This is a genomic window from Streptomyces anulatus (genome assembly GCF_000721175.1).
In the GTDB taxonomy this organism is placed as follows: domain Bacteria; phylum Actinomycetota; class Actinomycetes; order Streptomycetales; family Streptomycetaceae; genus Streptomyces; species Streptomyces anulatus_C.
The window spans coordinates 56,977-170,578 of sequence record NZ_JOEZ01000012.1 but is presented as its reverse complement, the minus strand read 5'-3'; the positions used below and the strand labels follow the sequence as shown (position 1 = coordinate 170,578).

Below are 113,602 nucleotides of genomic sequence, written 5' to 3'. Positions count from 1 at the left end.
TGGACGTCCAGATAACTGTTGCCCAGCCGCAGCAGCTCCGCGCCCAGCTGGTAGCGCCCCGACGTCGCGTCCTGCTCGACGAAGCCCTCCAGCTGGAGGGTGCGCAGAATGCCGTGCGCGGTGCCCTTGGCCAGGCCCAGCGAGGAGGCGATGTCGGAGAGCCCGAGCCGGCGCTCGCCGCCCGCCAGCAGACGCAGCATCGCGGCCGCCCGCTCCAGCGACTGGATGTTCTTGGCCATCGCGCCGTACTCCTCCACCTCGGTTCGACAATGCTGAACACTATCGGTCGATGCCGACCTTCGCCGGACTCCTGGGAAAGTGTCCGCCACCGGGCCGCACGTGCCGCGCCCCGCACAGCATGCAGTCCGTCCCATGGACGCACCTACGGCCCCGGGCGCTGTCCGGCTACGCTGGCGTGGTGCGCCTTCCCCAAGAAGGACGCAAAGCCGACAGCCGTCGCATCCCTGGGAGATCATCCATGGCCTCGTTGCCGACATCCGCCGCCGACAGCCGGACCCGCGCAGACGCGCTCCGAGAGGCACTCGCCACCCGTGTGGTGGTGGCCGACGGGGCGATGGGCACCATGCTCCAGGCGCAGGACCCCACTCTGGAGGACTTCGAGAACCTCGAAGGCTGCAACGAGATCCTGAACATCACCCGGCCCGACATCGTGCGCTCCGTCCACGAGGAGTACTTCGCGGTCGGCGTCGACTGCGTCGAGACCAACACCTTCGGCGCGAACCACTCCGCCGCCAACGAGTACGAGATCGCCGACCGGATCTTCGAGCTCTCCGAGTCCGGCGCCCGGATCGCCCGCGAGGTCGCGGACGAGTTCACCGGAAAGGACGGCCGCCAGCGCTGGGTCCTCGGCTCGATCGGCCCCGGCACCAAGCTGCCCTCGCTCGGCCACACCACGTACGACGTCCTGCGCGACGGCTATCAGAAGAACGCCGAGGGCCTCCTCGCGGGCGGCTCGGACGCCCTGATCGTCGAGACCACCCAGGACCTGCTGCAGACCAAGTCCAGCGTCATCGGCGCGCGCCGGGCGATGGACGCCCTCGGCATCGACGTGCCCCTGATCTGCTCCCTCGCCTTCGAGACGACCGGCGTCATGCTGCTGGGCTCCGAGATCGGCGCCGCCCTGACCGCCCTGGAGCCGCTGGGCATCGACCTGATCGGTCTGAACTGCTCGACCGGCCCGGACGAGATGAGCGAGCACCTGCGCTATCTCGCCCGCCACTCCCGTACGCCCCTGATGTGCATGCCCAACGCCGGCCTGCCCGTCCTCACCAAGGACGGCGCGCACTTCCCGCTCGGCCCCGAAGGCCTCGCCGACTCCCAGGAGAACTTCGTCCGGGACTACGGCCTGTCCCTCATCGGCGGCTGCTGCGGTACGACCCCCGAGCACCTGCGGGCCGTCGTCGAGCGGGCCCGCGGGCTCACGCCGGCCGAGCGGAACCCGCGCCCCGAGCCCGGCGCGGCCTCGCTCTACCAGACGGTCCCCTTCCGCCAGGACACCGCCTACCTGGCGATCGGGGAGCGCACCAACGCCAACGGCTCCAAGAAGTTCCGCGAGGCCATGCTGGAGGCCCGCTGGGACGACTGCGTGGAGATGGCCCGCGACCAGATCCGCGAGGGCGCGCACATGCTCGACCTCTGCGTCGACTACGTGGGCCGCGACGGCGTCGCCGACATGGCGGAGCTGGCCGGCCGGTTCGCGACCGCCTCCACCCTCCCGATCGTGCTGGACTCCACCGAGCTGCCCGTCCTGCGCGCCGGCCTGGAGAAGCTCGGCGGCCGCGCGGTGCTGAACTCGGTGAACTACGAGGACGGGGACGGCCCCGAGTCCCGCTTCGCTCAGGTCAGCGCGCTGGCCTCCGAGCACGGCGCCGCCCTGATCGCGCTCACGATCGACGAGGAGGGCCAGGCCCGCACGATCGAGCACAAGGTCGCCATCGCCGAGCGGCTGATCGAGGACCTCACCACCAACTGGGGCATCCACGAGTCCGACATCCTCATCGACACCCTGACCTTCACCATCTGCACCGGTCAGGAGGAGTCCCGCGGCGACGGCATCGCCACCATCGGGGCGATCCGCGAGCTGAAGAAGCGCCACCCCGACGTCCAGACCACGCTGGGCCTCTCCAACATCTCCTTCGGCCTGAACCCGGCCGCCCGGGTCGTGCTGAACTCCGTCTTCCTCGACGAGTGCGTCAAGGCGGGCCTGGACTCCGCGATCGTGCACGCCTCGAAGATCCTGCCGATCGCCCGGCTGGAGGAGGAGCAGGTCAAGGTCGCCCTCGACCTGATCTACGACCGCCGCAGCGAGGGCTACGACCCCCTCCAGAAGCTCATGGAGCTCTTCGAGGGCGTCAACATGAAGTCGATGAAGGCGGGCAAGGCCGAGGAGCTGATGGCCCTTCCGCTGGACGAGCGGCTCCAGCGCCGCATCATCGACGGCGAGAAGAACGGCCTGGAGGCCGACCTCGACGAGGCCCTCCAGGACACCCCGGCCCTGGACATCGTCAACAACACGCTGCTGGAAGGCATGAAGGTGGTCGGCGAGCTGTTCGGCTCCGGCCAGATGCAACTGCCGTTCGTCCTCCAGTCCGCCGAGGTCATGAAGAGCGCGGTGGCCCATCTGGAGCCGCACATGGAGAAAGTCACTGACGGCGAGGGCGCGGTCGGCAAGGGCACGATCGTGCTCGCCACCGTCCGCGGCGACGTCCACGACATCGGCAAGAACCTCGTCGACATCATCCTCTCCAACAACGGCTACAACGTCGTCAACCTCGGCATCAAGCAGCCCGTCTCGGCGATCCTGGAAGCCGCCGAGGAGCACCGCGCCGACGTCATCGGCATGTCCGGTCTCCTGGTGAAGTCGACCGTGATCATGAAGGAGAACCTCCAGGAGCTCAACCAGCGCAAGATGGCCGCCGACTTCCCGGTGATCCTCGGTGGCGCCGCGCTGACCAGGGCCTACGTCGAGCAGGACCTGCACGAGATCTACGAGGGCGAGGTCCGCTACGCCCGGGACGCCTTCGAGGGCCTGCGCCTCATGGACGCGCTCATCGGCGTCAAGCGCGGCGTGCCGGGTGCGGTCCTGCCCGAGCTCAAGCAGCGCAGGGTCCCCAAGCGGGACGTCCCCGTGCTGGAGGTCGAGGAGCCCGAGGGCTCGGCGCGCTCGGACGTCTCCACCACCAACCCGGTCCCCGAGCCGCCCTTCTGGGGCACCCGCGTCATCAAGGGCATCCCGCTCAAGGACTACGCCTCCTGGCTCGACGAGGGCGCCCTGTTCAAGGGCCAGTGGGGCCTCAAGCAGAACCGGACCGGCGACGGACCGACGTACGAGGAGCTGGTGGAGACCGAGGGCCGCCCGCACCTGCGCGGCTGGCTCGACCACCTCCAGTCCAACAACCTCCTGGAAGCCGCCGTCGTCTACGGCTACTTCCCCTGCGTCGCCAAGGGCGACGACCTGGTCCTCCTGCACGACGACGGCTCCGAGCGCACCCGCTTCACCTTCCCGCGTCAGCGCCGCGGCCGCCGCCTCTGCCTCGCCGACTTCTTCCGCCCCGAGGAATCCGGCGAGACGGACGTCATCGGCCTCCAGATCGTCACCGTCGGCTCCCGGATCGGCGAAGCCACCGCCGAGCTGTTCGCCGCGAACTCCTACCGCGACTACCTGGAGCTGCACGGCCTGTCCGTCCAGCTCGCCGAGGCGCTCGCCGAGTACTGGCACGCCCGGGTCCGCAGCGAGCTCGGCTTCGCCGGGGAGGACCCGGCGGACGTCGAGGACATGTTCGCGCTGAAGTACCGCGGCGCGCGGTTCTCGCTCGGTTACGGGGCGTGCCCGGACCTCGAGGACCGGGCGAAGATCGCCGGCCTCCTGCAGCCGGAGCGGATCGGTGTGCACCTCTCCGAGGAGTTCCAGCTCCACCCGGAGCAGTCCACCGACGCCATCGTCATCCACCACCCCGAGGCGAAGTACTTCAACGCCCGGTAGGACGGACTTCGCCCCGCGGTCACGCGCCCTTCGCGCGCCGTGGCCGGAGACGTCGTACACTGGTCGGTCCAGTGCAGGCCGGTCGCCCTTCCCTTTTCGGGAATGGCGGCCGGCCTTCTCGTCCCTTACGGAAGGTGTGCCGGATGACCAGTACGGTCCCCGCGTCCTTGACCCGCACGGCCGAAGGCGCCGCCCTGCAGGCGGTCCTTCTCGACATGGACGGAACCCTGGTCGATACCGAGGGCTACTGGTGGGACGTCGAGAAGCAGGTCTTCGCCGACCTCGGGCACCGGCTGGACGAGTCCTGGCGGGACGTGGTCGTCGGCGGTCCGATGACCCGCAGCGCCGGCTACCTGCTCGACGTCACCGGCGCGGACATCCGGCTGGACGAACTGACCGTGCTGCTCAACGACGGATTCGAGAAGCACCTCGTGCGCGGCGTGGAGCTGATGCCGGGGGCCGAGCGGCTGCTCGCCGAACTGGCCGCCTACGAGGTGCCCACCGCCCTCGTCTCGGCCTCCCACCGCCGGATCATCGACCGGGTGCTTGAGTCGGTGGGCCGCCACCACTTCGCGCTCACGGTCGCCGGGGACGAGGTCGCCCGCACCAAGCCCCACCCCGAGCCCTACCTGACCGCCGCCGCGGGCTTCGGCGCCGACCCCTGGCGCTGCGCCGTCATCGAGGACACCGGGACGGGCGTGGCCGCCGCCGAGGCCGCCGGATGCCGGGTCGTCGCCGTACCGTCCGTCGCCCCCATCGCGCCCGCGGCCGGACGCGTCGTCGTCGGCTCCCTCGAAGAGGTCGACCTCGCCTTCCTGCGCACGCTCGTCACCGGAGCGGGCGGGACGGGCTGACCCCCGTCGGAGGGCATCCGCACCGAGGGCGCGTTTGTGAACGAACAGCGGATTTTCTGCTCCCCCGCGTGTGCGTTCCGGCAACGTTCCGTGGACGTGGATCAGCTACGGGGTGCGTCTGTGAAGAGGGCGGACGGGTGACCTTCCTCACCTGAATGTCCCCGGCAGCCCGCCGGGATCGGGTGAGCTGTCCGTAATGGTGGCCGTATGTCGCCCCCTCCGGGCGCCGGGGGACCATGAGCCGCCCTCCGGACGGTCGGAGGGGTCACCCACGGCTACTAACTTTGATTCCTCACCTGCCGGGATGAGGGAGAACGTCCAGATGAAGCGCAAGACCCTGGTGCTGCCGGCCGTCGTCGGCCTGCTCGCCCCCGTGCTCGCCGCCTGCGGCAGCACGGACAGCGGCGCCGGTGGCAGGGGAGCCATCGTCGTCGGCACCACGGATCAGCTGGTGGCCTCCGAGGAGAACCCCGCGCCGCTCGACCCGGCCATCGGCTACGAAGCGGGCGTCTGGAACGTCCTGCGGCAGACCGTGCAGACCCTGACCACGGTGCCCAACGGCGGCGGCGAGCCGGTGCCCGAGGCCGCCCGCAGCTGCACCTTCACCGACACCGCGAACGAGAGCTACCGCTGCACCCTGCGCGCGGGCCTCACGTTCGCCGACGGGACGCCCGTGACCGCCGAGGACGTGAAGCACTCCATCCAGCGCGTCATCGACATCGACTCGGACAGCGGACCGGTCGGCCTGCTCGCCAACATCGACATGATCGAGACCAAGGGCGACGACCAGGTGATCTTCCACCTGAACACGCCCGACGCGACCTTCCCGTACAAGCTCGCCACCCCCGCCGCCGGCATCGTCCCGAAGGCGCAGTACCCGGCGAAGCAGGCGCGCACCGGCTTCCAGGTGAACGGCTCCGGCCCGTACACCATGAAGCCGCAGGTCGAGGACGGCCGGGTCGTCAAGATCTCCTTCACCAGGAACTCCTCGTACAAGGGCGAGCTGAAGGTGCTCAACGACGAGGTCGAGATGGACCTCTTCCCGGACGCCGAGGCCATGGGCAAGGCGCTCGAGGAGAAGGAGATCCACATGATGACCCGGGCCATGTCGCCCGAGCAGGCTCACGACATGCTCGTGGAACCGAAGGAAGGCATCGAGCTCACCGAGATGCCCGGCCTGGCCATCAGCTACCTCGGGTTCAACACCAAGGACCCCGTGGTCAACAAGTCCGTCCGGCAGGCCATGGCGCAGATCATCGACCGGGGCGAGATCGCGGGCAAGGTGTACGGCACCACCGCCGAACCGCTCTACTCACTGATCCCCTCCAGCATTGCCGGGCACACCAACGCCTTCTTCAACAAGTACGGCGAGCCCAGCACCGCCAAGGCCCGGGCGATCCTCCGCGACGCCGGGATCAAGACGCCGGTGAAGTTCACCCTGCACTACACCGACGACCACTACGGCTCGGCCACCGCCGAGGAGTTCAAGGCGATCCGGCAGCAGCTGAACAGCTCCGGTCTCTTCGAGGTCTCCGTCCAGGGCACGGAGTGGTCGAAGTACCGCGCCGAGCAGAAGCGTGGCGACTACGCCGCGTACGGCATGGGCTGGTTCCCCGACTTCCCGGACCCGGACAACTACACCGCACCCTTCCTGGACGAGAACAACTTCCTCAACTCGCCCTACCGGTCGCGCGAGGCGCAGAAGGTCCTCATCCCGCAGTCCCGCCGCGAGGCCGACCGCACCGCCACCGCCACCACCTACGAGAAGCTCCAGGACATCGTCGCCGACGACGTGCCGGTGCTCCCGATCTGGCAGGGCAAGCAGTACGTCGCCTCCCGCGACGGGATCGCCGGGGTGGAGCGCTCCGTCAGCGCCACTTCCGAGCTCCAGCTCTGGGAGCTCAACCGCCCCAGCGTCTGAGACCTGACCGGAAAGCCGTCCGGCCCGTCCCCTCTCCTGCGACAGGACGGGGGCGGGCCGGACGGCTTCTGCGCGGGGCGTGGACCGCTACTGCGCGCCCGGGCGCACCAGCCCGCTCTCGTACGCGTACACCGCGGCCTGCACCCGGTCGCGCAGGCCCAACTTCGTGAGCACATGGCCCACATGCGTCTTGACCGTCGTCTCGCTGACGAACAGATCCGCCGCGATCTCCGCGTTGGACAGCCCCCGCGCCACCAGCTTCAACACCTCGACCTCACGGTCCGTCAGCGTGTGCAGCGCGTCCGGCACCGGATCCTCACCGGACGGCAGGTGGTCCGCGTACTTGTCCAGCAGCCGGCGCGTGATGCTCGGCGCGAGCATCGCCTCGCCCGCAGCCACCACCCGGATCGCCTGCACCAGCTCGGCGGCCGGAGCGTCCTTCAGCAGGAAGCCGCTCGCCCCCGCACGCAGCGCCTCCACCACGTACTCGTCGAGATCGAAGGTGGTCAGCACCAGCACCTTCGCCGGGCCGTCCTTCCCGGGGCCGGTGATCTGACGGGTCGCCTCCACCCCGTCCATCCGCGGCATCCGGATGTCCATCAGCACCACATCGGGCTGCAGCGCCCGCACCTGATCGATGGCCTGCAGACCGTCACCGGCCTCACCGACCACCGCCAGATCGCCTTCGGCCTCCAGGATCATCCGGAAACCGGTGCGCAGCAGAGGCTGGTCATCGACCAGAAGGACGCGGATCGCCACAGGAACTCCTTAAGGGCCCTCAAGGGCCACGGCTCGGCCGGCCTCGGCCTGGACCGGTCCCATTCTGCCCTGGCCGTCCTCGCCCGAATCCGCCGGGCGGACCGACAGCGGATAGACCGGGGGAGTCCCGCCGAATTCCGGACACACCGCCTGGTGGTCGCACCAGCCGCACAGCTTCGTCGGCCGGGGCCGCCAGTCACCGGTCCTCGTCGCCAGCGCGATCGCGTCCCACAGCGCCAGCAGCTTGCGCTCCACCCGCTCCAGGTCCGCCACCACCGGGTCGTACGTCAGCACGTCCCCACTGCCCAGGTAGACCAGCTGGAGGCGGCGCGGCACGACGCCCTTCAGCCGCCAGATCACCAGCGCGTAGAACGTCATCTGGAACAGCGGCCCCTCGGAATACTCCGGCCGCGGCGCCTTCCCCGTCTTGTAGTCGACGATCCGGACCTCGCCGCTCGGCGCGACGTCCACCCGGTCGATCACCCCGCGCAGCCGCAGCCCCGACTCCAGCTCCGTCTCGACGAACAGCTCGCGCTCCGCCGGCTCGAGACGCGTCGGGTCCTCCAGCGAGAACCACCGCTCCACCAGCCGCTCCGCCTCACCCAGCCAGCGCGACAGGCGCTCGCCCCCGGTGTCCCCGGCGAACAGCTCGGTCAGCTCCGGCTTCGACTCCAGCAGCCGGTCCCACTGGCCGGGAATCAGCGCCCGCGCCCGCGGCGCCGTACGGTCGGCCGCCGGGGCGTCGAAGAGCCGCTCCAGCACCGCATGGACCAGCGTGCCGCGGGTAGCCGCTTCGCTGGGCTTCTCCGGCAGCTTGTCGATGACCCGGAAGCGGTAGAGCAAGGGACACTGCATGAAATCGCTCGCCCGCGACGGCGACAGGGACGAAGGCGGCTGAGGCGGCCGCGGCACGGAAGTCATGTCTCCAGACCCTACGGCCCGCCACTGACACCCAGCGGCATACCATCGACGGCAGACCCTCGCACACTGCATGATCGTGGCAAAGGCCACTCACCGAACCGAAGGGACCCCGTGGACGAGAGCGGCGACAGCGGGCGGCCGCAGCCCGGCGCAGGGGGAACGGCCCCCGGCACCGACCCCGAGAACGGCCGGCCGAAACGCCCCGCGGAACCGGGCGGCGGGCTGCTCATGGGCCGCCCCTTCGGCGTGCCCGTCTACGTCGCCCCCAGCTGGTTCGTCGTCGCCGCGCTGATCACCTGGGTGTTCGGCGGCCAGCTCGACCGCGTGCTGCCCGAGCTGGGCGGCGCCCGTTACCTCGTCGCCCTGTTCTTCGCCATCGCCTTCTACGCCTCCGTGCTCGTCCACGAACTGGCCCACACGGTCGCCGCCCTGCGCTACAAGCTGCCGGTCCGCCGCATCCAGCTCCAGTTCTTCGGCGGCGTCTCGGAGATCGAGAAGGAGAGCGAGACACCCGGCCGCGAGTTCGTCCTCGCCTTCGTCGGACCGCTCCTGTCCCTGGTCCTCGGCGGCGTCTTCTACGGCGCGATGCAGTTCGTCGAGCCCGGCACGGTCCCCGGCGTCCTGCTCGCGGGCCTGATGATCTCCAACCTCATCGTGGCCGCCTTCAACCTGCTGCCCGGCCTGCCCCTCGACGGCGGCCGGATGCTCCGCGCCGTCGTCTGGAAGATCACCGGCAAGCCCATGAGCGGCACCATCGCCGCCGCCTGGGTCGGCCGCGGCCTCGCCGTCGTCGTCCTCGTCGGACTGCCGCTGCTCACCCACACCGGAACGCTCGGCGGATCCGCCCAGGACATCGGCGGCGTCGAGACCGTCATGGACGCGCTGCTCGCCGCGATCCTCGCCGGCATCATCTGGACGGGCGCCGGGAACAGTCTGCGCATGGCCCGCCTCCGCGAGCACCTTCCCGACCTCCGGGCCCGCACCCTGACCCGCCGCGCGGTCCCCGTCGAGTCCGCCACCCCGCTCTCCGAAGCGCTGCGCCGGGCCAACGAGGCCGGCGCCCGCGCCCTGGTCGTCGTCGACGGACAGGGCAACCCCAAGGGCGTCGTCCGCGAGGCCGCCATCGCAGGCGTCCCCGAACACCGCCGCCCCTGGGTCGCCGTCAGCGGCCTCGCCCAGGACCTCACCGACGGCATGAAGGTCCCCGCGGAACTGGCCGGCGAAGCCCTCCTGGACCGGCTCAAGGCCACCCCCGCCACCGAGTACCTGGTCGTCGAGGAGACCGGCCAGATCTACGGGGTCCTGTCCACCGCCGACGTGGAGCGCGCCTTCGTCAAGGCCATGGCCCGCCCCGGAGCCTGAGGGCCCGTTCCACCCCGAGGGCCGGGCGGTCGGCGGCCCGGGAATCACCGGTAGGCTGGTCACATGTCTGAACCGACCGGTGCCGCCCGCCGACGCGGGCCCTTCAAGGTCGGGGACCAGGTACAGCTCACCGACCCCAAGGGCCGCCACTACACCTTCACGCTCGAGGCCGGAAAGAACTTCCACACCCACAAGGGTTCTTTCCCGCACGACGAGCTGATCGGTGCTCCCGAGGGCAGTGTTGTCCGAACCACGGGAAACGTCGCCTATCTCGCGCTGCGCCCCCTGCTCCCCGACTACGTCCTGTCCATGCCCCGCGGCGCCGCCGTGGTCTACCCCAAGGACGCGGGGCAGATCCTGGCCTTCGCCGACATCTTCCCCGGCGCCCGCGTCGTGGAGGCCGGGGTCGGATCCGGCTCGCTCAGCACCTTCCTGCTGCGCGCCATCGGTGAGCAGGGCATGCTGCACTCCTATGAGCGCCGCGAGGACTTCGCCGAGATCGCCCAGCAGAACGTCGAGCGCTACTTCGGCTCGCCGCACCCCGCCTGGCAGCTGACCGTCGGCGACCTCCAGGACAACCTCTCCGACACCGACGTCGACCGCGTCGTGCTGGACATGCTCGCCCCCTGGGAGTGTCTGGAGGCGGTCTCCAAGGCCCTGGTGCCCGGCGGCATCCTCTGCGCCTACGTCGCCACCACCACCCAGCTCTCGCGCACCGTCGAGTCCATCCGCGAGATCGGCTGCTTCGCCGAACCGCAGCCCTGGGAGTCGATGATCCGCAACTGGCACGTGGAGGGCCTCGCCGTCCGCCCCGACCACCGGATGATCGGCCACACCGGCTTCCTGGTCACCGCCCGCCGCCTCGCGGACGGCGTCGAGCCGCCGCTGCGCCGCCGCCGCCCGTCCAAGGGCGCCTACGGCGACGACTACGACGGACCCGGCAGCCAGAGCGGCTCCGCCGCCTCCCGTAGCTGATCCGTACAACGCACCGGCGCCGCCGTTCCGCCCGGGTGTGAGGTGTGGCACGATGCTGGCCACCCCTCGGGGGGTGTTCCCCACCCTTCACCGGGCTTCCAGGAACCATCAGGAGACATACCGCGTGCAGACCCCCGCGCTCCCGGATCTCGCCCACACCGCCGCCAAGCCGGTGCACTGGCTCGCCACGGCCGCGGCGATGGCGGGAGTCGTCGCGCTGGCCGGGCTGCTCCAGCCCCGTACGGCCACCGCGACCGCCACGGCCCCCGAGCAGCGGACCACCACGCAGCACGGCGCTCCCGCGCCCGCCCCGGACCCGTCCGGCGTGGACTTCCCGCTGGAGTGCGGCGGCGCCGGGACGACCGTCGCGAAACAGGCCTCCGGAGACCTCGACGGCGACGGGCGGCCGGAAACCGTCGCCGTGGTGCACTGCGCCGCCGGATCGGGGACCCCGCCGGGCGGCATCTACGTCCTGACACAGAGCAGCGGGGCCGCACCCCGGGTCGTGGCGACCCTGGTGGACCCCGCTGACAAGAAGACGATCGGGGACTTCGCCGTACGCGACGGCGTGGTCTCGGCGACCCTGCTCGGCTACTCCTCGCTCGACGTCCCCCGCTGCTGCCCCGACCAGGAGGAACAGGCCTCCTGGCGGTGGAAGGGACAGTCCTTCGTCCGCACTTCCGGGGACCTGGCCCGAAGCGTCTGAGCGACCCTCGAGGGCCTTCGACCGCCGGGTCCGGGCGCCGGGCCCCGACCGGTCAGTCGGCGTCCGGCCCGTACACCTCGACGCTGTCCCTGACGCGCCGCACGTGGATGCAGTCCCCGGGGCACTCCTTGGCCGAATCCACGACGTCCTGGAGGAGCGGCAGCGGCACCGGAGTGGTCGCCCCCGGGTTCTGCAGGAGCTCGTCGTCGCCGCTCTTCACGTACGCCAGGCCGTCGATGTCCAGCTCGAAGACATCGGGGGCGTACTGCACACAGATGCCGTCGCCCGTACAGAGGTCCTGATCGATCCAGACCTCCAGGTCCTGCGTGTCACTGTCGCCCGGCGAGTCCTGCTGCACGGTCATGTGTCCTGCCGTTCCTGCGTATCTGAACCAATTGGAGCCAGCCCTGACGGGTGTTGAACAGTTCGACGATACAACCGGCGGCTTTCCGGCGCCGCAGGGTGGGTATTCCCTTGGCGTGAGGGAGAGCGCAAGGGTGAAGATCGGACACACCCCGCAGTCTTTGTGATCTAGGGGTTTCAATCACCACCCACCCAGGTAGGGTCAGGAAGCGTCCAGCTCCCCATGGAGGAGGTGAGGACCGTGGCAGCCCACGACGACGACATCAACCGCGGCATCCGGCCCGCGCGAGGGTCGGAAGACCCAGCCGGCCAGGTTGCCTATCTCGAGCAGGAAATCGCCGTCCTGCGACGTAAGCTCGCCGACTCTCCGCGTCATACGAGGATTCTCGAAGAGCGGATCGTCGAGTTGCAGACGAACCTGGCAGGCGTGTCCGCGCAGAACGAGCGGCTCGCCAACACGCTCCGTGAGGCGCGTGACCAGATCGTGGCCCTCAAGGAGGAGGTCGACCGGCTCGCACAGCCGCCGGCCGGCTTCGGCGTCTTCCTGCAGGCCAACGAGGACGGCACCTGTGACATCTTCACCGGGGGCCGCAAGCTCCGGGTGAACGTGAGCCCCAGTGTCGAGCTCGAGGACCTCCGGCGTGGCCAGGAGGTCATGCTCAACGAAGCGCTCAACGTGGTCGAGGCCATGGAGTACGAGCGGGCCGGGGACATCGTCACCCTCAAGGAGATCCTCGAGGACGGCGAGCGCGCCCTGGTGGTCGGGCACACCGACGAGGAGAGGGTGGTGCGGCTGGCCGAGCCGCTGCTGGACATCACCATCCGCGCCGGCGACGCCCTGCTCCTGGACTCCAGGTCCGGGTACGTCTACGAGGTGGTTCCCAAGAGCGAGGTCGAGGAGCTCGTCCTCGAAGAGGTCCCGGACATCGACTACGACAAGATCGGCGGCCTGGGCGACCAGATCGAGCTGATCCGCGACGCGGTCGAGCTTCCGTATCTGCACCCCGACCTCTTCAAGGAACACGAGCTGCGGCCGCCGAAGGGCATCCTGCTCTACGGTCCGCCCGGCTGTGGCAAGACGCTCATCGCCAAGGCCGTCGCCAATTCGCTCGCCAAGAAGGTCGCCGAGGTCACCGGGCAGCCCACGGGGAAGAGCTACTTCCTCAATATCAAGGGCCCCGAGCTCCTCAACAAGTACGTCGGCGAGACCGAGCGGCACATCCGCCTGGTCTTCCAGCGTGCGAGGGAGAAGGCGAGCGAGGGCACCCCCGTCATCGTCTTCTTCGACGAGATGGAGTCCCTCTTCCGCACCCGCGGCAGCGGCGTCAGCTCGGACGTGGAGAACACCATCGTCCCGCAGCTGCTCGCCGAGATCGACGGGGTGGAAGGCCTGGAGAACGTCATCGTCATCGGCGCCTCCAACCGCGAGGACATGATCGACCCCGCCATCCTGCGACCCGGCCGTCTCGATGTGAAGATCAAGATCGAGCGTCCGGACGCCGAGGCGGCGAAGGACATCTTCGCCAAGTACCTGACCCCGTCGCTCCCGCTGCACGCGGACGATCTGGCCGAGCACACCGGCTCCCGGCCGGCCGCGGCCCACGCCATGATCCAGTCCGTCGTGGAGCGGATGTACACGGAGTCCGAGGAGAACCGCTTCCTCGAGGTCACGTACGCCAACGGCGACAAGGAAGTCCTGTACTTCAAGGACTTCAACTCCGGCGCGATGATTCAGAACATCGTCGACCGGGCAAAGAAAATGGCCATCAAGGACTTCCTGGAACAGGGCCAGAAGGGTCTGCGGGTCGCTCATCTCCTGCAGGCCTGCGTGGACGAGTTCAAGGAGAACGAGGACCTGCCGAACACCACCAACCCGGACGACTGGGCCAGGATTTCCGGTAAGAAGGGTGAGCGGATCGTCTTCATCCGCACACTCGTCACCGGAAAGCAGGGCGCGGACACCGGACGCTCCATCGATACGGTGGCCAATACCGGCCAGTACCTGTAATACGCGGATCGGCTGCGGAAGCCCCCAGGGGCCTCCGCAGCCGGTTGCATTCCCCCGTTCCGGCCATGCCGGAGCAATGTCGTAATTGATCTCCCCACCGGCGCAGAGGCGCTCTAGGCTCTGCGGTACCGCCGAGTCGCGCAGTGCGGTGACGGGACGGGCACCGCACACGCACCGGACACAGCAGCGGTACTTGAGCGTCGCTCCCGGACGGGACCGACGCCGGGCAAGGAGGGCCGCATGACCGTACGGCGAGTAATGGGCATCGAGACGGAGTACGGGATCTCCGTCCCCGGCCACCCCAACGCCAATGCCATGCTCACCTCGTCCCAGATCGTGAACGCCTACGCGGCGGCGATGCACCGGGCGCGACGCGCCCGCTGGGACTTCGAGGAGGAGAACCCGCTGCGTGACGCGCGAGGCTTCGACCTCGCCCGTGAGACCGCCGACTCCAGCCAGCTCACCGACGAGGACATCGGCCTGGCCAATGTCATCCTCACCAACGGTGCCCGGCTGTACGTCGACCACGCGCACCCCGAGTACAGCTCCCCGGAGATCACCAATCCGCTCGACGCGGTGCTCTGGGACAAGGCCGGCGAGCGGATCATGGCGGAGGCCGCCGAGCGGGCGGCCGTCATTCCGGGCGCGCAGCCGATCCACCTCTACAAGAACAACACCGACAACAAGGGCGCCTCCTACGGCACGCACGAGAACTACCTCATGCAGCGGGAGACGCCGTTCTCGGACATCGTGCGCCATCTGACGCCGTTCTTCGTCTCGCGCCAGGTCGTCACGGGCGCGGGCCGGGTCGGCATCGGCCAGGACGGCCACGAGCACGGGTTCCAGATCAGCCAGCGCGCCGACTACTTCGAGGTCGAGGTCGGCCTGGAGACCACACTCAAGCGCCCCATCATCAACACCCGGGACGAACCCCACTCCGACGCGGAGAAGTACCGCCGGCTCCATGTGATCATCGGCGATGCCAACCTCTCGGAGATCTCCACCTATCTCAAGCTCGGCACCACGTCCCTGGTGCTGTCCATGATCGAGGACGCCTTCATCAACGTCGACCTCGCGGTCGACCAGCCCGTGCGCACGCTGCACCAGGTCTCGCACGACCCGGACCTGCGGCAGCTGATCACGCTCCGCGGCGGCCGGACACTCACCGCGGTCCAGCTGCAGATGGAGTACTTCGAACTGGCCCGCAAGTACGTCGACGAGCGGTACGGCGCGGACGCCGACGAGCAGACCAAGGACATCCTGACCCGCTGGGAGGACACCCTCAACCGGCTGGAGACGGATCCGATGAGCTTGTCGGGCGAGCTGGACTGGATCGCCAAGCGGGAGCTCATGGAGGGCTACCGTCGCCGCGACGCGCTGGACTGGGACGCTCCCCGGCTGCATCTGGTGGACCTCCAGTACGCGGACGTACGGCCCGACAAGGGCCTCTACAACCGCCTCGCGGCCCGCGGGAAGATGAAGCGCCTCCTGGACGAGGACGACGTCACCAGGGCCCGTACGAAGCCTCCGGAGGACACCAGGGCCTACTTCCGGGGCCGCTGCCTGGAGCAGTACGCCGACGACGTGGCGGCGGCCTCCTGGGACTCGGTGATCTTCGACCTGCCGGACCGCGACTCCCTGCAGCGCGTGCCCACCCTGGAGCCGCTGCGCGGGACGAAGGAGCACGTGAAGGATCTGCTGGACCGTTGCCGTACGGCGGAAGAGCTGGTCCGGTCGCTGTCGGGCGGCTGAAAGGCCTCCGGGCTGGGAATCAATCACCCAAGGCCCGGACGTTGAACAACTACCGGGCCAAATGTCGGACCCCGTGGGTAGGGTCTGATCAAGAGCTTCGATTGCTTCGAACCGAGCGGGGTGAGCTACATGGCGACCAAGGACACCGGCGGCGGACAGCAGAAGGCGACGCGTTCCACCGAGGAGGCCGAGGAGCAGGCGCAGGACGCGCAGGCGTCCGAGGACCTCGCGGAACGCCAGGAGAAGCTGAGCGACGATGTCGACTCGGTCCTGGACGAGATCGACGACGTCCTCGAAGAGAACGCCGAGGATTTCGTGAGGTCATTTGTTCAAAAAGGCGGGGAATAGAGCTAAATGTCCTAAATTCCCACAGAAAGGCAATGCTCCCGTTGTCGGCAGAAGCTGCCGCGGCAGTCCTTCGCTGGCAACAGGGCCATGCCTGATGGCCTCCAGGCGTATTGCCGGAAGTGCTCTGCCGAGTACTACCGGCAGCGTCAGGAGGCCAAGGGCAAGTCGGTCCGGGTCAAGGTGCCGGTGCCGCGGGAGCACAAGCGTTGCCCGCAGTGCGGCGAGGTGAAGCCGCACGATCAGTGGGAGCGCAACAAGTCGTCGTCCGACGGCTGGTCGAGCTACTGCCGCGAATGCAGGGCGGAGCGGAATCGGATCAGCTACTTCAAGCGTAAGTACGGCCTTGCTCCTGCCGAGTTGGACGCGCTGATCGCGGCTCAGCAGGGCGTGTGTTGTATCTGTCTAATCGCTTCGGCTGAGCACGTGGATCACTGCCATGAGACGGGTAGGGTCCGTGGCGTACTGTGCTTCAGCTGCAACGCAGCCCTGGGGCAGTTCAAGGATCGGCCGGATGCCATAAGGCGTGCAGCCGCATACGTGGAGGGAAACGCGTGGAAGCCAACACTCGTAGCACCGGGCGTCTACCAGCTGCCTTCCTGACGCCGGGTTCGTCCTCGTTCATGGACTTCCTGTCCGACCAGTCGCCCGAGATGCTCCCGGGCAACCGGAGCCTGCCGCCGCTCCAGGGGGCCATCGAGGCGCCGCACGGGACGACCATCGTCTCGGCGTCCTTCCCCGGCGGCGTGGTCCTGGCCGGTGACCGGCGCGCCACCATGGGCAACATGATCGCGCAGCGCGACATCGAGAAGGTCTTCCCGGCCGACGAGTACTCGGCGGTGGGCATCGCCGGCACCGCCGGACTGGCCGTGGAGATGGTCAAGCTGTTCCAGCTGGAGCTGGAGCACTTCGAGAAGGTCGAGGGTGCCCAGCTCTCCCTGGAAGGCAAGGCCAACCGCCTCTCCACCATGATCCGCAGCAACCTCGCCATGGCCATGCAGGGCCTCGCCGTGGTGCCCCTCTTCGCGGGTTACGACGTCGACCGGGAGAAGGGCCGCATCTTCTCCTACGACGTCACCGGCGGCCGCTCCGAGGAGACCGGCTACGCCGCCACCGGCTCCGGGTCGATCTTCGCCCGTAACGCCATGAAGAAGCTCTACCGCGAGGACCTGACGGAGGAGCAGGCCCTCACCCTGGTCGTGCAGGCGCTGTACGACGCAGCGGACGACGACTCGGCGACCGGCGGCCCGGACGTGGCCCGCCGTATCTATCCGATCGTCACCGTCATCACCGACGAGGGTTTCCGGAGGCTGACCGACCAGGAGTCCGCCGATATCGCGCGCTCCATCCTGGAACGCCGACTCGAGCAGCCCGACGGCCCGCGCGCCGCGCTGCTCTGATCCGGGCCCCGAGCCTCCCCAGACGCACTCGTCACTGACAGAAAGGGACGGATAGCCGGTGTCGACGCCGTTCTATGTCTCACCCCAGCAGGCCATGGCCGACCGGGCGGAATACGCCCGCAAGGGCATCGCCCGTGGTCGCAGCCTCGTTGTGCTGCAGTATGCCGACGGCATTGTGTTCGTCGGCGAGAACCCGTCCCGTGCACTGCACAAGTTCAGCGAGATCTATGACCGGATCGGCTTCGCGGCCGCCGGCAAGTACAACGAGTACGAGAACCTCCGCATCGGCGGCGTCCGCTACGCCGATCTGCGCGGATACACCTACGACCGGGACGATGTGACGGCCCGTGGGCTGGCCAACGTCTACGCCCAGACGCTCGGCACCATCTTCTCCAGCGCTGCCGAGAAGCCCTACGAGGTGGAACTGGTGGTCGCCGAGGTCGGCAGCGAGGCCGACGGCGACCAGATCTACCGGCTGCCGCACGACGGTTCGATCGTGGACGAGCACGGCTCGGTCGCGGTCGGCGGCAACGCCGAACAGATCAGCAGCTTCCTCGACCAGCGCCACCGCGACGGCATGACGCTGGCCGAGGCGCTCAAGCTGGCCGTCCAGGCGCTCTCGCGGGAGCCGGGCGGCGGCGAGCGGGAGATCCCCGCGGAGCGCCTCGAGGTCGCGGTCCTGGACCGCACCCGACCCCAGCAGCGCAAGTTCAAGCGGATCGTCGGCCGTCAGCTGGCCCGGCTGCTGGACACGGAGGCCGCCGGCAGCACGCCGACGGACGCCCCGTCGGACACCGAGGACCACGACTCCACCGACAGCGCCGACAGCACCCCCGACTCCACGGAGGAGACGGACAAGTAGGCGAGCACCTCGGTGCCCCGGGCCCCTCGGCCCGGGGCACCGTCATGCCCTGGCAGCGGGCGGTGGTGGTGCCGTGGAGCCCCGTACGACGAGCTCCACCGGCAGACCGCCCGGCTCGACGGGGCGGCCGTCCAGCACGGCGAGCAGCGCCTCCATGCCCCGTTCCCCGACCTGCTCCGCAGGCAGCCGCACCGTGGTCAGCTCCGGCTCCAGCGCGGTGGCCAGCGCCAGGTCGTCGAATCCGGTGACCGACAGTTCGTCCGGCACCCGCAGCCCGAGCCTGCGGGCGGCCTTGCAGGCGCCGGCGGCCAGGATGTCGTCGTCGCAGACGATCGCGGTGGGCCGGTCGGCGGTGACCGCCAGTGCCTGTTCGGCCGCCTCACGCCCCGCCCGTACCTCCAGCGGGGCCCGTACGGTACGCACCGTCGCGTCCGGTACGACGCCCAGTGCGTCGTGCAGCGCCTCGGCCCGCACCGCGAACGTCCAGGTGTCCACGGCGGACGCCAGATGCAGGAAGCGGCGGTGGCCCAGCCCCAGCAGATGGTCCGTCACCTGCCGCATCCCGTCGGCGATGTCGAGGTTCACATGGGCGGCGGGTTCGGTACCCGAGGGATCGCTGTCCAGCATCACCAGCGGTAGATCCGCCCCGTGCAGCGCGCCCAGCGCGTCGGCGGCCATCGAGGACGCGATGACCCCGTCGAGCGCAGCACGGGCCGAGGCGAACGGGTCCCGCGCCGGTCCCGTGCCGTCCGGTGAGGGATAGAGCACCACGCCGAAGTCGTGCTCGGCGGCAAGCGCCGCGGCTCCGGCGTACACCCGGGCGAAGAACTCGTTGGTGAGCGCGGGCACCACCAGCAGCGCGGTCCTGGTGCGGCCGAGCCGCAGGCTGCGGGCCGCCAGATTGGGCCGGTAGCCGATCTCCGCCGCGGCGTCCCGGACCCGCTGGGCGGTGGCCTCCGACACCCTGCCCGGCCACTTCTCGCCGAGTACCAGGGACACCGTCGCCTGGGAGACGCCCGCGGCACGGGCCACGTCGCGGCTGGTGGGCCGGGCGGGGGCGGGCTGCTGCGCGCTGGTCACTCGTGCCTCCGTGCGGGATGTCGCCGTACTGCCGCGAGGTGGACCCGCGAACTGCGCACATGGTACGTATGAACCTCGACGTTATACGTAACACCTCGGCGACGGCACAGCCGGCCGGGGCGGAGAGGGGCGGGAATGGCCGCGGGATATCTGGACATCCTCCGGGCGCGGCATGCCGCCCGGCTGCTGACGGGCACCCTGGTGGGGCGGCTGCCCAACGGCACCGCGCACATCGCGATCGTGCTGTTCACCCGTGCGGAGGGCGGCAGCTACACGCTGGCCGGCGCGCTCGCCGCCGCCTACGGACTGGCCACCGCCGTCGGGCAGCCGCTGCTCGGCCGTGCGGTCGACCTGTACGGGCAGCCGCGCGTCCAACTGCCGGCCGCCGTGCTCTCCGCGCTCGGGATGTCCCTGCTGGCCCTCACCGGCCTCGGATCGCTCCCGCTGGCCTACCTCGCCGTCGTCGTCGCCGGAGTCGCCACACCACCGCTGGAGGGTGGCCTGCGGGCTCTGTGGCCCAGCGTCCTCAAGGGCGAGAGCCAGGTGCACCGGGCCTACGCCATGGACGCCGTGGCGCAGGAGATCATGTTCACCGTCGGACCGCTCCTGGTGACGCTTCTCGTCGCGCTCTGGTCCCCGGCCGCCGCCCTGCTCGTCATCAACGCCATCGGTGTCCTCGGTGCGCTGTCGGTCGTCCTGTCCGAGCCCTCGCGCACCTGGCGCTCCGCACCCCGTGAGGCGCACTGGCTCGGTGCCCTGCGCTCGCCCGGACTCCTCGCCCTCCTCGGCGCGTTCTTCTTCGTCGGGCTCGCCCTCGGCTCCATCACGGTGGCCGGAGTGGCCTACGCGGACGACCACGGGCGGGAGTCCGTGTACGGCTGGCTGATGGCGGCCCTCGGTCTCGGCGCGCTGATCGGCGGCCTCGGCTACGGGGCCCGGCAGTGGGCCGGGGTGCCCGAGAAGCGGCTGCGGGTCATCGTCGGGCTGCTGGCGCTGGGCTATCTGCCGTTGACGCTCACCCCCTCGGTGCCGGTGATGACCGCCCTCGCCGCCCTCGCCGGAGTGTTCCTCGCACCGGCCATCGCCTGCTCCTTCATCGTGGTCGACCGGCACGCCCCGCGCGGCACGGTGACCGAGGCGTTCTCCTGGCTCGTCACCACGTTCGGCGTAGGCGCGGCGGTGGGGACGGCCGTCGCGGGACCGGCCGTCGAACTCGGCTCGACCGCCTGGAGCTTCGCCGTCGCGGGGGTCGGGGGAGTGGCCGCCCTGGTGGTCCTGCTGAGCACCGGAAGGGTCCTCGCGGCTCCCGTCCGTACGCCCGCCGTGGTGACGGGATCGGAAAATGATCGAAACGGTGCCGTCGAACCCGGTTTCAGCTCAGGCCATAAGGCGTAATGTTCAGTCATGGACCGCCGCATTTTCGGGCTGGAGAACGAGTACGGCGTCACGTGCACGTTCAGGGGACAGCGCCGACTGTCACCTGACGAAGTGGCGCGCTACCTCTTCCGCCGTGTTGTGTCATGGGGCCGCAGCAGCAACGTCTTTCTGCGGAACGGCGCCCGCCTCTACCTCGACGTGGGATCGCATCCGGAATATGCAACCCCCGAATGCGACAACGTGACCGAACTGGTCACGCACGACAAGGCGGGCGAGCGCATTCTCGAAGGCCTGCTCGTCGACGCCGAACGCCGCCTGCACGAGGAGGGAATCGCGGGCGACGTCTATCTCTTCAAGAACAACACCGACTCGGCGGGAAACTCCTACGGCTGCCATGAGAACTACCTCGTGGCCCGGCACGGAGAATTCTCCCGGCTCGCGGACATCCTCATTCCGTTCCTCGTCACCAGGCAGCTCATCTGCGGTGCGGGCAAGGTGCTCCAGACCCCGCGCGGCGCGGTCTACTGCGTCAGCCAGCGTGCCGAGCACATCTGGGAGGGCGTCAGCTCCGCTACCACCCGCTCCCGGCCGATCATCAACACCCGCGACGAACCCCACGCCGACGCCGAGCGGTACCGCCGCCTCCACGTCATCGTCGGTGACTCGAACATGTCCGAGACGACCATGCTGCTCAAGGTCGGCGCCACCGACCTGGTGCTCCGCATGATCGAGGCGGGCACCGTGATGCGCGACCTGACCCTGGAGAACCCGATCCGGGCGATCCGCGAGGTCAGCCACGACCTCACCGGACAGCGCAAGGTGCGCCTCGCCAGCGGCCGGGAGGCCTCGGCCATCGAGGTCCAGCGGGAGTACTACGAGAAGGCCGTGGACTTCGTCGAGCGCCGGGGCATCCGCACCGGCACCGTCGACCAGGTCCTGGAGCTGTGGGGCCGCACCCTGGACGCGGTCGAGGCCGAGGACCTCGACCGGATCGACACCGAGATCGACTGGGTCATGAAGTACAAGCTCATCGAGCGGTACCGGGCCAAGCACAACATGACCATGTCGAACCCGCGGGTCGCCCAGATAGACCTCGCCTACCACGACATCCACCGCCGCCGAGGCCTCTTCTACCTCCTGGAGCGCAAGGGGCAGACCGCCCGCATCTGCAACGACCTGAAGATCTTCGAGGGCAAGTCGGTGCCCCCGCAGACCACCCGGGCGCGGCTGCGCGGAGACTTCATCCGCAGGGCCCAGGAACAGCGGAGGGACTTCACCGTCGACTGGGTCCACCTCAAGCTCAACGACCAGGCGCAGCGCACGGTGCTGTGCAAGGACCCGTTCCGTTCCGTGGACGAGAGGGTGGAGAAGCTCATCGCGGGCATGTGACCGGGCCGGCCCGTGGGCGACCGGCCGGAAAACGGCCCGTGGGCAGCATGCCGGTGGGAAAAGGGCCACATTGTACGCCGGGGCGGACCAGCCCCGGCGTACAGCCGTGTCGGTACCCGTGATGCCGCTGGGGCGAAGTCGTAGAGTGGCGGGAGTGCCCGGAGCCCCCCTACGCGAGTTGGACTGATGATCCCCACGAAAACTGCCCGGCGTGCCGCCGCCGTACTGGTCGTGCCCGCTCTGCTGATCACCGCCGCCTGCGGTTCCGATTCCAAGGACGATGCCGCACCGAAGAAGTCGGGGCCCGTCGCCGAGGTGTCCGGGAAGTTCGGTGCCGAGCCCAAGATCGAGATCGCCAAGGACGCCAAGGTGGCCGACGAGGTCGTGGCGAGCGACGTCTCGACCGGTGACGGCGCCGAGGTGAAGAAGGGCGACATCGTCCGCCTGGACTTCGCCGGCAACATCGAGGCGCTCGGCTCCACGTGGGCCAAGCGACAGGGCGCCGACCCGAAGGCCCCACGCACCCAGGTCGTGCAGGAGGTCGGTCAGCAGGGACAGATGCTGCCGACGAAGGTCGCGGACGCGCTGACCGGCCGCAAGGTCGGCAGCCGGGTCCAGGTCGAGGGCACCGCCGAGGCGATCGTGGGCGAGCAGCTGAACCCGCAGTCCGGGATCAAGCCCACCGACCCGCTGGTCTGGGTCGTCGACATCGTCAACGCCAAGAAGGTCGACAAGAAGGGCGAGGCCAAGGGCGCCCAGGCCGCGAGTGAGGCCGGGATGCCCGAGGTGAAGGCCGCCTCGCAGAAGGCCGCGACGATCACCATTCCCAAGGGTGAGAAGGCCCCGAAGGACCTGCAGGAGCAGGTGCTGATCAAGGGCGACGGCGCCGCGGTCAAGGCGGGTGAGGGCCTGGTCGTCCAGTACACCGGTGTGAAGTGGGAGGACGGCGAGAAGTTCGACTCCTCCTGGGACCACGGTGGCGCGAGCGCCTTCCCGATCGGCGTCGGCGGTGTCATCTCCGGCTGGGACAAGGGGCTGGTCGGCAAGCACGTCGGCGACCGCGTCCTGCTGACCATCCCGCCCAACCAGGCCTACGGCGCCGACCCCTCGAGCCAGCTGGCCAAGAACAACCTGGTCTTCGTCGTCGACATCCTCGGTACTGTCTGAGCGACGGGGTGACCCGTGCGAAACTTGTGGGGTTTTTCCCCAAGATTCTTTTAGGAGCAGTTCAGTGAGCATCGAGAAGCCCGAGGTCGACTTCCCGGGTGGCGAGCCGCCGGCCGATCTGGAGATCAAGGACATCTGGGAGGGCGACGGCGAGGTCGCCCAGGCCGGCCAGAACGTCTCCGTCCACTACGTGGGCGTCTCCTTCTCCACGGGCGAGGAGTTCGACAGCTCCTGGAACCGCGGCACCCCGCTGCAGTTCCAGCTCGGCGCCGGCCAGGTCATCTCCGGCTGGGACAAGGGCGTGCAGGGCATGAAGGTCGGCGGCCGTCGCCAGCTGACCATCCCCGCTCACCTCGCCTACGGCGACCGCGGCGCCGGCGGCAAGATCGCCCCCGGCGAGACGCTGATCTTCGTCTGCGACCTCGTCGCGGTCTGATCCGTTCCGGTTGCGCGAACGAGGGCCCCCGCCACACGGCGGGGGCCCTCACCTCTCTCCTGCGGGGCTCTCCACCACGCTCCGGTCCCGCGGGCCCGGCTTTGGTCCCCACACCCCGGGGCGGTACGGTCGACGGTCGTAGAGCAACAAGAGAAAGGGCGTCGATGGCGATTGCCAAGGCCGAGCGGTTGATGAACCTCGCGCTGTGCCTGCTGGGGACCCGGCGCCCGCTCAGCAAGCGCGAACTCCGCGGGTCCATCGAGGCCTACCTCGAAGCGGGCTCCGACGACTCCTTCAACCGGATGTTCGAGCGCGACAAGGACGATCTGCGCGAGCTCGGCCTCGTCATCGAGACCGTCGAGAACCTCGACGGCGACACCGGATACCTGGCCCGCCGCGACAGCAACCGGCTGCCCCCCATCACCCTGGACGCCGAGGAGGCCGCCGCCCTCGGCCTCGCCGCCAAGGTCTGGCAGCAGGCCCGCCTCGCCGGAGCCGCCAGCGGCGCCCTGCAGAAGCTGCGGGCCGCCGGAATGCCCGAGGCCGAGGACGCCTACGAGGTCCACAGCGCCCTCGAACCTCGCATCCCCGTCCACGAGGCCGCCTTCGAGCCGCTCATGCTGGCCTGTCGCGACCGACGCCCCGTCACCTTCGACTACCGCAAGGCCAACTCCGCCCGCGCCGAGCAGCGCCAGGTCGAACCCTGGACCCTCGAATGCTGGCGCGGCCACTGGTATCTGGCCGGCTGGGACCGTGAGCGGGGCGCCGAGCGCGTCTTCCGGCTCTCCCGCATCACCGGCAAGGTCCGCTCCCGCGCCGGGGCCTTCAGCGCCGAGGTGCCCGACGTGGTCACCGTCCGCGAGACCGTCGAGAGCTGGGCCGGCGAGACCGCGACCCGTACCGCCCGAATCAGGCTCCGCGCCGGAGCCGGCTACCCGCTGCGGTCGCGCGCGACCGCCGTGCGGGAACGCGGCGACGGCTGGGACGAGCTGGAGATCCCGTACGGACACGGCCTCGACGCCTGGCTCGTCGAGTTCGGCCCGGACGTCGTCGTGGAGGAACCCGCCGATCTGCGGGCCGATGTGGTGGACCGGCTCCGCGCCGTGGCCAAGGACTAGGGGGTGTCTTGCCGATCATGCCGGGCTCGCGTGCCCTGGTGCCGCGCTTCGCGGCGTTGTCGTCACTCGCCATGGCTCCGCCATGACTCCCTCCTCCGCCTTGCGATGCACGGCACCAGACCCCGCTCCCTGATCCGGCCCGATCGGCAAGACACCCCCTAGAGGTACGGAAACGATGGCCACGAACGCGATCGACCAGACCCGCCGGATGCTGTCCCTCGTGACGTATCTGCGGGAGCGCCCCGGCGCCCACGTCCAGGACGTGGCACGGGCCTTCGGGATCACCGAGGACGAGCTGATCTCGGACCTCGACGTCCTGCCCATGTGCGGCACCAGCTTCCGCGGCGGCGACCTCCTCGACATCGACACCGACGGCGACCGCATCTGGTGGCACAACCCGGACGACGTCGCCGAGCCGCTCCGTCTCGCCGCCGACGAGGCCACCGCGCTGCTCGTCGCCGCCCGCGCCGTCGCCACCCTGCCCGGCCTGCGCGAGAGCGACCGGCTCGCCCTCGTCCGCGCGACCGCCAAGCTGGAGACGGCCGCCGGCGAGTCCGGGGCGGCCAGCTCCCGGCTCTCGGTGACCTTCGAGGCCGAGGGCGGTGTCTTCGCCGACGTCGACCGGGCCATCTCCGAGCGCCGCCGGCTCTGGCTGCGCTACTACTCACCGGCCCGCGACGAACTCACCGAGCGCGAGGTCGACCCGATCCGGCTCTTCGCCGTCGGACACACCTACATGGAAGGCTGGTGCCGGCTCTCCGAGGCCCGCCGGACCTTCCGGCTGGACCGCGTCGCCGAGATCCGCCTCCTCGACGCCCCCGCCGCCCCGCCCGAGCTGGAGCTGCGCGATCTGTCCGCGGGACTGGTCCAGCCCGCCGCCGAGGACCCGGAAGTCGTGATCGAGGTCGGCACCGGCGGCCGCTGGGTCGCCGAGTACTACCCGCACGACTCCGCCGAGGAACTCCCCGACGGCGGCCTGCGGATCACCCTGCGCACCCCGGACCCGGCCTCGCTGCGCCGGCTCGCCCTGCGCCTCGGCGGCGACGGCCGCATCGTCACCCCGCCGGAGCTCGCGGACAGCGCCCGCGCGGCTGCCCGCGAGGCGCTCGCCGCCTACGAGGACGCGGTCTGAGACCCGGGAAGGGGAGAACACGATGAACCGGACGTCCCTGTTTCCGGCCGCCGCCACCGGGGTCCGCCCGGCGCCCCTGCCCGGCACCGGTCCCGTCACCGTGCCGGTACCCGCCGCCGTACGCTTCCGGGCCGCCTGCCCCGACTGCCGCGGGCGCTTCGAGCTGGCCGCCGCGGCACTGCGCCTGGCGATCGGCGCCACCAGCCGCACCACCTTCTACACCTTCACCTGCCCCGAGTGCGGCGCCTCGGTCCGCAAGCCCGCCGGGGAGCGCGTCATCGAACTGCTCACCGGCGGCGGTGTAAGGACACTGCGCCTGCACACCGCCCCGACCACAGCACCCGTAGGAAGCCCGTAGGAAGAGGCACCGCCGTATGTTCTGGCCCATGCTCGCCATCGCCCTCGGATTCCTGGGCATCGCCGTACTCGGCGTGCTCGGCATCAAGGTGTTCGTCGAGGCCCAGCGTCTCGGCCGGCAGGTCACGGTCACCACCGAGCGGATCAACCAGGCGTCGGAGGACCTGGAACGGGCGGCGACCCGCCTCGCGGCCACCGGTGACGGCCTGCGATAACGCTCCCGGGGCCTGATGTCCGCCCGCACCGGGGGGTACGCTGCATGGGTCGGCCCAGGCAGGGAGGTGCGGGCCGCAAGCCGGAGTACGCACGGGCATTGCCTCGCGTTTACTCCTGCGGGTTACGATCGCTGCCAAGCGCAACGATCGGACGTATGCCCGGTCGAACGGGTCGCGAGCCCACCCTCCAGCCGCCTCAGTGAGAAGGAAGTCGCACATGATCGGCAATCTGAAGCCCCTCGAGATCGTTCTGATCATCGCTGTCATCCTGCTGCTCTTCGGTGCCAAGAAGCTTCCCGACATGGCGCGCTCGCTCGGCAAGTCGGCCCGCATCCTCAAGAGCGAGGCCAAGGCGATGAAGAAGGACGACGCGGCGAACGCGACGCCCACGACGGAGACCGTCGAGGACTCGACGCCCCCGCAGTCCACCACCGCGCGCACCATTCAGGCCGCCCCGGGAGACGTCACCAGCTCCCGCCCGGTCAGCGAGGCCAAGCCCACCACACAGAGCTGACAGCTGACGCGCTCCGCCGACAGCCGCCGCACGAGACGAGGGAAGTGGGTTGCTCAAGTCTGCCCGCAAGCAGGAGAAGGACGACGAGGGGCGGATGCCTCTCCTCGATCACCTGCGTGAGCTGCGAAACCGGCTGCTGAAGGCCGTGCTGGCGATCGTCGTGGTGACGATCGTGGCAGCGTTCTTCCAGAAGGAGATCTACGACTTCCTTCTGCGCCCCCTTCTCGAATCGGTCGGGTGCAAGGACGGCGTGGTCATCGCCGTCAACGGCAAGCCCTGCGCACTGCTGAAGACCAACACCCTGCTGGCGCCGTTCACCAACGCCCTCAAGGTCGCGCTGATGTCCGGTGTGCTGCTCGCCACCCCGGTCTGGCTGTACCAGCTGTGGGCCTTCGTGGCCCCCGGGCTGCACAAGGGCGAGAAGCGCTACGCCTACGCCTTCGCCATCGTGGGTGCGCCCCTCTTCCTCTCCGGCGGCTACCTCGCGTACGCGATCCTGCCGCAGACCGCCGAGATCATGCTCGGGTTCAGCCCCGACAACGTGCAGAACCAGATCGAGCTCGACAGCTATCTGGATCTGCTGGTCCGCATGGTGATCGTCTTCGGCATCGCCTTCGAGCTGCCGCTGCTCCTCATCGCGCTGAACATGACCGGTGTCGTCTCCGGCAAGCGGATGCTCGGCTGGTGGCGCGGGATGATCGTGGGCCTCACCGCTTTCGCAGCCATCGCGACCCCCGGCGGCGAACCGGTTTCCATGCTGCTCCTCGCCGGCCCGCTCGCGGTCCTCTACTTCATCGCCGTCGGCTTCTCCCTGCTGAACGACAAGCGCCGCAACCGGCGCAACCCCGACGCCGACCTCAGCGACGACGAGGCCTCGGATCTCGATCTGACGCCCGAGCCCGTCGGAAGCGTGGAGCACGTCTCCGGCTCCCGGCCCGCACTTCCGGGGCAGGCGTCCGGCGAGGCGGACGGTCCCGGATCGCACCGGGTGAACGGTTACGACGACGTCACCTGACCTTGTAGGGTCCGGCGGGTGACCAGCGAGATCACTCTCTTCGTCAATCCCACCGCAGGACGCGGCCGGGGCGCGCACGCCGCGCAGCCGGCCGCTTCCGCGTTGCGGGACGCCGGATTCTCCGTCCGTACGGTGCTGGGCGAGGATGCCGACGACGCGCTGCGCCGGGCCCGCGAGGCCGTCGCGGCGGGGACCGGGGCACTGATAGCCGTGGGCGGGGACGGGCTGACGTCCCTCGCCCTCCAGGCGGTCGCCGGGACCGCCACCCCGCTCGGGGTCGTCGCCGTCGGCACCGGCAACGACTTCGCCCGCGCGCTGGGCCTGCCGATCCGCGACCCGGCCGCCGCCGGACGGCTGGCCGCGCGGGCGCTCAAGGAGAGCGGCCACCGCGACGTCGACCTCGGACGGGTCGGGGACCGCTGGTTCGGCTCCGTCCTCGCCTCAGGGTTCGACTCCCGGGTCAACGACCGGGGCAACCGGATGCGCTTCGTCGGCGGCCGGTTCAAGTACGACCTCGCGATCCTCGCCGAACTGGCCGCCTTCCGGCCGATCCCGTACCGGATCCGGCTCGACGGGGGAGAGGTCCGCGAGGTCGACGCCACGCTCATCGCGGTGGGCAACGGAACCTCGTACGGCGGGGGCATGCGGATCTGCGCCGACGCCGAGATGGACGACGGGCTCCTCGATGTGACCGTGGTGGGGGAGTGCACCCGCACCACGCTCCTCAAGGTCTTCCCGAAGGTCTACAAGGGCACGCACCTGGGCCACCCCGCCGTCACCGTGCACCGGGTCTCCTCGATCGAGCTGGCGGCGGCCGGGGTCACGGCGTACGCGGACGGCGAACCGCTGGGCGCTCTGCCGCTCACCGCCACCTGTGTACCGGGTGCCGTGCGGGTGCTCACCGGGCGATGACGAGTCGCTGACCGGGCACTGACCGGGCGCCGACCGGGTGAGAGGCCACGGGCATTTAAAGATCGCGCTGAGTGTCAGAGGTGACGGGTAGGCTCGTACGCAAGATGACAGAGGACCTCTCACCAGCTGAGCGATACCAGGCATCCCGGGCCCGTGCGGCCGAGATGGCGACGGCCCTCGGGCCCTTCCGGGAGATGTACGAGTTCGGGCTGGACCCGTTCCAGATCGAGGCCTGCCAGGCCCTTGAGGCGGGCAAAGGGGTGCTGGTCGCGGCCCCCACCGGGTCGGGCAAGACGATCGTCGGCGAGTTCGCCGTGCACCTGGCCCTGGAGCAGGGCCGCAAGTGCTTCTACACCACACCGATCAAGGCGCTCTCCAACCAGAAGTTCGCCGATCTGGTCAAGCGGTACGGTGCGGACAAGGTCGGCCTGCTGACCGGCGACAACAGCGTCAACTCCGAGGCGCCGGTGGTCGTGATGACCACCGAGGTCCTGCGGAACATGCTGTACGCGGGCTCCCAGTCGCTGTCCGGCCTCGGCTATGTGGTCATGGACGAGGTGCATTACCTCTCCGACCGCTTCCGGGGCGCGGTGTGGGAGGAAGTGATCATCCACCTCCCGGAGTCGGTGACGCTGGTCTCCCTGTCGGCGACCGTCTCCAACGCGGAGGAGTTCGGCGACTGGCTGGACACCGTGCGCGGCGACACCGAAGTGATCGTCTCCGAGCACCGCCCGGTGCCGCTCTGGCAGCACGTGATGGCCGGGCGCAAGATGTACGACCTCTTCGAGGAGGCCACCGACCACGGTGGCCGCGGCGCCGGACGGCGTGAGGTCAACCCGGACCTGGTCCGGCTCGCCCGGCAGGAGAGCCAGAACACCTACAACCCGCGTGACCGCCGCCGCGGCAAGATGGTGCGCGAGGCCGACCGCGAGCGCGAGCGGCGCCAGCGCGGCCGGATCTGGACGCCCGGCAGACCCGAGGTCATCGACCGGCTGGACAACGAGGGCCTGCTGCCCGCCATCACCTTCATCTTCAGCAGGGCCGGCTGCGAGGCCGCCGTCCAGCAGTGCCTGTACGCCGGACTCCGGCTCAACGACGAGGACAAACGCCGGCTGGTCCGCGAGATCGTCGAGGAGCGGACCGCGTCCATCCCCGGCGAGGACCTGCACGTCCTGGGCTACTACGAGTGGCTCGAAGGCCTGGAGCGCGGCATCGCCGCGCACCACGCGGGCATGCTCCCGACCTTCAAGGAGGTCGTCGAGGAACTGTTCGTCCGTGGTCTGGTGAAGGCGGTCTTCGCCACCGAAACACTGGCACTCGGCATCAACATGCCCGCGCGTTCCGTGGTGCTGGAGAAGCTCGTCAAGTGGAACGGCGAGCAGCACGCCGACATCACCCCGGGCGAGTACACCCAGCTCACCGGCCGGGCCGGACGCCGCGGCATCGACGTCGAGGGCCATGCGGTGGTCCTTTGGCAGCGCGGCATGGACCCGACGGCGCTGGCCGGCCTCGCCGGGACGCGTACGTATCCGCTGCGCTCCAGCTTCCGCCCCTCGTACAACATGGCGGTCAACCTGGTGCAGCAGTTCGGGCGGCACCGCTCGCGGGAGCTGCTGGAGACCTCGTTCGCCCAGTTCCAGGCGGACAAGTCCGTCGTCGGGATTTCGCGGCAGGTGCAGCGGAACGAGGAGGGGCTGGAGGGCTACAAGGAGGGCATGACCTGCCATCTCGGCGACTTCGAGGAGTACGCGCGCCTGCGCCGCGACCTCAAGGACCGCGAGACGGAGCTGGCCAAGCAGGGTGCGGCGCAGCGGCGGGCGGCGGCGGCCTCCTCGCTGGAGAAGCTGAGGCCGGGGGATGTCATCCACGTGCCCACGGGGAAGTTCGCGGGGCTTGCCCTGGTGCTGGATCCCGGGCTGCCTGCCGGACGGGCCAACGGGCACCGCGGGTTCGACCACCACGACGGGCCCCGCCCGCTGGTGCTGACGGCCGAGCGGCAGGTCAAGCGGCTGGCCTCGATGGACTTCCCGGTGCCCGTGGAGGCGCTGGACCGGATGCGGGTCCCGAAGTCGTTCAACCCGCGCTCGCCGCAGTCCCGGCGCGATCTGGCCTCCGCGCTGCGGACCAAGGCCGGGCACATCGTGCCCGACCGGCACCGCAAGGGGCGGGCGCCGGCCGCCGACGACCGCGAGATCGCCCGGCTGCGGACCGAGCTGCGCGCCCACCCGTGCCACGGGTGCGACGAGCGGGAGGACCACGCGCGGTGGGCCGAGCGCTACCACCGGCTGCAGCGGGACACCCGGCAGCTGGAGAAGCGGATCGAGGGGCGGACGAACACGATCGCCCGGACCTTCGACCGGATCGTCGCGCTCCTCACCGAGCTGGACTACCTCCGGGGCAACGAGGTCACCGCGAACGGGCGTCGGCTGGCCCGGTTGTACGGGGAGCTGGACCTGCTCGCCAGCGAGTGCCTGCGCGAAGGGGTGTGGGAGGGGCTCAACCCCGCCGAACTCGCCGCGTGCGTCTCGGCGCTGGTGTACGAGGCGCGGCAGGCCGATGACGCGGTCGCGCCGAAGCTGCCGTCCGGACCGGCCAAGGTCGCCATGGGCGAGATGGTGCGGATCTGGGGGCGGCTGGATGCCCTGGAGGAGGACTTCAAGATCAACCAGACGGAGGGGGTGGGGCAGCGCGAGCCCGATCTCGGCTTCGCCTGGGCGGTCTACATGTGGGCCTCCGGCCGGACGCTGGACGAGGTGCTGCGCGAGGCGGAGATGCCGGCGGGGGACTTCGTACGGTGGTGCAAGCAGGTGATCGACGTGCTGGGGCAGGTGGCTGCGGCGGCTCCTCGCGATGGTGGGGCGAGGGCTTCCAGCGTGGCGAAGAACGCGCGTAAGGCGGTCGATGCGGTGTTGCGGGGGGTCGTGGCGTACAGCTCGGTCGGGTGACGGGCGGTGGGCCGTGGTGTCGGGTGACCGGGCGGTGGTCGGGCGGGGCCTGCCGCCTGCGGCGGGCTTGCTCCCCTGCCCACCCCCCCGGAAGCGGCGCTCCGCCCCGGACCCCGCTCAGAAGACGCCCCTTCCCGAAACGCTACTCCGCCCCGGACTCCGTTCCTCGAACGCGGAGGGGCTGGAGCGGGGCGGAGCTTGTCGGGGTGACGGCGTGCGTCGTGGTCAGGTGCTTCGGCTCTTGGCCGCGGCTCCCGCGAAGACGAGGCCCAGCAGGACCGCCAGTCCGCCGACGACGATGTTGCTGATCACGATCCCGGTGTCGGGACTGCTGCCCACCACCCAGCTCGACACGATGATCCACGCACCGATCGCGCAGAGCGCCCAGCTCAGGCCGGCCATGCGCTCGGGCATCACGGTGAAGCCGAGGGCCAGTACGGCGATGGCGATACCCAGCACCAGGTTGTGCGTCACCAGGGCCGGCTGGCTGGCCGTGAAGTCGAGCACCCACGGGGAAACGGCGCAGTAGAGACCGACGAGGAACACCGGCGCGTCCACCAGTGCCACATCACGACCGCCCATCACGCGGTCGTACCGCGCACGCATTTCGGAGGCATCGGGGTGGCCCGATATGTCGCTCCTCGGGTGTGAGACGTTGCTCATGAGATTTCGTCTCCTTCGTATCCGCAGGCCCCACCGCCGTGCGGATGGATGCGGCGGGCGCCCTCACCTCCATAGTGCCCTTATCTGGTGCTTATGTGCATATTTAGGGCGATATCACTGGGCGGGATTCTCAGGTGGCCCGGGGACCCTCGGTGTCCAGCCGGGCGGCGAGGGTGAGGAGGTCCGCCGTGGCCAGGCGACGGTCCCCGTAGCCGGGCAGCGGCACGTGCAGGGGATCGGTCCAGCGGTCCGGGACCGCGCCGATGCCGTACACCGCTCCCGCCAGACCGCCCGTCACGGCCGCCACCGTGTCGGTGTCGCCGCCCACGTCGACGGCGGACGCCAGGGCCCGCTCGAAGGTGCCCGTCGTGCGCAGCGCCCAGAGCGCGGTGCCCAGGCAGGGCCACACCGCACCGTTGAACTCGGTCGCCAGGCCGGGGTGCCAGTCGGGTGCCAGCACCGTCGCCCAGCGGGCCCGGTGATCGGCGTGCACCTCGGCCAGTGCCCCGGGGACGGCGGCGAGCGGATCGTCGCCCGTCAGTGCCACCCGGACCAGCTCGTGGAAGACGGCGGTCCCTTCCCAGGCCGCCCGGTCGCCGTGGGTCAGCGCCGCGATCCGGCGGGCCGCCGCCATCGTCGCCGGGCGCCCGGCGTGCGCGAAGTACACCGCCGGCGTTGTCGCACGCATCAGTGAACCGTTGCCCGCGGCCCGCCCGTTGAGCTGGAAGTGCAGCGCCGCCGCCAGGTCCCACGGCTCCCCGTTGGTCAGCACGTCCTCGGTCTGCAGGCCGATGTCCTTCGGTCCGCCCGCAGCCCACCGCCGGAACCGGTCGAACACGTCCGGCAGGTCCAGGCCGCCGTGTTCCAGCAGCGACTCCCCGACCAGCACGGCCATCTGCGTGTCGTCCGTAGCCTCTCCCGGATCCCAGCCGCCGCCTCCGCACAGCGTCCCGACGCCGTCCGGGAAGCGGGCGGAGAACACCCCGGCGGGGCCGAACTCCCCCCCCCCCCCCCCCCCCCCGCCTCCGTGGGGGACCAGGGGGGTTACTTCGGGGGCATCAGGACCGTGTCGACGATGTAGACCGTCGCGTTGGCGGTCGGGACGTTGCCGCAGACGACCTTCGAGGAGTCGTTCACGGTGTACTCGGAGCCCGAGCCGGCCGTCGTCAGCGTGCTCTTCTCCAGGGTGTCGAAGGAGCCCTTCTCCAGCTGCTGCGGCGTCAGCTTCTCGCCCACCACGTGGTAGGTGAGGACCTTGGTGAGCTCGGCCTTGTTCGCCAGCAGCGCGTCCAGGTCGGCCTTCGGGATCTTCGCGAAGGCGTCGTTGGTCGGGGCGAACACCGTGATGTTCTCGGCGTTGTTGAGCGTGTCGACCAGGCCGGCCTGCTTCACGGCGGCCACCAGCGTCGACAGCTCCTCGTTGTTCGAGGCCGCCGTGGCGACCGGGTCCTTCGCCATGCCGTCGAACGAGCCCGCGCCTTCCTTCGGCACCGACGAACAGGCCGGGCCGAACGGCTCGTTTGTGGTCATCGAGTCATCGGCCGAAGGGCTCGCCGGCGCGGACGCGCTGGGCGTCGAGCCTGCCGCCGAGTCCTTGGAGGAATCGTCCGACGAGCAGGCGGTCAGCGTCAGCGGCAGCACGGCTGCTGCGGACACGGCGACGGCCGCGCGGCGGAAGAGGAGCGTGTTCATGGCGTTTCTCCTGAATCGAAGGTGTGGTGCGAAGAGCTGAGTGGGGGTGAGAGATGGGAGGGTGGTGCCGACCGCCGTTCGGTCGGCGCCGCGCGGTCCGTCTCCCCAGCCGCGGGAGACGGACCCGGCGCCGGGACGAGCCGTCCGACCAGGAGGGACCGCACTCCTGCGGCTCCTGCGGCACCACGGCCGGCGGCGGTGAACCGCCCGGACGGCTCCCCGGCCGTCCCGGCGGTGTCACGCCCCCGGCCGCACCGCGGACCGGAACCACCGACGGGCCCACCGCCCCGCCCCGGACGCCGCGGGGACCGGCGCCGGCCGGATCCGTACGGCGTACCGGGGCGACGCGGCGGCGCACCGCGCATCCGGCGGCCGGGCCGCCGGGCGCGGCGGCCAGGGCACGCGCCGAGCGGGACCGCCGGGGCCGGAGTGCCCCGTCCCTCCGCGCGTTGTTCCGGTCTGCTCTCACACAGGGGGGTTCGGCGCCGGTCGGCCGGCGGATTGGTCCCGGTCCCCTATTCACCCGATCGGAGCAGAGTCGGCCACCGACCAATCCTTCCGGGCACCGGCCACGAATGGAGGGTGAGGAGCACTCCAGCAGTGCTCCGAACCGCGTTGAGGGACCGGAGGGAGCCGGAATGGCAGGGGAACGGCGGCGGACGGCCGTGGTGGGAGCCGGAGTGGCGGGGCTGACCGCCGCCCACGTTCTCCGGGACGCCCACGAGGTGACGCTGTACGAAGCGGACGACCGTGTCGGGGGCCACGCCCACACACACGATCTGGACGCTTCCGACGGCCGGGTGCACCGCGTCGACTCGGGGTTCATCGTGCACAACCGGCGGACCTACCCCCGTCTGCTGCGGCTCTTCGACGAACTCGGCGTCGCCACGCAGGAGTCCGAGATGTCGATGTCCGTACGCTGCGAGGGCTGCGGTCTGGAGTACGCCGGGGCGCGTGGTCCCGTCGGGCTCTTCGCGCAGCCGGGCTCCGCCGTGCGCGGACGTTATCTGCGGATGCTCGCCGAGGTGCCGCGGTTCCACCGCGCCGCACGGGCCCTGCTGGCGCTGCCGGAAAGTGCCGGGAGCGACATGACGCTGGGGGAGTTCGCCCGGCGCGGGCGCTTCTCGCCGTACTTCCACGCCCACTTCCTCACCCCCATGGTCTCCGCCGTCTGGTCCTGCGACCCGGTCACCGCCCTGCGCTACCCGGCCCGTTACCTCTTCCGCTTCCTCGCCCACCACGGCATGCTCGCCATCGGCGGCTCCCCGGTCTGGCGCACCGTCACCGGCGGGTCACGCAGTTACGTCGACCGTGTCGTCAAGCAGCTCGCCGCCGTGCACACCTCGACCCCGGTGCGCGCGATCACCCGGCACGCGGACGGCGTCGAGGTCACCACCGAGGACGGCACGACCACCCCGTACGACTCCGTCGTCATCGCCACCCACCCCGACCAGGCGCTGCGGCTGCTCACCGACCCGACCGACGCCGAGCGCGGCACGCTCGGCGCGTTCCGGTACTCCCGCAACCCGACCCTGCTGCACACGGACACCGCCCTGCTGCCGCGAGCCCGGGGGGCCAAGGCCTCCTGGAACTACCTGATGCCCTCCTGTGCCGCCGACGCCGACCGGGTGACCGTCAGCTACGACATGAACCGGCTCCAGCGGCTCGACGCGCCCGAGACCTTCGTGGTCACGCTGAACGGATCCGACCGGGTCGACCCCGACTCCGTGCGCGCCCGCATGGTCTACGAGCACCCGGTCTGCACGCCTGAGTCCGTCGCCGCGCAGGCCCGGCTGCCCGCCCTGTCCGGCCCCGTCACCGCCTACGCGGGGGCGTACCACGGCTGGGGGTTCCACGAGGACGGCTGCCGTTCGGGGGCGGAGGCCGCCGCCGCCCTCGGGGTGGCCTGGTGAACGCCCTCTATCCGTGCACCATCACGCACGTACGGAACCGGCCGACGACGTACGCGTTCCGGCACCGTACGTATCTGTGGCTGATCGACCCCGACCGGCCGCCCCGGCTGCCGCGCGCCCTGCGGCCGCTGGCCCGGTTCGACGCCCGCGACCACTTCGGCGGTACCGCGCCCACCATCCGGGCCGGGCTGGAGCGCTTCCTGCGGGCGCGGGGGGTGGAGCTCGGCGACGGGACCGTCACCATGCTCACCCAGGCCCGGGTGTTCGGGTACGTCTTCAACCCGATCACCGTCTACTGGTGCCACCGCGCCGACGGCAGCCCCCTCTGCGTCGTCGCCGAGGTGCACAACACGTACGGCGGCCGCCACGGCTATCTGCTGCGTCCCGACGGGGACCACCGGGCCGTGACCGGCAAGGAGTTCTACGTCTCGCCGTTCTTCCCCGTGGACGGCGGCTACCGGATGCGGCTGCCCGAGCCCGGGCCCCGTCTCGACCTGAGTGTCCATCTGGAGCGTGAGGGGAACCGCCCGTTCACCGCGACCGTACGCGGGGGCCGCCGACCGGCCACACCGCGCGAACTGGTGCGCCTGGCCCTGCGCCACCCCCTCTCCACCGTCCTCGTCTCCGCCGCGATCCGCCTGCACGGCATCCGGCTCCACCTGCGCGGACTCCCCGTGCGGCCCCGTCCCCCTCACTGCCCACAGGAAGGCATGCAGTGACCGTTCCCACCTCTGCGCCGCCGGCTGAACACACCCCCGGGACCGACCCGGAACGCTGGCCCGACATCGTCGCGCTGCCCCGGGCCTCCCGCCCCCGGACCGCCGTCGCCGAACGCATCGTCCGCCACGCGCTCGCCCGGCTCCCCCTGCGTGTCCGGCTCGCGGGCAGGGACGACATCGGCCTCGGCGGGCCGCTCATGGACATCCACGACCCCGACGCCTTCTTCCGGCGGATCGGCGCGAGCGGACTCATCGGCTTCGGCGAGTCCTACATGGCGGGGGAGTGGGACGCGCCGGAACTGGTCGGCGTGCTGACCGTGCTCGCCGACAACGCCGCCGACCTCGTCCCCCGGCCGCTGCAACGCCTGCGCGGCATCTGGGCGTTGCGCAGGCCCGCCGCGCAGATGAACACCCCCGAAGGCTCCCGGGACAACATCAGCCACCACTACGACCTGTCCAACGAGCTCTTCGCCCTCTTCCTCGACGAGACGCTCTCCTACTCCTCCGCCGTCTTCCGCGGCTTCCCCGCCGAGCACGCCCTGCTGCCCGCCGCCCAGCACCGCAAGATCGACCGGCTGCTGGACGCCGCCGGGGTCACCGAGGGCACCCGCCTCCTGGAGATCGGCACCGGCTGGGGCGAACTGGCCATCCGCGCGGCCGCCCGCGGCGCCCGGGTCGTCACCGTCACCCTCTCCGCGGAACAGCGTGAACTGGCCCGCACCCGCATCCGCCAGGCCGGGTACGAGGACCGCGTCGAGGTACGGCTGAGCGACTACCGCCACGTCACCGGCGAGTACGACGCCATCGTCAGCGTCGAGATGGTCGAGGCGGTCGGCGAGGAGTTCTGGCCGGTCTACTTCGGAACCCTGGACCGGCTGCTCGCCCCCGGCGGCCTGATCGCCCTCCAGGCCATCACGATGCCCGACGACCGGCTGCGCGCCAGCCGCTCCACGTACACCTGGATCCAGAAGTACATCTTCCCCGGCGGACTGCTGCCCTCCACCGAGGCCGTGGAGCGGATCACCACCGGCCACACCCGATTGCGCACCACCCAGCGCATCCGCTTCGGCGCGCACTACGCCGAGACGCTCCGGCTGTGGCGGGAGCGGTTCACCGAACGGGCCGCCGAGGTCGACGCCCTCGGCTTCGACGCCGTCTTCCGCCGGATGTGGACCTTCTATCTCGCCTACTCCGAAGCGGGCTTCCGCTCCGGCTATCTGGACGTGCAGCAACTGCTGCTGACCCGTGAGGAGACCGCGTGACCACCGCCGCCACCAGGCCCCCCGCCCGGCGCCGTACTCCGACCGGGGCCGCCCAGCGCGTCGAACCGCTGATCGAGCGGTTCCTCGGGGGTGCACTGCCGGTCCGGGTACGGATGTGGGACGGCAGCGAGACCGGACCCCACGACGCCCCCACCGTCCATGTGCGGACCCGCAGAGCGCTGCGCCGCCTGCTGTGGGAGCCGGGCGAACTCGGCCTCGCCGAGGCCTACATCACCGGCGACATCGACCTCGACGCCGACCTCGGCGACGGTCTGCGGGCCATGCGCCGCGCCGTGCGCGAACGCGGCCTCACCGCGCCCGCGCCCGCCCTCGGCGACCGCGTCAAGGCGGCGGGCCTCGCTCTGCGCCTCGGTGCGGCCGGCCCCCGCCCGCCGGTCCCCGCCGCCCGCGCCGGCCTGCGCGGGGCCCTGCACAGCAAGGCGCGCGACCGGGCGGCGATCAGCCACCACTACGACCTGTCCAACGACTTCTACGCGCTGCTCCTCGACGAGACGATGGCGTACTCCTGCGGCTACTGGACCAGCGACGCACCCGGCTACGGCCCGGCCGACGCCCAGCGCGACAAGCTGGAACTGATCTGCCGCAAGCTCGGACTGCGGCCCGGCGCACGGCTGCTGGACATCGGCTGCGGCTGGGGTTCGCTCACCCTGTACGCGGCCGAGCGCCACGGCGTCCAGGTCACCGCCGTCACCCTCGCCGCCGAACAGGCCGCGTACGTACGGGAGCAGGTCACGACACGCGGGCTCGACGATCTCGTCGAGGTGCGACACATCGACTACCGGGACATCGCGGAACGCCCCGGGACCCGGGGCGCGTACGACGCGGTGTCCACCATCGAGATGGGCGAGCACGTCGGCGACGCCGAGTATCCGGCGTTCACCGCGATCCTGCACGACGTGCTCCGGCCGCGGGGCCGGGCCATGGTCCAGCAGATGTCCCGGGGGACGACCGCGCCCGGCGGCGGCGCGTTCATCGAGTCGTACATCGCCCCCGACATGCACATGCGGCCGCTCGGCGACACGGTCGCCCTGCTGGAGGGGGCCGGGCTGGAGGTGCGTGACGTCGAGTCCCTGCGCGAGCACTACGTCCTGACGGTGGAGGCCTGGCGGCGCACGCTGGAGGAGCACTGGGCGGAGTTCGTCGCCATGGCCGGGGAGGAGACCGCGCGGGTGTGGCGGCTCTACCTCGTCGGTGGCGCCCTCGCGTTCGAGGAGCGGCGGATGGGCGTCGACCAGATCCTCTCCGTACGGCCCGGCCCGGTCGGCTCCGCCGCGATGCCGGCCACCCGGAACGACTGGTACGCACCGGAGGAGGACCGGTGAGCGGCTTCGCCTGGCCGGCGTTCGCGAACGGGCTCGCGGGCGCGGCCGTCGCCGCCCTCGGCGTCATGCTCGTCACCTTCGCCGTCGCCCTGAACAAGGGCGTGCACCGGATCGTCGACATCGCCTGGGGCGTCGGGTTCGCCGCCGTGGCCCTGGTCTCCTACGGCCTCTCGGCGGGCGCGGGCGACGACGGCCGCCGGCTCCTGGTGACCGCGCTGACCGTGATCTGGGGGCTGCGCCTCGCCGTTCACATCGGGCGGCGCGGCCGGGGGCACGGCGAGGACCCGCGCTACGCGAAGATGCTGGCCAAGGCCCCCGGCAACCCGCACCTGTACGCCCTGCGCAAGGTGTACCTGCTCCAGGGCGCGCTGGTCTGGCTCGTCTCGCTCCCGGTGCAGGCCGCGCAGTACCTCACCGCGCCGCTGGCCTGGTGGGCCTGGGCGGGGGCGCTCCTGTGGGCGGTCGGCCTCGCCTTCGAGGCGATCGGCGACGCACAGCTGGCCCGGTTCAAGGCCGACCCCGCCAACCAGGGGAAGATCATGGACCGGGGGCTGTGGTCCTGGACCCGTCATCCGAACTACTTCGGCGACTTCTGCGTCTGGTGGGGCCTGTTCCTCTTCGTCTGTCAGGCCCCGGCCGCCGCTGCCGCCACCGTCGTCGCCCCGCTGGTGATGAGCTTCCTGCTGACCAAGGGCAGCGGCGCTGCCCTGCTGGAGCGTCATATGGCCGACCGGCCCGGGTTCGACGCGTACGTCGCGCGGACGAGCGGCTTCTTCCCCCGGCCGCCGCGCAGGAGCTGAGCACATCGACACGGGCCCGTTCCGCAGCCACGGGACGGGCCCTGCCGTGCCATGCCGTCGTCCGGTCAGTCCAGACCGCGGGCGCGTTCGAAGCGGGACCGGGCCTCGGCCAGGTCCACCACCGGCTCCGGGTAGTCCAGGGCCGCCCGGTCCAGGCCCTGAAGCTTCCAGGGCTCGTGGATCGCGGCCCCCGCCAGCTCCGCCAGCTCCGGCACCCAGCGCCGTACGTAGTCGCCGCGCGGATCGAAGCGTCTGCCCTGGATCACCGGGTTGAGCACCCGGTTGGGCCGGGTGTCCGTGCCGGTGCCCGCCACCCACTGCCAGTTGAGCTGGTTGTTCGCCAGGTCGCCGTCGACCAGCAGGTCCAGGAAGTGCCGGGCGCCCACCCGCCAGTCCACGTACAGCGTCTTGGTGAGGAAGCTCGCGGCCAGCATCCGGCCCCGGTTGTGCATCCAGCCCTCGTGCGCGAGCTGCCGCATCGCCGCGTCCACCAGCGGATAACCCGTCCGCCCGGTCCGCCAGGCGTCGATCTCGTCCTCGTCGGAGCGCCAGCGGTCGTGGCGCGGCCGGTAGTCGGACCAGGAGGCGTCGGGGCGGGCGGCGAGGACCTGGTGGTGGAAGTCGCGCCAGGCGAGCTGCCGTACGAACGCCTCGCCGCCGGGCCCGCCCTTCTCCCGTGCGCGGTTGGCCAGTTCGGCGGCGGAGACCGTGCCGAAGTGGAGGTGGGGGGAGAGCCGGGAGGTGGCGTCGCCGGCCAGGTCGTCGTGGCCGTCCTCGTAGTCGGCCATCGGCCCGTTCAGCCAGGACGTCACCAGCTTGCGGCCCGCGTCCTCGCCGCCCCGGGCCAGTCCGGGGGAGAGGTCCTTGACCGTGTCCCGGTCCGGGAGCGGGTCGCCCGCCACGCCGTCCGGCACCCGGACCGTACGCGGAGCCGTCAGTGTGCCCCGTACTCCCTCCGCCTCCCAACGGCGGAAGTACGGGGTGAACACCGCGAAGTGGTCCTTGCCACCCGTCGGGACCACTCGGCCCGGAGCGAGCGCGGTGACCACCGCGTCATGGATGCGCAGTTCGCAGCCGGTGCCCGCCAGGGCCTCCCGGATCCGCTCCTCGCGCCGCGCCGCGTACCGGCTGACCCCGGCGGCGACGTGCACCGAGGCCGCCCCGGTCTCCTCGGCCACCCGCTTCACCTCGGCGGCCACCTCGCCCCGGCGGACGACCAGCCGGCCGCCCCGGCGGCGCAGTCCGGCGTCCAGGGAGGCCAGGCAGTCGGCGAGGAACGCGAGCCGGTTGGGCGCGTCGAACCCGGCGCGGTGGACGGCGTCGTCCCGCACGAACAACGGGACGACCTCGTCCGCGTCCCGCAGGGCCCCACGCAGCACCGGGTTGTCGTGGACTCGTAGATCGGAAGTGAACAGCACCACCGCGACACTCATGGAACGGGCGCTCCCTTGCAGGGTTCGTGGGCGATCGGTCAGGCGGCGGGGAAGTCCATCAGCGCCACCGGCGACGAGGTCGGCTCGGCGGACCCGCCGGCCGGCTCGACCGTGATGCCCATCCCGGACGCCCGGTCCACCGGCCCGTCCAGCAGGACCGCGTCGTCGCTCGCCGTCGGGTCCATCAGACCGGCCGAGCGCATCGTGCCCTCGTCGTTGAACCAGATCTGGTAGACCTTGCCGCTCGGCGGCCGTTCCATCCCCGAGGCCACGAACACCGCACGGTTCTGGCTCTGCGAGACGACGACGGTGCCGTGCGCGCCGCCGGTCAGCGCACTCGACGTGGTCTTCGCGTCCGGGGCCGAGAGGACCTGGGCCAGCTGCTCGTTCTGCCGCTGCGCCTGATCCGCCTCCTGCCGCGCGTCCCGCGCCACCTGGTTCTGCCAGACCGCGACCCCGCCGAACGCGGCAGCCGCGGCGATGCAGGCGGCGAGCGCGTAGGTGTACCACCGGCCGGTGCGTCCGCCCCCGCCGGTCCGCTCCCGTCTGCCGGGCGCCGGAGCCTCCTGGCGTACGGTCGTGATCTCCCGCAGTACCCTCTCGCGCAGCTCGCGCGGAGGGGTCTCGGCGACGGCGAGGCCGAGCCGGGCGGCGGTGGCCGACAACTCCCGCACCTCCTGGGCGCAGGCCTCGCAGTCCTCCAGATGCCGCTCGAACGCCTGCCGTTCGGACTCGGTCAGCGCATGCAGGGCATAGGCCCCGGTCAGCGTGTGCAGCTCGGCCGTGCTCATGCGCTCACCCCCAGGCAGTCGCGCAGCCGGATGAGGCCGTCGCGGAGTCGTGTCTTGATGGTGCCCAGCGGTACGGCGAGGAGTTCGGACACCTCACGGTAGGTCAGGCCCCGGTAGTAGGCCAGCGTCACCGACTCCCGTTGCAGCTCGGACAGGGTGCGCATACAGCGCCGAACCTGTTCTCTCTCCAACCGGGTCTCGACCTGTTCGGACACCTCGTCGAAGGCGGGCGTCCGGTCCAGCAGCGCCGCCTTGTGTTCCCGGGCGGCAGCGGCCTCGGCCGAGCGCACCCGGTCGACGGCCCGGTGGTGGGCCAGGGTCAGCACCCAGTTCATCGCGCTGCCCCGGGAGGCCTGGAAGCGGGGGGCGGTCCGCCACACCTCCACCAGCACCTCCTGAGCCACCTCCTCCGACTGCGCCGGATCGCGGAGCACGCTGCGCACCAGGCCGAGCACGGGCCCGCTCACCGCGTCGTACACCTCGGCGAACGCGTCCTGGTCGCCCCGCGCGACCCGCACCAGGAGCTCCTGGAGATCAGGACCGGGCGAGGGCACCCCACTGATGTGTACGGCTTCCTTCACGCGGGTTTCCTCCCGGGACGATCGTCGCTTCCAGCAGTGATTCGGAGCGGACGGCCGTACGGATTGGTCGGGTCCGCGCGATCTTTCCAGACCCGGCCCCGGGAGGACGCGCGATTCAGCCGGCGGGCGTTTCGCGCCGCCGCAGCCGGACGGCGCGGACCGCGAGGAAGATCAGCGGCCCGAACGGCGACAGGAGGATCGTCAGGACCAGCAGCGGCACCATCAGCCACGGCGAGAGCCCCAGCTTCCGGATCCGGAGGTACATCCACTGCCCGAGCAGGAGATCCCAGGCGGTCACCTGCGCCCAGATCGCTCCCGCTCCGTCGGCCGGCGCCGTCAGCTCACGGAAGGTGTCGATGTCCGGACTGCTCACCGCCGTCCACAGTTCCGGGAACACGGGGACGGCCATGCCGACGTGGACGGCGAGCCGGCAGCACGGTCAGCGGTGAGGCGACGAGGCGGGCGGTGCCGGACCAGGTGGGGGCGAAGATCATCAGCAGCCGGAACGGGGCGGCCGGACAGAACGTGATCTCGAAGAGCGCGCCGGTCATGCCACGGGTTCCCTGTCGTCGGCAGCGGTACGGATCCGGCGGGCGGCGGCCGTCGGGCGCAGCGCGGCCCGGACGCCGCCCGCCACCGCCGCGAGGATTGCTCCGGCGGCGGCCGTCGTGGCCGCGTCCGGGTGGATCAGCGGCTGGCCCCGGAGCGCCTGCCAGGTGATGAGAGCGACGAGCGCCGCGTAACCGCCGACGGCGACCCGTACGAGGCGCAGCCGTATCCCGGCGTCGCGCAACGGGGCGAAACGGGGCGCGAGCAGCACCAGGGCGATGAGGAGGAGCGGTATCAGCTGGAGGGCGTGCATGCCCACGAAGTGCGGGGCCCGCAGATCGCCGCCGGTCGTCGACCAGCCGGTCAGGGCCATGGACGGGCCGCCGTCCGGTACCCCCACGGAGTGCGCGCCGATCACGTCGGCGGTGCCGAGGTTCCCGGCCGCCCGCTGGCCCTCGCTCGGCAGGGTCATCAGGAAACCGAGCGCCGCGCCGGCCATGGCGATCAGCAGGCCGCCCCGGACGGCCAGGGCCGTCGCCCGGTCGGCGATGCGGGTGCGCAGCAGCAGGACGGCGATCACCAGGGTGGCCGCCCACAGGACGACGATGGTCATCCCCATCGCGTCCCACAGCGCCGAGTCGAAGGCGGTCGCGGTATTGAAGTGGCTGCGCTTCCCCCGGACGACCTGCACGGTGATGATCACCATCTCGGCCAGGCTCGTCAGCACGACGACGTGCCCCGCCCACCGGCCGGTCCGCCGCCCCCGCGTGAGATGCGTCAGCATCCAGGCCAGCGTCAGGCAGTACGCGGCGAAGGACACGGCGAACTTGAACGGCTTCGCCCAGATCGGCGCGCCCACCAGGACCCGGTCGTCGACCACGAGACCCACGGCGGAGGCGAGGGCGAGAGCGGCCATCGCGGCGGAGAAGACGACTAATGGGCGATGCCAGGAACGCCATGACGACATGAGGGACCCCCTGAGACGCTGTCCGAGCGTTATGGATAGCCGCGCTGTCCGCTATCCGATAGGGGGACTATCTATGATGGATGCGGTGTCTGGCAAGGGCGGAAGGACGAACACGCGGTGCGCATCGGTGAATTGAGTCGCAGGTCCGGGGTTCCGGTACCGACGATCAAGTACTACCTACGTGAAGGGCTCCTGTCCGCAGGGGAGTTGACCAGCCCGAACCAGGCGCACTACGGCCCCGGGCACGAGCGCAGACTGCGCCTCATCCGGGCGCTGCTGGACGTCGGCGGCCTCTCGCTCGCCGCCATCGGCGAGGTCCTGGAAGCCATGGACGATCCGGACCAGCCGGTGCACAAGGTGCTCGGCGTCGCGGCGGACGGCATCACGCCGACCGGCGAGGAGGAGGCGGGTCCCGAACTGGAGGACGCGCGCGAGGAGGTGGCCGAGCTGCTGCGGCGGCGCGGCTGGCAGGCCGAAGACCAGAGCCCCGCCGCCGAATCACTGGCGGAGGTGCTCGCCGCGCTGCGCAGGGCCGGGCACGGCGGATACACCGACCTGCTGGACGTCTACGCGGACGCCGCCGAGCCGGTCGCCCGCGCCGACCTCGACTACGTGCAGCGGCGGGTGGCCCGCGAGGACCTGGTCGAGAGCGTCGTCGTGGGGACCGTCCTCGGTGAGGCGATGTTCGGCGCGCTGCGGAGGCTGGCGCACATCGACGTGTCCTTCCGGCGCTTCGAGTCCCGGCGTCACCTCTCCGGCCCGGCCGAGGCGGACCGGGCGGACGGCCCGGGAGGGGCGGCGGGCGGCCGTGCGGCTCCGGCTCCGCCTGAGGGAGGCGCTCCGGAGGCCTGACGCCGACGCGCGGACCCCGCCCGCCGCGACTGCGGTGGACGGGGTCCGATGGTCCGCTCGCCGGCCGGCCCGGGGTACATGTTCCGGGCGCGGCCGTCGTCGGGGCGGGCTACGCGGAGGCCGTGCCGTTCTCCTGCTCGCGCTCCACCTGCTCGTTCCACTCGCGCTTCACGGCGCGCCAGGCGTCGTCGTTCTGGCCGAGGCGCCAGTAGCCCGAGATCGACAGCTGGGCCAGCGGGATCTGCCGCTCCACGCGCAGATACCGGCGGATCTCCTTCACGAAGCCCGCCTCCCCGTGCACGAACGCCTGGACCTCGCCCTCGGGGAAGTCCAGCCCCTTCACAGCGGCGGTCAGCAGCTCGCCGACCGGCCGGTCGCCGCGGTGCAGCCAGGTCACGGCCACCCCGTCGGGCGCCTCGGTCTTCTGCTCCTCCGAGGCGTCCGACACCTCCACGAAGGCGTGCACCAGTGCGCTCGACGGCATCTGCTCCAGCGCCGCCGCGATCGCCGGGAGCGCGCTCTCGTCGCCGACCAGCAGGTGCCAGTCCGCCGAAGCCTTCGGACCGTAACCGCCGCCGGGGCCGAGGAAGGTCACCTGCTCGCCCACCCGGGCCCGCTGCGCCCACGGTCCCGCGAGGCCCGCGTCGCCGTGCACGACGAAGTCGACGGCCATCTCCCGGGAGGCCGGGTCCCACGAACGCACCGTGTACGTACGGGTGGTGGGCCACAGCTCGCGTGGGTACTCCTCGCGGATGGCGGCCATGTCGAACGGGTGGGCGTAGTCCGCGCCCTCGGGTGCGAAGCACAGCTTGATGTAGTGGTCGGTGAAGCCGGAGAGGGTGAAGTCCGCTAGCCCTTCGCCGCCGAGGACCACCCGCACCATGTGCGGGGTGATCTGCTCGGTGCGCACGACCTGCGCCCCCTGGGCCTTGGGTCCCTGCCGGGCCGGCCGCTCTGCCACGAGGTACTCCCTGGTTCGCATGCTGAAGACTTAGGTATACCTAAGTAAGTTAGCACCTCAGTGCTGAAGGACGGTCAGCAGTCGCTGAAGTGCTCCGCCCAGGCCCCACTGCTCCGCCAGTGCCTCCAAGGCGGCCGGGTCGTGCGGCTCGCGCGGCAGCGCCGGATCGAAGTCGGGCATCGGCACGTCCCCGGCCACCCGGACCACCTTCGGCGCGACCGCCACATAGGCGCGCGACTCGTCCAGCCGCCTGCGCTGCGACGGGGTCAGCTTCGCCTTCGGGTCGTCCACCGCCGCCATGATGCCGTCGAGGTCGCCGTACGCGTCCAGCAGCTTCGCCGCCGTCTTCTCGCCGATGCCGGGGACGCCCGGCAGTCCGTCGCTCGGGTCGCCGCGGAGCAGCGCCAGGTCGACGTACCCCGCGCCGTCCACCCCGTACTTCTCGCGCAGCCACGCCTCGTCGGTCACCTGGAGCGTGCCGACGCCCTTGAGCGGGTAGAGCACGCGCACCCGGCGGGCGTCGTCGACCAGCTGATACAGGTCGCGGTCGCCGGTGACGATGTCCACCGGACCGGTCGCCCGCGCCGTGAGGGTGCCGATGATGTCGTCCGCCTCGTACGGCGTGACGCCGACGCGGGCGATCCCGAGGGCCGCCAGCACGTCCTCGATGATCGGGACCTGCGGGGACAGCGTGTCGGGGATCTCCTCCTCGTCCGTCTGTCCGGCGGGCGTCTCCTCGGCGACCCGATGTGCCTTGTACGTCGGGATCAGGTCGACCCGCCACTGCGGGCGCCAGTCGTTGTCCCAGCAGGCGACCAGGTCGTCCGGCCGGTGGTCGTGCACCAGGCGGCCGATGAAGTCGAGGAGTCCGCGCACGGCGTTCACGGGCGTCCCGTCCGGTGCGCGCACCGAGTCGGGCACCCCGAAGTAGGCGCGGAAGTACAGGGAGGCGGTGTCGAGGAGCATCAGGCGTCGCGTCACAGACCCGATGATGCCCCACCGCACCCACAGTCGCTCCGGGTAACCGCTCACCGCCCTTCCGTCGCATGTCGGTGACGTAGGTCACTGTCTTGTTTGGGTGGTGTAAGCGTGGGCAGGCGCGCCACCGGAGCGGACCACGTCGCATTTCAACTAGTGCATGTGCCACACGCGGACAGAGCCCGCATTGCTCCACGGTCTGCCGGAGGGGGTGGCAGACCGTTTTCGGTTCGACGCGTGAGGTGTATGTGTCCAGGCTGCAAGCCGAACACTTGTACAAAGTCTTCGGCAGACGACCCGACGAAGCCGTGCGGAAGCTCGAGTCCGGCACCGACCGCGACGAGTTGCGGGCCGACGGAACGACCGCCGCGGTGATCGACGCCTCGTTCACCGTGGAGCCGGGCCAGATCTTCGTCGTCATGGGGTTGTCCGGCTCGGGCAAGTCCACCCTGCTGCGCATGCTGAACGGTCTGCTCGAGCCGACCGCGGGCCGCGTGCTGTTCGACGGTCAGGACCTGACCGCCCTGAGCCCCCGCGAGCTGCGGAACGTCCGCTCCACCAAGATCAGCATGGTGTTCCAGCACTTCGCGCTCTTCCCCCACCGGAGCGTCCTGGAGAACGCCGCGTACGGCCTGGAGGTCCAGGGCGTGTCGCGTGAGGAGCGCGAGGTGCGCGCCACCGAGGCGCTGCGGCTCACCGGCCTCGAAGGCTGGGAGAAGTCCTGGCCCGACGAGCTGTCCGGCGGTATGCAGCAGCGCGTGGGCCTCGCCCGTGCCCTGGCCACCGACGCCGACCTGCTGCTCATGGACGAGTCCTTCAGCGCGCTCGACCCGCTGATCCGCCGTGACATGCAGGACCAGCTGCTGGAGCTCCAGAAGCGCCTGAAGAAGACCATCGTCTTCATCACCCACGACCTCAACGAGGCCATGCGCCTGGGTGACCGGATCGCCGTGATGCGCGACGGGGAGATCGTCCAGCTCGGCACCGCCGAGGACATCCTCATCACCCCGGCCGACGACTACGTCGCCTCCTTCACCCAGGACGTCGACCGCTCCCGGGTGCTCACCGCGGGCGCGATCATGGCCGAGCCGCACACCGTGATGGGCACCAGTGCGGCGGACGGCAAGGAACTGCGCACCCCGCAGGACGTCCTCGCCGCGGCCCCCGCCACGGTCCCGGAGTCCACGCCGGTCATCGACCTGTTCACGCCCTGCTCGCAGAGCGCGAACCCGGTCGCCGTGACCGATGCCAGGGGCAAGCTCGTCGGCGTCGTCCCCAGCTCCCGGCTGCTCGCCGTCCTCGGCGAGCCGATGGTCCCGGCCGAGGCCCCCCGCGACGCCGAGCCCGCAGCCGCGGGCGGCGTGAAGAAGGTGGCACGTGTTTAGGCTCCCCCTCGGCGAATGGGTCGACTCCGCGGTCGACTGGCTGCAGACCCACCTCGCCTGGCTCTTCGACGCCGTCAGCTCCATCGTCAGCGGCATGTTCGACGGCATAGCCGCCGTCCTCTCCGCCCCCGCACCGCTGCTGTTCGCGGGCATCGTCGCCGTCATCGCCTGGTGGCTGCGCGGCCTGCCCGCCGCACTGCTCACCTTCGTCGGGTTCGCCCTCATCGACTCCGTCGAGCTGTGGGACGAAGCGATGGACACCCTCACCCTGGTGCTCGTCGCGACCCTGGTCACCCTGGTCATCGCCGTGCCGCTGGGCATCTGGGCCTCCCGGTCCAGGACGGTCAGCGCGATCACCCGGCCGGTCCTGGACTTCATGCAGACCATGCCCGCCATGGTCTACCTGATTCCCGGCGTCATCTTCTTCGGCGTCGGTGTGGTCCCCGGCATCATCGCCACCATCATCTTCGCGCTGCCCCCGGGCGTCCGGATGACCGAACTCGGCATCCGCCAGGTCGACGGCGAACTCGTAGAGGCGGCCGAGGCCTTCGGCACCACCTCGCGCAACACCCTGCTGCGCGTCCAGCTGCCGCTCGCTCTGCCCACGATCATGGCCGGCATCAACCAGGTCATCATGCTGGGCCTGTCCATGGTCGTCATCGCGGGCATGGTCGGCGGCGGCGGCCTCGGCGGCTCCGTCTACCGGGCCATCGGCAACGTCGACGTCGGCCTCGGCTTCGAGGCGGGCATCTCCATCGTCATCCTCGCCATGTACCTGGACCGGATGACCGGCGCGCTGGGCACCGCGGTCTCCCCGCTGGGCCGCCGCGCGGTCGCCAAGGCCCAGGCCATGGCCGACGGCTGGAAGATCTGGACCTACCGCCCGCAGCCCCGCGTCGCGGCCGTCGGCATCATCGTCCTCGCGCTCGTCGCGGGCAGCATGAGCGTCTTCGGCGGCGGCTCCAAGGACGACACCGCCGGCGAGGCCGCGCAGATCGGCGACGGCAAGAAGGTCAGCATCGGCTACATCCCGTGGGACGAGGGCATCGCCTCCACCTTCCTCTGGAAGGAGATGCTGGAGCAGCGCGGCTTCGAGGTCGACGTCAAGCAGTACGAGGCCGGTGCCCTCTACACCGGCATGGCCAACGGGCAGATCGACTTCCAGACCGACTCCTGGCTGCCGGTCACCCACGCCAGCTACTGGGAGAAGTACCAGGACCGCCTGGAGGACCTCGGCGCGTGGTACGCCCCGACCTCGCTGGAGCTCGCCGTCCCCGCGTACCTGAAGGACGTCCGGTCGATGGACGACCTGAAGGGCCGGGCGTCCGAGTTCAAGGGCCGGATCGTCGGCATCGAGCCGAGCGCCGGCGAGATGGGCCTGCTCAAGGACAAGCTGCTGCCGGGCTACGGCCTGGACGAGGAGTACAAGCTCATCGACGGCTCCACGCCCTCCATGCTGGCCGAGCTGAAGCGCGCGTACGCCAAGAGGGAACCGATCGTCGTTCCGCTCTGGTCGCCGCACTGGGCGTACAACGAGTACGACCTCACCAAGCTCGAGGACCCCAAGAAGCTCTGGGGCGAGGGCGACGGCGTCCACACCCTGGCGCGCAAGGGCTTCTCCGCCGAGAACCCCGTGGTCAGCAAGTGGCTGAAGAACTTCAAGATGACCGAGGACCAGCTCACCAGCCTGGAAGCCCAGATCCAGAAGTCCGGCTCCGGCAAGGAGCAGGAAGCCGTCCGCACCTGGCTGAAGGCCAACCCGGGCGTCGCCGACGAGTGGTCCCCGGTCCCGGAGGCCGCCGAGGGCGCCGACGGCGAGGACGAGCGCGACCGTGCCCTGGAGGTCGCCTGGTTCCCGTGGGAGGAGGACATCGCCGCCACGTACCTGTGGAAGGCGGTCCTGGAGGAGCGCGGCTACAAGATCAACCTCAAGCAGTTCGAGGTCGGTCCCATGTACGCGGCGATGTCACGCGGTCAGATCGACGTGCAGTTCGACGGCTGGCTGCCGTACACCCAGAAGAATTACTGGGACAAGTACGGCGACAAGCTGACCGACATCGGCTCCTGGTACGGGCCGACCTCCGTCGAGGTCGCCGTCCCCGACTACGTCAAGGACGTCAAGTCCCTCGACGACCTCAAGGGCAAGGGCTCCGACTTCAAGGGCCGGATCATCGGCATCGAGCCCGGCGCCGCCGCCATGGAGAACCTCAAGAAGAACGTCCTGCCGCAGTACGGCCTGGACAAGGAGTTCGAGGTCCTCGACTCCTCCACGCCCGGCATGCTGGCCGAACTGAAGCGCGCGTACGCCAGGAAAGAGCCCGTCGCGGTCCTGCTGTGGACCCCGCACTGGGCGTACAACGAGTACGGCATGACCAAGCTCAAGGACCCCAAGAAGACGTTCGGTGACGGCGACCGGCTGCACACCATCGCCTCCAAGAAGTTCCCGGAGCAGTACCCGCGGCTGACGAAGTGGTTCGAGGACTTCAAGCTCACCGAGAAGCAGCTCGGCGGACTGGAGAACGAGATCCAGAGGCACGGCGTGGGGCACGAGGAGGAAGCCGTGAAGGCCTGGATGGACGACAACCCGGGCATCGCGGACACCATGGCACCCCAGTAGGGGTTTCCACGGGACGAAAGCACAGGTCGAAAGGGGTGGCTCCCGCCTTCGGGCGGGGCCACCCCTTCCGGCTGCCCGGTGGTCGTTCACCGGACGTCGTGCGCAACCATGTGCGTAAGGTGCTGGCAACCGGGAGGATGGCGGGGGCGGGAGGGAGCTGGACACATGGACGACAAGGACACACCGAGAGTGGGTGCCGCCGTCCGCCGACGGCGCAGAACCCTGGGGCTCACGCTGGCCGCGGTCGCCTCGCGCAGCGGCCTCTCCGTGCCCTTCCTCAGCCAGATCGAGAACGAGCGCGCCCGCCCCAGCCCCCGTTCCCTCGACCGGGTCGCCGAGGCGCTGGAGACCACCACCGGGCGGCTGCGGGCCGCCGCCGACTCCGCGCGCGCCGTGGACGTCGTCCGGGCCGAGGAGGGCGAGGGCGTACGCCGCCTGGTGCGCGGCCGCCATCAGCTCAGCGCCCTGGAGTTCACCGGCGAGCCGGACCTCGGCCGCGAGTTCCAGCACCGCAACGACGAACTGATGTACGTCGTCGAGGGCGCCGTCGACGTCGAGGCCGAGGGCCAGGTCCACCGCCTGGAACACGGCGACGCCCTGTTCCTCTCCGGCGGGGTCCGCCACCGCTGGCGCGCCACCGTGCCCGGCACCCGGCTCCTGGTCGTCTCGGTGGCCGAACACATCGACGCCACCTTCGACTCGCGCCGCTGAGCCTGCCGTTCCCTTCCCGAAAGGCGTCCCGTGCGCGTCGTCTCCCTGGTCCCCTCGCTCACCGAGGCCGTCGCCCACACCGCACCCGGGCTGCTCGCCGGCGTCACCGACTGGTGCACCCACCCCGCGGACCTCACCGCCGCCCGGATCGGCGGCACGAAGAATCCGGACGTGGCCGCGATCACCGCCCTCGCCCCCGACCTCGTGATCGCCAACGAGGAGGAGAACCGGACCCCCGACCTCGACGCGCTCAGGACCGCCGGAATCGACGTCCTGGTCACCGAGGTCCGCACCCTGGAGCAGGCCTTCGCCGAACTGCACCGCGTCCTCGTCGACGGCTGCGGGCTCGCCCGGCCCCGCTGGCTGGACGACGCCGAGGCCGCCTGGGCCGCCCTGCCCGCGCCCTCCGGGAGCCCGCGCCCCGCCGCCGTGCCGATCTGGCGCAGGCCCTGGATGGTGCTGGGCCACGACACCTTCGCCGGCGACCTCCTCGCCCGCCTCGGCATCCGCAACGTGTACGCCGACCACCCCGAGCGCTACCCCCGCATCACGCTCGACGAGCTGAACGACTCCGGGGCCGAGCTGATCGTGCTGCCCGACGAGCCCTACCGCTTCACCGCCGACGACGGACCCGAGGCCTTTCCCACCCTGCCCGTCGCACTCGTCGACGGGCGGCTGCTCACGTGGTACGGGCCGTCGCTGGCCGAGGCGGCACGGGTGCTGCCGTCAGCGCTCCGCTGAGCACTCCGAGAGCCGTCCGCGTCCCGGCCGCCGCCCACGCCACCACGAGCAGCACGTACAACGCCACCGCCGGCCAGGTCAGCGCGTCGAGACCGGTGTGCCGCGCCAGGCCGGCCGCCCCGGTCACACACGTACCGACGGGGAAGGTGAACGCCCACCACGTCATCGCGAACCCCATCCCGTTCCGCACGGCCCGCACCACCATCGCCGTCGCCAGGGCCAGCCACAGCAGCGCGAAACCCATCACCGGCACCCCGTACAGCACGGCGAACGCGCCGAACGCGGAGGCGTAGGGAGCCCCGACCGCGCCCGGGGCCACGTCGGCCAGCTGGTTGACGGCGGTCGTCGACTGCCCGAGCGGCCCCAGTGCGAGGAACAGCGTCGGGGTCAGCGCGAGCGGCAGCGGACCGTGGTGGACCAGCCGGGAGAAGACCAGCGGCAGCACCACCAGCGTGGCCAGCAGCGACAGGCCGAACATCGCGTAGCAGGCCAGCAGCAGCGCCTCACGCGCCTGCCCGGCCGGCACGTGGGGCACCAGCAGCGCGCCCTGCGAGGCCGACACCATCGGGGCGACCAGCGGCAGCAGCCAGACCGGCGACGCGGTCCCGGGCGCGGGACGGTGGCGGACGACCATCAGATACGGCACCACGACCGCGGCGGCCAGCCCCACCGCCGTACCCGCGACGAACAGCACCACGTCCACCGCGAGCGCCGCCCGCACGCCCACCACGTCCGCGCCCACCGTCAGGGTGGCCCCGCCGACGGCCATCAGCGCCATCGAGAGACAGCCGTAGAACGGGGCGATCGCCGGGTCCAGCAGATGGGCGCGCGCCTGGTCGCGGTGGAAGAGCCAGTGCCCGCCCCGGGCGGCGAGAACGGCCAGGAGCAGCACGGCCGACAGCGCCCACACGACGGTGCACGCGGCGCGCAGACCGGGAACGTCCACCGGGAGCATCGCGCCGGCGCTCGCGACGATCGCGGTGCCCATGACGCTCGCGTACCAGTTCGGGCCGATGTGCCGCAGGGACGGCAGTCGCGTCGCAACGCCGGACGCCTCCGCCGGACGGGTCGGCAGCGCGGCGGCGGGCGACGGTACAGCGGTCCGGGTCTGCGGAAAGATGGCCATGCCACGATTCTTGGTGGCCGGGCCCCCGCCCACCAGGGACCCCGTTCCTATGAGGTCATAAGCTGGCCTTATGACCGGCGACGACGCAGACGCACCCCGCATCCCCCTCTCCCACCGGGTCCCCGACCTCGGGGCGCTGGAACTGCTGCTCGCCGTCGCCCGGCACGGCAGCCTCGGACGGGCCGCCAAGGACGTCGGCATCACCCAGCCCGCCGCCTCCAGCCGCGTCCGGTCCATGGAGCGACAGCTCGGCGTCGCCCTGCTGGACCGCTCTCCGCGCGGCTCCCGGCTCACCGACGCCGGCGCGCTGGTGACCGACTGGGCGCGCCGGGTCGTCGAGGCGGCGGAGGTCTTCGACGCGGGCACCCAGGCGCTGCGTCACCGCCGCGACTCCCGGCTGCGGGTCGCCGCCAGCATGACGATCGCCGAATACCTGTTGCCGGGGTGGCTGATCGCCCTGCGCGGGGAGCGCCCGGACACCGCCGTCTCGCTCCTCGTCGGCAACTCCGCGGCTGTCGCCCGCCGCCTGGTCACCGGCGAGGCCGACCTCGGCTTCGTCGAGGGACTGTCGACACCGGACGGCCTCGACGGCACCGTCATCGCCCACGACCGCCTCGTCGTCGTGGTCGCCCCCAGCCACCTCTGGGCCCGCCGCCGCACCCCCCTGCTGCCCGGCGAACTCGCCGCCACCCCGCTGATCCTGCGCGAACACGGCTCCGGCACCCGCCAGGTCCTGGACGCGGCGCTCGCCGTACACGGCGGACTGGCGCAGCCCCTGCTGGAACTCTCCTCCACCACGGCCGTCAAGGGCGCGGCGGAGAGCGGCGCGGGCCCCTGTGTCCTGAGCGAACTGGCCCTGGGCGAGGAACTGTCCTCCCGCCGCCTGGTCAAGGTCCCCGTCGCGGGCGTACGCCTGCGACGCCAACTGCGCGCCGTCTGGCCCGGGGGCCACCGCCCCACCGGCCCCGCCCGCGACCTGCTGTCCCTGACCGGCCGGGACGCCTGACCCCGGGAAGGCCGAGAACCCCGGCGACCGTGTCGGAGCCGGACCCTAGAGTGTGGGCATGAGTTACCCGACGCCGCCCGGCTGGTATCCGGACACGGGTGCACCCGGCACCGAGCGCTGGTGGGACGGCGCGGCCTGGACCGCACACACCCGCCCGCTCGCCGCCGCCCACGCCCCACCGCAACAGCCGCCCGCACCCGCGGAGTTCGGCCCGCCGTCGCTTCCGCTCCCGCACCGGCGCGACCTCCACGGCGGATCCGGCGGCGGCCGTACGAAGGTCCTGGCGATCACGGTCTCCGGCGTGCTGGTCCTGGGCGCGGCCGTCACCGGCGCGGTGCTGCTGGGCCGCGACGACAGCGGTACGCCGGCGGCTCCGACGACCACATCGTCCCCGGCCCCCGTCACCACCCCGACGGCCACCGCCTCCACCTCCGCCGATCCCGAACCGGACGAGGACCCCACCGTCCTCGTCGACCAGCTCAACGGGGTCACGCTGCCGGTGCCCGAGGGCTGGGAGAAGCCGGAGAACACCTCCGACGACGACCCCACCATCCGTACCGAACAGTCCTACGACTGCCCCGCCGCCTCGTCGTTCTGCTACCACGGCACGGTCACCACCCGTACCGCCCAGGGCGGCGGGACCGACCCCAAGGTGCTGGCCGAGCGCGACATCGTCACCGCGGCCGACCGGGCCTACGAGGAGGACAACCTCGGCCGGCGCACCCACGGCGGCATCACGTCCCACAAGGTGCTCAAGGCACAGGAACTGACCGTCGCCGGACGCACCGGCTATCTGGTGCGCTGGCAGGTCACCACCGGCAAGGGACCCGGCGGGTACGTGCAGTCCGTCGCCTTCCCGTCCTCGGTGGGCGCCGAGATCCCGGTGATCGTCCGGTTCGCCTTCGACGCGGACGTCGCCGGCCTGCCGCTGTCCCTGATGGACACGATCACCAAGGGCATCCGTCCGCTCGGCGAGAGCGGGACGAGCAGCGGCGTGGGCGCGTCGATCGGCCCCTGACCGGGTTCCCGGTCCGGAGCCGACGCGGTCAGAGGAAGGTCCGCCCCTCGCCCCGGTACGTCGGAACGCTTGCCGTGACCCGGTCGCCCTCGATCAGGTGCAGCGCGTCGAAGCGCTCGCACAGCTCCCCGGCCTTGGCGTGCCGGAACCAGACCTTGTCGCCGATCAGCAGGTCGTCGGCGGGGGAGCCCAGCAGCGGCGTCTGCACCTCGCCCGCGCCCTCCTGCGCGTCGTAGCGCAGCCCCTCCGGCAGATACGGCACCGGCGAGCGGTCCGCACCGGCCGCGCCGGACGCCGGATAGCCGCCCCCGAGCACCGTCACGACGCCCACGCCGGGCCGGCGCACCACGGGCTGCGCGAACAGGGCCGCCGGGCGGCCGGTGAACGACGTGTAGTTGTCGAACAGCCGGGGCACGTACAGCCCCGAACCGGCCGCGATCTCCGTCACGGCGGCCTCGGCCGCCGTGTGCTGCACGCTGCCCGTGCCGCCGCCGTTCACGAATTCCAGGTCCGGCACGACCGCCCGGACCGCCCGCACCACCTCGGCCCGGCGCACCGCCAGCTCCTTGCGGGCGGCGGACTGCATCAGCCGGATCGCCCGGGACCGCAGCGGCCGCCCCGCCAGCGCGTCGCCGACCCCGGCGACATGCCCCTCGTACGCCATCACGCCCACCAGCCGGAAGCCCGGCCGCCGGGCCACCGAGCGGGCCAGCTCGGCGAGGTGCGCGGGGGAGCGGAGCGGCGAGCGCAGCGCCCCGATCCGCACCCGGCCGCCCAGCATCCGCAGCGAGGTGTCCAGCTCCAGGCAGACCCGGACCTCCTCCTGCCCGCCGGCCCTGGAGGCGTCGATCAGCTCCAGCTGGGCGTGGTCGTCGACCATCACCGTCACGGCCCCGGCCAGCTTCGGATCGGCGGCCAGCTCGGCGAAGGCGGCCCGGTCGGCCGAGGGGTAGGCCAGCAGGACGTCGTCGAACCCGGCCCGCGCCAGCCACAGCGACTCCGCCAGCGTGTACGACATGATCCCGGCGAACCCGGGGCGCGCGAGCACCCGCTCCAGCAGGGCCCGGCACCGCACCGACTTGCTCGCCACCCGGACCGGCTTCCCGCCCGCCCGCCGCACGAGATCGTCGGCGTTGGCGTCGAACGCGTCCAGATCGACGATCGCGATCGGGGCGTCGAGATGGGCGGTGGCCCGGTTGTAGCGGGTCCGGTCAGCGGCGCGGGCAGTCATGGCCGCAGCTTGCCAGAGAGCCGCTACGGCTGGGTAGGGGGACGATCAGGACAGATCCGCCGCCGACCGGGGCGTCCCGTTCCCCGCCGCCCGTCCGCAGCCCGTAGAGTGACGTGCACGCGAGCACCAACGGGCCTGTCAGCGGCGGTGATCCGTGGTCGGTACGAGGACGTGTGAGCAGGGGGCCGGATGAGTACCGAAGCGCAGCGCGCCCCTGTGCCGCCCCGCCCGGCCACCCCTCCGACGGCCCCCGCGCCCCCGGCACCTCCGTCTCCTGCTTCGGCACCTCCGGCGCCGGCCTCTGCGTCTGCGCCGCCGGCCCGTCCGGCAACTTCGGGCCCGCAGGTCCCACCGGCCCTTCCGGCCCCACATGCCTCACCGGTCCGTCCGGCAGCTTCGGGCCCGCAGGGAGTGCCTGCCGCTCCGGCCCCGGCCTCGCCGGTCCCACCGGCCCTTCCGGCCCCACCGGTCCGTCCGGCAGCTCCCGCCCCGTCGGCCTGTCCCGGAGCTCCCGCCCAGCGGGCCGCATCCGCCCCTTCCGCCCGGATGGCGCCGCCGACCCCGCCGGTCCAACGGCCCACGCCTGCGCCTGCCCCGCCCTCCGCGAGCCCGCCGCCCGTCACCCGGCGCAGGCCCGTCGGGGCCGTGGACCTGACGCCCGCGCCGGGAGCCGTTCCGCCGCCGCCCGGCGGTTACCGCGTGCCGGTCCGCTACGGCTACCCGGAGACCCCCGCCGAGACCACCACCCGACTGCGACCGGTCCGGCCCCGGCAGCGGTGGCGCACCGCGGCGGCCGCCACCTGTGTCGTGCTCGGCCTCGGGCTGATCGGCGGGGCGGCCACCGGCGCCTGGCTGACCGGGGACTCCTCGGCCGAGACCACCCGGAGCCCGTACACCACAGCACGCGACGCCTGGCACAGCGTTCCCGTCGACACGCTGTTCCCGCGCACCCTCCAGGGCAAGGGCGCGGGCCCCGGCGGCACCCACCGCACCTGGACCCGGCTCGCCGTCGCCGCCGACAGCACCTGCACCGAGGGGCTCGACCCGCTGCTCCTGACCACGCTCCGTTCCGTCGGCTGCGAACGGCTGGTGCGCGCCACCTACACCGACGCCACCCGCTCCGCCGTCACCACCGTCGGCCTGATCTTCACCGAGGCCGACGCCCCGGGCATGCAGGCCCTGCGCACCCGGTTCACCGAGCAGAAGCTCGGCGGGCGCAAGGACCTCATGCCCCGTACGTACGCCCCCGAGGGCACCCCGGCGGCCTCCTTCGGAGACAGGCAGCGCGCCAGCTGGACGGTCAACCCGCTCACCGAGATCCCGGTCGTCGTCCTCGCCGTCTCAGGTTTCGCCGACGGGCGCCCCGTCGCCGACCCGCAGCCCGCGCCCGACGCCATGGCGTCCGGCGCGGAGACGGACATCGCCCAGGCCGGGCTCGGCCACGAGGCGAAGGGCATCGCGGACCGGGTGGAGCGCGGACTGCGCACGACCGTCGACGACCTCACGGAGCAGCCCGGATGACCCGACGCCCCCGCCGCGTCCTCGCCGCGGTCTGTGCCGCCGCCGTCCTCGCCCTCACTCCCGTCGCGCCCGCCCACGCCGACGCCATCCGCGACCAGCAGTGGGCCCTGGAGGCCCTGCACACGGACCGGGCCTGGGAGACCACCCGGGGCCAGGGCGTCACCGTCGCCGTCCTGGACACCGGGGTCGACGACGCCCACCCCGACCTGACGGGCCAGGTGCTCCCCGGCAAGGACCTCGTCGGCTTCGGCGCCACCCGCGGCGACTCCTCCTGGGCCCTGCACGGCACCGCGATGGCCGGCATCATCGCCGGGCGCGGCAACGGCCCCGGGCGCGCCGACGGCATCCTCGGCATCGCCCCCGAGGCCAGGATCCTGCCGGTCCGGGTGATCCTGGAGTCCAAGGACCCGGCCCGCGCCAAGGCCCGCAAGTCCCGAGGGACCGCCCTCGCCGACGGCATCCGCTGGGCCACCGACAACGGCGCCGACGTCATCAACCTCTCCCTGGGCGACGACAGCAAGTCCGCCCACCCCGACCCCGGTGAGGACGCGGCCATCCAGTACGCCCTGTCCAAGGGAGTCCCCGTGGTCGCCTCGGCGGGCAACGGAGGCGAGAAGGGGGACCGGATCTCCTACCCCGCCGCCTACCCCGGAGTGATCGCGGTCGCCGCCGTCGACGAGTACGGCACGCACGCCTCGTTCTCCACCCGCCGCTGGTACGCCACCGTCAGCGCCCCCGGCGTCGACATCGTGGTCGCCAATCCGGACGGGCACTACTACATCGAGTGGGGCACGTCGGCCGCCGCCGCGTTCGTCTCCGGCGCGGTCGCCCTGGTCCGTGCCGCGCACCCCGGCCTCGGCCCGGCCCAGATCAAGAAGCTGCTCGCCGACACCGCCCGCGACGCCCCCGCCCAGGGCCGCGATGACGCCCGCGGCTACGGCATCGTCGACCCGGCGGAGGCCATCGAGGCGGGCTCCCGGCTGCGCGCGGCAGATCTGGACACCAAGGCCGCCCCGGCAGGACACCGGGGGCGGTACTTCGGCGACGGCCCGGCTCCGCCTCGTACCGCCGACGAAACGGCCAACTGGGCCGCTCCGCTCGCCGGCGGCCTCGGTGCGGCGCTGCTGGCCGTCGCCGTGGTCCTCTGGCGCGGCCGGAACGCCCCCGGCCGCCGCTGACCGCCCACCGCCTCGCCCCGGGCAGAGCCTCCGCCCGGTCGCGCGGGGCCGGATCCGGATCCCCGGCGGGCCCGTCGCCGCGCGGGGCGGCCCCGCGGTGCACCACGCCGGCGGACCCTTCTCGCCGAGCGCCTCGACGCCGCACCGCCCGACCCGCGGGCGCGGATCCTGGCCGTCTTCGACGCCTCGCGCGCCCGGATGTCGGACTACGGCTCCAAGGGCTGCAGCATGGTCAACGCCGATGCGGAGATCGGCGACCCGGCCCACCCGGCCCACCCCGTCATCACCGGCCAGAAGCGTGGATGCTGGACCTGTTCACCCGGCTCGCCGGGGGCGGCATCGGCCCCGACGCCGCCGACCGGCTGGGCCGGACGCTCATACTGCTGCACGAAGGGGCCCTGGTCGCCCACGGTCTGAAGGTCTTCCCGGGCCCCGTCGCACACGCCCGCGACGAGGCGGCATCCCCGCTGGCCGAGGCGGCGGAGCGCTGAGGCCCGCGCCCTGCCCTCGACGGCGGAGCGCTGGACTCCGCTCCCGGCCCCACCTGCGGGCGAGCCGCGAGGAGCCAGGCACTACCCTCGTCCCGTGGAGCTCAAGAACATCCCGGACCCCGGTTTCTCCGACGACGACGGCTCGGCGTCCCCCGCCCTGACCAGGGCCCTGGGCGCCTGGTCCCAGGACCGGAGCGCCGTCGGGCCGGTCCTCGCGGCCCTGCGCGACGCCCGGCTCCTGGTCCCCGTGGTCGCCGTCCTCGGCGAGGTCGAGGAGGACGAGAAGGGTCTCCGGCGCGAGAAGACCAGCGACATGGCCGTACCGACCCTTCAGGCGGGCGACCGGCGTGCGCTCCCGGCCTTCACCTCGACCGCGTCGCTGGCGCTCTGGGACCCGCAGGCCCGCCCCGTCGCCGTACCGCTGCACCAGGCCCTCCAGGCCGCCGCCCACGAGAAGGCCGACACCGTCGTGCTGGACCTCGCGGGGCCCGTCGCCTTCGAGCTCAGCGGGCAGGCGCTCCTGGCCCTCGCCGAGAACCGCACCAGCACCGACCCGCTCCAGGACCCCGCGGTCATCGACGCCGTGCGGGAGGCCGTGGCCGCCGACCCCGCCGTGGTCCGCGCCCATCTCGGGCCCGGCAGTGCGGACGGCACCCTCGCGCTCGTCCTCGCCCCGGACGCGGTGCCCGCCGAGGCGGCCCGCCGCATCGCTGGTGCGCTGTCGGCCAGCGAGGTGCTGAGGGCCCGGCTGGTGAGCGGCCTGGACCTGGCCCTTCTCCCCGCCGGCACGGCCACACCGGGCGAGCCCCTTTTCGTCCGCTGACGCGTCGGGGCAGATGGGGCGGGCCCCGGCCCCGGCCCGACGAGTGCGAAGCGTCCGCCGCCGTGAGAAATCCGAGAATCCGCGAACCGTCCCGGCCGCGCGTACACGCGGGAGCCCGCCGCCCCACAGGGGGACGGCGGGCTCCCGGACGTACGGGGGAGGGGCGGCGGCTAGCCGTAGACGGGACCGGTGTACTTCTCGCCGGGCCCGTGACCCGGCTCGTCCGGCACCAGGGAGGCCTCGCGGAAGGCGAGCTGGAGGGACTTCAGGCCGTCGCGCAGCGGCGAGGCGTGGAAGGTGCTGATCTCCGTGGCGCTAGCGTCCAGCAGTCCGGCCAGCGCCTGGACCAGCTTGCGGGCCTCGTCGAGGTCCTTGTGCTGCTCGCCTTCCTCGGTGAGGCCGAGCTTCACGGCGGCTGCGCTCATCAGGTTGACGGCGACCGTCACGATCACCTCGACCGCGGGGACCTCCGCGATGTCGCGGGCCATGTCGTCGAAGCCGGGGTTCTCACTGCTGGGGGTCGCGTCACTCATGCCCACACGATAAGGCCAGGCCACCGCCCTCCCGCGCGCGGGAGCCGCTGCGGGACGCAGGGGAGACGCAGGATTAGCGCCCTCGGGGCCGGGCTGCTAACCTTGTGTAACGACCGGCCGGACATCTATGTGCCCGGCCCACAAGTGGAGGCTCCGATCTCCCACCTGGCCGTCCTCACCGGACGGCGGGTCACCGGTCAGGCGGTCCCCATCGTTCCGTACGGACGATGGAGCCGTCCGATGCGCCCCGCGGTTGAACGCGGCGGTGCTCCGGTAGTTCATGGAGCCCCGCCTGTGTCCCGTCCGGGGCATTTTTCGGTTCCGGCTCGGTTGGTCTTGACGTTATAAGACGTTACGCGGCTGTCCGCCAGGCGGTCGCGTGGTGCTACCGAGGAGGATCCATCAGCGCCGAGCCCCGCATCAACGACCGGATTCGCGTTCCCGAGGTCCGACTTGTCGGTCCCAGTGGCGAGCAGGTCGGGATTGTTCCGCTTGCCAAGGCCCTGGAACTCGCACAGGAGTATGACCTCGACCTGGTCGAGGTGGCGGCGACAGCCCGTCCGCCCGTGTGCAAGCTCATGGACTACGGGAAGTTCAAGTACGAGTCGGCCATGAAGGCCCGTGAGGCGCGCAAGAACCAGGCGCACACGGTCATCAAGGAGATGAAGCTCCGGCCGAAGATCGACCCGCACGACTATGACACCAAGAAGGGTCACGTCGTCCGGTTCCTCAAGCAGGGCGACAAGGTCAAGATCACGATCATGTTCCGTGGTCGTGAGCAGTCCCGCCCCGAGCTGGGCTTCCGACTGCTCCAGCGTCTCGCTTCGGACGTGGAGGACCTGGGCTTCATCGAGTCCAACCCGAAGCAGGACGGCCGGAACATGATCATGGTTCTGGGCCCGCACAAGAAGAAGACCGAAGCCATGGCCGAGGCCCGTGAGGCCCAGGCCGCCCGCAAGGCGGAGCGTCAGGGCACGACCGACGCACCGTCCGAGGGCGACACCGCCGAGGCTCCGGCCGAAGCGGCCGAGGCTCCGGCCGAGACACCTTCCGAGGCGTGACTCTCGGGGGCCGCCATCCAGGCGCCCCCGGGTCATCCCGGAATCCCATAGCGATCTGACGCCCCTGCAGTCCGGTGCCCCGCACCGTGAGGGGCGCCACTGACGAGGAGAGAACGGCGCGATGCCGAAGAACAAGACGCACAGCGGTGCCAGCAAGCGCTTCAAGATCACCGGCTCCGGCAAGGTGCTCCGCGAGAGGGCCGGCAAGCGCCACCTGCTCGAGCACAAGTCGTCCAAGAAGACCCGCTCGCTGACCGGCACGGTCGTCGTGGCTCCGGCCGACGCCAAGAAGATCAAGAAGCTTCTCGGCAAGTGAGGCTCGGCCTCCGGCTCGCCCCGGAGGCACGACCTCGATCACACCGGGACCAATTCGTTTCCGGGCCGTGTGAAGACACCCACGGCCCCGCTACAAGGAGTTAACAAGTGGCACGCGTCAAGCGGGCAGTCAACGCCCACAAGAAGCGCCGGGCAATCCTCGAGGCGGCCAAGGGCTACCGCGGGCAGCGCTCGCGCCTGTACCGCAAGGCCAAGGAGCAGGTCACCCACTCCCTGGTCTACAACTACAACGACCGCAAGAAGCGCAAGGGCGACTTCCGTCAGCTGTGGATCCAGCGCATCAACGCCGCTGCCCGCCAGAACGGCATGACGTACAACCGCCTCATCCAGGGTCTGAAGGCCGCCAACATCGAGGTGGACCGCAAGATCCTGGCCGAGCTCGCGGTCAACGACGCCAACGCGTTCGCCTCCCTTGTCGAGGTCGCTCAGAAGGCCCTCCCGAGCGACGTCAACGCCCCGAAGGCCGCCTGATCCAGGCACCCCCTTCCAGGTACGCGAACCGGACCCGCAGGCGCACGCCGCCTGCGGGTCCGGTGCGTTGATCCGTCGACGACATCCGTACACCGCCACAGCCACAGCCGTACGCAGAGAGGCTCGCCGCCGACCATGGGCACCCCCGAACTGATCTCCCCGCGTTCTCCCCGTGTCGCCGCCGCCCGCCGGCTGGCCCGCCGCAACTTCCGCGGCAAGGAGCGCAGGTTCATCGCCGAGGGGCCCCAGGCCGTACGCGAGGCCGCCGCCCACCGGGGCGTCGACGGGGAGCCGACCCTCATCGAGCTGTTCGCCACCCCCGAGGCCGCCGACCGGTACGCCGACATCGTCGAGGCCGCCCACACGGCGGGCGCCCGGGTGCACCTGGCCGGCGACGACGTCCTCGCCGACGTCTCGCAGACCGTCACCCCGCAGGGACTCATCGGCGTCTGCCGCTTCCTGGACACCCCGTTCCAGGAGATCCTCGCCGCGAAGCCCGCACTCGTGGCGGTTCTGGCCAACGTACGGGACCCCGGGAACGCCGGGACGGTACTGCGCTGCGCCGACGCGGCGGGAGCGGACGCGGTGATCCTGACCGACGCCTCGGTCGACCTCTACAACCCCAAGTCCGTACGGGCCTCGGCCGGTTCGCTGTACCACCTGCCCGTCGCCGTCGGCGTCCCCGTCGAGCAGGCCGTGCAGGGCCTCCGGGACGCCGGGGTGCGCATCCTCGCCGCCGACGGGGCCGGGGCCGAAGACCTGGACGACGAGCTGGACGCGGGCACCATGGGCACCCCCACCGCCTGGGTCTTCGGCAACGAGGCCTGGGGGCTTCCCGAGGAGACCCGCGCGCTCGCCGACGCCGTCGTCCGCGTCCCCATCCACGGCAAGGCGGAGAGCCTCAACCTCGCCACCGCCGCCGCCGTCTGCCTGTACGCCTCAGCCCGCGCGCAGCGGCCGCGGCGCGCCCCCGACGCGTAAACCCGCGCCTCTCCGACGGCCCGTCAGCACACGATCCCGGCCATTCCCGCGCCCCTCCCACCGGCGCACTCCCCTCCGCGCCCCCACAGGGTGTCGCCGGTTCACCGACGACTAGTAGGGTGACGAACTCGGGGGCCCACTGCACCGGTTCGAGAGGTGGGGATACGGGAAGATGGCTGTCGGCATGAGCTCGCCGCGACCGGCGCACACCACCGCACCACGCGCTGCGGAAGAGGAGCCGGCCGGGTCGGCGGCCGGTCCGGACGGCCTCGGCGCCGGCCCCGGCCAGGACGCCCACGGTATCGACCCGGACGACCTTCCCGACGGTCTCGTGGTCGCCGACGCGAGCGGGCACGTCATCTGCTTCAACGCCGCCGCCGCCCGTATCACCGCCACCCCCCGCGCCGACGCGATCGGCCGCCCCCTGCAGAGCGCCCTCCCGCTGGAGGACCTCAAGGGGAAGCGCTGGTGGACGCTGACCGACCCGTACGGCGGTCTCACCACCCGTAACGGCCAGCCCGAGCGCAACCTGCTGCTGCCCGGCGGCCGTGAGGTCCTGGTCTCCGCCCGCTACGTACGCGAGCATCCGCTCGGCCCGGTGCGCCGGGTCGTGGTCTCGCTGCGGGGGACCGAGGCCCGCCGGCGTACCGAGCGCAGCCACGCCGAGCTGATCGCCACCGTCGCCCACGAGCTGCGCTCCCCGCTGACCTCCGTCAAAGGGTTCACCGCCACCCTGCTCGCCAAGTGGGAGAGGTTCACCGACGACCAGAAGCGGCTGATGCTGGAGACCGTCGACGCCGACGCCGGCCGGGTCACCCGGCTCATCGCCGAGCTGCTCGACATCTCCCGGATCGACTCCGGCCGGCTGGAGCTGCGCCGCCAGCCCGTCGACGTCTCCGCCGCCGTGGCCCGGCACATCCAGGCGCTCATCACGGGCGGCCAGGCCCCCGAGCGCTTCCGGGTCCGGGCCAGGGGACCGCTGCCGGCCCTGTGGGCCGACCCCGACAAGGTCGACCAGGTCCTCGGGAACCTCCTGGAAAACGCGGTGCGCCACGGCGAGGGAACCGTCACCATTGAGATCGCCCCCGCACCCGCGCCGGGTGCCTGCGACGAGATGGGAACGGCTGTCACCGTGAGCGACGAAGGCCCCGGCATCCCCGAGGAGTCGATGGGCCGCGTCTTCACCCGCTTCTGGCGGGGGAGCAAGCGCGGCGGCACGGGCCTTGGCCTCTACATCGTCAAGGGCATCGTCGAGGCCCACGGCGGCACCATCACCGTCGACCGGGGGCCCGGCGGCGGGGCCGAGTTCCGATTTATCCTGCCTGTGAGCATGCCCGCCTACCTGGCGTGAGCAGCCCACAGGCTCCCCGACCGTCCTGCGGCCCTTAGACTCGACCTTTGGCACCTTTGCGTCCTCCAGTCGTCGAGCGGGGTCGCGCCACCAGCCAATCGGAAGCACGGGAAGAGATGTCGGCACCGAACAAGTCGTACGACCCAGTCGAGGTCGAGGCACTGAAACCGGAAGAGATCGAGCGCCTGCGGGACGAGGCGTTCGCCGCCTTCGCCGCCGCCGGTGACCTCGACGCGCTCGCCCAGGCGAAGACCGCGCACACCGGAGGTACCTCGCCGCTGTCCCTCGCCAACCGCGAGATCGGCGCCCTGCCCCCGCAGGCCAAGGCCGAGGCGGGCAAGCGCGTGGGCCAGGCCCGCGGCGCCGTCTCCAAGGCGCTCGCCGCCCGCCAGGCGGAGCTGGAGGCCGAACGGGACGCCCGGGTGCTCGTCGAGGAGGCGGTGGACGTCACGCTGCCCTACGACCGCGTCCCGGCCGGCGCCCGCCACCCCCTGACGACCATCATGGAGCGCGTCGCGGACGTCTTCGTGGCCATGGGCTACGAGATCGCCGAGGGCCCCGAGGCCGAGGCGGAGTGGTTCAACTTCGACGCCCTGAACTTCGTGCCCGACCACCCGGCCCGCCAGATGCAGGACACCTTCTTCGTGCAGGGCACCACGCCCGACGGGAAGGCGACCGAGGGCGACGAGTCCGGCGTCGTACTGCGTACGCACACCTCGCCGGTCCAGGCCCGCTCGCTCCTGGAGCGCAAGCCCCCCGTCTACGTGGTCTGCCCCGGCCGGGTCTACCGCACCGACGAGCTGGACGCCACGCACACCCCGGTCTTCCACCAGATCGAGCTGCTCGCCGTCGACGAGGGCCTCACCATGGCCGACCTCAAGGGCACCCTGGACCACATGGTCCAGGCGCTCTTCGGGCCGGACATGAAGACCCGGCTGCGGCCGAACTTCTTCCCGTTCACCGAGCCGTCCGCCGAGATGGACATGGTCTGCTACGTCTGCCGCGGCGAGTCCGTCGGCAATCCGGACCGCCCCTGCCGCACCTGCGGCAGCGAGGGCTGGATCGAGCTCGGCGGCTGCGGCATGGTCAACCCCAAGGTGCTCACCGCCTGCGGTGTCGACCCCCAGAAGTACAGCGGATTCGCCTTCGGGTTCGGCATCGAACGGATGCTGATGTTCCGCCACAACGTCGAAGACATGCGAGACATGGTCGAGGGTGACGTCCGGTTCACCCGGCCGTTCGGGATGGAGATCTGATGCGCGTCCCGCTTTCCTGGCTGCGGGAGTACGTCGACCTGCCGGCGACGGAGACCGGCCGTGACGTACAGGCCAAGCTCGTCTCCGTCGGGCTCGAGGTCGAGACCGTCGAGCAGATCGGTGCGGGCCTCAAGGGCCCCCTGGTCGTCGGACAGGTCCTGACCATCGAGGAGCTGGAGGGCTTCAAGAAGCCCATCCGCTTCTGCACGGTCGACGTCGGCTCCGCCAACGGCACCGGCGAACCGCAGGAGATCGTCTGCGGCGCCCGTAACTTCTCGGTCGGCGACAAGGTCGTCGTGGTCCTCCCGGGCGCGGTCCTGCCCGGCGACTTCGCGATCGCCGCCCGCAAGACGTACGGCAAGACCTCGCACGGCATGATCTGCTCCACCGACGAGCTGGGCATGGGCGACGACGGAACGCACGGCATCATCGTGCTGCCGCCGGAGCACGAGGTCGGCACCGACGCGATCGAGCTGCTCCAGCTCGTCGACGAGGTCCTCGACATCGCCGTCACCCCGGACCGGGGCTACTGCCTGTCCATGCGCGGTGTCGCCCGCGAGACCGCCATCGCGTACGGGCTGCCGCTGCGCGACCCGGCACTCCTGGACGTGCCCGCGCCGAACGCGTACGGCTACCCGGTCAAGATCTCCGACCCGGTTCGCTGCGACCGGTTCACCGCGCGCACGGTCACCGGTCTCCAGCCGGAGGCCCGCTCCCCGATCTGGATGCGGCGTCGCCTCCAGAAGGCCGGGATGCGGCCCATCTCGCTGGCCGTCGACATCACCAACTACGTGATGCTGGAGCTCGGCCAGCCCCTGCACGCCTACGACCGCACCCGGGTCGAGGGAGCGATCGGCGTGCGCCGCGCCACACAGGGCGAGAAGCTCACCACGCTGGACGGCACCGTCCGCGTGCTGGACGCCGAGGACCTCGTCATCACCGACGACCGCGGGCCGATCGGCCTCGCGGGCGTCATGGGCGGCGCCGACACCGAGATCGCCGACGCGGACGGCGAGCACGCCCTCACCACCGAGGTCGTCATCGAGGCCGCGCACTTCGACGCGATCTCGATCGCCCGCACCGCGCGCCGCCACAAACTGTCCTCCGAGGCGTCCAAGCGCTTCGAGCGCGGCGTCGACCCGCGGGCCGCCGCAGCGGCGGCGCAGCGCACGGTGGACCTGCTGGTCCTCCTGGCGGGCGGCACCGCCGAGGCCGGGGTCACCGAGATCACCTCGCCCTCCGCGCCGCGCACCATCGCGATGCCCGCCGACCACCCGGACAAGGTCGCCGGTGTGGGGTACGGCCGCGAGACCGTCGTCCGCCGCCTCCAGCAGGTCGGCTGCGACGTCTACGGGCAGGACGAGCTGATCGTCACCGTCCCGTCCTGGCGGCCCGACCTGAACGAGCCGAACGACCTGGCCGAAGAGGTCATCCGGCTGGAGGGCTACGAGAACCTGCCCTCCACCCTGCCGACGCCCCCCTCCGGGCGCGGTCTCACCGACCGGCAGCGGCTGCACCGCCGCATCGGCCGGGTGCTGGCCGGAGCCGGCTACGTCGAGGCGCTGAGCTACCCGTTCATCGGCGACGCGGTCCTGGACCAGCTCGGCCTGGAGGCGGACGACGCCCGCCGCCGCACCGTCAAGCTGGTCAACCCGATCTCCGACGAGGAGCCGGCGCTGCGCACCACGCTGCTGCCGGGCCTCCTCGGCGCACTGCGGCGCAACGACGGCCGCGGCAGCCACGACCTGGCGCTCTTCGAGACCGGCCTGGTCTTCCGGCCGACCGGCGAGGAGAAGCAGGCGGTCCGCCTGCCCGTCGACCGCCGGCCCACCGACGAGGAGATCGCCGGTCTGAACGCGGCCCTGCCGCGTCAGCCGCGCCGCGCCGCCGTCGTCCTCGCGGGCGCCCGCGAGCAGGCCGGCTGGTGGGGCAAGGGCACCCCGGCGACCTGGGCGGACGCCGTCGAGGCGGCCCGCTCGATCGCCGCGGAGGCCGGTGTGGAGGTCATTGTCCGCGCCGACCAGCACGCCCCGTGGCACCCGGGCCGCTGCGCCGCGCTGTACGTCACCGTGAACGGCGAGGAGACCCTTTTCGGACACGCGGGCGAGCTGCACCCGCGCGTGATCAAGGCGCTCCACCTGCCCGAGCGGACCTGCGCCGCCGAGGTCGAGCTCGACGTCCTGGAGCAGGCCGTCGACGGAGCGCTCCAGGCACCCCGGATCTCCACCTTCCCGGTGGCGACCCAGGACGTCGCCCTCGTCGTCGCCGAGGACGTCCCGGCCGCCGACGTGGAGCGGGCGCTGCGCGAGGGCGCGGGTGAACTCCTCGAATCGCTGAGGCTGTTCGACGTCTTCACCGGCGAGCAGATCGGCGGGGGCAACAAGTCCCTGGCGTACGCGCTGCGCTTCCGCGCCGCCGACCGCACCCTGACCGTCGAGGAGGCCTCGGCCGCCCGCGACAGCGCGGTGGCCCTGGCCGCCGAGCGCACGGGCGCGGTGCTGCGCGGGGCGTAGCACCTGCGCCACGTCGAGAAGGGGCGTATCCGGCCACCGGATACGCCCCTTCTCCTGTCCCCGCCGAGCGACGGAGGGACCACACGCCGGACCCGGAGCGGAACCGGGAGGAATGCGGTTCCGGCCTCCGTTCCGCAGCCACCCTCCTTCGTCGTCGGTCAGTGGGCCGTGCGGTCCGGGCGCCGTCCGCGCTGCCTCGGAGTGTCGGGCAGGTCAGCAGCGTGGACGGCGCGGGTGCGGGTCGTGGGCCGTTTACGAGGGGGAGCCGACGACCCGGGCCGCCTCTTGCGAGGGAGCTCATTCAACCGAGCCCGGGACCCGCGCGGCAGAGCGCACAGCAGGAGGGTTCGGGCATTCCGTTCACACCCCGTGTGAATCGTGCTCCACTAGGCTCATTGCGACACGCACCTGGGGGGACGATGGAGCCCAATGTCCTGCTCGAAGCCTTGATCGAGGAGGCCGGTGTGTCCCGTGCGGGCCTCGCCGGACACGTCAACCGGGCGGGCCTGACCCGCGGGCTGAGCCTGCGGTACGAACACACGGCGGTCTCCCGCTGGCTCAAGGGCCAGCGTCCGCGCGGGCAGGTGCCCGACCTGATCTGCGAGGTGCTGGCCGGCCGGCTGGGGCGGCCCGTCGGGCTCGACGACGTGGGGATGGGCGCCATCGCCGCGTCGGAGACGGACGCCGGCGCCGAGGGCGCCTCCCTCTCCGGGTTCGTCGAGCGGGCCACCGCCCTGTGGCGCTCCGACGAACAGCAGCGTCCGCACCTGGCCACCGTGCCCGCCGTCACCGGCACCCCGGCGGTGATGCCGGTCTGGGAGTGGGAGAACCCCCCGGAGGACACCGACGTCTCACGGCCGGGGCCGGGCCGGGTGAGCGCGGCCGACATAGCGATGCTCAAGGCGGCCCGCGACCACTACGAGCAGATGTACCGCAAGACGGGCGGCATCGCGACCAGGTCCCGGATCGTCCGCTTCCTCAACGCGGAGGCCGCGCCGCTGCTGCGCGGCGGTCACAGCGACGCGCTCGGCCGGAGCCTGCACCGGGCGACCGCCGGGCTGGTGGCGGTGGCGGGCATCTGCGCCTACGACTCCGACGCCCACGGACTCGCCCAGCGCTACTTCCACCAGGCGCTGCGGCTCGCCAAGTCCAGCGGGGACCGGGGGCTCGGCGGCTATGTGATCGCCCTGCTGGTCACCCAGTCGCTGTTCCTCGGCGACCACCGCCGTTCCATCGCCTTCGCCGAGGCCGCGCTGCGGGCCGCCGGTGGCCACATCACCCCGGCGCTCGCCGCCGACCTGCACGCCATGCAGGCCAAGGCGTACGCCCGGCTCGGCGACGCGGCGAGCGCCCGGGCCTGCATCGGGCGGGCCGAGGCCCAGGCAGGCCGGATCCACACCGGCCGGGAGCCCGACGAGACGGGGTACGTCCAGCCGGGCCTCGTCGACGTCCAGGTGGCGGAGGCGCTGCTCGGTCTCGGGGATCTGCCGGCCGCCCGGGAGCACGCGGCCTCCGCGGTGCGCGCCCCGGCGCACGACCGGGGGCGCGTCCACCGTCTCGCGATGCTCAGTCATATCGAGCTGCTGCAGGGCGAGGCGGACCGCGCGGCCGGTACAGCTGCCGAGATGGCGATGAGAGCCCGGGGGATGGAGTCCCAGCGGCTGCGCGACCGGCTGCGGGAGGTCCGGCGCGAACTGGCCGCGAGCGGCTGCGCCGACGCGGTGGGGACCACCGACCTCATCGACGAGGCGCTCCGCGTGCCTCTGTGAGCTCCACCGACGCCCCGTCGTTCGTTCCCCCCGGCAGTCGAGCCTGCTGGCATGTTGACCCCAACATGTCGAAAGGCGGCACAACCGTGCAATGGACGAACTTAAACGAACAGAATGTGTATCAGAACCCGTGGTTCCGGGTGAATCTGGCGGACGTCCAGCTCCCCGACGGCAGCCATCTCGACCACTTCGTCATCCGGCTGCGCCCCGTCGCGGCCGCCACCGTCGTCAACGAGGCGAACGAGGTGCTGCTGCTCTGGCGGCACCGGTTCATCACCGACAGCTGGGGGTGGGAGCTGGCCGCGGGCGTCGTCGAGGACGGCGAGGACATCGCGGCGGCGGCGGCCCGCGAGATGGAGGAGGAGACCGGCTGGCGCCCCGGCGAACTGCGCCCGCTGCTCACCGTGGAACCGTCGAACGGCCTCACCGACGCCCGCCATCACCTGTACTGGTCCGACGAGGCGCACTGGACCGGGCACCCCAGGGACGCCTTCGAGTCCTCACGCCGCGAGTGGATACCGCTCAAGGTGGTCCCGGACATGATCGCCCGGGGTGAGGTGCCCGCCGCGAACATGGCGGCCGCCCTGCTGATGCTGCACCACCTGAGACTGGGCTGACCCATGAATGGGGTGCCGCGCATGTGAACGAAGTGCTGTCCAAGGCCTTCCCCGAGGCCTACGCCAGTGGGCAGCTGAAGGTGTATCACGTGCCCGGCAACGGTATGAGTGGAATGAGTTCATGGCTGAAGTGATCGCAATGCTGGAAGAGCTCAGGGACATCACCCCGGTGGCCGCCGGGAGCGCGGCGGCGTGCTTCGGGGCCCAGGAGTGGGCGCCCAGAGGTAAGCCACGCGACGGCGTGGAGACGTCGTGGCACAAGGACGGCGTCCGGGGCTGGATCCAGACGTTCCGCACTGGTGCGGTCCGCGTCTCGTTCGCCGTCTGGATCCGCGACGTCGACGAATCGGGCTACTTCGACGACCTGGATGCCGTCTACGAGCAAGGGAAGCAGGTGCTGGCCGGCTTCCTCCCCGAGATCGAGGAGTCCCCGCTCGCCAGCCTCCTCATCGAGGCCGAGCAGACGGAGGCGGACCGGGACGAGTTCATCGCGGTGAAGAAGTGGACCCTTGGCGCCCGGACCCTGACTGCCGGTGTGATCCAGCAGGACACCGACCTTCCAGTGATGGTCGTGGTGGCGCTGGAGGAGCCCGGGGCCGCCTGACTGAGCCCGTACGCCAGGCCGCCCGCGTCTCCATCCGATGCCGGGCGGGCCCTGGCGTACGCGAATCATGGTGGCGAGACCGGGCGCCCCTCCAACCACACCGTGCAGACACGAGCCCTGCACGTCTGTCTACGCTGGCGCAACGCCAACGCCCGCCACCGCGACGTCCTGGCCGCCGAACGCAAGGAGCGCGCCCGCAGCCGAAGCGAGAAGGACATCCGTTGGGGCGGACGCCCCCTCAACACCGCAGCCTGACCAACCGCGAACTTACACAGCCACAGCGCATCACCGGTGCGCTCGTGGCCAAGCGCGGACGACCGAAGCTCTGTGAAGATGATATCGGCTGGGCAGACCCGGAGCCCCGAACGGGGCCGGTTCAGGAGAAGGGCGGCGCCAGAGGAGAATGACTCAGGAGGCGGATGGCTTGATCTCCCCCGCGAAGACGATGACCTGGTCGATGAGGCTCCGCCGCAGATGGACGGCGTCCGTTCCCGCCAGGCGGGGGCCTCCATCCGGCGTCGTGAAGACCCACTGGTACCGGGCCCACTCGTCCGGCATGTCCACCGCCGAACAGCGCACCATCGTGCCGGTCCCTGCGGGGTGGCGCCGGATGTCCAGCACGAACCGCTCGACCGCCTCGATGCCCTCACTGCGGCCCAACGGTCCCCAGAAGACCACGTCCGAGGTGAGGGCCTGGGAGAGCAGCGATGTCACATAGCTGTCGGCCGAAGCGTTGAACGCGGAGATGAACGTGTCGATCGCGGACCGCGCGGTCTCTTCCTGCTTCTCCTGCATGCACCAGTAATACCAGTCGCCTCGCCGACCGCGCTCGTCCCGTGAGCCGTCTCCCGACCACGGTGAACCATCCCGGTCACAGCACTAGACGAGGCTTCGCCGCTGCGGACCGATGCGAAGGCGTTGCATACGATCAACCGGAGCATGGCGTCGTCGGGCGGGAGAACGCCAGGGACGGCGTCGGAGAGTCGGACGGCATAGCTGCAGCCTGCGGGCGGATACGGGTGCGGGCGCAGGCCATCCAGACAGGGGGCTTTGGCATCACCTACGAGTAGGACGTCATCTTTCGCTATCGGGAGATATAAGGGCTCGGTGCCCCGTGCCAGCTGATGCGGAGGGTGTCGCGGGCGCGGGTGGCCGGCCGGAGACGGGGCGCCGTACGCGGACGGGACCGGCGAGCACGCCGTTCGCTACATCCCGGGGCCCTGGGCCGGCATCCGGCCGTGGCCCTCGGGGTTGGCTGAGCAGGTCGGACGTAAGCCAACCTCGCTGAGCCGGGCGCAGGTGCTGGCGGTGGCCCGGACTGGGGCAGCAACGGCGAGCTGGACCGAGACACTCGTCGCCAGCTACGTCTGGGGACAGGGTGACATCGGCTACGGGGCCCACCGGCTGGATGCCCCAGCGCCGGTTGAGGCGGCGCTGGCACAGGCTGTTGCGCTGCTGGCGGCCAATGGCCCCGGCGAGCTACCGCAGGCTGAGCGGCGCGATCGCAGGCCTTGGACCGGCGTTCTTACCAAGTTCCTCTACTTCGCCGGCGGCGCCGTAGCGGATGCGCCGGGGCCGCGCCCGCTCATCCTCGACCGGCGCATAGCTCGTGTCCTGCGCGCCTACACGACACGACTGGGGGGAGGAAATCCAGCTTGAGGAACCCGCGAAGCTCGCTGCCTGGCTGTGGAGCGACGGTGGGTGGACCCCGCACCGCTACGACGTCTACCTGAGATGGACACACGGCGCCACCAGGCAGCTGGCCGGGTCCACGCACTGGCCGCTCGCTCCCGACCTACTGGAATTGGCACTGTTCAGCGGCGCATGGACCCCGTAGAAGGCTCACCTCGGGCCGTCCTCCGATTCGGCGGCACCGCGTCCGCTGCGCCTTTGGGCCCAGCCCGTGACCAAAACTCCGGACCGTCACAAAGCAGTGTTCGGCTGGCTGGCCAGCTTGCACCCTGACCGAGTGTGCTGAAGGCGGACTCGTGCGACGACGCGAACCTGGACTTCGCGACCGGGTACGAGGGCCAGACGGTCGCGTTCAAGGGTTCGATCAGGCACATGGCGCGCCATGGTGACTACGAGACCCGCTACGACTTCCTTCTGGGCCCAGGCGACGAGGGGGCGAACACGACGATCGGCCCGGCCTTCAAGTACGAGGACGTCAACACCGGGAACCTGAACCTGACCGGCAAGAAGATCCCCGCCACCGTCGGCGTGGGCGACAAGTTCCGCTTCATCGCTGAGGTGCGCGAATTCAACGCGGCCCAGTGCCTCTTCTTCCTTCATCCGGTCTCAACGGAAGTCCGGTAGCCAAGATGGGCAGCCGCGTCAGCACGGGGCAGTGTTCCCGGCCGGTTAGCGCCTTCGTCGGCATCGTCCTGACGGCCTGCACTCTCGGCCACTTTCCTTTTCCTGGCCGCTGGTAGCCGGCCCGCATCAGGTCGGGGCAAACTCGACCCGCCGACGCTGACGCGCATACTGCTGCGCGGCTGGTCCGATCACCCGCCTCAGGATATCCAGCCCGAGCACGTCCCTGCGGCACACGGCGCGCATGTTCTTCCCGTAACGCGGACCACGTCGACTCTGTGAGCCAACGAGCAAACGAGCCGCCGAACTGCAGGGAGCGCGGACCTCTCTGGACGTGCCGACATAGGACAACATGAGCGCCCCTAACCAGTGCCTTCTGACCAGGCGAAACGACATCTGGCGGCACTCCCGGGCACGGTGTGTCGGGATCGCTCGCGTACTCGCGATCCGTAGGGCCCGGGTCCGAGTCGCCAGGGACTTTTCAGGGACTTTCAGCTCTGTCGGAGGGACATCCGAGGGATTTTTCGCAGTACAAGCACGGAAGGCTGCGACAGCGCTGAAAGGCCCAGGGCTTCGGGCCCGCGCATCCGTGCCGTCGCCCCGTAGCGCTCCGGCGAGGTGTCGGGTCGGCAGTGGCAGACGAGGTTCTTCGGGCCGCACACGGTCCTGACCTCGGAGAACGTGCTCCGGCGTGCCCGGCGGCGTGAGCGCCGGGCCCGCCAGTAGGACGCTCAGTAGGCGTAGAAGCCCGAGCCGGTCTTCCGGCCGAGGCGGCCCGCGTCGACCATGCGCTGGAGCAGCGGGGGAGCGGCGTACAGCGGCTCCTTGTACTCGGCGTACATCGAGTCCGCGACCGAGGCCACGGTGTCCAGGCCGATCAGGTCGGCGAGCTTCAGCGGCCCCATCGGGTGGGCGCAGCCCATCTCCATGCCGTTGTCGATGTCCTCGCGGCTGGCGATGCCCGACTCGAACATCCGGATCGCGGAGAGGAGGTACGGGATCAGGAGCGCGTTCACGACGAAGCCGGACCGGTCCTGGGCGCGGATCGGGTGCTTGCCGAGCACGTCCTGCACGACGGCCTCGGAGCGCGCGATCGTCTCGTCCGACGTGGTCAGCGCGGGGATCAGCTCGACGAGCCTCTGGACCGGGGCCGGGTTGAAGAAGTGGATGCCGATGACCCGGTCCGGGCGCGAGGTGGCGACGGCCAGCTTCACCAGCGGGATCGAGGAGGTGTTGGAGGCCAGGATCGCGTCCTGCCGGGTCACCACCTGGTCGAGCACCTGGAAGATCTCGGTCTTGACCTGCTCGTTCTCGACGACGGCCTCGATGACGAGATCGCGGTCGGCGAACTCCCCGAGATCGGTCGTGAAGCTCAGGCGGCCGAGGGTCTCGTCCCGCTCCTCCGCGCTGATCTTGCCGCGCTCGGCGGCCTTCGAGAGGGAGTTGTGCAGACGGGTGCGGCCGATCTCCAGCGCTTCGCCGGTGGTCTCGGCGACCTTCACTTCGAGGCCGCTGCGCGCGCACACCTCCGCGATACCTGCGCCCATCTGGCCACAGCCCACCACTCCGACGCGTGCAATGTCGGCCATAGAGTCCGTCACCTCGTGCCTTTCACTGTTCTCCGTATCGCAGGGTCCCGTGTGGTTCCGGTGCCCGCCTCGACCCCACGACGTTACTCCGAATGCCGACGCGGACGTCCCGCGGGTCATGGTGGCTACGGATGGGAATGATGCGGTTACGTGGAGCCATCGGATTCGGGTGCGGGACGTGGTGGAGAGAGGTGGGCCAGGATGCGGCGTACGGGAGTGGCCAGGAGGGCCTTCGTGCTGAGCGCGGCAGGACTGCTGGCGGCGATGACGACGGCCGGTGGCGCGGTCGGCTCACCGGCGGGGAGGGGGAAGGGCGGCGGGCGGCCGGAGGCGGCGCCGGTGCAGCTGCGCGGCATGTGGGTCGCCACGGTCGCCAACATCGACTGGCCGTCCGTGCCGGGTCTCACGGCGGCACGGCAGGAGGCCGAGCTGTTCGCGTATCTGGACCGGGCGGTCGAGTCGCGGCTCAACGCGGTGGTCCTCCAGGTCCGGCCGACCGCCGATGCCCTGTGGCCCTCGCCGTACGAGCCGTGGGCCGCCTGCCTCACCGGGACCCAGGGCGAGGACCCGGGCTGGGATCCGCTCGGCACGGCGGTGCGCGCGGCGCACGACCGGAGCCTGGAGCTGCACGCCTGGTTCAACCCCTACCGGGTGGCTAACCACACGGACCCCAGCCGCCTCATCGCCTCCCACCCGGCCCGGCTGAACCCGGGCTGGGTCGTGCCGTACGGCGGGAAGCTCTATTACAACCCCGGGCTGCCGGAGGTCCGCCGCTTCGTCCAGGACGCGATGCTGGACGCCGTGCGCCGCTATGACATCGACGCGGTGCACTGGGACGACTACTTCTACCCGTATCCGGTAGCCGGGCAGTCCTTCGACGACGACGCCGCGTTCGAGCGGTACGGCGGCGGCTTCGCCGGCCGGGCGGCCTGGCGGCGCGACAACATCGACCGCCTCGTGCGGGAGACGCGGCAGCGGATCCGGCGGATCAAGCCGCACGTCCGCTTCGGCATCAGCCCCTTCGCGGTCTGGCGCAACGCGGAGACGGACCCGCTGGGTTCGGACACCCGGGCGGGTGTGCAGACCTACGACGACCTGCACGCCGACACCCGTAAATGGGTCAAGGAAGGGTGGATCGACTACATCTGCCCGCAGATCTACTGGCACATCGGCCAGCGGGCCGCCGACTACGCCAAGGTCCTCGCCTGGTGGAGCGAGACCGTCCGGGGCACAGGCGTCGGCCTGTACGTGGGGGAGGCGCTCTACAAAGCGGGCGACCCCGCCCAGCCGGCCCCCTGGCAGGACCCGGCGGAACTCTCCCGCCACCTCACCCTGGCCCGGGAGTACGAGGAGGTGGGCGGCCATGTCTTCTTCTCCGGGAAGAGCGTGCTGGCGGACCGGATCGGTGCGATGCGTCGGGTGGTGGCCGACCACTACACGGACCGCGTCCGGCTCTATCCGGACCGTGGCCGCACCTACCCGCACCGAGGCCGCCCTTCGGGGTGAGCCGGGGCCGGGGCCGGTCTCCGGAGGGTGAGGGGCGGGGGCCGGGGCCCTGGCGTGCGGCCCCGGCCCGGCGCTCCTACCGCGGCTGCCCCTCCTTCGGCGTCTCCATGTGCTGGACGACGCTGTCGGGGCCCGGTGACATCAGGTGTTCGTGGCCGTCCTCGAAGCGGATCCGGTACGGGGGAGCGCCCCCGTCGCCGAGTACTTCGATGATCTCGGCAACCCGGTCGTGCTGTCCCACGGTCCTGCCGTGCATCAGCAGCCGGTCGCCCGTGTGTGCCTCCATCGGGAGCGACCTCCTCACAGGGGAGACGGTGATCCGTATCGACAAGTCTATGACCGTACGGGCCGGGACACCCGCGCTGCGCGGCGACCGGCCCGCTGGGTGGCGGCGATGCAGACCAGGACGGCCACCGCCGCGACCGGAGCCGCGGCCGACATCTCCTCGCCGAGCAGGAGGAAGGACCACACGAGCGTCAGCAGCGGCTGGGCGAGCTGGAGCTGACTTGCCCGGGCGACACCGATCGCCGCCATGCCCCGGTACCAGACGTACAGCCCGAGGAAGGTCGACCCGGCGGCGACCCAGGCCAGGCCGAGGACGCCGCGGGCGTTGAGGTGCACGGGTTCGAGCGGCAGGGCCACCAGGCTGCCCGCCACCGCAAGCGGCAGGCACAGGACCAGCGCCCAGCCGATCACCTGCCAACCCGGCATCACCCGGGCCAGCCTGCCGCCCTCGGTGTACCCGGCCGCGCACACGAGCAGGGCGCCGAACAGATACAGGTCGCCGGAGGCGAGGGCCCCGCCGCTCTCCCGAACGGTGAAGGCGATCACCACGGCCGCCCCGGCGAGGGCGGCGATCCAGAACGTGCGCGAGGGCCGCTCGCCGGTGCGCAGGGTCCCCAGCACCGCCGTGGTCAGCGGCAGCAGGCCCACGACCACGGCCGCGTGAGAGGTGGTGGACGTCTGCAGGGCCAGCGTCGTCAGCAGCGGGAAACCCACCACCACCCCGCCTCCGACGACCGCGAGACCGGCCCAGTGCCGGCGTTCGGGCAGCGGCACCCGCGCGGCCAGCAGCACGCTGCCCGCGATCAGGGCGGCGAGCACGCTGCGCAGGGCGACCAGGGACCAGGGGCCGAAGCTCTCCAGACCCCAGGCCGTGGCCGGGAAGGTGAGCGAGAACGCCACGACGCCGAGCCCGGCGAGCACGGCGCCGCTCCGGCCGGCCGACGGCCCCGGCACGGGCCCGCTCGCCGACCCGCTCCCGGCCGCCGTGGTGATCGCCGCAGTTGCCCGCGGAGTGACCGCCGGATCGACGACCGCTATCGATGAAGCCGTGGTAGCGCTATTCTGTGCTCTCATGCAAGAGCGTAGCAGCGTCACCGAACTGGTCACTTCCCTGCGAGTCGAGCTCAACCGCTACTCACCTGGTGGAAAGCTGCCGTCCAGTCGCGCACTCGTCGAACGGTTCCGGGTCAGCCCGGTCACCGTCTCCCGCGCCATCGCCCAGCTCGCCGCCGAAGGGCTCGTCACCACCCGCCCCGGCTCCGGTGCCTTCCGGGCGCACCCCCGCGCCGCACTGCCCGCCCCGGGCGACACGTCCTGGCAGGAGGTGTCGCTGAGCGGCGACGGAGGACCCGAGGTGGTGCCCCGTACGGTCGACGCCTCCGGGGTGCTGGTCACGCTCGCCGCACCGCCGCCCGGCGTCATCGAGTTCAACGGCGGCTATCTCCACGCCTCGCTGCAGCCCGAGCGGGCGCTCTCCGCGGCCCTGGCCCGCGCGGGCCGCCGGCCGGGCGCCTGGGGCCGCCCCCCGACGGACGGGCTGCCCGAACTGCGGTCCTGGTTCGCCCGCGAGATCGGCCCCGCCGTCTCCGGCACCGACGTCCTGATCACCGCGGGCGGCCAGAGCGCGCTGGCCACCGCCCTGCGCGCGCTCGCCCCGCCCGGAGCCCCGGTCCTCGTGGAGTCGCCGACCTACCCCGGGATGCTCGCCGCCGCCCGCGCCACCGGGCTGCGCCCCGTCCCCGTGCCGATGGACGCCGACGGGGTCCGCCCCGAACTGCTCGCCGACGCGTTCCGGGCCACCGGTGCCCGGGTCTTCGTCACCCAGCCGCTCTTCCAGAACCCCACCGGGGCCACCCTCGCACCCGCCCGCCGCCCCGAGATCCTCGCCATCGCCCGGGCGGCCGGGGCGTTCGTGGTCGAGGACGACTTCGCCCGCCGGCTCGTCCACGAAGACGCCGGACCGCTCCCCGCGCCGCTGGCCGCCGAGGATCCCGACGGCGTCGTCGTCCACGTCTGCTCGCTGACCAAGGTCACCTCGCCCAGCCTCCGCGTCGGCGCGCTGGCCGCCCGCGGCCCGGTGCTGGAGCGCCTGCGGGCCATCCAGGTCGTCGACAGCTTCTTCGTACCCCGGCCGCTCCAGGAAGCCGCGCTGGAACTCGTCGGCTCCCCGTCCTGGGGCCGCCACCTGGCCGCCGTCTCCACCGAGCTGGGGCACCGCCGTACTGCCATGGCGGCCGCCCTGAGCAGCGAGCTGCCGGAACTCACGCTTCCGCTCCTCCCGGCGGGCGGCGGCAGCCTCTGGCTCCGGCTCCCGGGCAGCGGCGCGGGAACGGGCACCGACGAGCCGGCCGTCGTCTCGGTCGCCCTGCGCGCCTCGGTCGCCATCGCCCCCGGCCGCCCCTACTTCTGCGCCGAACCCCCGGCCGGGCACGTCCGCCTGAGCTTCGCGGCGGTCTCCGGAGCGCCGGAGATCGCGGAGGGCGTCCGCCGCCTCCGTACCGCCTTCGACGGGCTGCTGGGCCGCCGGAGCGTGTCCGGTGGATCATGACCGGCATCGCGAGCCCTCTTGACCAAACAGGCGTTCGGCCCCACGATCCCGCCATGACGCTTCGGGTCTCCCTGGTCGCAGCGGCGCGCAGCTCCTCACGGCTGGCCGAACGCTTCGACGACGACCGGCCGCTCGATCAGGCCGGCTGGCACGAGGTGCAGCTCGTCGCCCACACGCTCGTCCCGCTCGGCGCCGCCGAGCTGCGCTACTGCTCGCCGACCCCCCGCAGCCGCGCCACCGGGGACGCCCTCGGCTTCGCGCCGATGGCGCAACCGGCCCTGCGCGACTGCGACATGGGCCGCTGGAGAGGGCTGACCCTGGGCGAGGTCACCGCCCGGGAACCGGCCGCCGTGGACCGCTGGGTCGCCGACCCGTCCAGCGCCCCGCACGGCGGCGAGTCGATGCTCGGCTTCATCGGGCGGGTGGGCGGCTGGCTGGACACCCGCCCGGCCGCCGACGGCCTCATCGTCGCGGTCGCCGAACCCGCCGTGATCCGGGCGGCCCTCGTCTACGCCCTGAACGCCCCGCCGTCCGCGTACTGGAACGTCGACGTCCGCCCGCTTTCCACCATCACGCTGACCGGCCTGCCGGGCCGCTGGAGCCTGAGCCTGGAGGCGGGCATCCGTTGACCCGCGCGGCGCCGCCCACCCCTTCCCTCCGGTCCGACCAGTCGGTACGTTGCGGGGGCATCCGGTTCCGCCGCCGGACGCGCGCCCGCGACGAGGGAGGCCCCGTGCCGGAGATCCACGGCCACTGCGACGACCGGTACTCCCAGGTCCGGGAGGCCTTCGAGGAGAACTTCGCGGACCGCGGCGAACTGGGCGCGGCGGTGACCGTCCTGGTCGACGGCGAAGCGGTGGTGGACCTCTGGGGCGGCTGGGCCGACGCCGCCCGCACCCGCCCCTGGAAGCGGGACACCCTGGTCAACGTCTGGTCCACCGGAAAGGGCCCGACCGCGCTCTGCGCCCATGTCCTGGCCGACCGGGGACTGCTCGACCTCGACGCCCCGGTAGCCGTCTACTGGCCCGAGTTCGCCGCGAACGGCAAGGAATCCGTCCTCGTACGCCACCTCCTCTCGCACCGCTCCGGAGTGGCCGGGCCCGACACCCCGCTCACCCTGGACGAGCTGTACGACTGGGAGACGGCCTGTGCCCGGCTCGCCGCCACCGCACCCTGGTGGGAGCCGGGCACCCGCTCCGGCTACCACGCGATCAGTTTCGGATTCCTCGTCGGTGAAGTGGTCCGTCGGATCACCGGGCTGATGCCCGGGGCGTTCCTCCGGCAGGAGATCACCGGCCCGCTGGGGATCGACTTCACCTTCGGCCTCCCGGAGAGCGAGACCCACCGGCTCGCCGAACTCGTCCAGGAACGCCCCGACCGGGCCGCCCAGGCAGCCCTCCTGAACCGGATGACACCGGTCACCGTCGCCTCCCTGCTCAATCCGCCCACCGGCCGGGCCGCCGCGAACACCCCCGCCTGGCGGGCCGCGGAGATCCCCGCCGCCAACGGCCACGGCACGGCCCGCGCGGTCGCCGCTCTCTACGGGATCCTGGCCGGACGCGGCAGTCTCGACGGCCACCGGATCCTCTCCGAGAAGGCCGCCGCCCGCGTCGGCGAAGGGCAGGGAGCCTGCCGCGACCTCGTCCTCGGCGACGGCTTCGCCCACGAGACGGAGATCGGCCTCGGTCTCTGGCTGAGCGGCGCGAACCGCTCCTACGGCCCCGACCCGCGCACGCTCGGCCACGACGGCGCGGGCGGCTCCTGCGGCCTGGCCGACCCGGATGCCTCAATCGCACTCGGCTACGTCATGAACCGGATGGGCTCCGGGCTCGCCGACGACCCACGCAAGACGGCCCTGGTGAACGCCGTCTACGCGGCCCACCGGGAGGCCGCCCGGGGGTGACCGGGACAGGGCATCCGTCGTACCGACCCAACCCGGGTTTCACCTGCGGTTGCCAGGAATGTGAGGATGTCACCATGACAACCAAGGTCTACTTCGACATCACCATCGACGACGCGCCCGCAGGGCGGATCACGTTCAACCTGTTCGACGACGTCGTCCCCAAGACGGCGGAGAACTTCCGCGCGCTCGCCACCGGCGAGAAGGGCTTCGGCTACGCCGGCTCGTCCTTCCACCGCGTCATCACGGACTTCATGCTCCAGGGCGGCGACTTCACCCGCGGTGACGGCACCGGCGGCAAGAGCATCTACGGCGAGAAGTTCGCCGACGAGAACTTCAAGCTCAAGCACGACCGTGTCGGCCTGCTCTCGATGGCCAACGCAGGACCGAACACCAACGGCTCGCAGTTCTTCGTCACCACGGTGCTCACCCCGTGGCTGGACGGCAAGCACGTGGTCTTCGGCGAGGTCGCCGACGAGGACAGCATGACCCTGGTCCGCAAGATCGAGGCGCTCGGCTCCCCCAGCGGCAAGACCCGCGCCAAGGTCACCATCGCCGAGTCCGGCGCTCTCTGACCGGTCCGACAGCCCCACGGGCCCGTGGCAGGGCCGTTCCACCGACGTTCGCGTCGGCGGGGCGGACCGGCCGCGGGCCCGTGGCACGGGCGGACATCGTGCGGGCCGGGACCGCTTCGGCCGAGGACGGACGCACGATGGCCGAGGCCCGGGGGACGGGCTTCGGCCATCGGCATCGCACTACGGAGCGCGGGGAAGATCCCGGTGCCCCGGGGCGGGAGTCAGGCGCGCTGGTCGCCGGAGTGCGCGGCCCGCTCGGCGTTGCGCTCCTTGATACGAGCGGTCTCCTTGCGTACCTCGGCCTGCGTGGCACGCTCCTTCTGGAGCCACTCGGGCATCTCGTCCTTCAGCGCGTCGATCTGCTCGGTGGTGAGCGCCTCGGTCACCCCGCCGCGGGCGAGCCCCGCGATGGAGATTCCGAGCTTCGCGGCGACGACCGGGCGCGGGTGCGGGCCGGTGCGGCGCAGCTCCACCAGCCAGGCGGGCGGGTCGGTCTGGAGGGCGTTGAGCTCGGTGCGGGAGACGGCACCCTCCTGGAAATCGGCGGGGGTGGCCTGGAGGTACACACCCAGCTTCTTCGCCGCCGTGGCGGGCTTCATGGTCTGGGCGGTCTTGTGCGACGTCATGGGTCCAGGGTATCGACCATGGGACATACCTCCGACCACCGACCGGTAGCCTGGTTCCGTGACAGGCTCGGACATCCCCTCATCCTTCAGGCTCGCGTACGTTCCCGGCGTGACGCCCACCAAGTGGGTGAGGGTCTGGCACGAGCGGCTGCCCCGCACCTCCCTGGAGCTCGTCCAGGCCACCGCCGCCGAGGCACCGGAGCTGCTGGCGGGCGGCGGCGCCGACGCCGGTCTCCTACGGCTCCCGGTCGACCGGAACGTCCTGAGCGCGATCCCCCTCTACACCGAGACGACCGTCGTCGTGATCCCCAAGGACCACGTCGCGACCACCGCGGACGAGGTGTCGCTCGCCGAGCTGGCCGACGAGATCGTGCTGCACCCGCTGGACGACCTCCTCGACTGGGAGACCCTGCCCGGCCGCCCCGCCATCGAGCGCCCGGCGACCACGGCGGACGCGATCGAGCTGGTGGCGGCGGGCGTGGGCGTCCTCCTCGTCCCCCAGTCCCTGGCCCGCCTCCACCACCGCAAGGACCTCACCTACCGTCCGGTCCCGGGAGCCCCCGAGTCGCGCGTCGCGCTGTCCTGGCCCGAGGCGGAGGTCACCCCCGACCTGGTGGAGGAGTTCATCGGGATCGTCCGGGGGCGCACCGTCAACAGCACCCGGGGCCGCGCGGCCACCCCGCCGCGCCCGACGGCGAAGGCCAAGGAGAAGGCCAAGAGCAAGCGGGCCGGTACGGGCGGCGGTTCGGGCGGCGCCCGGAACAAGCCCGCGGCGGGCAGGAAGCCCCAGTCGGGCGGCCGGGCCGGCGGTCAGAGCGGCAAGCGCGGAAAGCCGCGGGGCCGGTAGCGCACCGGCCCCGCCCGGCCCTCGTACGCGCCGTGTCGCGCAGCCGCCCCGGAGCGCCACCCCACGGGGGTTGTCTCGTTGATGAGGCAACCGCCGTATGCAGGGGAGCGTCCGTCCGATGCCGAACATCCGCAGAAACCAGCACCGTGGCCTCGTCGGGATGCTGCTCATCGCCGTGGCCTTCGCCGGCCTCCAGCTGACGGCGATCACCGGACGTGCCTCGCCCGATACGAAGAACTACCTCTCCTACGCCCTGAGCCTCAGCGGCGAGAGCCGTCAGGACGCGGGCCGCCTGGCCATCGGCTACTCCTGTGCCAGCGGGCAGCAGGCGCCCCTGCACTCCATCCCCTGGACCAGCAGGAAGGCCGCGGGCGAATCGGAGGAGCAGTGCGTGCGCCGGCTGAACGACTCGGTCGCGTACTGGACCCGCCACGGCAACACCTCGGGGATGACCGCGCCGTTCGCCAACCAGCGGTTCATGGCCATCTTCGAGGCCAGGCCCGGCTATCCGCTGTTCCTGGTCCCCTTCCTGGCCGCCTTCGGCCCCACCTGGGGCCTCTGGCTCGCCGGGCTCGCCGCCGCCCTGGCCGGAAGCGTCTGCGTCCTGCTCACCCTCCGTATCGCGGGCGCTTCCCGGCGCGCCGGTCTGGCCGGGCAGGCCCTGTACCTCGCCCTGCCCACCGGCACCGTCGCCATGAACCCCCTGAGCGACGGCCTCTGTCTGGCGCTCGGCACGGCGGTCGTCCTCGGCTGCACCCTGCTGCTGCGGGACCGGCCCCGTGCGGGAGCGGCGCTCGTCGCGGGCGGCCTCGCCCTGATGTTCCTCGTCCGCTACTCGCAGGCCCTGCTGCTGGCAGCCGCTCTCGCGGGCGTCCTCCTGCTCCGGTCCGGGTGGCTCCGCCGGAAGCGGCGGCAACCCACCCCCGTACTCCGGGCGGCCGGACTGTGCGGTGTGCTGGCGGCGCTCATCTACGCCGGGGCGCATCTCCTGTCCTGGCCCATGGGCGAGGACAGCGCCCAGGACCTGCTGACCCACCACTACCAGCGCCCCGACCGGCCCGACCCCTGGCCCGAGTTCTTCGTCCAGGAGCGGGTCTTCTGGACGGCGTGGCTCCGGCGCCAGGCCACCTACCCGGTCCTTCCCGTCCTGCTCGGGCTCTCGGCCTGGGCGCTGCTGAGACGACGCTCCGTGGTGCTGCCCGTCGCCCTGGCGGCAGGGGCTGCAGGCCTCCTCAACCAGGCGGGCCACCCGAACCTGGACCAGCTCCTCGGCCACCGCCTCATCGTGTTCGTCTGGCTGCTGCCCGCCCTGGCGATTCCGCTGCTCCTGGACCGGCCGGCCGGCCCCGCTTCCGGGCGAGGTCCGTCACCCCACGTCGCGCAGCCGAAGAACGTACGCAGCGGTCAGCGCGACGGCGCGGTCCGCGTCGCCCAGCAGCTCCCCGAGCAGTGAAGAGCTTGTCACCGTGTCAAGGCCAACCCGGAGCGGCGGGTCCCCGGCTCACGGTCCGCGCCAGATGTTGGCGAAGGCCGTGTTCTCGATGGTCCGCCGCTGGCGTACGGCCTCCAGTTCCATCACCGCTTCGTGGACGGTCGCGACCACGGCCGTCACCGTCTCGTCGCCGAGGTGGGGTTCGTCCTGGCCGGGCGGTCCGCCGCCGATGCCGACGGCCGATGCGAGGGCGGCCAGTACGGGGTCGCCCTCCTCCCGGCGGGCGGCGGCGTGGCGGCGGCGGGGCGTATCGACCAGCTCCACGCGCTTGGGGCCGAAGGGCAGCCGGCCGCTTCTCTTCTGCGTGAGCTCGCCGTCCCCCTCCAGCGCGTCCTGGTAGGTGGCCGAGAGGTCGCGGCCGCGACGCCACAGCCAGTCCTCGACCCGCTCGTAGGGCGGTTGCCGGGTGATCAGCGCGGCGGCCTCGCGGAGCAGCCGGTCGCCCGGGACCGAGGACCCGCCCGGCACGACGAGGTCGCCGTCCACGGTGATGGCTCCCGCATCGACGAGATCGAGGAGTTCGGCTCCCGCGAGGGCGAGCGACAGGTCGCCCTGCCCCACGGTGTGTTCCGGCTCCGGGTCCATGGCGATGATGAACAGGTCTTTCGCCGTGGTCATGAACGGCTCCCCTCAGAGACATCGACAAGGCGGGTCCCCACCGGTCCGCCCCGGCCGGGAGCCGGTTCGGCGTCGGGCGACTGCCACGACCAGTATCGCCTCGGCCCCGGCGGGAGCCGAAAGAAGCCGATGGCCGTTTCCCGGGGCGGCCTCCAGGCCGAGCCGATGAGCCATGGGTAGACCTCGTACGGCTGCCTCTCCTGCCGGGCCTCGCACAAGCAGCCCCAAGCAAGCGCGCACGGCGTGTGCGGTGCCGACGCGGCCGGGGCGGCGCTGCGCGACCTCCGCCGCTCGCGCCCGGCGCGGCGGTGACCGCGCGCCGTAAGTGGTCGGTTCCGCCGACCACGTTCTCACCTGGGAGAAGCGCGGGTCGCTCCCGGTGTTCGGCCGTGGCTGCTCCCGGCCCGGGTGGGTGCCGTGCTGAATCCGGTCAGACAGGCGGCCGCTGAGACGGCGGCGAGGGCGATGAAGAGCTGCGGGTGGCCGCCGAGAGGCGCGGCGATCGCGGCGCCGGCGAAGGGGGCGACGGCGGAGGCCGTGGTGGTGGGTGCGGCGAGGAGTCCGGAGAGGCGGCCGTAGTGGGTGGTGCCCCAGCGGTCGGTGACGGCGGTGGCCTGGAGGAGGGTGAGGTTGCCGCGGACCGTGCCCGCTGCGACGGAGAGGGCGAGCAGCAGTGCGTAGGGGCCCGGGGTGACGGCGAGGGCCGCGGTGGTGAGGGCGCCGAGGCCGACGAGCGTAACGGTGCGGGCGGTGGGGCTCGTGCGGCGGGCGAGGGTGGCGTAGAGGGTGCGGCCGAGGGTTTGTCCGGCGCCGCCCAGACCGAGTGCCCAGGCTGCTTCGGTGCTGGTGTAGCCGCGTTCGGTCATGAGGGGCACGAGGGCGATGACGGCGGCGGAGACGGCGAACGCGGACAGTGTCAGGGTGGCGGCGAGCAGCCGGAACGGCCGGGTACGCGCGACCTTCTCCGCGCCGCCGTCGATGTGGGGCGCGGTGGGGGCGGAAGGTTCGGGCCAGGGCGCCTTGAGTGCCAGGGCGTGGGCGGGGATCGTCACCACGGCGAGGATCAGGGCGAGGACGGCGTACGTGGCGCGCCAGGACAGGTGATCGGCGAGTGCGGCGGTGAGGGGAGCGAACACGGTGGAGGCGAGGCCGCCCGCGAGCGTGACGACGGTGAGTGCGCGGACGTGGTCGGGCGCCCACCAACGGGTCAGGGCGGCGAAGGCCGGTTGGTAGAAGGTGCCTGCCATCGCCAGGCCGGCGAGCAGCCAGCCGGCGATGAAGACCGGCAGGTTGGGCGCCGAGGCGATGATGAGGATGCTCAGGACACCGAGGACCGATCCGGTGGTCATGACGGTGCGCGGGCCGTGGCGGTCGATGATCCGGCCGACGCGGATCCCGGCGACGGCGGAGACGAGCAGGGCGGCGGAGAACGCCGCGGTGGTCGCCCCGGTGGGCCAGCCGGTGGCGGTGGTGATCTGCGGGTTCAGGGCGGGGAACGCGTAGTAGACGATGCCCCAGCCGGTGATCTGCGTGACGCACAGCGCCGGCAGCGCGGCGCGGGGCCGTGACCGGACCCCCGTTCCGGTCACGGCCCCGCGCTCAGGGGTGTCGAGGTCGGTCACGAGCCGCAGCAACCGCCCGTCGGTGCTTCGTCCACGGCTGCGGCGGCGGCCGGTGCGCCGGCGCCGAGCTGCACCAGGGCGGGTTCCGGCGTCGAGCAGCAGCCTCCGGCGTCGGACTGCGCGGCGGCCGGGGCGTCGAAGAGTCCGGCTCCTCCGCAGACTCCGGTTTCGGGGAGGGTGAGCTCGACGCGGTCGGCGGCTTCGAGGTCGCCGGCGAGGGCGGCGGCGACGGAGCGGACCTGCTCGTAGCCGGTCATGGCGAGGAAGGTCGGGGCGCGGCCGTAGGACTTCATGCCCACGAGGTAGATCCCGGTCTCCGGGTGGGAGAGCTCGCGGTGGCCGTGCGGGTAGACCGTGCCGCAGGAGTGCTGGTTCGGGTCGATCAGCGGGGCCAGTTCGGTGGGGGCCTGGAGGCGCTCGTCCAGCCCGAGGCGGAGTTCGTCGAGGAAGCCGAGGTCGGGGCGGAGGCCGGTCAGCACGATGACTTCGTCGACCGGATCCAGGCGGTGTCCGTCCTCGCCGACCAGGACCAGGCGGCCGTCGGCGTCCCGTTCGATCGCCTGGGTGCGGAAGCCGGTGACGGCGTCCGCGTGTCCCTCGTCGACGGCGGCCTTCGCGGCGAGGCCAAGGGCTCCGCGGGCGGGGAGCTGGTCGGCGCTGCCGCCGCCGAAGGTGGAGCCGGAGATGCCCCGGCGCAGGACCCACACGCCCTTGGTGGCCGCGCCGTCGGGGGACCTGGCGAGGTCGGCCAGGTGGGCGAGGGCGGTGAAGGCGGAGGCTCCGGAGCCGATGACGGCGGTGCGACGCCCCGCGTAACGGGCGCGTACGGAGGGGTCCTCGAGGTCGGGGACGCGGTAGGTGATCCGGTCGGCGGCCGCCTTCTCGCCGAGGGCGGGCAGGCCGGAGGCGCCGGCCGGGCCCGGGGTGGCCCAGGTGCCGGAGGCGTCGATGACGGCGCGGGCGAGGACCCGCTCCTCGTGGCCGTCGGTGTGGGCGATGTGCACGACGAACGGCTGCTGGTCGCGGTCGGCGTCCACGATCCGGTCGCGGCCGGCGCGCGAGACGCCGGTGACCCGGGCGCCGAGCCGGACCCGCTCGCCGAGCACGTCGGCGAGCGGCTGCAGATACCGCTCGGCCCAGTCCCCGCCGGACGGGTAGGCCGCCGGGTCGGGTCGGGTCCAGCCGGTGGGGGCCAGCAGCTTCTTGGCGGCCGGGTCGACGAGCTCGCCCCAGGTGGAGAAGAGGCGCACGTGCGCCCACTCCCGGACGGCGCTCGCGGCGGTGGGGCCGGCTTCCAGGACGAGCGGGACGAGGCCGCGCTCGGTGAGGTGGGCGGCGGCGGCGAGCCCGGCCGGGCCCGCGCCGATCACGACGATCGGCAGATCCGCGGTGGTGGTGGTCATGGCGGTGATGTCCTCCGGGAAGGGGTGGCAGGTCCGGCCGTTGTTTCGATTGCTGTCTATGTCTGGAGCTTGCCACTGGTATCGATGAGTGTCAACATAGATGAATGTCGAATTCTGAGCTTGCCGGGCTGCCGGTCCTGGGCCCGGAGGTGGTCGTGCCATGCTGCCCGCCCATCACCGCGGGGGAGCTGTCCGTGCCGGACGCGGAGCGGATGGCCGTGATGTTCAAGGCGCTCTCCGACCCGGTGCGGCTGCGGCTCTTCTCCAAGGTCGCCTCGCACCCGGGAGGAGAGGCGTGCGTGTGCGACGTCCAGGACGTCGGCGTCTCCCAGTCGACCGTCTCCCACCACCTGAAGAAGCTCCGCGAAGCCGGGCTTCTGACCTCGGAGCGGCGCGGGACCTGGGTCCACTACCAGGTCGCACCCTCCGTCGTGGCGGCCATGTCCGCCATGCTCGACCTCCGCCCGGCCGCCGGTGGCCGCTGACCTCGGCCGCGCCGCCGTGCGGCGTCAGCGGCCGGTGTCCGGCGGGCAGCAGGCCGCCAGGTACGCCTGGAGTGCCGAGAGCCGTGCGGCCATGGCTCCGCCGTCGGTCCGGTGGAACACCTGCCGGCCCTCCTTGCGGGCGACGACCGGCGCTCCGCGTCGCGGCAGGCTCAGGTGCTCCTCGTCGAAGACGCTGCGCGGAGTGGCCTGTGACGACGCCTGGCTCCTTCGCCGACTGGCGCCGGCCCGCCGCTGACACCTTCGGGTGGTGCCACTCCCTCACCGACAGGCACTTTGCATAAAAGTGCGTCGATGCGTATAGTCATGCCATCGATCAGGAGGGTTACCGATGGTGGTACGAGCAGCAGTGGCAGGGGCGAGCGGATACGCCGGCGGGGAGCTGCTACGCCTTCTGCTGGCGCACCCGGAGGTCGAGATCGGCGCCCTCACCGGGCACTCCAACGCAGGGCAGACGCTCGGATCGCTCCAGCCGCATCTGCGGCCCCTGGCCGGCCGGGTGCTGGAGCCCACCACCGCCGAGGTGCTCGCCGGGCACGACGTCGTCTTCCTGGCGCTCCCGCACGGGCAGTCCGCCGCCGTCGCCGAGCAGCTCGGGGAGGAGGTCCTCGTCGTCGACATGGGGGCCGACTTCCGGCTGAAGGACGCGGGTGACTGGGAGACGTTCTACGGGTCCCCGCACGCCGGGACCTGGCCCTACGGGCTGCCCGAGCTGCCGGGCGGGCGGGCCGCGCTCGCCGGGTCGCGGCGGATCGCCGTTCCCGGGTGCTACCCGACCGCCGTGTCCCTCGCGCTCTTCCCGGCGTACGCGGCCTCCCTCGCCGAGCCCGAGGCCGTGATCGTCGCCGCGTCGGGCACCTCGGGGGCGGGCAAGGCGGTCAAGCCGCATCTGCTCGGCTCCGAGGTCATGGGCAACATGACCCCGTACGGCGTCGGTGGCGGGCACCGCCACACGCCCGAGATGATCCAGAACCTCAGCGCCGCCGCGGGCGAGCCGGTCACCGTCTCCTTCACTCCCACCCTCGCGCCCATGCCGCGCGGCATCCTCGCCACGTGCAGCGCGAAGGCGAAGCCCGGCGTCAGTGCGGAGAGCCTGCGCGCGGTGTACGAGAAGGCGTTCGCGGACGAGCCGTTCGTGGACCTCCTGCCCGAGGGGCAGTGGCCGGCCACCGCCGCGGTGTACGGCTCCAACGCCGTACAGGTCCAGGTCGCCCACGACGCGGCCGCCGGACGGATCGTGGTCGTCTGCGCCATCGACAATCTCGCCAAGGGCACCGCGGGCGGCGCCCTGCAGAGCATGAACATCGCCCTCGGACTTCCCGAGGGCACAGGTCTTTCGACGATCGGAGTGGCACCGTGAGCGTCACGGCAGCACAGGGATTCACCGCGGCGGGCATCGCCGCGGGAATCAAGGACAGCGGGAACCCGGACCTGGCCCTCGTGGTCAACAACGGGCCGCGCCGCGCCGCCGCGGGCGTCTTCACCTCCAACCGCGTCAAGGCCGCCCCGGTGCTCTGGTCGGAGCAGGTCCTCAAGGGTGGCGAGGTCACCGCCGTCGTCCTCAACTCCGGTGGTGCCAACGCCTGTACGGGACCCAAGGGCTTCCAGGACACCCACGCCACCGCGGAGAAGGCGGCCGAGGTGCTGGAGGGCCACAGCGCGGGCGAGATCGCCGTCGCCTCCACCGGGCTCATCGGCATCCTGCTCCCCATGGACAAGCTGCTCCCCGGCATCGAGCAGGCCGCCGCCGCGCTCAGCGAGCACGGCGGGGAGAAGGCCGCCATCGCCATCAAGACCACCGACACCGTGCACAAGACGGCCGTCGCGGGCGGCGAGGGCTGGACCGTCGGCGGCATGGCCAAGGGCGCGGGCATGCTCGCCCCCGGCCTCGCCACCATGCTCGTCGTCCTGACCACCGACGCCGATGTCGAAGCCCCCGCGCTGGACGCCGCCCTGCGCGAGGCCACCCGGACCACCTTCGACCGGGTCGACTCCGACGGCTGCATGTCCACCAACGACACCGTGCTGCTGCTCGCCTCCGGTGCCAGTGGCATCACCCCGGAGCAGGGCGACTTCGCCGAGGCCGTACAGGCCGTCTGCGCGGACCTCGCCCGGCAGCTCATCGGCGACGCCGAGGGCGCGTCCAAGGACATCCGGATCGAGGTGATCAACGCGGCCACCGAGGACGACGCCGTCGAGGTCGGCCGGTCCATCGCACGGAACAACCTCCTCAAGTGCGCGATCCACGGCGAAGACCCCAACTGGGGCCGTGTCCTCTCCGCGATCGGCACCACGAAGGCCGCCTTCGAACCGGACCAGCTCAACGTCGCCATCAACGACGTCTGGGTCTGCCGGAACGGGGGAGTGGGGGAGGACCGCGACCTCGTCGACATGCGCTACCGGGAGGTCAAGGTCACCGCAGACCTCGCCGCGGGCACCGAGTCGGCCGTCATCTGGGCCAACGACCTCACCGCGGACTACGTCCACGAGAACAGCGCGTACAGCTCATGAGCGCCGCGCGGAAGCACACCGCACTCCCGAAGGCGCAGATCCTCATCGAGGCGCTGCCCTGGCTGACCCGGCACAACGGCAGGACCGTCGTCATCAAGTTCGGCGGCAACGCCATGATCGACGAGGAACTGAAGGCCGCCTTCGCCCAGGACGTCGTCTTCCTGCGCCACGCCGGCCTCAAGCCCGTCGTCGTGCACGGCGGCGGCCCCCAGATCAGCGCCCAGCTCGACAAGCAGGGCCTGGTCAGCGAGTTCAAGGCCGGGCTGCGGGTCACCACCCCCGAGGCGATGGACGTCGTCCGGATGGTGCTCGCCGGACAGGTCCAGCGCGAGCTCGTCGGCCTCCTCAACCAGCACGGCCCGCTCGCCGTCGGCATGACCGGCGAGGACGCCCACACCATCACCGCCACCCAGCACCGGCCCACCATCGACGGCGAGCTCGTCGACATCGGCCGGGTCGGCGAGATCACCGCCATCGACACCGGGGCCATCCAGGCGCTGCTGGACGACGGCCGCATCCCGGTCGTCTCCTCCATCGCCCGCTCCGCCGACGACCACCACGTCTACAACGTCAACGCCGACACCGCGGCCGCCGCGCTCGCCGCCGCCCTGAACGCCGAGACGCTGATGGTCCTCACCGACGTCGAAGGGCTGTACGAGGACTGGCCCAACAGCGACGACGTCATCAGCCGGCTCACCGCGAGCCAGCTGGAGAAGCTGCTGCCCGAGCTGTCCAGCGGCATGGTCCCCAAGATGCAGGGCTGCCTGCACGCCGTGCGCAACGGCGTCGAGACCGCCCGCGTCATCGACGGCCGGGTCCAGCACTCGATCCTGCTGGAGATCTTCACCGACGAGGGCATCGGCACGATGGTCGTGCCGGACGCCCCCATCGACGTACACACAGGGCCTGAACAGGGGGAATCATGACCGGTGCAGAGGCTGCGGGACTCACATCGCGGTGGCAGGGCGCGCTGATGGACAACTACGGCACGCCCCGCCTGGCGCTCGTCCGCGGCGAAGGCGCCCACGTCTGGGACGAGGACGGCACCCGCTACCTCGACTTCGTCGGCGGCATCGCGGTCAACGCCCTCGGCCACGCCCATCCCGCCGTCGTCGAGGCCGTCTCCACGCAGATCGCCTCCCTCGGCCACGTGTCGAACCTGTTCATCGCCGAGCCGCCCGTCGCGCTCGCCGAGCGACTGCTCCACCTGTTCGGCCGTCAGGGCCGGGTCTTCTTCGCCAACTCCGGCGCGGAGGCCAACGAGGCCGCCTTCAAGATCGGCCGGCTCACCGGGCGCACCCACATGGTCGCGACCGACGGCGGCTTCCACGGCCGGACGATGGGCGCGCTCGCCCTCACCGGCCAGCCGGGCAAGCAGGAGCCGTTCCGGCCGCTGCCGGGTGACGTCACACACGTGCCGTACGGGGACGTGGACGCGCTGCGGGCAGCGGTGACCACCGACACCGCCCTGGTCGTCATCGAGCCGGTCCAGGGCGAGAACGGTGTCGTCGTCCCGCCCAAGGGCTATCTGGAGGCGGCCAGGGAGATCACCCGTGCGACCGGGACCCTGCTCGTCCTGGACGAGGTCCAGACCGGTATCGGCCGCTGCGGCCAGTGGTTCGAGCACCAGGCCCACCAAGGCGTGGAGCCCGACATCGTCACCCTCGCCAAGGGTCTCGGCGGCGGACTGCCGATCGGCGCGACGGTCGCCTTCGGCCCGGCGGCCGACCTGCTGAAGCCGGGTCACCACGGCACGACGTTCGGCGGCAACCCGGTCGCCTGCGCCGCCGGGCTCGCCGTCCTGGACACCCTCGCGGCCGACGGCGCGCTCGACGAGGTCAAGCGGCTCGGCGAGAAGATCCGCGACGGCGTGGAGGCGCTGGGACATCCGCTGGTCTCCCACGTCCGCGGCAGTGGCCTGCTGCTGGGTATCGTGCTCACCGGACCCCTCGCACCGCAGGTGCAGCAGGCGGCCCAGGGAGCCGGCCTCCTGGTGAACGCGCCCGCCCCCGATGTCGTACGGCTCATGCCGCCGCTGATCATCGGTGACGCGGAGGTGGACGCGTTCCTGGAGATCCTGCCGAGCGCTCTCGACGCGGCACACGGGGACGGACGATCCGGAGCATGACCCTCCGGAGAATGAGGCGACGACGATGACCGAGGCGCAGGAAACCGAGCACGGCGGGCCGTCCGTGCCGCAGACCCGCACCGCCCGCCACCGCCGGATCGTGGACATCCTGAACCGGCAGCCGGTCCGTTCGCAGAGCCAGCTGGCCAAGCTCCTCGCCGACGACGGGCTGAGCGTCACCCAGGCGACGCTCTCCCGCGACCTCGACGAGCTGGGGGCGGTGAAGATCCGCAACACCGGCGGCGAGCTGATCTACGCGGTGCCGAGCGAGGGCGGTTTCCGCACCCCGCAGGCGCCGCTGGGCGGCTCGGCCAAGGAGGAGCGGATGCGCCGGCTCTCGGCCGAACTGCTCATCTCGGCGGAGGCCTCGGCCAACCTCGTGGTGCTGCGTACGCCGCCGGGCGCGGCCCAGTTCCTCGCCTCGGCCATCGACCAGGCCGAACTGCACGACGTCCTCGGCACCATCGCGGGCGACGACACGCTGATGCTCATCAGCCGCGACCCGAACGGTGGTCAGGCGCTCGCCGACCACCTGCTGAGGCTGGCTCAGAACGACCGCTGAGCACCCCCGTTCAGTAGCGCGTGATCGCGGCCGGGCCCGAGGAGGTCCCGACCGCGATGTGGGGTGCGCGCTCCGGGTCCGCCCACGCCAGGATCTCCGCCATGGCGTCCGCCGGGACCGAGACGCATCCGGCCGTGGCCCCGCGCCCGTTCACATGCAGGAAGATCCCGGCGCCCCGGTTGCGTACGGGACGGTCGTAGTTGAAACCGATCACCAGCGCGTGGGCGTACTGCGTGCCGTAGGAGGCCAGGTGCTCGGCCTTTGACGCCCGGCAGTCCGCGGGGCGCGGTTCCACCCAACGGTTGTACGCGCGCGAGTCGTTGTCCTGGCACCACCAGGAGTCCTCGGTCACCTCGCGGTACGGATACGTCGTGCCCGCCGGGGCGTCCTCGATGCCGAAGGCGTACGGCAGGTCGTACAGGCCGGTCGGCGTGGTGTTCGTGCCCTGCTCGCGGGTCGCGCCCTCGGCCAGGCCGTTCGCCCCGAACCGCGCGGGTGCGGACCCGGCCTCCGCCCAGCGGCCTCCGCGCCGCTCCCACCAGGTCACCGTGCCCGTCGTGGAGCTGGTGTCCGGGGCCTCGGCGGTGATCAGCTGGGAGCCGCCGCCGGTGTCCGCCAGCCGGGCCGGCAGGGGAGGTGCATCGGCGGGTGCGGCCCCGAGGGAGCTGGCCAGGGCGAGGAGTACGGCGGCGGTCACCAGTGATCTGCGCATGCTCCGGACCGTACGGCGGCCGGCGGACCCGCCCCACCGGACCTGCTCCGTACGGCCCAGCGGCTCACTCCCGAAGCGCGGCCGGCAGCCGGCTCGCGGTGGACGGGGAGCGGGTCGACGCCGCCCTGCCGCGGCACATGGCGCGCGCAGGCCCGTACGAGGGCGGAGCGGTCGGCATTCTCCGTCCGTACGGCCAGGAACACCTCCCTGACCTGCCGCTTTGACAAACAATACAGAGGATTGCATAGTTATACCCATCAGTGATTGCACCGTAAGGAGAAACCCGTGACCGAGCGCGTCGTACTCGCCTACTCGGGCGGCCTGGACACCTCCGTCGCCATCGGCTGGATCGCCGAGGAGACGGGCGCCGAGGTCATCGCCGTTGCCGTGGACGTCGGCCAGGGCGGCGAGGACCTGGACGTCATCCGCAAGCGCGCGCTCGCCTGCGGTGCCGTCGAAGCCGAGGTCGCGGACGCCAAGGACGAGTTCGCCGAGGAGTACTGCCTCCCGGCGATCAAGGCCAACGCCCTCTACATGGACCGCTACCCGCTGGTCTCGGCCCTCTCCCGGCCGACCATCGTCAAGCACCTCGTCGCCGCCGCCCACAAGCACAACGCCGGGATCGTCGCCCACGGCTGCACCGGCAAGGGCAACGACCAGGTCCGCTTCGAGGCCGGCATCTCCGCGCTCGGCCCCGACCTGAAGTGCATCGCCCCGGTCCGCGACTACGCGATGACCCGGGACAAGGCGATCGCCTTCTGCGAGGAGAAGAACCTCCCGATCGCGACCACCAAGAAGTCCCCGTACTCCATCGACCAGAACGTCTTCGGACGCGCCGTCGAGACGGGCTTCCTGGAGGACATCTGGAACGCGCCGATCGAGGACATCTACGAGTACACCGAGAACCCCGCCACCCCGCGCGAGGCCGACGAGGTCGTCATCTCCTTCAAGGAGGGCGTGCCCGTCGCCATCGACGGCCGTCCCGTCACCGTCCTCCAGGCGATCCAGCAGCTCAACGAGCGGGCCGGCGCGCAGGGCATCGGCCGGATCGACATGGTCGAGGACCGGCTCGTGGGCATCAAGTCCCGTGAGGTGTACGAGGCGCCCGGCGCGATCGCGCTGATCACCGCCCACCAGGAGCTGGAGAACGTCACCGTCGAGCGTGAGCTGGCCCGCTACAAGCGGCAGGTCGAGCAGCGCTGGGGCGAGATGGTCTACGACGGCCTGTGGTTCTCCCCGCTGAAGCGGGCCCTGGACGGCTTCATCAACGAGGCCAACCAGCACGTCACCGGCGACATCCGGATGACCCTGCACGGGGGCCGCGCCGTCGTCACCGGCCGGAAGTCCGACGAGTCGCTGTACGACTTCAACCTCGCCACCTACGACTCGGGCGACACCTTCGACCAGTCCAAGGCGCAGGGCTTCATCGAGATCTTCGGTCTCTCCTCGAAGATCGCTGCCAAGCGCGACCTCGCCTGACCTCCCCTCGTTGTACAGCCGCCTCCCCGTCGTCACGCGGCAGGGAGGCGGCCGCATATCCGCACCTTCTGTCCTGGCCTTCTGCCTCGGCCTCGGCCTTTGCTTTTGAGGAGCACGCAGTGAGCAGCAACAACGGTGACGTCCGGCTCTGGGGCGCGCGTTTCGCCGACGGGCCGGCCGAGGCGCTGGCCAAGCTGTCGGCCTCCGTCCACTTCGACTGGCGGCTCGCGCCGTACGACATCGCCGGCTCCCGCGCCCACGCACGCGTCCTCAACAAGGCGGGCCTGCTCACCGAGGACGAACTGACCCGGATGCAGGAAGGCCTCGACCAGCTCGAAGCCGACGTCGCCGACGGCTCCTTCACCGGCACGATCGCCGACGAGGACGTCCACACCGCCCTGGAGCGCGGGCTCCTGGAGCGCCTCGGCGCTGACCTCGGAGGCAAGCTGCGGGCCGGCCGGTCGCGGAACGACCAGATCGCCACGCTCTTCCGGATGTACCTGCGCGACCACGCCCGGACCATCGGCGGCCTGATCGCCGACCTCCAGAGCGCGCTGGTCGGCCTCGCCGAGGCCCACGCGGACGTCGCGATGCCGGGCCGGACCCACCTCCAGCACGCCCAGCCCGTCCTCTTCGCCCACCATGTGCTCGCCCATGTGCAGTCCCTCTCCCGGGACGCCGAGCGGCTGCGCCAGTGGGACGAGCGCACGGCCGTCTCCCCGTACGGCTCCGGGGCGCTCGCCGGGTCCTCGCTCGGGCTCGACCCGGAGGCGGTCGCCGCCGACCTGGGCTTCGAGCACGGATCGGTCGCCAACTCCATCGACGGCACCGCCTCGCGGGACTTCGTCGCCGAGTTCGCCTTCATCACCGCGATGATCGGCGTCAACCTCTCCCGGATCGCGGAGGAGGTCATCATCTGGAACACGAAGGAGTTCTCCTTCGTCACCCTGCACGACGCCTTCTCCACCGGTTCCTCGATCATGCCGCAGAAGAAGAACCCCGACATCGCGGAGCTGGCCCGGGGCAAGTCCGGCCGCCTCATCGGCAACCTGACCGGCCTGCTCGCCACGCTCAAGGCGCTCCCGCTGGCGTACAACCGGGACCTCCAGGAGGACAAGGAGCCCGTCTTCGACTCCTGCGACCAGCTGGAGGTCCTGCTCCCCGCCTTCACCGGCATGATGGCCACCCTCACCGTCAACCGCGAGCGCATGGAGGAGCTGGCCCCGGCCGGCTTCTCGCTCGCGACCGACATCGCGGAATGGCTGGTCAAGCAGGGCGTCCCCTTCCGGGTGGCGCACGAGGTGGCCGGCGCCTGCGTCAAGGAGTGCGAGCAGCACGGCATCGAGCTCGACCAGCTCACCGACGAGCAGTTCGCCAGGATCTCCGAGCACCTCACCCCCGAGGTCCGCACGGTGCTCAATGTGCGGGGCGCCCTCGCCTCCCGCGACGGCCGGGGCGGAACGGCCCCCTCCGCCGTCGCGGTCCAGCTCGCCGAGGTGAAGGAAGACCTGGCCGCCCAGCACGCCTGGGCCACCGCCCGACCGTAGGCGTGCCGGGCGGGGTGCGCGCGGAAGCGGCGGCGCACCGGATGGACGAAGGGTGTCGCGGGCCGCGCTCACCGGGGTAGGAGTAACCGAAACCCGACCCCGAGGAGCCTGCGATGCCCTTCGCCGCCCTGGCCGCCGCGACGACCCCGACCGCCCACATCGGACTGGGCCTGGCCGCCGTGGGGAGGCCCGGCTACATCAATCTCCACCGAGACCGGGACCTGCCCGCCGACCGGGACGTCGACGCCCTGCGCGCCCGCACCCACGAGCTGCTGGACGCCGCCTACGCCCAGGGCGTCCGGTACGTCGACACCGCCCGCTCCTACGGCCGCGCCGAGGAGTTCCTCGCCGAGTGGCTGGACGCCCGGCCCTCGTTCACCGACCTCGTCGTCGGCTCCAAGTGGGGCTACACCTACACCGCCGACTGGGGCGTCGAGGCCGAGGAGCACGAGGTCAAGGACCACGGCCTCGCCACCTTCGAGCGCCAGTACGCCGAGACCCGGGACCTCCTCGGCGACCGGCTCAGCCTCTACCAGATCCATTCGCTCACCCCCGACAGCCCGGCCCTCTCCGACAAGGAGCTCCACGAACGCCTGGCCGCACTCGCCGCCCAGGGGGTCGCCATCGGCTTCTCCACCAGCGGCCCCGCCCAGGCCGACGCCGTCCGGGCCGCACTCGCCGTCACGGTCGACGGCAACCCCCTCTTCCGTACGGTCCAGGCCACCTACAACGCCCTGGAGACCTCGGCCGCGCCCGCGCTCGCCGAGGCCCACGACGCCGGGCTCACCGTGATCGTCAAGGAGGGCATGGCCAACGGGCGCCTCGCCGGGGACGAGGCCCCCGCCGTGTTCCAGGAGATCGCCACCGGCGCGGGCGTGGGCGGCGACGCGGTCGCCCTCGCTCTGGTCCTGCACCAGCCCTGGGCGGACGTCGTGCTCTCCGGCGCCGCCACGGTGGGCCAGCTCTCCGGCAATCTGCACGCCGCCGTCGTCGACCTGGACGACGAGCAGCGGGCCCGCCTCGACGCCCTGGTCGAGGAGCCGGATGCCTACTGGCGGCACCGCGCCGGCCTGCCCTGGCACTGAGCCCGACCCGCCGGCCTGCCCTGGCCCGAAGCCCGCCGGCCCTCAGGAGCTCGTCAGGACGACGAGTTCCCGGGTCGCCCGGGTCATCGCGACATAGCGGTCCACCGCCCCCTCGACGCCCGCGCCGAACCGCTCCGGGTCGACGAGGACGACCAGGTCGAACTCCAGGCCCTTCGACAGCTCCGGCGTCAGCGACCGCACGCGGGGCGTCGCCCGGAACGCCGGATCGCCGATGACACAGGCGATCCCGTCGTCGTGCGCGGCGAGCCAGCCGTCGAGGACCCGGTCCAGGTCCTCGACGGACCCGTGGGTGACGGGAATGCCGCTGCTGCGGACGGAGACCGGCACGTTGGCGTCGGGGAGCACGGCCCGGACGACCGGCTCCGCCTCCGCCATGACCTCCTCCGGCGTCCGGTAGTTGACGGTCAGGGAGGCCAGGGTGATCCGGTCGAGCCCGACCCGCTCCAGCCGCTGGCGCCACGGCTCGGGGAACCCGTGCCTGGCCTGCGCACGGTCCCCGACGACGGTGAAGCTCCGGGACGGACACCGTTGGATCAGCATCTGCCACTGGGCGTCGGTCAGTTCCTGGGCCTCGTCCACGACGATGTGCGCGAAGGGCCCGGCCAGCAGGTCGGGTTCGGCTCCGCTCGGCCGGTCGGCGGTCGCCAGCGACTCCCGCAGATCGTCACCGCGCAGCATCACCAGCGCGCCCTCGCCGTCCGCGTCGGCGTCGGCCAGGGTCTCGTCGGCGAGCAGGCTGTCGACGACCTGGTCCATCCGCTCGCGTTCGGCGGCGGCCGCCGCCTCGTGACGACGCTTGCGCCGGGACGCCTCCGGGTCGCCGAGCCGCTGTCGTGCCGCGTCCAGGACCGGCAGGTCGGACACCGTCCAGGCCTGCGCGTCCGCGCGCTGCAACCGCCGGACCTCCTCGGGGGTCAGCCAGGGGGCGCACCTGCGCAGGTAGGCGGGTACGGACCAGAGGTCGCCGACCAGGTCGGCCGCCTCGACCAGCGGCCAGGCGCGGTCGAAGAGGGCGAACAGTTCCCGGTTCCGCCGCAGCGACGCGCGCAGTTGTTCCTCCGGGACGTCGCCGTCGTGCTTGTCCACGAGGATCGTGAGCAGCTCCTCCCAGACCTGGTCGCGCGCCTCGTTGTGCGGAGTGCCCGGGTCCGCGGCCCCGAACGCCGAGGCCCAGTCGGCGGCGCTGAGCCAGATGTCGGACCAGTGCGTCTCCACCCGTACGCCCTTGGCGGGTGGCTCCTCGTAGAACCGGACGGCCGGCTCGACCGCCTTCACCAGCTCCGCCGACGCCTTCAGACGCGCCACCTCCGGATCGGTCTCGGCCACGGCCGCCGCGCCCTCGGCGACCAGGTCCCGCAGGGTGCACGTCTGGACGCCCTCCTCCCCGAGGCTGGGCAGGACATCGGAGACGTACCCCAGGTAGGGCTCGTGCGGCCCGACGAACAGCACACCGCCTCTGCGGTGGCCCAGGCGCGGGTCGGCGTACAGGAGATAGGCGGAGCGGTGCAGCGCGACGACCGTCTTGCCGGTGCCCGGCCCGCCGTCGACGACGAGCGTGCCCCGGGAGCCCGCCCGGATGACGGCGTCCTGATCGGCCTGGATGGTGCCCAGCACATCGCGCATCCGGGCCGACCGGTTGCCGCCCAGACTGGCGATGAACGCGGACTGGTCGTCCAGCGCGGCATGACCGGCGAAACCTTCCGGGGTGAACACCTCGTCCCAGTAGTCGCTGATCCGGCCGCCGGTCCAGCGGTAGCGGCGACGGCTCGCCAGGCCCATCGGGTCGCCGTGGGTGGCCCCGAAGAACGGCTCGGCCGCGGGGGAGCGCCAGTCGAGCAGCAGCCGGCGGCCCGTGCTGTCGGTCAGCCCGAGCCGGCCGACGTACAGCGGCCCGGAGCCGTCCGCGGCGACCATGTGCCCGAGGCACAGGTCGAGGCCGAACCGGCGCAGGGCACGCAGCCGGGCGGTCAGCCGGTGGATCTCCACGTCCCGGTCCATCGCCTGCCGGCTCGCCCCGCCGGGCGCCCTGCGTTCGGCCGCGAGCCGGTCGGTCAGCTCGGCGATCGACCGTTCCAGGCAGTGGGCGATGGCCGCGAAGTGCTGCTCGTCATCGGCGATCAGCGCCGGGTCGGCCTTGGGGGAGAGGTGGTCGGGGAGGTCGAAGGCGCTGGTGGTCAGGGGTTTCACGTCGTCGGTTCCGATCTGCGGTGCGTGGGTGGGTTCAGGGGCGCGGCGTTCCCCGGGCAGGCAGGACAGGGGCGGCGGAGAGGGAGCGGTCGGCCGGGGGGCGTGGTCAGGCGGCGGGTGCCCCGAACCACCGCGCCATCGCGCCGAGCAGCTCCGCCCGCTCCTCCCCGGCCCAGGCCACATGGCCGTCCGGCCGCAGCAGTACGGCGGGGGCGTCGAGGCCCTCGGCGACGTCGACGACATGGTCGACCCGGTCCGCCCAGCCCGCCACGGACAGCCGGCCGGTGGTGTCGAGGAGCAGCCCGCGGCCGTCGTGCGTGAGGTCGTACAGACGGCCCTGCTTCAGCGGCAGGTCCCGCATCCGCCGGCCGAGCAGGGCGTGGCCCTCGCCGAAGTCGTAGCGGACGTCGACCGCGGTGACCATCCCGGTCATGTACGCGTTGACCTCCTCGAAGTCCATCAGCCGCGAGAGCAGCTCCCGCAGTGCGACGGCGCCCGGATCGGTGCCCAGCAGGGTGATCTGCGCCCGGGTGTTGTCCAGGACGCGCGCGCCCACCGGGTGCCGCTCGGCGTGGTAGCTGTCCAGCAGCCCTTCCGGCGCCCAGCCGTTGACCGCCGCGGCCAGCTTCCAGCCGAGGTTGAACGCGTCCTGCACCCCGAGGTTGAGCCCCTGCCCGCCGGTCGGCGGGTGGATGTGCGCCGCATCGCCGACCAGGAAGACCCGGCCAACCCGGTAGCGCTCGGCCTGCCGGGTGGCGTCGCCGAACCGGGAGAGCCAGCGGGGCGAGTGGACGCCGAAGTCGGTGCCCGCGACGGCCCGCAGCCGCTGCCTGAACTCCTCCAGCGTCGGTGCCGTCGCCCCGTCCTCGGACACCCGTTCGGCGGGCACGATCACGCGGAAGGTGCCGTCGCCGTTCGGGATGGTGCCGAACCGCAGCTGCGTCCTGCGGACCTTCTCGACGGCGGCGGCCACCGTCGCCGGGTCCTCGGTCATCTCCAGGTCGCCGAGCAGCGTCTCGACCGTGGCGGGCTGCCCGGCGAAATCCACGCCGAGCCGCTTGCGCACCGTGCTGCGGCCGCCGTCGCACCCGACGACGTACCGCGAGCGCAGCCGCGTGCCGTCCGCCAGCTCGACGGTCACAGCTTCCGCGCCCTGGCTCAGCCCGGTCACCTCGCAGCCGCGCCGGATCTCGGCTCCCAGCTCGACGGCACGCTCGCGGAGCAGCCGCTCGGTCACCGGCTGCAGGGTGGAAAGGCCGTACGGATGCGCGGTGTCCAGGCGGTCCGGCCACGGCTTCTGAATGCCGCCGAAGAAGCCGCCCACCTGAAATTTCTCACTGACCGCGAGGAATCGGTCCAGCAGTCCGCGCTGGTCCATCACCTCGACGCTGCGCACATGCAGTCCGCGCCCCCGGGACTCCCGGGTCGGCTCCGCCAGCTTTTCCAGCACGACCGTCTGCACTCCGGCCAGCCGCAGCTCGGCGGCCAGCATCAGACCGGTCGGCCCTCCGCCGACGACGATTACGTCGATCATCACCATTTCCCCTTCGCCGACGCCGAATGAGCCGGAAACACGGGAAGTCAACTTCCTGGATCCGGGTTCGGCGGACGATTCTGCGGCATGTGGGGGGCCTTGCCGCAAGGCCCCCCATGCGCTATAAGTTAAGAGTGGCAAGGAGTGGTTCTACCTCCGGCCACTTTCTTTTTCCCTCCTTTCGCGCCTTTCGCAAAGCGCCTCCGCGGATCCGTCGGCGTGGGTCCGTCGGCACCTCCAGTGAGACGGCTGTGTCTCATATGGGTTATGGTCGTCTCATGACTCTCGACCGTGAGCAGGTGCTGCGCAGCGCCGCCGCCCTGCTGACCCGCAAATCGACCGCCACCATGGACGAGGTCGCCAAGGCGGCGGGCATCGGCCGGGCCACCCTCCACCGCCACTTCGCCGGGCGCGACGCCCTGGTGAAGGCGCTGGAGGATCTCGGCATCCAGGAGTTCGAGGCGGCCCTGGACGCCGCCCGGCTCGACGAGGACACCTCCGAGGAGGGGCTGCGCCGCCTCATCGCGGCCGTCGAGCCCAGCGCCGGACTGCTGTCCTTCCTCGTCAACGAGAACCAGCTCTTCGAGGGTGACGAGGTCAACGAGGGCTGGAACCGGGCCGACGCCCGGGTCTCCGCCTTCTTCCGCCGCGGCCAGGAACGCGGCGAATTCCGTATCGACCTCACCCCCGCATGGCTGACGGAGGCCCTTTACGGGCTCGTCGGCACCGGCGCGTGGGCCGTCCAGGCGGGACGGGTCGCCGCACAGGATTTCCAGCACATGATCGTCGAGTTGCTGCTCGGCGGAGCACGCCGGAGCGTGGAGCGATGACCAGCACCGACCGGAACCCGGCCACCACGGACGAGGTACGCCGCCCGGGGCGGTGGATCGCGCTCGCCGTCCTCGTCCTCGCCGTGCTGCTGGTGGCCGTGGACGCTACCGTCCTCGGTCTCGCCACCCCGTTCCTCAGCGAGGACCTCGAACCCACCGGCACCCAGCTGCTCTGGATCGGCGACGTCTACTCCTTCGTCATCGCCGGCCTGCTCGTCTCGATGGGCAGCCTCGGCGACCGCATCGGCCGCAAGAAGCTGCTGCTGGTCGGTGCCGTCGCGTTCGGCGCGGTCTCCGTGCTCAACGCGTACGCGACCACGCCCGAGATGATGATCGTGGCCCGGGCGCTGCTCGGTGTCGCGGGGGCCACCCTGATGCCGTCCACCCTCGCCCTGATCCGCAACCTCTTCCACGACCCGCGCGAGCGCAGCCTCGCCATCGGGATCTGGGGCGCCATGGCCTCGGCGGGCGCGGCCGTCGGCCCGGTCGTCGGCGGGTTCCTGCTCGAACACTTCTGGTGGGGTTCGGTCTTCCTCATCAACCTGCCCGTGATGGCCGTCCTCGTCGTTGTCGGCATCAAGCTGATCCCCGAGTCCAGGAACCCGGCCCCCGGCCCGTGGGACATGCTCAGCGTCGCGCTCTCCCTGGTCGGCATGATCGGTGTCGTGTACGCCATCAAGGAGACGGCCTCGCACGGGATCAGCTGGGAGGCCGGAGCGGCGGCCGTCCTCGGCATCGGCGCGCTCACCTGGTTCGTCCGCAGGCAACTGCGGCTGCCCGCACCCCTGCTGGACATGCGGCTCTTCCACCACCGGGGCTTCTCCGGCGCGGTCCTCGCCGACCTGCTGACCATCCTCGGCCTGTCGGGCCTGGTCTTCTTCCTCTCCCAGTTCCTGCAACTGGTGCAGGGACGGGGCCCGCTGGAGGCCGGACTCGCCGAACTGCCCGCCGCGATCGGCGCGGTGACCGCCGGTCTGCTGGCCGGATTCGCCGCCCGCCGCTTCTCGGTCCGCTCCGTCGTCTCCGGCGGTCTCGCCGCGGTCGGCCTTGCCCTGGGCAGTGTGACCCTGCTCGACCAGCACACCGGCTATCCGCTGCTCGGCTCCACGCTGCTGGTCGTCGGCGTCGGCGCGGGCTTCGCCTTCACGGTCACCGCGGACGTGATCCTCTCCAGCGTCCCGAAGGAGCAGGCGGGCTCCGCGTCCGCCGTCTCCGAGACCGCGTACGAACTGGGCGCCGCCCTCGGAATCGCCCTGCTCGGCTCCATCGTCACCGGCGTCTACCGGGGGTTCCCGACCCCGTCCGGCATCCCCGCCGACGTGGAGTCGGCCGCGCACGAGTCGCTGGGCGGGGCGGTCGAGGCCGCCGGAGCGCTGCCCGCCGCCCAGGCGGGGCCGCTGGTGGCGGCGGCCCAGGAGGCGTTCGTCGACGGACTGCGGTCGGCGGCGGGCGTCGGCGCGGCGGTGCTGCTGGCGGCGTCCGTCGCCGCCTGGTTCCTGCTGCGGGGCCAGAAGCTGGAGGACGGCGTCGAGCACCCGTAGTCCGCACGCAGCCACGAGAAGGGCCCGCCCATGGAGGACGTTGTTGGTGATCGACCAACAGCGTCATGGAGGTGCGGGCCCTTCTCGTACCGTCGTACGGGCGGGGTCAGGCAGCCTTCGCCTTCGTCGCGTACATGTCCACGTACTCCTGGCCGGACAGCCGCATCACCTCCGCCATCACCGAGTCCGTCACCGCCCGCAGTACATAGCGGTCGCGGTCCATGCCCTCGTACCGGGAGAACTCCATCGGCTCACCGAAGCGCACCGTGACCTTGCCCGGCCGGGGCAGACCCGCACCGCCCGGCTGCAGCTTGTCGGTGCCGATCATCGCGAAGGGGATCACCGGCGCGCCCGTCATCAGCGTCAGCCGCGCGATGCCCGTACGGCCCCGGTAGAGCCGGCCGTCGGGGGAGCGGGTGCCCTCGGGATAGATCGCGAAGGCCTGCCCCTGCTCCAGCACCCGGCGTCCCGTCATCAGCGCCGCGACCCCGCCCCGGCCGCCGTCCCGGTCCACCGGGATCATGCCGCAGCCCGTGAAGAACCAGGCCATCAGCCTGCCCTTGAGGCCCTTGCCCGTGACGTACTCGTCCTTGCCGATGTAGAACACCGGCCGGTCGCAGCAGATCGGCATGATCATCGAGTCGATGAAGGTGAGGTGGTTGCCCGCCAGGATCACCGGCCCGGACCCGGGAATGTTCTCGGCGCCTTCCACCTGTGGGCGGAACATCAGGCGCAGAATCGGTCCGAGCACTGCCTTGATGACCGTGAGACGGGACAACGGTTCCTCCGGTGTCGTGGCCGGGCCTGCCGCGGTGGGTGAGATCCACCGGGCGGTGGCCGGTGCCGACGGATGATGGTCGGTGCAGGTGAGGACGATACTCGCGGGTATGCGCTGATCGCACATCGGGTTCACGAAGCGGATACGCGGTGTTGACGTGTGTTTCCGCCATGTTGGCCGAGGGTCCGCCCTCTCGTACGTCTCCCAGCCTACGATCGGGCCTCGCTCGACCGGTCCCGGACATCACCAAGCGAGGAGCATTCATGACGGAGCGTGCGCGGACGACCCCCGGCCGGCGGACCCTTCTGGGCGCCGCGGTCCTCGGCACCGCGGCCCTGGGCCTGCCCGCCGCCGCCCAGGCCGCCGAGCGGGGCCGCGGTCACGGCGGCGGCCACGGATCGCTGCGCGATCTGCCCGTGCCGACGGTGATCGGCCACCGCGGGGCCAGCGGCTACCGCCCCGAGCACACCCTCGGCTCCTACCAGCTCGCCCTCGACCTGGGCGCGCACATCGTCGAGCAGGACCTCGTGCCGACCAAGGACGGACACCTCGTCTGCCGCCACGAGAACGACATCACCGCCACCACCGACGTCGCCGACCACCCCGAGTTCGCCGACCGGAAGGTCACCAAGAGCATCGACGGCCTCTCGCTGACCGGCTGGTTCACCGAGGACTTCACCCTCGCCGAGCTCAAGACCCTGCGGGCCAAGGAGCGCATCCCCGGCAACCGCCCGGACAACACCCTCTACGACGGCCGCTGGACGATCCCCACCTTCGAGGAGGTCCTGCGCTGGGCGGAGAAGGAGGGCCGCAAGCGCGGCAAGCCCGTCTGGCTGTACGTGGAGACCAAGCACCCCACCTACTTCCGGGGACTCGGCCTCGGCCTGGAGGAGCCGCTCGCCCGGCTGCTGCGACGCCACGGCCGGGACCGCAGGAACTCCCCGCTCATCCTCCAGTCCTTCGAGCCGAGCTCCGTCCAGCGCCTCGCACGCCTCGTCGACACCGCGCGCATCGTCCTGCTGTCCGGCCCGAAGGCGCGCCCCTGGGACTTCGTCGAGTCGGGCGACCCGCGCACGGTCGCCGACCTGGTGAAGCCCGCCGGGCTGAAGTGGATGGCCTCCTTCGCCCAGGGCATCGGCCCCACGCTCGACCTCGTCATCCCCAAGGACGCCTCGGGAGCGCTCACCACCCCGACCACGCTGGTACGGGACGCGCACGCCAAGGGCCTGCTGCTGCACCCGTACACGATGCGCAACGAGAACAGCTTCCTGCCCGCCGACTTCCGGCGCGGCACCGACCCCAACGCCTACGGAGACGTGTTCGGCGCCTACGCCGCCTACCTCGCCACCGGCATCGACGGCATCTTCACCGACCACCCGGACACCGCCCTGCTCGCGGCGGAGGACCACGCCGGGCGCTGACACCGTACGGAGGCCGGCGCGGCGCACCTCCCCTGCGCGGGGTGCGCCGTGCCGGACGCCACAGCCCCGCGTACGGGAGCGGCGCCCCGGCCCGCCGTCAGCCGCCCGCCCCGGCATGCCCCCGGTCGGGTGGTGCCGCGGCTTCGGGGCAACCGGCGGCTGCCACCGGCACGTCCGCCGGGGCATGACGCTTCTCGATCATGACCTCGACCCGGCCGCCTCCACCGCCCTCGTCGTCGGCGCCTTGCAACCCCTGGTCCGCGCGGAGGCGAGGGCGGAGGCCCCGGCCGCCGGGCTCGACCCCGCCGACCTCGAACAGAGCGTCTGGGTACGGCTGCTGGAACGCCCCGCGACGGCCGGACCGCCCTCCGACGCGGCCCGCTGGGTGCGCGACACCGTACGGGCGGAGGCCCGCCGCGGTCGCCGCACGGCCCGGCGGGAACGTCCGTACGCCGGAACGGAACCCGCCGCCGGACCGGCCGACTGTCCGGAACGCGCCGCCCTCGGGGCCGCCGAACGCCGGGCGCTGCGCTCCGCGATGGCACGACTGCCGGGACGCTGCCCCCGGCTGCTGGAGGCGCTGCTCGCCCCCGGCGACCCGACCTACCGGGAAATCGCAGGGGAGTTGGGTATGTCACAGGGGAGCTTGGGCCCGATCCGTTCCCGTTGCCTTGGATGTCTGCGCAGAATGCTGGCTGCGGAGGTTGTCGCCCCATCCGTGCGGGGATAGGGAGCGGTAGGCAACCGGCGGACAGGTGAGCGGGAGGCGTGCACACATGGGCATGAGCGTGACCATCTCGGCGGCGACGGCACAGGACGTCGAGCAGATATTCAGACTCCAGTACCTCTGCTTCCAGCGCGAGGCGGAGCTGTACGACAACTACCGGATCGACCCGCTCGTCCAGAGCTTCGATTCGCTGCGCGCCGAAGTCGCCGACGACCTGGTGTTCGTGGCCCGGCTCGGGGACGAAGTCGTCGGCTCGGTCCGAGGATTCACCGACCCCGACGGCGCGGGCCGTATCGGCAAGCTCTGTGTCCACCCCCGCCTCCAGGGCCACGGCCTCGGCGCCCGGCTGCTGCTGGCCGCCGAGTCGGCGCTCTCCGCCGAGCGGGCGGCGACCCGCTTCCGGCTGCACAGCGGACACCGCAGCGAGGGCAATCTGCGGCTCTACCGACGGGCCGGGTACGCCCAGGTCGGTGCGGTCACCGGAGCGGACGGCGTCCGGATGGTCCTGCTGGAGAAGGACGCCGCCGACCGGGACTTCGTGGCCAGCGCCTGACCGTGCGCCGCGCGCGGCGGGACGGAACGAGAGGCCCTCAGACCGCCACCGTCTTCGCGCGGCGCAGCCAGATCATCCCGGTGACCGGCAGGATCACCGGGATGAAGAGGTAGCCCATCCCGAAGTCCGACCACACCGTCGAGTCCGGGAAGGCGGCCGGCTCGGCCAGCGTCCACGCGCCGACGACCAGCACGCCCAGCAGCTCCGCGGCACAGCACACCAGCGCCGCCCGACGGGCCTTCTCCCCGCCGTGCACCAGGGAGTACGTGATGAAGCCGTACACCAGCGCCGCGACCGCCGAGAGCGCGTACGCCAGCGGCGCCCGGTCGAAACCCCTGGCCATCTCGACGATCGTGCGCGAGGCCGCCGCGACCGTGAACACCCCGTAGAACCAGACCAGGACCCGGCCGGGACCGGTGCCCAGTTCGAAGGACGGCTTCGGGGCCGCGGCCACCTCGGGGCGGTCGGTGTCGCTCACGTCAGTTTCCCCAGATGTCATGGAGCCGGACTTCCAGAACCGCCAGCACGACCGCGCCCGCCGCCACCGTGACGGAGCCCCAGCGGGTCCGCTCGGTCAACGACAGGAATCCGGCCGCGGGCACGGCGGCGAACGAACCGATCAGATAGGCGATGAACACCGCCATCCCCTGCTCCGGCCGCTCCCCGCGCGCCAGCTGCACGACGCCCACCACCAACTGGGCCAGCGCCAGCACGGTGACGACCGCCATCCCGATGAAGTGCCAGTCCTTCGTCGGCTGGTCCCGGTAGGCGGCGTGTCCGCACCAGGCGGCGAGGGCGAGCGCGGCCACGGCGACCGCGACCGTCAGGGCGTCAAGCATGAGTCGAGGGTATTACGGACGGAACGCCCGCCCGCGTGCGGCCCCGGCCACCACGGAGGCGACCACGACCCCGGCGGCGAGCACCGTGGCCTCGGCCACAACCGGCGGACGAAGTTCCGCTCCCCGGCCACCTCGGCGCCACGGAACGTACCCCCGCCACACCCGTGTCGTCGCAGGTCGCAGACGTGCGCCGGAAGCCGGGCGGCGGAACCGGAAGGCCGGCATCCGACCATCCAGCGCTGTCCGCTATGCGGACAGCCGGGATCGCGGAGACCTCACGTCTGTTTTACTTGGCCCATGACCACGACGAGCAGCCGCACCCTTGCGACCGAGGCGATCAGCACGCCCGGTGCTCGTTGTATGTGTCGAATGCGCGCCATCTGAGGGCCCCCGCCTGAGCCTCGCGCCCCGAAGCGAGACCGAGCCTGCGCCGTCCGCACCCCGCGGAGACGAGCGCGCTCGCGCATGTGCTGTCCCCGGCCGACCGCCGTGTACAGCCATGCCGAGACCCCCGGCCGGCCAGCCCGAACAGTCTCTTCAGACGAATGCCCCGTGCCCGGCGGACACCGCGCCGCGCACTCGACAGTGACGGAAACCCCTGTGATCACCACGACGGGCCTCACGAAGGTCTACCAGTCGCGCGACCGTGAGGTCACCGCACTCGACGGCGTCGACCTGCACGTCCGCGAAGGCGAGGTGTACGGCGTCATCGGACAGAGCGGCGCCGGGAAATCCTCCCTCATCCGCTGCGTCAACCTCCTGGAACGCCCCACCTCCGGCACCGTGACGGTGGCCGGCCAGAACCTCACCGCCCTCGCCGGCCGCGGCCGGCGGGCGAGTGCGGAGCTGCGCCGGGCGCGCACCCGCATCGGCATGGTCTTCCAGCACTTCAACCTGCTGGACTCCCGGACCGTCCTGGACAACGTGGAGCTGCCGCTGGAGATCCTCGGCATCTCCGGCCAGGAGCGCACCCGCAAGGCCAGGGACCTCCTCGACCTGGTCGGCCTCGCCGACAAGGCGAGGGCCTACCCCGGTCAGCTCTCCGGCGGCCAGAAGCAGCGCGTGGGCATAGCCCGCGCCCTGGCGGGCGACCCCCAGGTGCTCCTCTCGGACGAGGCGACCTCCGCGCTCGACCCCGAGACCACCCGCTCCATCCTCCAGCTGCTGCGCGACCTCAACCAGCAGCTCGGCCTGACCGTCCTGCTCATCACCCACGAGATGGACGTCGTCAAGACCATCTGCGACTCCGCCGCCCTCATGCGGCGCGGCCGGATCGTCGAGTCCGGGACCGTCGGCGAACTCCTCGCCACCCCCGGCTCCGAACTGGCCCACGAACTGTTCCCGGTCGGCGGGACCGCCTCCGGCCCGGACCGCACGGTCGTCGACGTCACCTTCCACGGGGAGTCGGCCTCCCAGCCGGTGATCTCCCAGCTCTCCCGTACGTACAACATCGACATCTCGATCCTCGGCGCCGCGATGGACACCGTCGCCGGCAAGCAGATCGGCCGGATGCGCATCGAGCTGCCCGGCCGCTTCGAGGAGAACGTCGTCCCCATCGGCTTCCTGCGCGAACAGGGACTCCAGGCCGAGGTCGTCGAGGAGGGGACCGGCCCGAAGGCCTCCGCCGAGACCGCCGAGACCGCCGCCACCGTCGTACCGGGGCAGACGCCCGCCGCGATCACCAAGGAGGTCGTCAAGTGACCTGGTCCGAGATGCAGCCCCTGCTGACCCAGGGCACGTTCGACACCCTCTACATGGTGCTGTGGTCCGCGCTGGTCACCGTCGCCGGCGGACTGCCGCTCGGCGTTCTGCTGGTCCTCACCGACAAGGGCGGACTGCTGCGGAACACCGTGGTGAACAAGGTCATCGGCGTGATCGTGAACATCGGCCGCTCGCTGCCGTTCATCATCCTGCTGATCGCCCTTATCCCCTTCACCACCTGGGTCGTCGGCACCTTCATCGGCCCCACCGCGATGATCGTCCCGCTCGCCGTCGGCGCCATCCCGTTCTTCGCCCGGCTCGTCGAGACGGCGATCCGCGAGGTCGACCACGGACTCGTCGAAGCGGTGCAGTCGATGGGCGGATCCATCCCCACGATCGTCCGCAAGGTGCTCCTCCCGCAGGCCCTGCCCTCGCTCGTCTCGGGTGTCACCACCACCCTCATCGTGCTCATCGGCTACTCCGCGATGGCCGGTGCGGTCGGCGGTGAAGGGCTCGGCTCCAAGGCCGTCACCTACGGATTCCAGCGCTTCGACAACCAGTTCATGCTGATCACCGTCGCGCTGCTGATCGTCATCGTCACCGTGATCCAGCTGATCGGCGACCTCACCGTCCGGCTGCTGGCCCGCCGCGGCCGCACCGCCTCCTGAGGCCGCCGCCCCGACTTTCCTCCCCACCGAGCCCGAACTCCTTGTCCGGGCGCACCACCACAAGAAAGAGGCACTTTTCGTGCGCAAGAACATCAAGATCACCGCAGCTGTCGCTTCCGCCGCCGCCCTCGCCCTGGGTCTCGGCGCCTGCGGTACCAACTCCGATCCGGCGTCCAAGAGCGAGACCGGCGCGAACGCCGACACCTCCAAGGCCCTGGT

The 113,602-nt window shown here is 71.7% G+C and carries 106 protein-coding genes and 3 pseudogenes (2 of these 109 running past the window's edge); 77 read left to right on the top strand and 32 right to left on the bottom strand.

Translation table 11 applies throughout. From position 1 onward, the window contains the following. Positions 1-239: the 5' end (the start) of an IclR family transcriptional regulator gene (locus IG90_RS0115365; protein WP_030583670.1), read on the bottom strand. 526 nt of this gene lie to the left of the window's left edge; only the first 239 of its 765 coding nucleotides appear in the window; the start codon lies at positions 237-239; its stop codon lies off the left edge, out of view. Between the two features lie 239 nt (positions 240-478). Here IG90_RS0115365 and metH point away from each other — a divergent pair, with 239 nt between their 5' ends. The 3 genes from metH (at position 479) to IG90_RS0115350 (ending at position 6,778) form a co-directional block, all read left to right on the top strand. After that, positions 479-4,003, top strand: coding sequence for a methionine synthase (gene metH, locus IG90_RS0115360; RefSeq protein WP_030583667.1), 3,525 nt, complete (start codon positions 479-481; stop codon positions 4,001-4,003). 143 nt (positions 4,004-4,146) lie between these two features. Then, entirely contained in the window at positions 4,147-4,857 is a 711-nt protein-coding gene (locus IG90_RS0115355) for an HAD family hydrolase (protein WP_030583663.1), read from the top strand. A 322-nt stretch (positions 4,858-5,179) separates the two neighbouring features. After that, positions 5,180-6,778: an ABC transporter substrate-binding protein gene (locus tag IG90_RS0115350; protein WP_030583659.1), complete on the top strand. Its 1,599-nt coding sequence runs from the start codon at positions 5,180-5,182 to the stop codon at positions 6,776-6,778. Positions 6,779-6,865: 87 nt separating this feature from the next. Here IG90_RS0115350 and IG90_RS0115345 read toward each other — a convergent pair whose 3' ends face one another. Beyond that, entirely contained in the window at positions 6,866-7,537 is a 672-nt protein-coding gene (locus IG90_RS0115345; RefSeq protein ID WP_003970158.1) for a response regulator, read from the bottom strand. Between the two features lie 9 nt (positions 7,538-7,546). Next, positions 7,547-8,392 (bottom strand): RecB family exonuclease, encoded by an 846-nt coding sequence (locus IG90_RS0115340; protein ID WP_030583656.1) that lies wholly within the window; start codon positions 8,390-8,392, stop codon positions 7,547-7,549. Positions 8,393-8,569: 177 nt separating this feature from the next. On the opposite strand from IG90_RS0115340, the gene IG90_RS0115335 reads away from it, so the two are divergent. The 3 genes from IG90_RS0115335 (at position 8,570) to IG90_RS0115325 (ending at position 11,501) form a co-directional block, all read left to right on the top strand. Then, a complete protein-coding gene (locus IG90_RS0115335) occupies positions 8,570-9,820 on the top strand; it encodes a site-2 protease family protein (RefSeq protein WP_030583653.1) in 1,251 nt (416 codons plus the stop codon). 63 nt (positions 9,821-9,883) lie between these two features. Further along, positions 9,884-10,795: a tRNA (adenine-N1)-methyltransferase gene (locus tag IG90_RS0115330; RefSeq protein WP_030583650.1), complete on the top strand. Its 912-nt coding sequence runs from the start codon at positions 9,884-9,886 to the stop codon at positions 10,793-10,795. Positions 10,796-10,919: 124 nt separating this feature from the next. Continuing rightward, positions 10,920-11,501 carry a hypothetical protein gene (locus tag IG90_RS0115325; protein ID WP_030583648.1) on the top strand — a complete coding sequence of 194 codons (582 nt, stop codon included), beginning with the start codon at positions 10,920-10,922 and terminating at the stop codon, positions 11,499-11,501. A 52-nt stretch (positions 11,502-11,553) separates the two neighbouring features. Here the strand turns inward: IG90_RS0115325 and IG90_RS0115320 are convergent, their stop codons facing one another. After that, positions 11,554-11,865, bottom strand: coding sequence for a ferredoxin (locus IG90_RS0115320; protein WP_030583645.1), 312 nt, complete (start codon positions 11,863-11,865; stop codon positions 11,554-11,556). Between the two features lie 240 nt (positions 11,866-12,105). Here IG90_RS0115320 and arc point away from each other — a divergent pair, with 240 nt between their 5' ends. The 6 genes from arc to prcA all read left to right on the top strand — a co-directional run bounded on the left by arc (position 12,106) and on the right by prcA (position 18,231). Continuing rightward, complete coding sequence (gene arc, locus IG90_RS0115315; RefSeq protein WP_030583641.1) at positions 12,106-13,872, top strand: proteasome ATPase; 1,767 nt, start codon at positions 12,106-12,108, stop codon at positions 13,870-13,872. Between the two features lie 240 nt (positions 13,873-14,112). After that, the gene (gene dop, locus IG90_RS0115310; protein WP_078585326.1) at positions 14,113-15,624 is read left to right on the top strand and encodes a depupylase/deamidase Dop; all 1,512 of its coding nucleotides are present in this window, start codon (positions 14,113-14,115) and stop codon (positions 15,622-15,624) included. 129 nt (positions 15,625-15,753) lie between these two features. Beyond that, a complete protein-coding gene (locus IG90_RS0115305; RefSeq protein ID WP_030583636.1) occupies positions 15,754-15,972 on the top strand; it encodes a ubiquitin-like protein Pup in 219 nt (72 codons plus the stop codon). Between the two features lie 87 nt (positions 15,973-16,059). After that, the gene (locus IG90_RS41955; protein ID WP_078585327.1) at positions 16,060-16,572 is read left to right on the top strand and encodes an endonuclease VII domain-containing protein; all 513 of its coding nucleotides are present in this window, start codon (positions 16,060-16,062) and stop codon (positions 16,570-16,572) included. Further along, positions 16,524-17,369: a proteasome subunit beta gene (gene prcB / locus IG90_RS0115295; RefSeq protein WP_030583630.1), complete on the top strand. Its 846-nt coding sequence runs from the start codon at positions 16,524-16,526 to the stop codon at positions 17,367-17,369. Before IG90_RS41955 ends, prcB begins: the two co-directional genes overlap by 49 nt. A 58-nt stretch (positions 17,370-17,427) precedes the next feature. Next, a complete protein-coding gene (prcA, locus tag IG90_RS0115290; protein WP_030583627.1) occupies positions 17,428-18,231 on the top strand; it encodes a proteasome subunit alpha in 804 nt (267 codons plus the stop codon). Positions 18,232-18,273: 42 nt separating this feature from the next. Here the strand turns inward: prcA and IG90_RS0115285 are convergent, their stop codons facing one another. Next, entirely contained in the window at positions 18,274-19,311 is a 1,038-nt protein-coding gene (locus IG90_RS0115285) for a LacI family DNA-binding transcriptional regulator (protein ID WP_030583624.1), read from the bottom strand. A gap of 135 nt (positions 19,312-19,446) precedes the next feature. On the opposite strand from IG90_RS0115285, the gene IG90_RS0115280 reads away from it, so the two are divergent. The 12 genes from IG90_RS0115280 (at position 19,447) to IG90_RS0115225 (ending at position 31,888) form a co-directional block, all read left to right on the top strand. Then, on the top strand, positions 19,447-20,706 hold the full coding sequence (locus IG90_RS0115280) for an MFS transporter (RefSeq protein ID WP_030583621.1): 1,260 nt from the start codon (positions 19,447-19,449) through the stop codon (positions 20,704-20,706). Between the two features lie 9 nt (positions 20,707-20,715). Further along, positions 20,716-22,077, top strand: a complete 1,362-nt coding sequence (gene pafA, locus IG90_RS0115275) for a Pup--protein ligase (protein WP_030583618.1) — start codon at positions 20,716-20,718, stop codon at positions 22,075-22,077. Positions 22,078-22,263: 186 nt separating this feature from the next. Continuing rightward, positions 22,264-23,244, top strand: coding sequence for an FKBP-type peptidyl-prolyl cis-trans isomerase (locus tag IG90_RS0115270; protein ID WP_030583613.1), 981 nt, complete (start codon positions 22,264-22,266; stop codon positions 23,242-23,244). Positions 23,245-23,308: 64 nt separating this feature from the next. Beyond that, a complete protein-coding gene (locus tag IG90_RS0115265; RefSeq protein ID WP_030583611.1) occupies positions 23,309-23,680 on the top strand; it encodes an FKBP-type peptidyl-prolyl cis-trans isomerase in 372 nt (123 codons plus the stop codon). Between the two features lie 164 nt (positions 23,681-23,844). Beyond that, the gene (locus IG90_RS0115260) at positions 23,845-24,798 is read left to right on the top strand and encodes a helix-turn-helix transcriptional regulator (protein ID WP_030583608.1); all 954 of its coding nucleotides are present in this window, start codon (positions 23,845-23,847) and stop codon (positions 24,796-24,798) included. Positions 24,799-24,973: 175 nt separating this feature from the next. After that, positions 24,974-25,930 carry a helix-turn-helix transcriptional regulator gene (locus IG90_RS0115255; protein WP_030583605.1) on the top strand — a complete coding sequence of 319 codons (957 nt, stop codon included), beginning with the start codon at positions 24,974-24,976 and terminating at the stop codon, positions 25,928-25,930. A gap of 22 nt (positions 25,931-25,952) precedes the next feature. Beyond that, complete coding sequence (locus IG90_RS0115250; RefSeq protein WP_206434066.1) at positions 25,953-26,288, top strand: hypothetical protein; 336 nt, start codon at positions 25,953-25,955, stop codon at positions 26,286-26,288. 16 nt (positions 26,289-26,304) lie between these two features. Continuing rightward, entirely contained in the window at positions 26,305-26,502 is a 198-nt protein-coding gene (locus IG90_RS0115245; RefSeq protein ID WP_030583599.1) for a hypothetical protein, read from the top strand. Positions 26,503-26,719: 217 nt separating this feature from the next. Then, positions 26,720-27,016: a Sec-independent protein translocase subunit TatA gene (gene tatA, locus IG90_RS0115240; RefSeq protein WP_030583596.1), complete on the top strand. Its 297-nt coding sequence runs from the start codon at positions 26,720-26,722 to the stop codon at positions 27,014-27,016. A 49-nt stretch (positions 27,017-27,065) separates the two neighbouring features. Next, entirely contained in the window at positions 27,066-28,031 is a 966-nt protein-coding gene (tatC, locus tag IG90_RS0115235) for a twin-arginine translocase subunit TatC (RefSeq protein ID WP_030583593.1), read from the top strand. Between the two features lie 18 nt (positions 28,032-28,049). Continuing rightward, complete coding sequence (locus IG90_RS0115230; RefSeq protein ID WP_030583590.1) at positions 28,050-28,943, top strand: diacylglycerol kinase; 894 nt, start codon at positions 28,050-28,052, stop codon at positions 28,941-28,943. A gap of 104 nt (positions 28,944-29,047) precedes the next feature. Next, positions 29,048-31,888, top strand: a complete 2,841-nt coding sequence (locus IG90_RS0115225) for a DEAD/DEAH box helicase (protein ID WP_030583587.1) — start codon at positions 29,048-29,050, stop codon at positions 31,886-31,888. 225 nt (positions 31,889-32,113) lie between these two features. On the opposite strand, the gene IG90_RS0115220 is transcribed toward IG90_RS0115225, so the two are convergent. From IG90_RS0115220 to IG90_RS0115210, 3 genes are all read right to left on the bottom strand, one after another. Next, positions 32,114-32,551, bottom strand: coding sequence for an SPW repeat protein (locus tag IG90_RS0115220; RefSeq protein ID WP_030583584.1), 438 nt, complete (start codon positions 32,549-32,551; stop codon positions 32,114-32,116). 130 nt (positions 32,552-32,681) lie between these two features. After that, positions 32,682-33,590 carry an ADP-ribosylglycohydrolase family protein gene (locus tag IG90_RS0115215; RefSeq protein WP_030583581.1) on the bottom strand — a complete coding sequence of 303 codons (909 nt, stop codon included), beginning with the start codon at positions 33,588-33,590 and terminating at the stop codon, positions 32,682-32,684. Between the two features lie 5 nt (positions 33,591-33,595). Beyond that, positions 33,596-34,243 carry a fasciclin domain-containing protein gene (locus IG90_RS0115210; RefSeq protein ID WP_030583578.1) on the bottom strand — a complete coding sequence of 216 codons (648 nt, stop codon included), beginning with the start codon at positions 34,241-34,243 and terminating at the stop codon, positions 33,596-33,598. Positions 34,244-34,881: 638 nt separating this feature from the next. Between IG90_RS0115210 and IG90_RS0115205 the strand changes: the two genes are divergently transcribed. Genes IG90_RS0115205 through IG90_RS0115185 form a run of 5 tightly spaced genes read left to right on the top strand, consistent with a single transcriptional unit; the run spans position 34,882 to position 40,280 of the window. Continuing rightward, the gene (locus tag IG90_RS0115205; protein ID WP_030583575.1) at positions 34,882-36,156 is read left to right on the top strand and encodes an NAD(P)/FAD-dependent oxidoreductase; all 1,275 of its coding nucleotides are present in this window, start codon (positions 34,882-34,884) and stop codon (positions 36,154-36,156) included. Next, entirely contained in the window at positions 36,150-36,875 is a 726-nt protein-coding gene (locus IG90_RS0115200; protein WP_030583572.1) for a DUF1365 domain-containing protein, read from the top strand. Before IG90_RS0115205 ends, IG90_RS0115200 begins: the two co-directional genes overlap by 7 nt. Further along, the gene (locus IG90_RS0115195; protein ID WP_030583568.1) at positions 36,872-38,137 is read left to right on the top strand and encodes an SAM-dependent methyltransferase; all 1,266 of its coding nucleotides are present in this window, start codon (positions 36,872-36,874) and stop codon (positions 38,135-38,137) included. The genes IG90_RS0115200 and IG90_RS0115195 overlap by 4 nt, the downstream gene beginning before the upstream one ends. Then, on the top strand, positions 38,134-39,480 hold the full coding sequence (locus IG90_RS0115190; protein WP_030583564.1) for an SAM-dependent methyltransferase: 1,347 nt from the start codon (positions 38,134-38,136) through the stop codon (positions 39,478-39,480). Before IG90_RS0115195 ends, IG90_RS0115190 begins: the two co-directional genes overlap by 4 nt. Further along, on the top strand, positions 39,477-40,280 hold the full coding sequence (locus tag IG90_RS0115185) for a DUF1295 domain-containing protein (RefSeq protein ID WP_030583559.1): 804 nt from the start codon (positions 39,477-39,479) through the stop codon (positions 40,278-40,280). Before IG90_RS0115190 ends, IG90_RS0115185 begins: the two co-directional genes overlap by 4 nt. A 65-nt stretch (positions 40,281-40,345) precedes the next feature. On the opposite strand, the gene IG90_RS0115180 is transcribed toward IG90_RS0115185, so the two are convergent. The 5 genes and pseudogenes from IG90_RS0115180 to IG90_RS0115160 all read right to left on the bottom strand — a co-directional run bounded on the left by IG90_RS0115180 (position 40,346) and on the right by IG90_RS0115160 (position 44,601). Beyond that, positions 40,346-41,713: a cryptochrome/photolyase family protein gene (locus IG90_RS0115180; RefSeq protein ID WP_030583556.1), complete on the bottom strand. Its 1,368-nt coding sequence runs from the start codon at positions 41,711-41,713 to the stop codon at positions 40,346-40,348. A 38-nt stretch (positions 41,714-41,751) separates the two neighbouring features. After that, the gene (locus IG90_RS0115175) at positions 41,752-42,504 is read right to left on the bottom strand and encodes an anti-sigma factor (protein WP_030583553.1); all 753 of its coding nucleotides are present in this window, start codon (positions 42,502-42,504) and stop codon (positions 41,752-41,754) included. Then, entirely contained in the window at positions 42,501-43,085 is a 585-nt protein-coding gene (locus tag IG90_RS0115170; RefSeq protein WP_030583550.1) for a sigma-70 family RNA polymerase sigma factor, read from the bottom strand. The genes IG90_RS0115175 and IG90_RS0115170 overlap by 4 nt, the downstream gene beginning before the upstream one ends. 115 nt (positions 43,086-43,200) lie before the next feature. Next, positions 43,201-43,636, bottom strand: a pseudogene (locus IG90_RS39455) (ABA4-like family protein). Further along, complete coding sequence (locus tag IG90_RS0115160) at positions 43,633-44,601, bottom strand: hypothetical protein (protein WP_033894226.1); 969 nt, start codon at positions 44,599-44,601, stop codon at positions 43,633-43,635. Before IG90_RS0115160 ends, IG90_RS39455 begins: the two are co-directional and overlap by 4 nt. 117 nt (positions 44,602-44,718) lie before the next feature. Between IG90_RS0115160 and IG90_RS0115155 the strand changes: the two genes are divergently transcribed. Beyond that, positions 44,719-45,453, top strand: a complete 735-nt coding sequence (locus IG90_RS0115155; RefSeq protein WP_033894224.1) for a MerR family transcriptional regulator — start codon at positions 44,719-44,721, stop codon at positions 45,451-45,453. A 109-nt stretch (positions 45,454-45,562) separates the two neighbouring features. Here IG90_RS0115155 and IG90_RS0115150 read toward each other — a convergent pair whose 3' ends face one another. Beyond that, positions 45,563-46,414: a siderophore-interacting protein gene (locus tag IG90_RS0115150; protein ID WP_030583541.1), complete on the bottom strand. Its 852-nt coding sequence runs from the start codon at positions 46,412-46,414 to the stop codon at positions 45,563-45,565. 57 nt (positions 46,415-46,471) lie between these two features. Beyond that, positions 46,472-47,380 (bottom strand): 5'-3' exonuclease, encoded by a 909-nt coding sequence (locus IG90_RS0115145; RefSeq protein ID WP_030583538.1) that lies wholly within the window; start codon positions 47,378-47,380, stop codon positions 46,472-46,474. A gap of 320 nt (positions 47,381-47,700) precedes the next feature. On the opposite strand from IG90_RS0115145, the gene IG90_RS0115140 reads away from it, so the two are divergent. The 4 genes from IG90_RS0115140 (at position 47,701) to IG90_RS0115125 (ending at position 52,846) form a co-directional block, all read left to right on the top strand. After that, positions 47,701-48,777, top strand: coding sequence for a quaternary amine ABC transporter ATP-binding protein (locus IG90_RS0115140; RefSeq protein WP_030583536.1), 1,077 nt, complete (start codon positions 47,701-47,703; stop codon positions 48,775-48,777). Next, the gene (locus IG90_RS0115135) at positions 48,770-51,394 is read left to right on the top strand and encodes an ABC transporter permease/substrate binding protein (protein WP_030583534.1); all 2,625 of its coding nucleotides are present in this window, start codon (positions 48,770-48,772) and stop codon (positions 51,392-51,394) included. Before IG90_RS0115140 ends, IG90_RS0115135 begins: the two co-directional genes overlap by 8 nt. Before the next feature lie 165 nt (positions 51,395-51,559). After that, positions 51,560-52,105 carry a helix-turn-helix domain-containing protein gene (locus IG90_RS0115130; RefSeq protein WP_030583532.1) on the top strand — a complete coding sequence of 182 codons (546 nt, stop codon included), beginning with the start codon at positions 51,560-51,562 and terminating at the stop codon, positions 52,103-52,105. A 30-nt stretch (positions 52,106-52,135) separates the two neighbouring features. Then, on the top strand, positions 52,136-52,846 hold the full coding sequence (locus tag IG90_RS0115125; protein WP_030583530.1) for a helical backbone metal receptor: 711 nt from the start codon (positions 52,136-52,138) through the stop codon (positions 52,844-52,846). On the opposite strand, the gene IG90_RS0115120 is transcribed toward IG90_RS0115125, so the two are convergent. Further along, on the bottom strand, positions 52,785-53,972 hold the full coding sequence (locus tag IG90_RS0115120; protein ID WP_030583527.1) for a TDT family transporter: 1,188 nt from the start codon (positions 53,970-53,972) through the stop codon (positions 52,785-52,787). The two genes, IG90_RS0115125 and IG90_RS0115120, sit on opposite strands and share 62 nt — an antisense overlap. Before the next feature lie 70 nt (positions 53,973-54,042). On the opposite strand from IG90_RS0115120, the gene IG90_RS0115115 reads away from it, so the two are divergent. Then, the gene (locus tag IG90_RS0115115) at positions 54,043-54,978 is read left to right on the top strand and encodes a LysR family transcriptional regulator (protein WP_030583524.1); all 936 of its coding nucleotides are present in this window, start codon (positions 54,043-54,045) and stop codon (positions 54,976-54,978) included. A gap of 58 nt (positions 54,979-55,036) precedes the next feature. Continuing rightward, positions 55,037-55,996: a DUF2510 domain-containing protein gene (locus tag IG90_RS0115110; RefSeq protein WP_030583520.1), complete on the top strand. Its 960-nt coding sequence runs from the start codon at positions 55,037-55,039 to the stop codon at positions 55,994-55,996. 28 nt (positions 55,997-56,024) lie between these two features. Here the strand turns inward: IG90_RS0115110 and IG90_RS0115105 are convergent, their stop codons facing one another. Then, entirely contained in the window at positions 56,025-57,227 is a 1,203-nt protein-coding gene (locus tag IG90_RS0115105; RefSeq protein WP_030583518.1) for an amino acid deaminase/aldolase, read from the bottom strand. Between the two features lie 645 nt (positions 57,228-57,872). Between IG90_RS0115105 and IG90_RS0115100 the strand changes: the two genes are divergently transcribed. From IG90_RS0115100 to IG90_RS0115085, 4 genes and pseudogenes are all read left to right on the top strand, one after another. After that, the gene (locus IG90_RS0115100; protein WP_030583515.1) at positions 57,873-58,748 is read left to right on the top strand and encodes a hypothetical protein; all 876 of its coding nucleotides are present in this window, start codon (positions 57,873-57,875) and stop codon (positions 58,746-58,748) included. Continuing rightward, entirely contained in the window at positions 58,745-59,926 is a 1,182-nt protein-coding gene (mycP, locus tag IG90_RS0115095; RefSeq protein WP_030583512.1) for a type VII secretion-associated serine protease mycosin, read from the top strand. Before IG90_RS0115100 ends, mycP begins: the two co-directional genes overlap by 4 nt. A 105-nt stretch (positions 59,927-60,031) precedes the next feature. Beyond that, positions 60,032-60,417, top strand: a pseudogene (locus IG90_RS39450) (TetR family transcriptional regulator); the annotation flags it as partial. A gap of 94 nt (positions 60,418-60,511) precedes the next feature. Next, positions 60,512-61,240 carry an SseB family protein gene (locus IG90_RS0115085; protein WP_030583507.1) on the top strand — a complete coding sequence of 243 codons (729 nt, stop codon included), beginning with the start codon at positions 60,512-60,514 and terminating at the stop codon, positions 61,238-61,240. A 170-nt stretch (positions 61,241-61,410) separates the two neighbouring features. Here the strand turns inward: IG90_RS0115085 and IG90_RS0115080 are convergent, their stop codons facing one another. Continuing rightward, a complete protein-coding gene (locus IG90_RS0115080) occupies positions 61,411-61,773 on the bottom strand; it encodes a DUF1844 domain-containing protein (protein WP_010057174.1) in 363 nt (120 codons plus the stop codon). Positions 61,774-62,117: 344 nt separating this feature from the next. Between IG90_RS0115080 and infC the strand changes: the two genes are divergently transcribed. The 11 genes and pseudogenes from infC to IG90_RS41950 form a co-directional block, all read left to right on the top strand. Continuing rightward, entirely contained in the window at positions 62,118-62,834 is a 717-nt protein-coding gene (gene infC, locus IG90_RS0115075; protein ID WP_078585328.1) for a translation initiation factor IF-3, read from the top strand. Between the two features lie 121 nt (positions 62,835-62,955). Continuing rightward, positions 62,956-63,150, top strand: a complete 195-nt coding sequence (rpmI, locus tag IG90_RS0115070) for a 50S ribosomal protein L35 (RefSeq protein ID WP_003970213.1) — start codon at positions 62,956-62,958, stop codon at positions 63,148-63,150. Positions 63,151-63,257: 107 nt separating this feature from the next. Continuing rightward, positions 63,258-63,641 carry a 50S ribosomal protein L20 gene (gene rplT, locus IG90_RS0115065; RefSeq protein WP_030583499.1) on the top strand — a complete coding sequence of 128 codons (384 nt, stop codon included), beginning with the start codon at positions 63,258-63,260 and terminating at the stop codon, positions 63,639-63,641. Positions 63,642-63,776: 135 nt separating this feature from the next. Continuing rightward, positions 63,777-64,622, top strand: a complete 846-nt coding sequence (locus tag IG90_RS0115060) for a TrmH family RNA methyltransferase (protein ID WP_030583496.1) — start codon at positions 63,777-63,779, stop codon at positions 64,620-64,622. A gap of 172 nt (positions 64,623-64,794) precedes the next feature. After that, positions 64,795-65,973 (top strand): sensor histidine kinase, encoded by a 1,179-nt coding sequence (locus tag IG90_RS0115055; protein WP_030583492.1) that lies wholly within the window; start codon positions 64,795-64,797, stop codon positions 65,971-65,973. 116 nt (positions 65,974-66,089) lie between these two features. Further along, positions 66,090-67,229, top strand: a complete 1,140-nt coding sequence (gene pheS, locus IG90_RS0115050; protein ID WP_030583489.1) for a phenylalanine--tRNA ligase subunit alpha — start codon at positions 66,090-66,092, stop codon at positions 67,227-67,229. Further along, positions 67,229-69,742 carry a phenylalanine--tRNA ligase subunit beta gene (gene pheT / locus IG90_RS0115045; protein ID WP_030583487.1) on the top strand — a complete coding sequence of 838 codons (2,514 nt, stop codon included), beginning with the start codon at positions 67,229-67,231 and terminating at the stop codon, positions 69,740-69,742. Before pheS ends, pheT begins: the two co-directional genes overlap by 1 nt. A gap of 419 nt (positions 69,743-70,161) precedes the next feature. Continuing rightward, the gene (locus IG90_RS0115040; protein ID WP_030583484.1) at positions 70,162-71,511 is read left to right on the top strand and encodes an NsdA family TPR-like regulatory protein; all 1,350 of its coding nucleotides are present in this window, start codon (positions 70,162-70,164) and stop codon (positions 71,509-71,511) included. Positions 71,512-71,597: 86 nt separating this feature from the next. Beyond that, positions 71,598-72,128 carry an NUDIX domain-containing protein gene (locus tag IG90_RS0115035; RefSeq protein ID WP_030583481.1) on the top strand — a complete coding sequence of 177 codons (531 nt, stop codon included), beginning with the start codon at positions 71,598-71,600 and terminating at the stop codon, positions 72,126-72,128. A 121-nt stretch (positions 72,129-72,249) separates the two neighbouring features. After that, positions 72,250-72,732, top strand: a complete 483-nt coding sequence (locus IG90_RS0115030; protein ID WP_030583478.1) for a hypothetical protein — start codon at positions 72,250-72,252, stop codon at positions 72,730-72,732. 93 nt (positions 72,733-72,825) lie between these two features. After that, positions 72,826-72,987: pseudogene (locus IG90_RS41950) on the top strand (IS630 family transposase); the annotation flags it as partial. Between the two features lie 153 nt (positions 72,988-73,140). Here the strand turns inward: IG90_RS41950 and IG90_RS0115025 are convergent. Next, complete coding sequence (locus IG90_RS0115025) at positions 73,141-73,527, bottom strand: hypothetical protein (RefSeq protein ID WP_030583475.1); 387 nt, start codon at positions 73,525-73,527, stop codon at positions 73,141-73,143. A 414-nt stretch (positions 73,528-73,941) separates the two neighbouring features. Here IG90_RS0115025 and IG90_RS47090 point away from each other — a divergent pair, with 414 nt between their 5' ends. Together IG90_RS47090 and IG90_RS0115020 are read left to right on the top strand one after the other, a co-directional pair. Further along, complete coding sequence (locus tag IG90_RS47090; RefSeq protein WP_425338027.1) at positions 73,942-74,391, top strand: 8-oxoguanine DNA glycosylase OGG fold protein; 450 nt, start codon at positions 73,942-73,944, stop codon at positions 74,389-74,391. 312 nt (positions 74,392-74,703) lie between these two features. After that, positions 74,704-75,048, top strand: coding sequence for a DUF4839 domain-containing protein (locus IG90_RS0115020; protein ID WP_078585329.1), 345 nt, complete (start codon positions 74,704-74,706; stop codon positions 75,046-75,048). 728 nt (positions 75,049-75,776) lie between these two features. Here IG90_RS0115020 and IG90_RS0115015 read toward each other — a convergent pair. Continuing rightward, positions 75,777-76,634: a 3-hydroxybutyryl-CoA dehydrogenase gene (locus IG90_RS0115015; RefSeq protein ID WP_030583469.1), complete on the bottom strand. Its 858-nt coding sequence runs from the start codon at positions 76,632-76,634 to the stop codon at positions 75,777-75,779. Between the two features lie 201 nt (positions 76,635-76,835). Between IG90_RS0115015 and IG90_RS0115010 the strand changes: the two genes are divergently transcribed. Then, on the top strand, positions 76,836-78,140 hold the full coding sequence (locus IG90_RS0115010; RefSeq protein WP_459170902.1) for a glycoside hydrolase family 10-like protein: 1,305 nt from the start codon (positions 76,836-76,838) through the stop codon (positions 78,138-78,140). 76 nt (positions 78,141-78,216) lie between these two features. Here IG90_RS0115010 and IG90_RS0115005 read toward each other — a convergent pair whose 3' ends face one another. Next, positions 78,217-78,426 (bottom strand): DUF1918 domain-containing protein, encoded by a 210-nt coding sequence (locus IG90_RS0115005; RefSeq protein WP_030583463.1) that lies wholly within the window; start codon positions 78,424-78,426, stop codon positions 78,217-78,219. Positions 78,427-78,473: 47 nt separating this feature from the next. Next, positions 78,474-79,346 carry a DMT family transporter gene (locus IG90_RS0115000; RefSeq protein ID WP_033894252.1) on the bottom strand — a complete coding sequence of 291 codons (873 nt, stop codon included), beginning with the start codon at positions 79,344-79,346 and terminating at the stop codon, positions 78,474-78,476. A gap of 151 nt (positions 79,347-79,497) precedes the next feature. On the opposite strand from IG90_RS0115000, the gene IG90_RS0114995 reads away from it, so the two are divergent. From IG90_RS0114995 to IG90_RS0114980, 4 genes are all read left to right on the top strand, one after another. Further along, entirely contained in the window at positions 79,498-80,973 is a 1,476-nt protein-coding gene (locus tag IG90_RS0114995) for an aminotransferase-like domain-containing protein (RefSeq protein WP_030583456.1), read from the top strand. A 53-nt stretch (positions 80,974-81,026) separates the two neighbouring features. Beyond that, positions 81,027-81,602 carry a histidine phosphatase family protein gene (locus IG90_RS0114990; RefSeq protein ID WP_030583453.1) on the top strand — a complete coding sequence of 192 codons (576 nt, stop codon included), beginning with the start codon at positions 81,027-81,029 and terminating at the stop codon, positions 81,600-81,602. A 104-nt stretch (positions 81,603-81,706) separates the two neighbouring features. Further along, positions 81,707-82,876, top strand: a complete 1,170-nt coding sequence (locus IG90_RS0114985) for an EstA family serine hydrolase (protein ID WP_030583449.1) — start codon at positions 81,707-81,709, stop codon at positions 82,874-82,876. Between the two features lie 74 nt (positions 82,877-82,950). Continuing rightward, positions 82,951-83,448, top strand: coding sequence for a peptidylprolyl isomerase (locus tag IG90_RS0114980; RefSeq protein ID WP_030583446.1), 498 nt, complete (start codon positions 82,951-82,953; stop codon positions 83,446-83,448). A gap of 221 nt (positions 83,449-83,669) precedes the next feature. Here IG90_RS0114980 and IG90_RS0114975 read toward each other — a convergent pair whose 3' ends face one another. After that, positions 83,670-84,074 (bottom strand): DUF5997 family protein, encoded by a 405-nt coding sequence (locus IG90_RS0114975; protein ID WP_030583442.1) that lies wholly within the window; start codon positions 84,072-84,074, stop codon positions 83,670-83,672. A gap of 58 nt (positions 84,075-84,132) precedes the next feature. On the opposite strand from IG90_RS0114975, the gene IG90_RS0114970 reads away from it, so the two are divergent. Continuing rightward, entirely contained in the window at positions 84,133-84,921 is a 789-nt protein-coding gene (locus tag IG90_RS0114970; RefSeq protein WP_030583439.1) for a LysR family transcriptional regulator substrate-binding protein, read from the top strand. A 118-nt stretch (positions 84,922-85,039) separates the two neighbouring features. Beyond that, on the top strand, positions 85,040-86,374 hold the full coding sequence (locus tag IG90_RS0114965; protein WP_030583435.1) for a glycosyltransferase family 39 protein: 1,335 nt from the start codon (positions 85,040-85,042) through the stop codon (positions 86,372-86,374). 48 nt (positions 86,375-86,422) lie between these two features. Here the strand turns inward: IG90_RS0114965 and IG90_RS0114960 are convergent, their stop codons facing one another. From IG90_RS0114960 to IG90_RS0114950, 3 genes are all read right to left on the bottom strand, one after another. Continuing rightward, complete coding sequence (locus IG90_RS0114960; RefSeq protein ID WP_030583432.1) at positions 86,423-87,031, bottom strand: GOLPH3/VPS74 family protein; 609 nt, start codon at positions 87,029-87,031, stop codon at positions 86,423-86,425. Positions 87,032-87,381: 350 nt separating this feature from the next. After that, positions 87,382-88,653: an MFS transporter gene (locus IG90_RS0114955; RefSeq protein WP_051860162.1), complete on the bottom strand. Its 1,272-nt coding sequence runs from the start codon at positions 88,651-88,653 to the stop codon at positions 87,382-87,384. Next, entirely contained in the window at positions 88,650-90,056 is a 1,407-nt protein-coding gene (locus tag IG90_RS0114950) for an NAD(P)-binding domain-containing protein (RefSeq protein WP_030583425.1), read from the bottom strand. Before IG90_RS0114950 ends, IG90_RS0114955 begins: the two co-directional genes overlap by 4 nt. Before the next feature lie 104 nt (positions 90,057-90,160). Between IG90_RS0114950 and IG90_RS0114945 the strand changes: the two genes are divergently transcribed. The 6 genes from IG90_RS0114945 to IG90_RS0114915 all read left to right on the top strand — a co-directional run bounded on the left by IG90_RS0114945 (position 90,161) and on the right by IG90_RS0114915 (position 95,760). Beyond that, positions 90,161-90,541, top strand: a complete 381-nt coding sequence (locus IG90_RS0114945; RefSeq protein ID WP_030583422.1) for an ArsR/SmtB family transcription factor — start codon at positions 90,161-90,163, stop codon at positions 90,539-90,541. A 349-nt stretch (positions 90,542-90,890) separates the two neighbouring features. Beyond that, the gene (gene argC, locus IG90_RS0114935; RefSeq protein ID WP_030583416.1) at positions 90,891-91,919 is read left to right on the top strand and encodes an N-acetyl-gamma-glutamyl-phosphate reductase; all 1,029 of its coding nucleotides are present in this window, start codon (positions 90,891-90,893) and stop codon (positions 91,917-91,919) included. Next, positions 91,916-93,070 (top strand): bifunctional glutamate N-acetyltransferase/amino-acid acetyltransferase ArgJ, encoded by a 1,155-nt coding sequence (gene argJ / locus IG90_RS0114930; RefSeq protein WP_030583413.1) that lies wholly within the window; start codon positions 91,916-91,918, stop codon positions 93,068-93,070. The genes argC and argJ overlap by 4 nt, the downstream gene beginning before the upstream one ends. Continuing rightward, a complete protein-coding gene (gene argB / locus IG90_RS0114925; protein ID WP_030583410.1) occupies positions 93,067-93,996 on the top strand; it encodes an acetylglutamate kinase in 930 nt (309 codons plus the stop codon). The genes argJ and argB overlap by 4 nt, the downstream gene beginning before the upstream one ends. Continuing rightward, positions 93,993-95,198, top strand: coding sequence for an acetylornithine transaminase (locus tag IG90_RS0114920; protein ID WP_030583407.1), 1,206 nt, complete (start codon positions 93,993-93,995; stop codon positions 95,196-95,198). The genes argB and IG90_RS0114920 overlap by 4 nt, the downstream gene beginning before the upstream one ends. A 25-nt stretch (positions 95,199-95,223) precedes the next feature. Further along, positions 95,224-95,760 carry an arginine repressor gene (locus IG90_RS0114915; RefSeq protein ID WP_030583404.1) on the top strand — a complete coding sequence of 179 codons (537 nt, stop codon included), beginning with the start codon at positions 95,224-95,226 and terminating at the stop codon, positions 95,758-95,760. 10 nt (positions 95,761-95,770) lie between these two features. Here IG90_RS0114915 and IG90_RS0114910 read toward each other — a convergent pair whose 3' ends face one another. Continuing rightward, entirely contained in the window at positions 95,771-96,472 is a 702-nt protein-coding gene (locus tag IG90_RS0114910; RefSeq protein WP_030583402.1) for a L,D-transpeptidase family protein, read from the bottom strand. Positions 96,473-96,757: 285 nt separating this feature from the next. Between IG90_RS0114910 and IG90_RS0114905 the strand changes: the two genes are divergently transcribed. From IG90_RS0114905 to IG90_RS0114895, 3 genes are all read left to right on the top strand, one after another. After that, positions 96,758-97,951 carry an argininosuccinate synthase gene (locus IG90_RS0114905; protein WP_030583399.1) on the top strand — a complete coding sequence of 398 codons (1,194 nt, stop codon included), beginning with the start codon at positions 96,758-96,760 and terminating at the stop codon, positions 97,949-97,951. Positions 97,952-98,070: 119 nt separating this feature from the next. Next, on the top strand, positions 98,071-99,498 hold the full coding sequence (gene argH, locus IG90_RS0114900; RefSeq protein WP_030583396.1) for an argininosuccinate lyase: 1,428 nt from the start codon (positions 98,071-98,073) through the stop codon (positions 99,496-99,498). 113 nt (positions 99,499-99,611) lie between these two features. After that, positions 99,612-100,583: an aldo/keto reductase gene (locus IG90_RS0114895; protein ID WP_030583393.1), complete on the top strand. Its 972-nt coding sequence runs from the start codon at positions 99,612-99,614 to the stop codon at positions 100,581-100,583. Positions 100,584-100,625: 42 nt separating this feature from the next. Here IG90_RS0114895 and helR read toward each other — a convergent pair whose 3' ends face one another. Beyond that, complete coding sequence (gene helR, locus IG90_RS0114890; RefSeq protein WP_030583389.1) at positions 100,626-102,791, bottom strand: RNA polymerase recycling motor ATPase HelR; 2,166 nt, start codon at positions 102,789-102,791, stop codon at positions 100,626-100,628. A 106-nt stretch (positions 102,792-102,897) separates the two neighbouring features. Next, on the bottom strand, positions 102,898-104,325 hold the full coding sequence (rox, locus tag IG90_RS0114885) for a rifampin monooxygenase (protein WP_030583382.1): 1,428 nt from the start codon (positions 104,323-104,325) through the stop codon (positions 102,898-102,900). A gap of 278 nt (positions 104,326-104,603) precedes the next feature. Here rox and IG90_RS0114880 point away from each other — a divergent pair, with 278 nt between their 5' ends. Then, positions 104,604-105,155: a TetR/AcrR family transcriptional regulator gene (locus IG90_RS0114880; protein WP_030583379.1), complete on the top strand. Its 552-nt coding sequence runs from the start codon at positions 104,604-104,606 to the stop codon at positions 105,153-105,155. After that, the gene (locus IG90_RS0114875; RefSeq protein WP_030583376.1) at positions 105,152-106,696 is read left to right on the top strand and encodes an MFS transporter; all 1,545 of its coding nucleotides are present in this window, start codon (positions 105,152-105,154) and stop codon (positions 106,694-106,696) included. The genes IG90_RS0114880 and IG90_RS0114875 overlap by 4 nt, the downstream gene beginning before the upstream one ends. A 106-nt stretch (positions 106,697-106,802) precedes the next feature. Here the strand turns inward: IG90_RS0114875 and IG90_RS0114870 are convergent, their stop codons facing one another. Next, a complete protein-coding gene (locus tag IG90_RS0114870; protein WP_030583373.1) occupies positions 106,803-107,474 on the bottom strand; it encodes a lysophospholipid acyltransferase family protein in 672 nt (223 codons plus the stop codon). A gap of 263 nt (positions 107,475-107,737) precedes the next feature. On the opposite strand from IG90_RS0114870, the gene IG90_RS0114865 reads away from it, so the two are divergent. The 3 genes from IG90_RS0114865 to IG90_RS0114855 all read left to right on the top strand — a co-directional run bounded on the left by IG90_RS0114865 (position 107,738) and on the right by IG90_RS0114855 (position 110,175). Next, positions 107,738-108,895 carry a glycerophosphodiester phosphodiesterase gene (locus tag IG90_RS0114865; RefSeq protein ID WP_030583369.1) on the top strand — a complete coding sequence of 386 codons (1,158 nt, stop codon included), beginning with the start codon at positions 107,738-107,740 and terminating at the stop codon, positions 108,893-108,895. A 184-nt stretch (positions 108,896-109,079) separates the two neighbouring features. Further along, complete coding sequence (locus IG90_RS0114860) at positions 109,080-109,625, top strand: sigma-70 family RNA polymerase sigma factor (protein WP_030583366.1); 546 nt, start codon at positions 109,080-109,082, stop codon at positions 109,623-109,625. A gap of 46 nt (positions 109,626-109,671) precedes the next feature. Continuing rightward, positions 109,672-110,175, top strand: coding sequence for a GNAT family N-acetyltransferase (locus IG90_RS0114855; protein ID WP_030583361.1), 504 nt, complete (start codon positions 109,672-109,674; stop codon positions 110,173-110,175). A 37-nt stretch (positions 110,176-110,212) separates the two neighbouring features. Here the strand turns inward: IG90_RS0114855 and IG90_RS0114850 are convergent, their stop codons facing one another. Continuing rightward, positions 110,213-110,653, bottom strand: a complete 441-nt coding sequence (locus tag IG90_RS0114850; protein WP_030583359.1) for a hypothetical protein — start codon at positions 110,651-110,653, stop codon at positions 110,213-110,215. 1 nt (position 110,654) lies between these two features. After that, positions 110,655-111,014, bottom strand: a complete 360-nt coding sequence (locus IG90_RS0114845) for a hypothetical protein (protein WP_030583355.1) — start codon at positions 111,012-111,014, stop codon at positions 110,655-110,657. A 600-nt stretch (positions 111,015-111,614) separates the two neighbouring features. Between IG90_RS0114845 and IG90_RS0114835 the strand changes: the two genes are divergently transcribed. The 3 genes from IG90_RS0114835 to IG90_RS0114825 form a co-directional block, all read left to right on the top strand. Then, positions 111,615-112,715 (top strand): methionine ABC transporter ATP-binding protein, encoded by a 1,101-nt coding sequence (locus IG90_RS0114835; RefSeq protein WP_030583352.1) that lies wholly within the window; start codon positions 111,615-111,617, stop codon positions 112,713-112,715. Beyond that, positions 112,712-113,383: a methionine ABC transporter permease gene (locus IG90_RS0114830; protein ID WP_030583349.1), complete on the top strand. Its 672-nt coding sequence runs from the start codon at positions 112,712-112,714 to the stop codon at positions 113,381-113,383. The genes IG90_RS0114835 and IG90_RS0114830 overlap by 4 nt, the downstream gene beginning before the upstream one ends. Positions 113,384-113,462: 79 nt before the next feature. Then, on the top strand, positions 113,463-113,602 hold the 5' end (the start) of the coding sequence (locus IG90_RS0114825) for a MetQ/NlpA family ABC transporter substrate-binding protein (RefSeq protein ID WP_030583346.1). It continues 727 nt past the right edge of the window; only the first 140 of its 867 coding nucleotides appear in the window; it begins with the start codon at positions 113,463-113,465; its stop codon lies beyond the right edge, outside the window.

Bases quoted from the DNA above. Each gene is read 5' to 3' on its own strand.
- rox (WP_030583382.1), bottom strand. From the start codon at position 104,325: ATGATCGACGTAATCGTCGTCGGCGGAGGGCCGACCGGTCTGATGCTG.
- IG90_RS0114975 (WP_030583442.1), bottom strand. From the start codon at position 84,074: ATGACGTCGCACAAGACCGCCCAGACCATGAAGCCCGCCACGGCGGCG.
- IG90_RS0115320 (WP_030583645.1), bottom strand. From the start codon at position 11,865: ATGACCGTGCAGCAGGACTCGCCGGGCGACAGTGACACGCAGGACCTG.
- IG90_RS0114950 (WP_030583425.1), bottom strand. From the start codon at position 90,056: ATGACCACCACCACCGCGGATCTGCCGATCGTCGTGATCGGCGCGGGC.
- tatA (WP_030583596.1), top strand. From the start codon at position 26,720: ATGATCGGCAATCTGAAGCCCCTCGAGATCGTTCTGATCATCGCTGTC.
- IG90_RS0115055 (WP_030583492.1), top strand. From the start codon at position 64,795: ATGGCTGTCGGCATGAGCTCGCCGCGACCGGCGCACACCACCGCACCA.
- IG90_RS0115105 (WP_030583518.1), bottom strand. From the start codon at position 57,227: ATGACTGCCCGCGCCGCTGACCGGACCCGCTACAACCGGGCCACCGCC.
- IG90_RS0114945 (WP_030583422.1), top strand. From the start codon at position 90,161: ATGTCGAATTCTGAGCTTGCCGGGCTGCCGGTCCTGGGCCCGGAGGTG.
- IG90_RS0115030 (WP_030583478.1), top strand. From the start codon at position 72,250: ATGGCTGAAGTGATCGCAATGCTGGAAGAGCTCAGGGACATCACCCCG.
- IG90_RS0115255 (WP_030583605.1), top strand. From the start codon at position 24,974: ATGGCCACGAACGCGATCGACCAGACCCGCCGGATGCTGTCCCTCGTG.
- IG90_RS0115180 (WP_030583556.1), bottom strand. From the start codon at position 41,713: ATGAGTGTCGCGGTGGTGCTGTTCACTTCCGATCTACGAGTCCACGAC.
- rpmI (WP_003970213.1), top strand. From the start codon at position 62,956: ATGCCGAAGAACAAGACGCACAGCGGTGCCAGCAAGCGCTTCAAGATC.
- IG90_RS0114860 (WP_030583366.1), top strand. From the start codon at position 109,080: ATGACGCTTCTCGATCATGACCTCGACCCGGCCGCCTCCACCGCCCTC.
- IG90_RS0114910 (WP_030583402.1), bottom strand. From the start codon at position 96,472: ATGCGCAGATCACTGGTGACCGCCGCCGTACTCCTCGCCCTGGCCAGC.
- IG90_RS0114845 (WP_030583355.1), bottom strand. From the start codon at position 111,014: ATGCTTGACGCCCTGACGGTCGCGGTCGCCGTGGCCGCGCTCGCCCTC.
- IG90_RS0115340 (WP_030583656.1), bottom strand. From the start codon at position 8,392: ATGCAGTGTCCCTTGCTCTACCGCTTCCGGGTCATCGACAAGCTGCCG.
- IG90_RS0115330 (WP_030583650.1), top strand. From the start codon at position 9,884: ATGTCTGAACCGACCGGTGCCGCCCGCCGACGCGGGCCCTTCAAGGTC.
- IG90_RS0115160 (WP_033894226.1), bottom strand. From the start codon at position 44,601: ATGTCGTCATGGCGTTCCTGGCATCGCCCATTAGTCGTCTTCTCCGCC.
- IG90_RS0115005 (WP_030583463.1), bottom strand. From the start codon at position 78,426: ATGGAGGCACACACGGGCGACCGGCTGCTGATGCACGGCAGGACCGTG.
- IG90_RS0115080 (WP_010057174.1), bottom strand. From the start codon at position 61,773: ATGAGTGACGCGACCCCCAGCAGTGAGAACCCCGGCTTCGACGACATG.
- argB (WP_030583410.1), top strand. From the start codon at position 93,067: ATGAGCGCCGCGCGGAAGCACACCGCACTCCCGAAGGCGCAGATCCTC.
- IG90_RS0114960 (WP_030583432.1), bottom strand. From the start codon at position 87,031: ATGACCACGGCGAAAGACCTGTTCATCATCGCCATGGACCCGGAGCCG.
- IG90_RS0115210 (WP_030583578.1), bottom strand. From the start codon at position 34,243: ATGAACACGCTCCTCTTCCGCCGCGCGGCCGTCGCCGTGTCCGCAGCA.
- IG90_RS0115305 (WP_030583636.1), top strand. From the start codon at position 15,754: ATGGCGACCAAGGACACCGGCGGCGGACAGCAGAAGGCGACGCGTTCC.
- mycP (WP_030583512.1), top strand. From the start codon at position 58,745: ATGACCCGACGCCCCCGCCGCGTCCTCGCCGCGGTCTGTGCCGCCGCC.
- IG90_RS0115280 (WP_030583621.1), top strand. From the start codon at position 19,447: ATGGCCGCGGGATATCTGGACATCCTCCGGGCGCGGCATGCCGCCCGG.
- IG90_RS0114875 (WP_030583376.1), top strand. From the start codon at position 105,152: ATGACCAGCACCGACCGGAACCCGGCCACCACGGACGAGGTACGCCGC.
- IG90_RS0115110 (WP_030583520.1), top strand. From the start codon at position 55,037: ATGAGTTACCCGACGCCGCCCGGCTGGTATCCGGACACGGGTGCACCC.
- IG90_RS0115015 (WP_030583469.1), bottom strand. From the start codon at position 76,634: ATGGCCGACATTGCACGCGTCGGAGTGGTGGGCTGTGGCCAGATGGGC.
- IG90_RS0115145 (WP_030583538.1), bottom strand. From the start codon at position 47,380: ATGCTCCTCGACACCGCCTCCCTGTACTTCCGCGCCTACTTCGGGGTG.
- IG90_RS0115060 (WP_030583496.1), top strand. From the start codon at position 63,777: ATGGGCACCCCCGAACTGATCTCCCCGCGTTCTCCCCGTGTCGCCGCC.
- IG90_RS0115115 (WP_030583524.1), top strand. From the start codon at position 54,043: ATGACCGGCGACGACGCAGACGCACCCCGCATCCCCCTCTCCCACCGG.
- dop (WP_078585326.1), top strand. From the start codon at position 14,113: ATGACCGTACGGCGAGTAATGGGCATCGAGACGGAGTACGGGATCTCC.
- IG90_RS0115120 (WP_030583527.1), bottom strand. From the start codon at position 53,972: ATGGCCATCTTTCCGCAGACCCGGACCGCTGTACCGTCGCCCGCCGCC.
- IG90_RS0115245 (WP_030583599.1), top strand. From the start codon at position 26,305: ATGTTCTGGCCCATGCTCGCCATCGCCCTCGGATTCCTGGGCATCGCC.
- IG90_RS0115130 (WP_030583532.1), top strand. From the start codon at position 51,560: ATGGACGACAAGGACACACCGAGAGTGGGTGCCGCCGTCCGCCGACGG.
- IG90_RS0115350 (WP_030583659.1), top strand. From the start codon at position 5,180: ATGAAGCGCAAGACCCTGGTGCTGCCGGCCGTCGTCGGCCTGCTCGCC.
- pafA (WP_030583618.1), top strand. From the start codon at position 20,716: ATGGACCGCCGCATTTTCGGGCTGGAGAACGAGTACGGCGTCACGTGC.
- IG90_RS0114855 (WP_030583361.1), top strand. From the start codon at position 109,672: ATGGGCATGAGCGTGACCATCTCGGCGGCGACGGCACAGGACGTCGAG.
- IG90_RS0114995 (WP_030583456.1), top strand. From the start codon at position 79,498: ATGCAAGAGCGTAGCAGCGTCACCGAACTGGTCACTTCCCTGCGAGTC.
- IG90_RS0114965 (WP_030583435.1), top strand. From the start codon at position 85,040: ATGCCGAACATCCGCAGAAACCAGCACCGTGGCCTCGTCGGGATGCTG.
- IG90_RS0114990 (WP_030583453.1), top strand. From the start codon at position 81,027: ATGACGCTTCGGGTCTCCCTGGTCGCAGCGGCGCGCAGCTCCTCACGG.
- IG90_RS0115040 (WP_030583484.1), top strand. From the start codon at position 70,162: ATGGAGCCCAATGTCCTGCTCGAAGCCTTGATCGAGGAGGCCGGTGTG.
- IG90_RS0114895 (WP_030583393.1), top strand. From the start codon at position 99,612: ATGCCCTTCGCCGCCCTGGCCGCCGCGACGACCCCGACCGCCCACATC.
- pheT (WP_030583487.1), top strand. From the start codon at position 67,229: ATGCGCGTCCCGCTTTCCTGGCTGCGGGAGTACGTCGACCTGCCGGCG.
- IG90_RS0115270 (WP_030583613.1), top strand. From the start codon at position 22,264: ATGATCCCCACGAAAACTGCCCGGCGTGCCGCCGCCGTACTGGTCGTG.
- IG90_RS0115355 (WP_030583663.1), top strand. From the start codon at position 4,147: ATGACCAGTACGGTCCCCGCGTCCTTGACCCGCACGGCCGAAGGCGCC.
- IG90_RS0114920 (WP_030583407.1), top strand. From the start codon at position 93,993: ATGACCGGTGCAGAGGCTGCGGGACTCACATCGCGGTGGCAGGGCGCG.
- IG90_RS0115260 (WP_030583608.1), top strand. From the start codon at position 23,845: ATGGCGATTGCCAAGGCCGAGCGGTTGATGAACCTCGCGCTGTGCCTG.
- IG90_RS0114915 (WP_030583404.1), top strand. From the start codon at position 95,224: ATGACCGAGGCGCAGGAAACCGAGCACGGCGGGCCGTCCGTGCCGCAG.
- IG90_RS0114865 (WP_030583369.1), top strand. From the start codon at position 107,738: ATGACGGAGCGTGCGCGGACGACCCCCGGCCGGCGGACCCTTCTGGGC.
- IG90_RS0115025 (WP_030583475.1), bottom strand. From the start codon at position 73,527: ATGCAGGAGAAGCAGGAAGAGACCGCGCGGTCCGCGATCGACACGTTC.
- IG90_RS0114980 (WP_030583446.1), top strand. From the start codon at position 82,951: ATGACAACCAAGGTCTACTTCGACATCACCATCGACGACGCGCCCGCA.
- IG90_RS0115225 (WP_030583587.1), top strand. From the start codon at position 29,048: ATGACAGAGGACCTCTCACCAGCTGAGCGATACCAGGCATCCCGGGCC.
- IG90_RS0115205 (WP_030583575.1), top strand. From the start codon at position 34,882: ATGGCAGGGGAACGGCGGCGGACGGCCGTGGTGGGAGCCGGAGTGGCG.
- IG90_RS0115010 (WP_459170902.1), top strand. From the start codon at position 76,836: ATGCGGCGTACGGGAGTGGCCAGGAGGGCCTTCGTGCTGAGCGCGGCA.
- metH (WP_030583667.1), top strand. From the start codon at position 479: ATGGCCTCGTTGCCGACATCCGCCGCCGACAGCCGGACCCGCGCAGAC.
- IG90_RS0115250 (WP_206434066.1), top strand. From the start codon at position 25,953: ATGAACCGGACGTCCCTGTTTCCGGCCGCCGCCACCGGGGTCCGCCCG.
- IG90_RS0115220 (WP_030583584.1), bottom strand. From the start codon at position 32,551: ATGAGCAACGTCTCACACCCGAGGAGCGACATATCGGGCCACCCCGAT.
- IG90_RS0114880 (WP_030583379.1), top strand. From the start codon at position 104,604: ATGACTCTCGACCGTGAGCAGGTGCTGCGCAGCGCCGCCGCCCTGCTG.
- pheS (WP_030583489.1), top strand. From the start codon at position 66,090: ATGTCGGCACCGAACAAGTCGTACGACCCAGTCGAGGTCGAGGCACTG.
- IG90_RS0115175 (WP_030583553.1), bottom strand. From the start codon at position 42,504: ATGAGCACGGCCGAGCTGCACACGCTGACCGGGGCCTATGCCCTGCAT.
- argC (WP_030583416.1), top strand. From the start codon at position 90,891: ATGGTGGTACGAGCAGCAGTGGCAGGGGCGAGCGGATACGCCGGCGGG.
- IG90_RS41955 (WP_078585327.1), top strand. From the start codon at position 16,060: ATGCCTGATGGCCTCCAGGCGTATTGCCGGAAGTGCTCTGCCGAGTAC.